Source organism: Streptomyces sp. NPDC026062 (assembly GCF_055568375.1).
In genome coordinates this window covers 1-112524 of sequence record NZ_JBVHOQ010000012.1, presented here as the reverse complement: position 1 = coordinate 112524, position 112524 = coordinate 1, and the positions used below count along the sequence as shown (strand labels likewise).

The window sequence follows — 112524 nt, the reverse complement described above, 5'->3', positions numbered from 1 at the left end:
CGTCTCAGAGCAGCTCTGCCAGCGGCTCCGCCGTCTCCCAGCGGCTGAGGTACTCCGTTGCCGCGTGCGGGTCGAAGTCGCGGTTGCTGACCCGCCGGGTGCGTTCGAGCACGGCGTCGTCCTCGGGGAAGAGCTTCCGCAGCTTCAGCGTGGCGACGATGAAGTCGTCGCGGTCGGCGACATTCACCCAGCGCTTGAGGTGGGCCGGCGAGCGCAGCGGCTGCGGGCGCAGCCGCCCGCGGATGATCGAGCGCAGCCCGAGCGGCGATCCGAAGGTGACGAGCAGCGGCAAGGGCTGCTTGAGCCGGTGCAGCGCCTCGTAGGCGACGACGGTGCCCAGCGAGTGGGCCAGGACCGCCTTGGTGTCGGGGGTCACTCGGGACAGCACGGCCTCGATCGCGCCTTCCCGGACCCACTCGTCGTCCAGGTAGGCGGCAACCTGGCCGAGGTGGAACGCACCGGTGCTGCTGAGCGCGGCGAATCCGGAGCGGGCGATGGGGCCGAGCCGTCCCATCATCGAAACGGCCATGCGCAGCGGCTCCAACGGCCCCTGCTCCGGGCCGACATCGACGGTCAGCTCCTCCAGGACCTCGGCGGCCTCGTCCCTGTCGTCGGGGTCGGAGGCGTGTCGGCGGATGTTGTCGATGACGTCCCAGGCGACCTCTCCGCCGGTGGCGGCGACCGGGGCGGGCAGCCGTACATCGGAGTCGCCGCGGGGCGCGTAGTCCTGGAACAGGTGGCGATAGTAGGCCATGTCGACCGTCACCACCTCGCCCTCGACGCGGTCAGCTGTCTCGGCGCGGCCGTTGTCCCGCAGCGTGCGCGCCAGGGTTCTCGTCCAGTCCTCCCGCAGCCGCTGCTCGGTCTCGCCTTCGGGTCCGATGCCGTGCACCATGACCAGCTCCGCCATGCCTCCCCCTGCCGCCCGTTTCGTCGACGTCCGCCACCCCAACGCGTGGGGCCCTGGTCATGGTTCCCCGTTCCCGGGCACGGCCATAATGCGCGCATGGCAGCTGAGCGCAGAACGCTGGTGATCGCCTCCCACTGGGACGTCCACGAGAAGAAGGAGGAGGATCGACTGGTCCTGCTGGAGTCGCACGCACGCGAGCTGACGGGGCTTCTGCTGGACCCGAGGCGTGGTTCGTACGCACCCGCGCACGGTGACGGGCTGCTGATGAACCCGCGAACGGTCTCCGAGGTGAGCGATGCCGTGGAGGAGGCGTTCCGGGCGGCACAGACGGCGCGCGCCTCCCTGCTGCTCGGGTTCCTCGGCCATGGGTTTCACCCCGACGGGGGCGATTTCCTCTTTCCCATCAGTTCCACACCGGCCACGCCCGGCCCCGAGACGGCATTCGACCTGCCCGGCGAGATCGGCCGGATGACCAAGCGGTACGGGGGCGTGCCGGACCTGACACTCGTGGTCGACGGGTGCTTCTCCGGTCACGCCCTCCTGGCCGCGGCCGAGGGCTGGCTCAGGTCGGCCATGCAGGCCGGCCGTACGGTCGAGGTGCTGACCTCCTCCAACGACCGGGTCTCCTACGACCTGCAGTTCTCGCGGATCCTCACCCGGCTCGTCCGACACGGAGACATCCGGCTCGACTCGTTCCTGGAGACGAAGGCGGTACGCCTGAGGATCCATACGCTGCTCCGGCGCCAGATTCCGCAGGCAATCTCGTACAACGGGGGCACAGGTTCGCGCAGGGCCCCGTCAGAGGCGTGGATCACCCGCAACGTGGCGCACGACCACAAACTGAGCGTGCTGGCCGGCTCTCCCGACCAACAGGTCCTGGTGCCTGCTTTGCGTCACTTCCAGGCACCCGCTGAACTGGCCCGGATCACCCGACTCATCCGCCTGAACCGGCTCGTGGCGTTGGTCGGCGCCATGGGGACGGGCAAGACGACGATCGCGACCGCGCTCGCCCGTCCCGAGCTGCTGCCCGAGGGCGAGGCGGACACCGCCGCGACAGTCTGCGCCGTCGTGCGGCTCAGCGACGCGGCTTGGGCCTCCGGGACGGCCGTCGAGCAGATGGGCCGTCAGCTCCGCAGGTACCTGCCGGGTTTCGACACCGCGCGTACGGCGTACCGAGCACGGGTTCCCGAGGCTCAGCGCACGCTGCTGCCGAGCCTGGTCGCGGAGTTGGCAGGCCCGCTCGGACTGATGGAGGCGCGCGAGGCGGTGCGCGTCGTCGTGGACGGTCTCGACCAGGTCAAGGACCCGACGAGCCGCTCCGCGCTGTTCAGGGAGCTCACGGCGCTGCGGGACGCAGCACCGGGGTGGTTCGGCGTGGTGGCCACCGTCCAGGAGTGGGTGGCGCTGCCGAAGGACTGGCATAAGCTGCCGGTCCCGGTGCCCGACGACCGGACCCTGCGCGCCTATCTTCGGACCCGGCGGGTACCGGACGACGCCCAGCGGGTGATCCTCGCCCGGCGGGACGGGAACTGGCAGCTCACGAACGTCCTGGCCGATTTCGGCCCGTCCGAGGCAGCCGAGGTCGGCGAGGGACTGGCGGACGCCTACGACAAGGCGCTGGTCCCGCTGCGGAACCAGGCCTCCTCGTACAGCGCCTCCGCCTGGCTCGACCCGGTCCTGCTCGTCGTCGCCGCATCCGGCCCCGGCATGACCCTGCCCCGGCCTCTGCTCGCCCGGGCGGCCGGGGAACTGGGCGGCCCGGCCGACGAGGAAACAGTCGGCCTGGTGCTGCGTCTCCTCGATGGCTTGCTGGTCCGTTCGCCCGACCTGTCGGGCACCGAACTGCTCGGCGTGTACCACCCGTCCCTCCTGGAGTACGTAGCGGTGGAGCAGGACCTGGTGAGGGGGCATCACGCGCTCTGCCACGCACTGGAGATCATGGCTCCCATGGAACAGCACACGCCCGACGACCCACTGCACCGCTACGCAGAACAGGCCGAGCCCGAGCACCTGTGGCAAGCGGCTCTCGCCACGCCCGACGAGAACGCCGCCGCGGCGCTGCACGAGCGGCTCCTGGCCGGCCTGGAGCTACGCGCCGCACCGGAGGCGACGGTGAACCGGGCCCGCTGGGCGAGCTGGGCCGAGCGCCTCGGGGAGCGCCTCGGCGCGGACGCGCCGGCGACCCTGCGCGCCCGGGCCCGCACGGCGTACTGGACGAGCAAGTCGGGGGCGTACGGGCGGGCCCGCGAGCTGTACCGGCAGCTGCTGCCGGACCAGCTGCGGGTGCTCGGGGCGGACGATCCCGAGCTGCTCGAGACCCGCTCCCGCATCGCGTACGCGACCGGTGAGACGGGTGACTTCGCCGAGGCCGTGGCCTTGCACCGGGAGGTACTCGCCGACCAGGAACGCCTCCTCGGCCCCGACGACCCGCGCACCCTGGACACCCGGCACCACATCGCGTACTGGACGGGTCGCGGCGGCGCCCGGGAGGAGGGGCTGCGGCTGCACGAGGAACTGCTGCCCGACCTGGAACGCGTACTGAGCCGGACGGACCCGGCCGTCCTTGAGGAGCGGCACTACATCGCGTACTGGCACGGCATTCTGGGCCGGCACGACCACGCCCTGGAACGGCACGCCGAACTCCTGCGGGACCGGATCGAGGTGTTCGGCCAGGAGCACGAGCAGGTGGTGTTCAGCCGGATGAACATCTGCAAGTTCCTGGGCGAGTCGGGACGCCTCCAAGAGGCGCTCGACGGCTATGGCGAGCTGCTGCCTCTCGTCACCCGGGTCCGCGGCGCGTACCACCCGAACACCTTCCTGGTCCGGCTGAACACCGCGCGGTTCACGTGGGAACTGGGCGACGCCGCGGGCGCTCTGCCACTGCACGAGGAGGTCCTCCGCGACCAGCGGGAGGTGCTCGGCGACACCCACCCGGCCGTCTTGATCACCCGCTACAACATCGCCATGCTGAAGGCCGAGCTCGGCGACCCGGTCACGGCGCTCGCCGAACTGGATGTCCTGCTGGAGCAGCGGCTGGCACGCTACGCCAACGCCGAGCACCCGGAGGTCATCACGACGAGGTTCGGCCGGGCCCGGACTCTGGCCCGGCTGGGGGAGATCGACTCGGCGGTGGCCCTGCTCCGCGAGGTCGTCACCGACCGTGCGCGGACCCTGGGCGAGGAACACCGGGACACGCGCAGGGCACGAGAAGAACTGGACGCGCTGCTGGGCGGCTGACGGGGCGGAACCGGACCGGGCTACCGATGTGCGCTCACAGTGGGCCATAGGAAGCCCTGGCCGCGGGCCGGGTGGAGGTGGCCCGGCTTCGGCGGGCGCTGACCGCGGTACCGCTGCCTCTCGGGCGACGGAACGCCGACTGTTGCCGGCCGCAGACATCACCTGCCGGCTGCGCCCCGTCGTATACACCTCACCGCAGCGGACGCGACGGGCGTCCCGAACTCGCAGGCTATTGACCTTGGATGGGCGATGTCGTCATGGCGGTTTGTGCAGGCCGGTGCCGGGTGCCGATGAGCGGTGCGGTTTGCGTGGAGCCGCCCTGCGCGGCGCACCGGACACGGGAGGCAAGCGCCACCGTCGGACATGCGGGGCCGTCGCTGGGCGGGCGGCCGGCCACAGCTCCCCGTCGTGGCCTTCTGTGACTTGGGACGGCTTCCCGGTGCCGGACGGGGGTGTGCCGGTCCCGATCCGGCCGGCCGACGGCATCCCAGTCGGTGCGGCCGGGATCCAGCCGGCGACACCCCATTCGGTGCGTCCGGAAGCCGCTCCTGCGGTGACGGCGGACGTCACCCCTACCCGAGGAAGGACAACCGCACCTGACGGTCCGCATTGTCGACGTTCGTGTCGACCAGGCACACCGACTGCCACGTCCCCAGCTCCAGTCGCCCCGCGATCACCGGCAGCGTCGCGTGCGGCGGGACGAAGGCCGGAAGTACGTGGTCGCGGCCATGGCCGGGACTGCCGTGGCGGTGCTGCCAGCGGTCGTCGGCGGGGAGCAGTGCGTGGAGGGCGGAGAGCAGGTCGTCGTCACTGCCCGCGCCGGTCTCCAGGACGGCGATACCCGCGGTCGCGTGCGGGACGAAGACGTTGAGGAGGCCGTCGCGACCCGCGGCCGTCCGGGCGAGGAACTGCTCGCAGTCGGATGTCAGGTCGGTGACGGTCTCCGTCGTACCCGTGGTGAGGTGCAGGACGGTGGTGGTGAAGGCGGAGGACATGGGTTCATTGTCCTGCCCGCCCGGCACGATCGCTCGTCCACGTCCCGGGAAACCGCTGAACCCGTGCCGCATCGATCGCTCCCTGCGCACAGGCCAGTTCGCGGCCGTTGCCGGAGGCCTGCTCCGGCCGGAGCATGGGGCCACGGCCGGTGGCGGAGCACCGGCGGCGCCCACCGCGGCCGCGGGGTTCGACTCGTCACGCAGGATGCACGGTAGGCGCTGCCGCCGGGCCGGCTGCGTGCTCGTGGACCGGTCCCTGGAAACGCGGGAAGATCCACGCCTCCCGCGCGGTTGGTAGAAACGTGAACAACATCGGGGTGCACCCAGTGGATGCCGTGGTGATCGGCGCCGGTCAGGCAGGACTGTCCGGCGCCTACCACCTGCGGCGCGGCGGCCTGGAACCGGACCGCGGCTTCGTGGTCCTCGACCATGCCCCACGCCCGGGTGGCGCCTGGCAGTTCCGCTGGCCCTCGTTGACGTACGGCAAGGTGCACGGCATGCACGCCCTGCCCGGCATGGAGCTGACGGGCGCCGACGACAGCCGGCCCTCCTCCCAGGTGATCGGGGAGTACTTCGACACGTACGAGCGCACCTTCGGCCTGCGGGTGCACCGGCCCGTCGAGGTGAGCGCGGTGCGTGAGGGTGAGGGCGGGCGGCTGCTCGTCGAGACGTCCGAGGGTACGTACGCGGCACGTGCCCTGATCAATGCCACGGGGACCTGGGACCGGCCGTTCTGGCCGCGCTACCCGGGCCAGGAGAGCTTCCTCGGGCGCCAGCTGCACACTGCGGACTACCCGGGGCCGGCCGAGTTCGCCGGGCAGCGGGTGGTCGTCGTGGGCGGCGGGGCCTCCGGGACCCAGCATCTGATGGAGATCGCCGAGGTGGCGGCGGACACCTACTGGGTGACGCGCCGGCCACCGGTGTTCCGGGAGGGTCCGTTCGGTGCGGACGAGGGCCGGGCGGCCGTGGCCATAGTGGAGGAGCGGGTGCGGCTCGGACTGCCGCCCCAGAGCGTCGTGAGCGTGACCGGGCTGCCCATGACCGATGCCGTCCGGCGGGCCCGTGAGTCGGGGGTGCTCGACCGGCTGCCCATGTTCGACCGGATCACACCGACCGGCGTGGCCTGGGACGACGGCCGGGCCGTCGAGGCCGACGTCATCCTCTGGGCGACGGGCTTCCGGGCCGCTGTCGACCACCTCGCCCCGCTGAAACTTCGTGAGCCCGGCGGTGGGATCCGGGTCGAGGGGACGCAGGCCGTGCGCGACGAGCGCGTCCATCTCGTCGGATACGGTCCGTCCGCCAGTACCATCGGCGCCAACCGGGCCGGGCGTGCCGCCGCGCGCGCGATCGGCCGGCTTCTGGAGCGGTCCGGGCCTACGGCGGCGGCGGTGTCCGTGTCCGTGTGAGTGCTCCGGCGTACTGCTCAGCCGGCGTACTGCTCAGCCGGTGTCCTTGCTGCGGCGGTTGCGGTTGAACTCGGCCACGTTGCGCTGCTGTTCCGCGTACTCGTCGGTGAAACGGGTGTCGCCGGGCGCGACCGTGACGAAGTACAGCCAGCGGCCGGGGGTGGGGTCGATCGCGGCCAGCATCGCCTGCTCTCCGGGGTTGCCGATGGGGGTGGGCGGGAGGCCCTTGCGTTCATAGGTGTTGTACGGGCTGTCGATCTTCGTGTCGCCCGTGGTGGTGTCCAGAGTGCTCCGGTTCATGGCGTAGTTGAGTGTGGAGTCCATCTGGAGCGGCATACCGCGGTCGAGCCGGTTGTGGACGACCCGGGCCACCTTGCCCATGTCCGACGGGGTGTCCGCCTCTGCCTGCACGATGGCGGCGATGATCACCGTCTGGTACACGGTGACGTCGTTTCGCCGGGCTCCGGCCGTGATGTGGTCCGCGCCGAAGCGGCTCAGTGCGGTGTCGGCCATGTAGCGCAGCAGACTCTTCGGGGTGGTACGGGAGGTGATCGGATACGTCGCCGGGAAGAGGTAGCCCTCGGGGTTGCCCATCGCCTCGGCGGGAAGCGGCAGGTCCGCCGTGGCGACGGCCTTCTCCGTGGTACCGGCGGGTTCGGCCAGGGCCTTGTCGACGGCCGCGTACACCTGTGAGGCCCGCCAGCCCTCCGGGATCACCAGCGTGCGGGGCTGCTCGTTCTTCGACTCCCTCGTCAGAAGCGGTACGAGCACGGCGGCGGCCACCGCCAGGACGAGGACAGTGCCGATGATCAGGGCCAGACGGCCTCGGCGGGCCGGGCGGATCCTGCGGCCGGGAGGTACACCCGGGGACTCGTTCACCATGCGGGCACGCTATCCCGCGCGGATCGTGCCGTCGGTCCCCCGCCCGTTGCGGCTGTGCGGCCGGGTTGGCTGTCACGAGCGGCGCGGCGCCCTCGGCTGTTCGACCCGGCGCGGCGGAGGCGCGGTTCCTGGACATCCTGTGGCCCCGTGGCCTCGCGGCCCCCGCGATCCCTCGGTTCAGTCAGGCGGTGACGCGGCCTCACGCAGCCGGTCCAGAAGAGTGTCCAGGGACGACAGTGCCTGTTCGTCGAAACCGGCGAATACCTCCCGCAGATTGCCCGCGTGGACGGCCGCCGCCCGGTTCAGTACGTCGCGGCCCTCCGTGGTGATGACCGCGTGGGTCACCCGCCGGTCAGCGGGGGACGGGTGGCGCTCGACATAGCCGGCCGCGCGTATTCGGTCGATGAGCCGGGTGATGCCGCCGCTCGTGAGCGCGATGTCCGCGGCCAGCGCGCCCATGGAAAGCCGACCCCCCTCCGAGCGGGCAAGGCGTACAAGGACCTCGAACCACACGTGCGGCAGCCCGGTCTCCGCCTGCAGGGCCCCACCCAGCCGGCGTTCCAGCTTGCTGGACGCCTCCAGGAGGCGACCGAACGTGGTGATCAGCGGGTCGTCGATCGAAGAGGAGGACATGGCCTCATCCTACGACTGAAAGTCTGACTGGTCAGATAATTTTGTTACGGTTGGAATATCTGACACGTCAACTATCGAGGTGGAAGTCATGCGCATCGCGATCATCGGAGCCGGGAACGTCGGCTCCGCCCTGAGCTCGGCCGCCGTCCGGGCGGGGCACACCGTCTCGATCAGCGCGACCAGCCCCGGCAAGGCGTCGAAGGTCGCGGCCGCAACCGGCGCGGACGCCGCACAGGACAACGCCGCCGCCGTCGCCGACGCAGAACTCGTGGTGTTCGCCGTACCGGGAAACGCCGTGGTCGGCGTCGCCCGTGAGCTGGCTCCCGCGCTCGTCGGCAAAGTCGTCGTCGACGCCAGCAACCCGCTGAACGACACCTACACCGACCTCGACATCGAAGAGACCGCCGCAGCGCAGAGCCTGCAGCGCGCCCTCCCCGGCGTTCCGGTGGTCAAAGCCTTCAACACGGTCTTCGCCGGCCGCCTCGGATCCCCCGCCGAAGGGGATGTGCGCCTCGCCGGTTTCTACGCCGGTGACGACGCCGAAGCCAAGAAGGCCGTCGCCGCACTGCTGTCCTCGTTGGGATTCCACCCGGTTGACGCGGGCGGGTTGCGGATGGCCCGCGCCCTGGAAGAGATGGCCTTCCTCAACATCTCGCTCAACGCAGGCAACGGCTGGGCCTGGCAGACCGGCTGGGCGCTGCTCGGCCCGACCTCCTGAACGAACCGTGCGCCGCCCGGCCCCACCCAACGAAAGAAGCGGAAGATGAACAGCACCACCTCGATACCCGGCCCCCTTCCCACTGCAGGAGGTCCCACCGCAGGAGGCGACGCATGACCGCGTTCGACGCCCCGGTGGCCGTGACCCGGGGCCGGACCGACAGCCCTCTGGTCGTGCTGCTGCACGGCCGTGGTTCGCACGAGGGCGACATCATCACCCTGGCGGACGCACTGCCGGACTCACTCTCGTACGTGGCCCTGCGAGCCCCGATCGCCGAGAACGGCGGCTACGCCTGGTTCGCCAACCGCGGTATCGGGCGCCCGGTACCGGAGTCGCTGCGCGCCACCATGGACTGGTTCCGGAAGTGGCTCGGCGAAGTCGCCCCGTCCGGACGCCCGGTGATCCTGGTCGGATTCAGCGGAGGCGCCGCATTCGCCGGCGGCCTTCTGCTGGACGACCCCGCCAGGTACACCGGTGCGGCCATCCTCTACGGCACACTGCCGTTCGAGGCGGGAGTGCCGACCGACGCCGAACAACTGGCCGGGGTACCGGTCTTCGTCGCGCAGGGCGAACACGACCGCGTCATCCCCCGCGAACTCCTCGACCGCACCTGGGACTACCTGACCACCCGGTCCGAAGCATCGGCCACAGCGCGGCGCGACCCGGTCGGCCACAGCATCGCCCCCGACGCGCTGACCGCCCTCGCGACCTGGCTCGATGAGCAGGGTGCCCAACCGGCCGATCACGGCACCACGCCCACCGGCTCCTGACAACGGCAGAGTGTACGGAGTGGGCACTCTCGCCATCCACCGTCGGCGACGCTCAGCACACCTGCGACAACCCGCAACACACGGCACACGATGCGAACAAACGAACAAGGGATCGGGTGTTCGCTTGAACGCGTGATCGTATCGGTATTCGTTGCTCAACTGCCGGACCGCGGTTGATGATTACGGGGCGCAAGCAACGGGCTGCAGACCGCGACTGCGCTGTCCCAGAGATTCACCATGCACAAGGAGAACCACCCGATGAACCTGATCACCAACCTGCTGGCCGGCGTCGTCCACTTCGTGGGTTGGCTCATCTGACCCCTGCTCCACTCGGCGCCGTCGCTCCCCGTCCCACGGGAGCGGCGGCGCCGTCGCATGCGGCCGTGTGCTGTCAGCGGCCGGCCGCCGGGCCCGCGAAGGGCGGCAGGGCCGCGAATTCAGGGGCCACCGAAACGGCCTGGGCCAGGATGTCGAGCGCACCACGGACGCGGGTCAGCGGGTGGTCGGGGAAATCGGCATCCCATCGCGCATGGTCGGCGGCGTGGAACGGAAGGCCGCCCTGGACGTCCGGGGCGTAGGGGTGCGGCCGGAAGTAGTCCTGCGGTCCGACCTTGGCGAGGACGACGGCTTCACGCATCCCGGTCATGCCCTGCTCCCTCGCCTGGATCTTCACCACGGTGCTGCATCCGGCGCGCGGCACCGTGAAGCTTCCGATGAACGCCTGGCCGCTCGGCCGGTCCGGCAGCGGCAGTTTGAGTATCTGACGCAGGGCCGGCAACTCCCCCATCCGCTTCACGGACGCTTCGATGAGTCCGCCGCCCGCCCGCGCGGTGTGGTGGGTGAGCGCGTTACGCAGGGCCGGGCCGTCGTCGAGTGCGGCCGGCAGGTCCGGCGGAAGGGCGAAGAAGTGCAGCGACAGCACATCGTCGTGTTCGTTCGCCCAGGTGTCGTCGGCGACGGGCCGGTATCCGGGGAGTTCGACCCCGAGGAGAGCTCTCATGGCCGGGGATCATGCCGTACCGCCGCCCGGCCCGGCGCCCCGGGGCATCCGCTGCGCGCGACCGGGGCCGGTCAGCCCGCCACGGGAGCGAGCCGGGTGTCGTCCCTGCGCACCAGGGCCGCGTACCGCCCGTCCTGCCGGAGCAGTTCCTCATGGCTGCCGCGCTCCACGGTTCGGCCACCGTCGAGGACGACGATCTGGTCGGCATCACGCACGGTGGAGAGCCGGTGGGCGATGGTGATCGTGGTCCGCCCGGCCGAGAGTGCGTCGATCGCCTCCTGTACGGCGAACTCCGTACGGGTGTCGAGGGCACTCGTCGCCTCGTCGAGGATCAGCACCGGCGGGTCGCGCAGGATCGTACGGGCAATGGCCAGGCGCTGCTTCTCGCCTCCGGAGAAGCGGTAGCCGCGTTCGCCGACGAGCGTGTCGTATCCATCGGGCAGCGAGGCGATGTGATCGTGGATCTGCGCGGCGCGGGCCGCCGCCTCGATCTCCTCGTCGGTCGCCTCCGGCTTGGCAAAGCGAAGATTCTCGGCGACCGAGGCGTGGAAGAGATACGTCTCCTGGGAGACCACGCCGACCGCCCTGGCAAGCGTGTCGAAGTCCAGCTCCCGCACGTCGACCCCGTCGAGTGTGACGCGGCCGCCGGTGACGTCGTAGAGCCTCGGCACCAGATAGCTGAGGGTGGACTTGCCGGAACCGGTGGGACCGACGACCGCCAGGCCGGCACCTGCGGGCACCGTCACATCGATGGCGCTGAGGGTCGGGCCGCTCTTCTCGTCGTAGCTGAAGTCGACGTTCTCGAAGCGGACCTCGCCCCGGATCTTCTCCAGCCGCACCGGCTTGTCCGGCTCGGTGATGTCCACCGTGAGATCGAGGTATTCGAAGATGCGCTGGAAGAGTGCGAGGGACGTCTGCATCTGCACCCCGGTGGAGAGCAGGCTCACGGCAGGCCTGAACAGGCCCTGCTGGAGCGAGACGAAAGCGACGAGCGTGCCGATCGAGACGTCCGGACCACCGGACTGAAGAGCGATGCCCGCGGCCCAGTAGATGACCGCCGGCATGGCGGCCATCACGATGCCGATCGTCGACATCCGCCAGCGTCCGGCCATGCTGGACCGCACTTCGAGGTCGACAAGCCGCTCGGATTCCTCGGCGAAGCCCTTGGTGAGCGAGTCGGAGCGGCCCATGGTGCGGCCGAGCAGAATTCCGCTGACGGAGAGCGATTCGGTGACCGTGGCCGCCATGGCGGCCATCTGCTTCTGACGCTGGGTGGTGATCTTCTTCCGCTCGCGGCCGACCCGGCGGCTGATCCAGACGAAGACCGGCAGCAGGAGCAGCGAGACGACGGTGAGCCGCCAGTCGAGCGCCAGCATGGCGACGACCGTGGCGATGACCGCGGTGAGGTTGGAGACCAGCGAGGTGGCCGTCGAGGTGACGGTGGCCTGCATGCCACCGATGTCGTTGGCGATCCGGGACTGGACCTCACCCGTGCGGGTCCTGGTGAAGAAGGCGAGCGGCATCCGCTGGAGCTGCGTATAGACGGCGGTGCGCAGGTCATGCATGACCCGCTGGCCGACGGTGGTGGAGATGAGGGTCTGCAGTACGCCGAAGACACTGTTCATCACCGCGGTGAGGATCATGCCGAGGGCGAGCAGCGAGAGCAGTCCGGTCCGCCCCTGGGGAATGGCGGTGTCCAGGATCTCGCGCAGCAGGAACGGGGAGGCCACCGACACCAGCGACGAGGCGCCGACGAGCAGTCCGACCACAGCGAGGCGGCCGCGATAGGGCTGGAAGAGACGGAGGATGCGGCGCAGCTCGGCAGGCGGCCGGGCCGCCTCCCCGGGCGGGGGTGTCCACGTGGGTTCGTCGGGTTTCATGGGCTCCTTCGTGGGGCGTGCGACAACGGGAGGGCCGGGCGCGCGTGCCCGCGGAAGCGAACGCGTGCGCCGCGGGGGCAGGGCGACGGGGAGCCGCACTGTCTGGCCGGGGCCCATGTCCGGGCCCCTGACAGTCGAACAGATGAGAGCATAGCTCATTGTTACCTATACTCACAATGAACAAGGTCCTGATATTGTTCCCGGTATGGATTCCCCCGACCCCGACGGAGTGCTCGCCGAACAGCTGCTGCGGCTGACGCGCAGACTCCAGCGCATCCAGAGCCGCCAGCTGGAGCCGATCGGCATCACTCCCGCACAGTTCCGGCTGCTGCGCACCGTGGCGCACTGTGACGGTCCCCCCCGGATGGCGGATCTCGCGAAGCGCCTCGATGTCGTCCCCCGCGCCGTGACCACGCTGGTCGACGGACTGGAGGCAGGCGGCCGGGTGCGCCGGATCCCCGATCCGGACAGCCGCCGGGTGGTCCGGATCGAGATCACGGAGGAGGGCGTCGCCACGCTCCGGTCGCTGCGCGACGCGCGCCGGGCGGCCGCAGAGGAGATCCTGGCTCCATTGACCGCCGATCAGCGCGAGGTGCTCGGCGGTCTGCTGACCGCTCTGGTCAACGGAATGCCGGAGCGCCGCTGCTGACCGGGTGCGAAGTGCCGCACCGAGCCACCGAGGGGATCTGGACATGCCGCTGCTGGAGCCGAACCCGCAAACCCTGCGCCCCGGCGCGGTGCGGTCCCCTTCCCACGACCGGGTGCCCGACGGGCAGGCGCCGGGCACACCCGAACCGCTCCGGGGCGAGCTGACCGCGCTCCTCGGCCGGCGGAAGGTGCTCTGGAAGATCTCCGACCTGGTGCGGTACGCCTCCGACGCCAGTCCGTACCGGTTCGTTCCTCAGGTCGTCCTGGTGCCGGAGGACATCGACGACATCTCCGCGATCCTGTCGTACGCGCACGGCAAGGGGCGCAACGTCGTCTTCCGGGCGGCGGGCACCAGTCTGAACGGCCAGGCGCAGGGCGAGGACATCCTCGTCGACGTTCGACACCACTGGGCGGGCATCGAAGTCCTGGACGGCGGCGCGCGGGCCCGGATCCGGCCCGGGACGACGGTCATGCGGGCGAACGCCTCCCTCGCCCGGCACGGACGGCTGCTGGGGCCCGATCCGGCGAGCGCGATCGCCTGCACGATCGGCGGGGTCGTCGCCAACAACGCCTCAGGGATGACCGCCGGCACCACCCGTAATTCGTACCGCACCGTGGCCTCCCTCACCTTCGTGCTGCCGAGCGGCACGGTGGTGGACACGGGCGATCCGGCGGCGGACGAGGACCTGGCGCACGCGGAGCCGCAGCTCTGCGAGGGGCTGCTCGCCCTGAAGGCCGAGATCGAGGCCGATACCGCGCTCACCGCCCGGATCCGGGCGAAGTACGAGATCAAGAACACCAACGGCTACCGGCTCGACGCCTTCCTGGACGGTTCGACGCCGGTGGAGATCCTGCGCGGCCTCATGGTCGGCTCGGAGGGGACCTTCGGCTTCATCTCCGAGGTCGTTTTCGACACGCTGCCACTGGACCGCCGTATCTCCACCGCCCTGCTCTTCTTCCCCTCGCTGACATCGGCCGCGGCCGCCGTCCCGCTGTTCAACGAAGCGGGCGCCATCGCTGTGGAGCTGATGGACGGCAACACCCTGCGCGCCTCGGTCAGCGTCAAGGGGGTGCCCGCCGACTGGGCCGGACTGCCGAAGGAGACCGCGGCCCTGCTGGTGGAGTTCCGCGCTCCGGACGAACCGGGCCAGGAGGCGTACGAGGAGGCGGCGGCGGGGGTCGTACGGCAGCTGGAGCTGGTCCGGCCCGTCACCTCGGTGACCAACGAGTTCACCCGCGACGCCCGGACCATCTCCGGGTACTGGAAGGCGCGCAAGGCCTTCGTCACCGCGGTCGGCGGCTCCCGGCCGTCCGGTACGACGCTGATCACGGAGGACTTCGCGGTCCCGCCCTCCCGGCTGGCCGACGCCTGCGAGGCGCTGCTCGCGCTCCAGGCCGAGCACGGTTTCGATGCCGCCGTCGCGGGCCACGCGGCCCATGGCAATCTGCACTTCCTGCTGGCGTTCGACGCGGGGCAGCAGTCCGACGTCGACCGGTACGCCGCGTTCATGGCGGATTTCTGCCGGCTCACCGTGGAGCGGTTCGACGGATCGCTCAAGGCGGAACACGCCACCGGCCGCAACATCGCCCCCTTCCTGGAGCTGGAGTGGGGCCCACGGGCGACCGAGCTGATGTGGCGTACGAAGCAGGTCATCGACCCCGACGGGGTGCTGGCCCCCCGGATCGTGCTGGACCGGGACCCGATGGCCCATCTGCGCGGGCTGAAGACCATTCCCCGGGTCGAGGCGGTGGCCGACCCCTGCATCGAGTGCGGTTTCTGTGAACCGACCTGCCCCAGCCACGACCTGACCACCTCACCGCGCCAACGCATCGTGCTGCGCCGTGAAATGATGCGGCAGCCGGACGGATCACCGGTGGAGGCCGGGCTGCTCGACGCCTACGGCTACGACGCCGTCGACACCTGCGCGGGCGACTCCACCTGCAAACTCGCCTGCCCCGTCGGCATCGACACGGGCGCCATGATGAAGGACTTCCGTCATCTTCGGCACTCCCCGCGCGAGGAACGGATCGCCGCGCTCACCGCGAGGAACTTCCGCGCGGTCGAGGCGGTGGCCCGGCTGGCGGTCGCCGCGGCCGACCGGATCGACGACCGGCTGCTCGAAGGTGTCACCGGTCTCGCCCGCAAGGCCGTCCGCCCCGATCTCGTGCCCGAATGGCTGCCGGAGATCCCCGGAGCGGCCTCCCGGAAGCTGCCCCGCACGTCCAGGACGGGGGCGAGCGCGGTCTACTATCCGGCCTGCGTCAACCGCATCTTCGGCGGTCCCGAGGGACACCGCGGCCGGTCGCTGCCCCAGGCCGTGGTCCTCGTCTCGGCGCGTGCGGGGAAGCCCGTCTGGATCCCGGATGATGTCGCGGGCACCTGCTGCGCGACGATCTGGCACTCCAAGGGGTACGCCGCCGGCAACGCCGTGATGGCCAACCGGATCGTCGAGGCCGCCTGGGGCTGGACCGCCGGCGGAAAGCTGCCTCTGGTCGTCGACGCCTCCTCGTGCACGCTGGGCATCGCCCACGAGGTGGTGCCGTATCTGACCGAGGACAACCGGGAGTTGCACCGTGAGCTGACCGTGGTCGACTCGCTGGTCTGGGCGGCCGACGAGCTTCTGCCGGAGCTGACGGTGCTGAGGAAGGCCGGATCTGCAGTCCTGCACCCGACGTGTTCGATGGAACATCTCGACGATGTCGGCCAGTTGCGCACGGTCGCGGAGGCCTGCGCGGACGAGGTCGTGATCCCGGACGACGCCGCGTGCTGCGGTTTCGCGGGCGACCGGGGCATGCTCCACAAGGAGCTGACCGCCTCGGCCACGGCGAAGGAGGCCGCCGAGGTGAACACCCGGGAGTACGACACGTATCTGTGCGCCAACCGCATGTGCGAGATCGGCATGGACCGGGCGACGGGGCGTTCGTACCACTCGGCGCTCATGGAGCTGGAGCGGGCGACCAGACCCGGACCCGCGTAGCTTCGCGCGGGTCGCTCAGGCTCGGAGGCCGGCGCGGTCGCCCATCACCACGACCGGGTTCTGCTTCGGGTCCAGGGTGCGCAGCAGCTTGACCATGGCGGCCTTCGGCAGGCTCACACAGGCCGACGTGCCGCTGCCGTGGTCCATGTGCAGCCAGATGCTGCCGCCCTTCGACCGGCCCTGAGGGCGCGTGGGATCGTTGGGAGGCGTGCCCTTGACGCGGTTGTAGTCGATGGCGATGACGTAGTCGAAGTCGTGCCAGTAGGGCTTGGCCCAGTAGCGGGGTGCCTGGATGGCGGCCGACTCGCTGTACGGGAGCAGAGCACCCGGGTCGGGCAGCGCGCCGCCCGCGTCGGTGAGGGTGAAGACGCCGACCGGGGAGCGCTTGTCGTCCTCGTGGTGGTCGGTGGTCCAGCCCTTGCGGCCGTTGTGGGCCTTCCATCCGGCGGCCCTGTCCCAGGTGGATCCGGTCCGCTCGTACAGGACGACCGTGGACTGTGCGGAGTTCTTTCCCTCGCCGTACACGGCGACGACCTGACGGGAGTTGCCCGGGATCCGCGACCGCAGACGGTCGCCCACGTCCGGAATACGTTTCAGCCCGGTGGTCCGCGACGCGTCCTTGTCCCTGCCCTTGTCCCTGTCCTTGTCCTTCCGGGCGTCGGCCGACCGCGCGTCGCCCTTCTTCGTATCCCATCCGTCGCCGCACGAGGTCAGCGTCGTGAGCAGGACACCGCAGGCGGCCGCCGAGACCACCACTCGTACCGCACCGGTGATACGCATTCGTCCATGCTCGCACTCATCGGCGTCCCCGGCCGTCCTCTGCGGCCGGAACGGGCGGATGCGTGCCCAGTCTTTACTCGTTGGGCCCGGACTTCACTCCGTGGCCCCGGTCGTTGCTCCCCGGACCCGGCCTCACTCCGTGGGCCCCGGTCCTTGCTCCGTGGACCGGTTGGGCCTCCCCGGTGCTCGCGGGACCGGGCCCGTAAAAGGGTTTGCCTCGGCCACGGCGGAAGGGCAAGGCTTGGACGGCTTGGTCCCTCCACACACCTCCCCCACGTGTTTCTGGAGATCCACCGCGGATCTCAGCTCCTTCCGATCTTTTGGGACGTCATGCACATTCGCGATCTTCCGTACCAGGATCCCGGCGATCCCGATGTCCGGTCGGGTCCTCGCTTCCTGCTCTGGCTCGGCCGCAACCAGATCCGCGGACAGCTCAAGTCGTTGTCCTGGGGTCTGCTGCAGCAGTGCTCCATCGCCGCTCTGCCGTTCGTCGTCGGATTCGCCGTCCAGTCGGTCGTCGACCGGTCAGGGGAACGGCTGGCGCTGGCCGGAGGCACGCTCGCGGTCCTGGGTGTACTGATCGCGCTGGGCGACACCATGCTCCACCGGACCGCCGTCACCAACTGGATCACCGCTGCGGCCCGGGTCCAGCAGCTGCTGGCCCGCAAGACCGCCGAACTCGGCTCGGCGCTGACCCGCCGGGTCGCCGCGGGAGAAGTCGTGGCGGTGTCCACGGGGGACGTGGAGAAGATCGGCTGGTTCGTCGAGGCGCTCTCGCGCTTCGCCGCCGCCGTCGCGGCACTCGTCATCATCTGTGCCGGGCTCGTCCTCTACCTGCCCTCGCTGGGTGCGCTGGTGACGCTCTCCGTGCCGCTGCTCGCCCTGGCCGTCCTGCCCCTGCTCCCCCGCGCGACCCGTCGTGCCGACCTCCAGCGCGAAAAGGCCGGGAAGGCCACCGAGCTGGCGTCGGACACCGTGGCCGGGCTGCGTGTACTGCGTGGTATCGGCGGCGAGGAACTGTTCCTCGGCCGCTACCGGCGCGCCTCGCAGGAGGTACGCGAGGCCGCCGTGCACAGTGCGCGGATGTGGTCGCTGATCTCGGCGATCCAGGTGCTGCTGCCCGGCGTGCTGCTGATCTCACTGGTCATCTACGGAGCCGTGCTGGCCCGGGACGGGAAGATCGACGTCGGTCAGCTCGTGACGGTGTACAGCGCGGCGACGCTGATGCTGTTGCCGCTGCGGCACTTCGAGGAGATCGCCATGGCGTACTCCTTCTCACGGCCGTCCGCCCAGCGGGCGGTCAGGGTGCTCGCCCTGAACAGGGTCACGCGGCCGTCCACGGTCGACGCGACACCGACCGGCGACCTGTACGACCCGGTCACCGGCCTGATGGCTCCGGAGGGCCTGTTCACCGCGGTGGTGTGCGGAGATCCGGACGAGGCCGGCAGGCTCGCGGACCGGCTCGGCGGCCATGCCCGGCCCGCCGTGGCACAGAGGGACGAGGCCGAGGACACCGAGGCGCCCGCACTGCCGTCGGTCCTGCTCGGGGGCGTGCCCCTGGACGACCTGGAACTGGACGCGGCACGGACCGCCGTGCTGGTCCAGGACAAGGACCCGGTGCTGCTCTCCGGCACGCTGCGCGAACTGCTGGACGTGCCGTCGTCCGGCCGGGTGGCCGCCTCGGACGCGCTGGCGGCCGCACGGTGCGGCGATGTGCTGGACGCGCTGGCCCAGGCGTCCGTCGACACCGACGGCGACCCGATGAACACCCGGATCACCGAACGCGGCCGGTCGCTGTCCGGCGGTCAGCGCCAGCGGCTCGCCCTGGCGCGCTCGCTGGTGACCGACCCGAAGGCCCTGGTGCTGGACGAGCCGACATCCGCCGTCGACTCGCACACGGAGGCACGCGTCGCCGAGGGCATCAAGTCCCTGCGCAAGGACCGGACGACGGTGGCGTTCGCCTCGTCGCCGTTGCTGCTCGACCTGGCGGACCGGGTGGCGCTGGTCCACAACGGCACCGTGGTGGCCGTCGGCACCCACCGTGAACTGCTGCGCGACGAACCGCGCTACCGGTCGGTCGTCACCCGTGAGACCGACGCCGAGATCGCGGCCGCGCGACCTGGCGACCGGGACATCAGCACGATCGAGGAAATCGAGGAGAGGGCATGATCGGCGTCGCACGACCGACGTACGACCCGGCCGCCCCGGAGTCGGCGACGACCCTGCCGGTCGGTACACCCGCGACCGTACGCACCTACGTACGGGAGCTGATGCGGCGCCACCGGCGGCCGTTCATCGTGGTCACGGTACTCAACTCGGTCGCGGTGATCTCGTCGATCGTCGGCCCGTACCTGCTGGGCGGACTGGTCGAGGATCTGTCCAACGATGTCACCGACCTCCATCTGGAGCGCACCGTCGCGGTGTTCGCGCTGGCGCTGGTCGTCCAGACGGTGGTCACCCGGATGATGCGGCTGCGCAGCGCGATGCTGGGCGAGGAGATGCTGGCCGATCTGCGCGAGGACTTCCTCGTGCGGTCGGTGCGGCTGCCCCCGGGTGTGCTGGAGCGGGCCGGGACGGGCGATCTGCTGTCCCGGATCACGACGGACATCGACCGGCTCGCCAACGCCATGCGCGAGGCGGTCCCGCAACTGGCCATCGGGGTGGTGTGGGCGGGTCTGCTGCTCGCCGCGCTCGCCGTCACCGCTCCCCCGCTGGCGCTCTCGGTGCTCGTCGCGCTGCCGGTGCTGATCCTCGGCTGCCGCTGGTACTTCCGCCGGGCGCCGTCGGCGTACCGCTCGGAGGCGGCCGGTTACGCGGCGGTCGCGGCGATGCTCGCGGAGACCGTGGACGCCGGAAGGACCGTGGAGGCGCACCGGCTGGGTGCGCGCCGGGTCGCCCTGTCGGACCGGCGGATCAAGGAGTGGACGGCCTGGGAGCGCTACACGCTGTTCCTGCGGTCCGTGCTCTTCCCCGTCATCAACACCACGTTCGTGACGATCCTCGGCGCGGTACTGATGCTCGGCGGCTGGTTCGTCATCGAGGGCTGGCTCACCGTCGGCCAGCTGACGACGGGCGCGCTGCTCGCGCAGATGATGGTCGATCCGATCAACCTGATCCTGCGCTGGTACGACGAGTTGCAGGTAGCCCAGGTGTCGCTGGCCCGCCTCGTGGGGGTCCGTGAGATCGAGCCGGACGCCGGTGACTCCGGCGTGGCGCCGGACGGCCGTGACGTGCGCGCGGACGAGGTGCGCTTCGGCTATCGCACCGGTCTCGACGTGCTGCACGAGGTGTCGCTGGATGTCGCTCCCGGTACGCGGCTGGCGCTGGTCGGCCCGTCCGGTGCCGGCAAGTCCACGCTGGGCCGGCTGCTGGCGGGGATCTACGCGCCGAGGACCGGTGAGGTCACGCTGGGAGGTGCCCAGTTGTCGCAGATGACGGCGGAGCGGGTCCGTACGCATGTGGCTCTGGTCAACCAGGAGCACCATGTGTTCGTCGGGTCGCTGCGGGACAATCTGCTGCTGGCCCGTACCGGCGCCGAGGACGCGGAGCTGTGGGCCTCGCTGGCGGCGGTCGACGCGGAAGGCTGGGCGAGGGCGCTCGACGGGGGGCTGGACTCCGAGGTCGGTTCGGGCGGCCTGGCACTCACACCGGCGCAGGCGCAGCAGATCGCGCTGGCCCGGCTGGTGCTGGCCGATCCGCACACCCTGGTGCTGGACGAGGCGACCTCGCTGCTCGATCCGCGCGCGGCCCGTCATCTGGAGCGTTCGCTGGCCCGGGTGCTGGACGGCCGTACGGTCGTGGCCATCGCCCACCGGCTGCACACGGCGCACGACGCGGACGTGATCGCCGTCGTCGAGCAGGGCCGGATCAGCGAACTGGGCAGCCATGACGAGCTGGTGGCGGCGGACGGCGCGTACGCGGCGCTGTGGCGGTCCTGGCACGGCTGACCCCTGACGGGCCGGGCCGTCCGTACGACCGCCTTCCGGCCGGAGCCGCGTGCTCCGGCCGGAAGGCGTCGTCGTCACCCGGGCCGGCGCACCGCGGCCGGACCGTCTCCCTTTCCGGCTGTGACCGCGTCGGCGTCGGGGGCGGCCTCCGGACGCGGGGTGGCCCCGGCGACCGTCACCGTCCCGGTGGACGTCTTCGGCCGGAGCAGCACCGCCGAGACGAGGGCCGCGAGCAGGGTGAGCGCCGCAGCGACGATCAGGCAGAGTCGGAGCCCGTCGAGGAAGGCGTCGGCGACGGCGCCCAGGGCCTGACCGGTATGCGGGCCGAGGTTCATCCCGGCGACCGCGCCCAGCCCGCCCTCGCGGGCGGTGTCCACCATGCTCCGCCGGCTCTCTCCCGTGATTCCGGCGTCGGCGAGATGGGCGGGGAACGTGTGGAGGGCCCGGGAGGTGAGCAGAGCGCCCAGAACGGCCGGACCGAGTGCGCCGCCGATCTGCCGGAAGGTGTTGTTGCCCGCTGCGGCCATACCGGCCAGGTGGTGGGGGACGGAGGCGACGGCGGTGGCGGTCATGGGTGTCAGGACGCCGCCCATTCCGAGGCCCAGCAGGACCAGCCGCCATGCGATGGAGACGAACGACGTGTCCGCGTCGAGTGTGGTCATCGAGAGGAGCGCGCCGGAGACGACGAGCAGCCCGGCGGTGATCAGGGTGCGTGCGGGGACCCGGTGCATGAGGCGTGCGACGGGACCGCCGGCGACGATGGCGGCGCCGGTGACCATGAGAAGGCGCCAGGCGGCCTGAAGCGTGTCGAGCTGTTGTACCAGGCCGAAGTAGAGGCTCAGCAGGAAGAAGAAGCCGATGAGCCCCAGGAAGGTGATCATCGCGACCAGGGTGGTGGCCGTGAACGCCGGGCTGCGGAACAGCGCCAGATCCAGCATCGGGCTGTCGCTGCGCCGCTCCGCGACGACGAAGGCGACGGCACCGGCCAGTGCCACGAACAGCGCCGCCAGGACCTGTGTGTCGGTGAAGGATCCGGCGCCGCCCTCGATCACTCCGTACACCAGCGCGGTGATCGCCACCGCCGCGGTGATCTGGCCCGGCCAGTCGAGCCGTCGCCCGTGCGGGGCTCGCGAGTCGGTCAGCAGCCGCGCGGCGAAGACGATCGCGATCAGCGAGACGGGAATGACCAGGAGGTAGATCCACCGCCAGGCCGCGTGTTCCAGGACGACACCGGCGATCGGCGGGCCGACGGCCAGCGCCATCAGGAGCGATGTTGCCCACAGGCCGATGAACTTGCCGCGTTCCCGGTGGTCGGGCACGGCGTGGCTGATCAGGGCCAGGGTCGTGGGCAGCAGGGCGGCCGCGCCCATTCCGGCGATGGCCTGGCCAGCCCAGAGCAGCTGGATCGACGGGGCCGCCAGTGCGACGGCCGCACCCACGGCGGAGAACAGCAGGCCCGCCTGGAAGACCTTCTTGCGCCCGTGGACGTCGCCGACCACGCCTGCGGTCAGAATGAACGCCGCCATGGGCAGGACGAACGCGTCCTGGACCCAGGACAGCTGGGCCGTCGACGCTCCCAGCGCCGCCTGGATGGCGGGCAGGCTCACGGAGACGGTGGTCACCGGCAGGTAGGCGACGAATACGCCCAGGCAGGCCATGACGAGTGTGGCCGTCCGCCGGTCGGGCCGGCCGCTCGCCAAGGGTGTGACGTTCAAGAAAGCACTCCTTTGCGACGCGGTGCGCCGCGGTAGATGTCCAGCGGGGTTCCATGCCCTGGTGGCCGGGTTCCCGGCCGGGCCCCGGCGGTCGGGTCCCTCTGCCGGGCCCGGCGCTCCGGACCGTCACGGAACCCGGGGGCACCGTTCGTACCGGTGCGGGCCGAGGGCCGGGACGCACCGGGTCCGCTGTGCGGACCGGGCCGCGACCCAGGATCGGTGGGATCACACGGATTCAACGAAGCGGTGGCCCTGTTTGGGGCCAAACCTCCGCCAGAAGCGCCCCGCGTGAAACAATTCCGCCATGGTCGACGACCTGGACATGAAGATCCTCCGCACGCTTCATCACGCGCCGCGTGCCCCGTTCCGCCTGATCGGCGAGGTGAGCGGAGTGTCGGAGCAGACGGTGGCCCGCCGCTATCAGGCTCTGCGCCGCGCCGGCGTGATGCGGGTCGTCGGCCTGATCGATCCCGCCGTGCACGGTGAGGCGCAGTGGGTTGCCCGCATTCGCTGCCGTCCCGACCGCGCCGGGCCACTCGCCGACGCGCTCGCCCGGCGCCCCGACATCGCCTACGTCGGCATCGCCTCGGGCGGTTCGGAGATCATCTGCGTCATCCGCTCACCGCTCCAGGCCCCGCGTGCGGACATGCTGCTCCAGCAGCTGCCCAGGTCCGCCGCCGTCCTCGACCTGAGCATCGACCTGCTCATCCATCCTTTCAGGGCCCCTGGCACATCGGGCTGGACCGGCTACGGCGGACACCTCACCGCGGAGCAGGAACGGCGGCTGGCCGGCAGTCCGCCCGCTGCCCCGGCGGGCCCCCTGCTCCCCCTCACCGCCGAGGACCGTCCGCTCCTCGACGCCCTCGCGGAGGACGGCCGCACCTCACACACACGGCTCGCCGAAGTCACCGGATGGTCCAAGGGCCGCGTCGCCCGCCGGCTGGAGTCCCTGGAGACGTCCGGCACCCTCTCGTACGACATCGACCTGCTGCCGGAACACCTCGGCTATCGCCTCAACGCCACCCTCTGGCTGCGCGTCGCCCCGGCCTGCCTGGAAAGCACCGGCCATGCGATCGTCGCCCACGACGAGGTCGCGTTCGCAGCCGCCATCAGCGGCGACCACAACATGATGGCGATCGTCATCTGCCGCGACGCCGAGGAGTTCTACCGGTATCTGACCACTCGCCTCGCCACCACCCCCGGCGTCGACGCCTACGGGGTGAGCATCCGGGTACGGCGCCTCAAGCAGGCCGCCTCCCTCATCTCACACGGCAGGCTGGTCCCTCCCGCACCCGTCCAGTGACGACTTCCGCTTCCACTCGTGTCGTGTGACGGGGGCCGGTGGTTCCGGGGCCGCGTCTTCACCCGCCGGCCGGCCGGGGCCGGGCTTCCGCCGGCCCCGGCCGGGACGACCTGGGGCGGCAGCCCCGGCCGGGGCCGCCGTTTACATCGCCGCGGGTTCGCGCGCCCCGTCCCGCTCCGTGGGAGCGGGCTCCGCGGAGCCCGTGCCGAGGGAGCGGTCCGGCGGCCTGACGCCGATCATGCCGACGGCTGTCAGGACCGCGGCCACGGCCGCGGCCGTACCGCAGATGTGGAATGCGGTGCCGAATCCGCTGCCTAGGGCATCGAGGGCGAGATCGTGCGCCGCCGCCCCCGGAGTGCCGGACGGCAGACCGTTCACCGCGATCGGCCCGCCCTGCCCAGCGATTCCGCGTGCCGCTCCGAGCTGATCGGCCGGAAGATCCGCCCCGCTCAGGTTCGACGAGAACGCCGAGGCCGCCTTGGACAGGGCGACCGCGCCCACGACGACGGGGCCGAGCGCGAAACCGAGGTCGCGGAGCATGTTGGTCGTCGCGCTCGCCATGCCGGCCAGCTGCGGCGGCACGCTGTCCAGCGCCACCGCTGTCACCGAGCTCACGCACAGCGCGAAGCCGATGCCGATCAGCAGGTCGGGCACGACGAAGGCGGTCAGGCCGGGGTCCGCGACATCGAGCCCGGTGCAGAGGAAGCAGCCGATGGACATCAGCCCGAAGCCGGACGTGAGCAGCCAGGCCGGGGCAACCCGGTGCAGCAGCCGGGAGACGACCGGGATCAGGACGAACGCGGGCCCTTGGAGCAGCAGGAACGGGACGGCGACGCGCAGCGGCTCCTGGTGCTGGACCGGACCGAGCCACATGCTCGTCGCGAAGCACGCGCCGAGGAAGGCGAGCATCCCGATCACGGCGACGACGGATGACACCGTGAAGGCACGGTTGCGGAACAGGCTCAGATCGAAGATCGGGGACTTGGCTCCCACCTCGACCAGGACGAAGCCGGCGAGGAAGACCAGGCCGAGCATGCCGGACAGGATGACGGGAAGGGTCGTCCACCCGGACTCGGGGCCCTCGACGGCCGCGTACAGGACCAGGACGAGACCGATCGCGAAGGTGATCTGGCCCGGGATGTCGAGCTCGCGGCCCTCCGCCGATTTCGACTCGGAGGTCAGCAGGAGCGTGAGCACCATGCTCACGACGGCGAGAGCGACGAGCACCCAGAAGGAACCGCGCCAGGAACCGACTTCGGCGAACACCCCTCCGAGGAGGGGCGAGAGGGCGGCGCCGGCGGACAGGAAGCCGCTCCACAGCGCGACGGCCTGGGCCCGCTCCCGCGGAGTGCGGGTGACGGACGCGAGCATGGTGAGCGAGCCCGGGAACAGTGCCCCGGCGCCGAGCCCGTTGAGCGCCGCGCCGACCCAGAGGACCTGCACGCTGGGTGCGACCGCGGCCACGGCGCTGCCGATGGCGAGGAGGCCGGCGCCCGCGGTGATCAGCTTCTTGCGGCCGAAACGGTCGCCGAGCACGCCGAAGGTGAATTCGAAGCAGACCACGGCGACCATGAAGGCCGAGGTGATCCAGGTCAGTTGGGAGCCGTGGGTGTTCAGGTCCTCCTGGAACAGTCCGTTGAGCGATGCCGGCAGCGCGTTGGCGACTTGTGCCACGAACACCGCACAGCTGGTAGCAGCCAGCGTCCCCGCGTAGCCCGGTTTCCGGGCAGCCCCCGCGGTTGGGCCGTGGGACGTCGCTGTCCCTTTGTTGAGCGTCATTGCTTTCTCCCTGGCTGGGAAGGTGAGGGCCCCGCCGTCTCGGGCGGGACAGGCTCCGGCCGACGGCCGTAGCGAGGGGAGGGGGCGGGGAGCGTCGCTCACCGCGCACGCCGGTTCTCGGGCCCCGGGCACGCCGACGAGGTCGTCGTCGAGTGCCCCGTCCTCCTCCGCCGTGATCACACCGGCGGCTCGCCGCACCTGTCCGCACAGGGCAGGCCCAGAAGGTACGCGGCTCGAATCCGGCGTGGTGCCGTGGAGAATGACACTTCGCAATACAGCATGTCAATGAAATGTACGTCGCTTCAGGTAAATTGCCTCGACGTCATACGGAGCTGCCGCGGCGGGAGGCGTGCGGCATGGATGGAGAGGGCGGAGAGGGCGTAGGGAGAAAAGGGGGTCCGGGACTGTGACGGGACGGGCGCGGAGGCACCGCAGCGCGCCTGGGCACGCCGATGTGCGCCCAGTGGGCTCGCCGTCTCCCGGAGGCCGTTCCTCACGCCGCCCGGTTGCCCGGCCGCCCGGTCAGTGCGTCGCGGCCTGCTCCGCCTCGATCGCGTGCGCCGCGGCCTTGAGTGTCGCCACCAGAGAGGGGAGGTCGTGGGAGTCGTAGCGCACGCTGGGCATCGACACCGACAGCCCGGCCTGCGCAGCCCCGTCCCGGTCGCGCACCGGGACGCCGACCGCGACAAGTCCGCGCTCGGAGCGCTCCTGGTTCACGGCGAACCCGTTGCGGGCGATACGCCGCAGCTCGCTGCGCAGCCGTGCGAGGTCCGGGCGGTCCGCGGGGTGGTCGCGGTAGCGCGCGGCGGAGTAGATCTCCGCCAGTTCGGCCTCGTCCAGCCCTGCGAGCAGAAGCAGCCCGGCGGTCGTCCGGTGCGCCGCGAACACCATTCCCTCCCGGGAACCGACCCGCAGTGCCTGCCGGCTCTCGACGCTGGCGATGAACCTGGTCGTGTCTCCCGTGCGGATGGTGAGGTTGGCCGTCTCGTCCAGCAGGTCGACCAGCCGGTGCAGGTGGGGCAGTGCGGCGGCCCGGAGCCGGGACACCTGGGACTGCGAGTGCGCCGCCAGTTCGAGGACGGGGCCCGCCCGGTAGACACGGTTCTCGTCCTGCACGGCGAAGTCCCGGTACACGAGCATCGCCAGGAGCCGGTGGGCGGTGGACCGCGCGACCCCCAGCCGTTCGGCGATCTGCGAGACGGTCGCCCCGCCCTCCAGCTGCAGCATGGTCGCCGTCCTGAGCGCGTGGTCGACGCTCGCGACGGGATACGGCGGCGGCGTCTTGAGCGGCTTGTCCACGATGCCTCCTCGGGCCGGCTCCCACCGCGTCGTCGGGTGCGGCAGGGCGTTTGCCCCGCGTCGGTGCGGCAGGACGATTTCCCCTGCTGCCCGGTGCGGCAGCGCGTGTGTCCGCCCCGCGTCCGGTGCGACAGCGTGCCGCTCGGGACGAGGACGGAGCCAAAGATTCTGCTCTCCAGAATCTACATGTCCCACAGGCGAAGCGGGCGCACGCTGAGGCCGTGACTCAGTCCTCCCCCGCTCAAGACATCGACCAGGGCTCCCCCGTCCGGCTGCGGGCCGTTTCCGCGGCCGGCCAGCCCCCGGTCACCCCGGCGCTCCAGGAGCTCTACCGGGGCTTCGAACAGGAACTTCTCGTCCCGCTGTGGACCGAGATCGGTGACCTGATGCCGGCCCATCCGCACTCGCACGCGGTGCCGCACGTGTGGCGCTGGGAGCGGCTGCGGGCCCTCGCGGCACAGGCCGGCGAGATCGTCCCGGTCGGCCGCGGTGGCGAGCGCCGCGCCATCGCGCTGGCCAATCCGTCCCTGGGCGGCCGCCCCTTCGCCACACCCACCCTGTGGGCCGCCATCCAGTACCTGATGCCGGGGGAAGACGCTCCCGAGCACCGCCACACCCAGCACGCGTTCCGGTTCGTCGTCGAGGGCGAGGGGGTGTGGACGGTCGTCGGCGGCGATCCCGTGGCCATGCGCCGCGGCGACTTCCTGCCGCAGGCCGGATGGAACATGCACGCGCACCACAACGCCGCCGGCGAGCCGATGGCCTGGATCGACGGACTCGACATCCCGTTCCAGTACGCGAGTGAGACCCAGTTCTTCGAGTTCGGCCGGACCGGGATCAGCGACGCCGAGCGCATCACCCCGGACCGCTCGCGCGCCGAGCGCCTGTGGGGCCACCCCGGGCTGCGCCCCGTCGCCGCCACCGCGTCCGCCCCCGGCACGCCGCTGCTGGCGTACCGCTGGGAGCACACCGACCGCGCGCTCAGCGACCAGCTGGCCCTTGAGGCCGAGGGCTTCGCCGGCACTGTCGGGCCCGGTCACGCCGCCGTCCGGTTCACCGACCCGGCGACCGCCGCGGACGTGCTGCCGACCATCCGGGCCGAGATGCACCGCGTCGTGCGCGGCGCCGAGACGGCCCCCGTCCGCGAGACCGGCTCGTCGGTCTACCAGGTGTTCGACGGCTCGGGCACCGTCACCGTCGGGGAGCGCTCCTGGACCGTGACACGCGGCGACCTCTTCGTCGTCCCGTCCTGGCAGCCCCTCTCCATGCGGTCCGAGGCCGGCACCACCGACTCCGACTCCGGTGCCCTGGACCTGTTCCGCTTCAGCGACTCCCCGATCTTCGAAGCCCTCCGGCTCGACCGCACCCATGTGGAAGGAACCACCCGATGAAGCTCGCCACCCTCCGTACCGGCACGACCACCACGGCCGTCCGGGTCGAAGGCGACGTCCTGATCGACCTCGGTGTCCCGGACGTGGGCACTCTGCTGGGCCTGGACGGCTGGGCCGCGCGCGCCGCCTCGGCCACCGCCGCGGACTCCACGGCGTACACCGTGGAAGGCGCCGAGTACGCGCCCGTCGTTCCGCAGCCCTCGAAGGTGATCTGCGTCGGGCTCAACTACCGCACCCACATCACGGAGATGGGCCGGGACCTGCCCGATCACCCCACCCTGTTCGCCAAGTTCGCCGACTCCCTGATCGGAGCGGGCGACGACATCCGGCGGCCGGAGGAGACCGGCCAGTTCGACTGGGAGGTGGAGCTGGCGGTGGTCGTCGGCAAGCAGGTGCGCCGCGCCCGCGGCAAGGAGGCCGAACAGGCGATCGCCGGGTTCACCGTCCTCAACGACATCACCTGCCGGGACTGGCAGTTCCGCACCCGCGAGTGGCTCCAGGGCAAGATGTGGGACTCCAGCACTCCCGTCGGCCCGTTCCTCGTGACACCCGACGAACTGCCCGGCGGGGTGCGTCCCACGCTCGATGTCCGGCTCACCGTGGACGGCGAGCTCATGCAGTCCGACACCACTGCCGACCTGCTCTTCGACCCGGTACACCTCGTGGAGTACGTCTCCACGATCACACGTCTCAACCCCGGCGACATCATCGCCACCGGCACCCCGGGCGGTGTCGGGCACGCCCGCGTGCCGAGGCGCTACCTGCTGGGCGGGGAGACGGTCGTCGCCGAGATCGACGGCATCGGCCGCCTGGAGAACCGCGTCGTCGAGGAGAAGTCGGCCTGATGTCCCGTACCTTCGAGGACGCGCGCCGCTGGGCGCAGTTCGGCACCGCTCTGTTCGTGGAGGCCGCAGACCTCTCGGACACCGGACAGAGCGAGCCGAGCGCGCTGCCCGGCTGGACCCGCAAGCACCTGGTCGCGCATGTCGCGGCCAACGCCGATGCCCTGGGCAATCTCGTCCACTGGGCAGCCACCGGTGAGCCCACCCCGATGTACGCCTCCGCGGACGAGCGCGCCGCCGCCATCGAGCGGGGCGCCACGATGCCGGCCGCCGAGCTCACCGCATGGCTGCGCCTGAGCGCGCAGGAGCTGGCGGGGGCCACGGCCGCGCTCGACGACGCCCGGTGGCAGGCCCCGGTGGTGACGGCGCAGGGCCGTACCGTGGCCGCCACCGAACTGCCCTGGATGCGCGCCCGCGAGGTGTGCGTCCACGCTGTCGACCTGGGCACCGGCCTGACCTTCGCGGACCTGCCGGCCGGCTTCCTCGCCGCGCTCTGTGACGATGTCGTGGCCAAGCGCGCGAAGGAGTCCGGCCCGGCGCTGGTTCTGGAGGCGACGGGCAGCGGTGCGTTCTGGACGCTTCCCGGTGAGGGCGAGCCGACCGTGATCGTCGGCGGTCTCGATGAGATCGCCGGGTATCTCACCCGGCGCGCCAACACACTCGTGGCGCCCGGCGGCGGGCCTGCTCCCGTCCTGGCCCGCTGGCTCTGATCCACCCGACCGGGCGGGGGCGGGCGGTCGGGCCCGCTCCCCGCCCCCATCGCGGTCATCGGCGCACGACGCCTCCCGCCCTTCTGTCACCCGACGACTCACCCGACGGCTCCCGCGATCCGAGGACAAGACGATGAATACTGCGACCCCTCCCACCGGGGATCCCGCACCCGCTCCCACCGGCGAAAAGCCCGACGTGATCATCGTCGGAGGCGGCATCGGCGGCCTCAGCTCCGCTTTCGCCCTCGCCCGGCAGGGGCTGCGCGTACGCGTCCTCGAACGGGCCCAGGAGTTCGGCGAGGTAGGCGCCGGCCTCCAGATCGCGCCGAACTGCACCCGCATCCTGGACGAGTACGGTCTGCTCGACGAGGCCAAGGAGCTGGGTGTGCTCCCGGAGAACATGGTGATGCGCGATGCCCTCGACTCCCGTGAGCTGACCCGGCTCGACCTGCGGGACGTGGAGCGGCGCTACGGCTTTCCGTACATGGTGATCCACCGCAGCGACCTGCACGGTATTTTCCTGCGCGCCTGCCGCCGGGCCGGTGTGGAACTGCTGACCGACCGGACGGTGACCGGCTACGAGCACATCGACGGCGGCGCCCGGATCCGCATGGCGGACGGCAGCACCGAGGAGGCACCGGTGGTCGTCGCCGCCGACGGACTGCACTCCGTGGCCCGGCGCCAACTGGTCGGCGACAAGGTGGTCAGTTCCGACTACGTCGCCTACCGTGCGGCCGTCCCGATCGGCCAGGTGCGCGACAACGGCATCGCGGAGAAGGACGTCACCGTGTACGTCGGTCCGCGCTGCCACTTCGTGCAGTACGCCCTGCGGGGCGGCGAGATGTTCAACCAGGTCGCCGTGTTCGAGTCCCCGAAGGCACTGGCGGGGAAGGACGACTGGGGTACTCCGGACGAGCTGGACGCGGCCTTCGCCGCCACCTGCGACACCGTACGCAAGGGCATTCCCCTGATGTGGCGCGACCGGTGGTGGCAGATGCTCGACCGGGACCCGGTCGAGACGTGGGTGCACGGCCGGATCGCCCTGCTCGGCGACGCCGCCCACCCGCCACTGCAGTACATGGCGCAGGGCGCGATCATGGCGATCGAGGACGGCTGGGTCCTCGCCCGGCACGTCGCACGCCAGACCGCCGCAGCGGAGGCGGACATGGACACCACACCGGACGGGGGCGCCGGAGCTCCGGACTGGGACGCCGTCCTCACCTCCTACGAGGCGGTCCGCGTCGAGCACTGCCGCCGGGTACAGACCACTGCCCGCGCCTGGGGCGAGCTGTGGCACCTGGACGGGGAGCAGCGGCTGCGGCGCAACGCGATCATGCGCGGCCGGGACGACCACGACTACGGATTCACCGACTGGGTGTACGGTCCCACGGCGCTGGACCCCGATGAGGAACCCGCGATGTTCACCCCGATCCCGCTCTCCTCGGCCCGGCTCGGGGACGACGTCGCTCACGAGGTGGCACAGGCATGATCACTACCGTGGCAGCGACGGCCGACGAGGCGGTCGCGGGTGTCGAGGACGGTTCGACCGTTCTGGTGGGCGGATTCGGTCTGGCGGGCATGCCGTTCGACCTCATCGACGCCCTGATCCGGCAGGGCGCGGGTGAGCTGACCGTGGTGTCCAACAACGCCGGGAACGGCGATGCGGGGCTGGCCGCGCTGCTGGGGGCGGGCCGGGTCCGCAAGGTGATCTGCTCCTTCCCCCGGCAGAGCGACTCCTATGTGTTCGACGAGCTTTACCGGGCAGGGCGCATCGAGCTGGAGGTCGTGCCGCAGGGCACCCTCGCCGAACGGATCCGGGCCGCGGGCGCGGGGATCGGCGCCTTCTACTGCCCCGTGGGCGCCGGCACACTGCTGGCGGAGGGCAAGGAGACCCGGGAGATCGACGGCCGTGTCCACGTCCTGGAGTACCCGGTCAGGGGGGATGTGGCTCTGATCTCGGCGTACCGCGCGGACACCATGGGCAACCTCGTCTACCGCAGGACCGCCCGGAACTTCGGCCCCGTCATGGCCACGGCGGCCACGACGGTGATCGCCCAGGTGACCGACATCGTGCCGGTCGGGGAGATCGGTCCGGAGACCGTGGTCACGCCCGGAATCTACGTCGACCGCCTCGTGCGGGCCGAGGCCCGCCGACTCACCGTCCGAGGAGCCCGCTGATGACGGCCACGAACACCATGCCCGGGACGGGTCCCGTGGAGCACCTCGGCCGGGGCCCGCTCACCACCGACGAACTCGCGGCCCGTATCGCGCGCGACATCGCGCCCGGTTCCTATGTCAACCTCGGCATCGGGCAGCCGACCAGGATCGCCGAGCACCTGCCACCGGACACGGGGATCGTGCTGCACACCGAGAACGGCATGCTGGGAATGGGCCCGGCCGCGGCGGACGACGAGATCGACCCCGACCTCACGAACGCCGGGAAGGTGCCCGTCACCGAGCTGCCCGGAGCGGCCTACTTCCACCACGCGGACTCCTTCGCGATGATGCGGGGCGGTCACCTGGACGTGTGTGTCCTCGGGGCCTTCGAGGTCTCGGCCCGGGGTGACCTGGCCAACTGGCACACCGGTGACCCGGATGCCATTCCCGCGGTCGGCGGCGCGATGGACCTCGCCGTCGGTGCCCGGGAGGTGCTGGTGATGATGAGGCTGTTCACCCGGGACGGCGTCCCCAAACTCGTGCCCGTATGCGGCTGCCCGCTCACCGGCAGCGGCTGCGTCAGCCGCGTCTACACCGACTACGGCGTCTTCGTACCTGGGCCGGACGGGGTCAGGGTCCTGGAGACGTACGGCATCACGGTCGAGGAGCTGCGGGAACTTCTCGACGTCGACCTGGTCCGATGAGCCGTCCGCCGGTCGGTATACGGGGCGTCAGGACTCGGTGCGGTCCGTGTGCTGCCTGGCCACCCCGTCCGGCCGGCGAGCCATGTCGCGTTAGGATCCGGGCATGGCGAACCTTCGTGAGGCACAGAAGCAGATGACCCGTCGCCTGCTGCTGGAGTCGGGAATCGAGCAGTTCAAGACGAAGGGGTACGCCGTCACCACGGTCGACGACATCGCGACCGCCGCGGGTACGACGCGGGCGACCTTCTACGCGTACTTCTCCTCCCGCAGTGAGCTGATGCAGGCCCTCATCGACGAGCAGCTCAACGAGGTGTTGCAGCGCGTCGGCTCTCCCGAGCACGGCTCCACCGCGCAGGGCCTCGTGGCCACGGTCGCCGACGGATCGCCGGAGGCGATCGCCGACTGGCTGCGCCGCACCGCCGACAGCTGGCCGGCGATCTGGCCCCTCATCCGGATCGGCCGGGACGCCGCCGTGGTCGATCCGGAACTCACCGACCTGGTCGAGCGATGGATGGAGGAGGCCATCGGCGACATCGAGGACGGGCTGGCGGCGGCCGGGCGCCTGGAGCCGTATCAGCGCCACTTCCGGGGTGTGCTGGCCATGGCCGAGCTCGACTTCGTCGCGCAGCACTGGCATCGCGCCGAGTGGAAGCTCACCCGCGACCAGATGCTCGACGAGCTCGGGACGAGCTGGGTCCGCCTGCTGCACTGAGCGCCGTCGCGGTGACGCGCGCGGGTTCGTCGAGCGGCCCCACCGTCGTGGTCACGCGCGCCGCAGCGCCGATCAGCGGCTCCGCCGCAGGCGTCACAGACTCGAAGCGGCGTCGAACAGCAGCGCTCGCAGCCATGCGGTGAAGTGCTGATCGGTCAGGCGCGGGTTCCAGACGATGTCGATCCCGAGTCCCGGCAGCGGGAACGGGAACTCCTCGATCCGCAGGTCGGTGAGCGCCCGCATGGCGGTGGCCACCTGGAAGCGCAGGAGCGCGACGCCACCGCCGGCCCGGGCGACCAGGAAGGGGACCAGCAGAAAGTCGGAGATCAGCTGGCCGACCCGGTAGGTGATCCCGTGCTCCTCCAGCAGCGCGTAGGGGAAGACCCGCCGTTCGGTGTCGACGACGATGTGCCGCTGTGTGGTGAGCAGTTCGATCGCGCTCGCCCCGGGCGGTGTATCCGGTGAGGCCACCACCACACAGCGGTCGTTGTACAGCCGCTCGCGCGGGTACGGCGAGAAGTGGCCCTCGGAGAGCAGCACGGCATCGACGCCCTTGTCGGTGAAGGTCGCCTCGGTCGGCACCGTGATCGTGCGCACCCGCAAGGTGGCGTGCGGGGCGCGCTCGGCGACGAGCCGGGTCAGGTGGGGCCCTACGACGAACGCCGTGCTGTTCGTCATGGCGACCGTGATGACGCGCCGGTCCGTGGCCGGGTCGAAGCACGGGAAGTCGACGACGCGTGCCGTCTGCTCCAGAGCGCCGCGCAGCGGAGCGATCAGCTCCAGCGCTCGCGGGGTGAGCGTGACGCCGGTCCCCTGCCGGACGACGAGGTCGTCACCCAGCAGCCGCCGCATGCGGGTGAGCGCGTGACTCATCGCCGGCTGGGAAAGCCCCACCCGCTCCGCCGCTCTGGTCACCGATCCCTCCTCCAGGAGCGCGAGAAGGGGCACCAGCAGATTGAGGTTGACCGAGGCCAGCCGGTCCAGTCCCGAACCCGTGGTGCCCTCTTCGCCGTCGTTCATGGAGCAGACCCTACGAGGCCACCCGGGTCAGGCGACGCAGCCTGGGGACCGGGATCCGGTAGTTGAGCGCCACTGCCGCACCGGTGCCGTCGGCGTGGGACCAGCGCATCAGCGCCGGCCCACCGCCGGGACCTCCGTCGACGTACCGGGGTTCCCCCTCCGGCGGCAGAGAACCCGCCGCTGTGAGACGCAGTCCGAACTGCTCGGTCCAGAAGTACGGCTGGAGCCGGAGCGGGGGCGCGTCCTGACCATGGACGAGTGCCCTGGCGGCGGTCTTCGCCTGCTCGATCGCACTGCTCCACAGCGGGAGGCGGCGCGGTCCGCAGGGGGTGGGGAAGGCCGCGAGGTCGCCGGCCGCGGCGACCTCGGGGCGGACGAGCCCGCGGGCGTCGACCGGGATGACGCCGCCCTCGCCGACCAGCCCGGAGTCCGCGATCCATTCCGTTCGGGGGATGTCGCCGACGGCGGACACGAGCAGATCCGCTTCGAGGACCGTGCCGTCGTCGAGTACGGCACGGGCGCTCTCCCCCGCCCCCTCGATCCGTACCGGTCCCGTCTCCACGAGGGTGAGCCCCCGTTCCCGTGCGGCAGCCGTGAAGACGCCGGCGAGGTGCGGGCCGAGCCGGCCGGTGAGCGGCATGCCCCGGGAGACGAGGCTGACCCGGCAGCCGGCGGCCAGGCAGCCGGAGGCGATCTCCATCCCCAGCGGTCCCCCGCCGATCACGACGACCGAGGGCCTGGCCGCCAGCCGGCCTCGCAGCAGGAGGGCGTCGTCGAGACCCCGCAGGGTGAGCTCGCCGGGCAGGCCGGACAGTCGTCGCGCCCGGGAGCCGGTGGCGAGGACAACGCCGTCGTACGGCAGGGCGGTGCCGTCGTCGAGCGTGACGAGGCGGCCGTCGAGGTTCAGCCCCGTGGCGCGTACGCCCAGGAGTTCCGTCGCCCCGTGGCCGGCCGGGGGAAGCTCGTGCGACGTCATGTCGGCCCCGTCGAGCAGGAGAGCCTTGGAGAGCGCCGGGCGGCTGTACGCCGGGTACGGTTCGTCGCCGACGATGGTCAGCTCGCCGTCGAAGCCGGTCTCTCGGAGCGTGTCGGCCGCGGTGAGCCCGGCGATGCCGTTGCCGACGATCACCATGCGGTCCCTCGTCGCGCCGCTCATGCGATCCTCAGCGCGGCGACCGGGCACACGCGGACGGCGGCGTTCGCCGGGGCTGTGTCGGTACCGCCGATCTCCTCGCGGTCGATGACGAGTTCGCCGTCGTCGTCGAGGTGCATGAGCTGCGGCGCCGCTTCCTCGCACAGGCCGTGGCCCTCGCAGCGGGGCCGGTCGAGAACGAGCCTCATACGGGAACCACCTCCAGGACGGGGAGCTCCTCGATGCTCCGGGTGATGTTGCCGGGAATCCGGACCTCGGGTCCGGCCACGAGGCGTTTCACGCGCCGGGACAGTGCGCCGATCACCGCGTGGGCCTCCAGCCGGGCGAGCCCCTGGCCGGCACAGCCGTGCGGGCCGTAGCCGAACGAGAGGTGGTCGACGGGGTTTCGCTCGACGAGGAAGGTGTCCGGGTCCCCGAAGTGCCGGGGGTCGCGGTTGCCGGCGCCGAACAGGACGGCTACCTGGGCACCCGCGGGGATGACGGTCCCGTCGATCTCGACGTCCTCCGTGGCGCGGCGGCCCCAGGCGTGCACGGGGGCCCAGAAGCGGAGCACCTCGTTGAAGGCGGCCGGTATCAGCGACGGGTCGTCGCGGATCTGTTGGAGCCGGCCGGGATGCGAGCCGACGAGGGCGACGGCGTTGCCGATCGCGGCCACCGTGGTGTCGATCCCCGCACCGAGGTACTGGTGGATGATCGCGCCCGCCGTGCCCGGCGCGATGGCCCCGCGTGCCTCGGCGTCGAAGATGCCGCGTCCCACGGACCCTTCGGCGAGATCGGCGGCGCGGACCTGGGAGCACCAGGCGTAGAGCTCACCGGCGACCGGGAAGCTCTCCGCCGTGCGCCGGTTCATCGGACCGATGACCTGCATGGCGGCCTGACCCCAGCGCAGCATGTTGTCGCGTGCCTGTCCGGTGAAGCCGATCAGATCGGCGACGACCTCCAGGGGGAAGGCCCGCGCAAGGGCGTCGATCGCCTCGAAGCTGCCCTGTTCGACGAGTCCGGCGACCAGCGCGTCGGCCTTGGCCTCGATCCGCCCCTTCAGTCCGCGCAGCGCCCGTGGTGAGAGGTTCTCGGTGAGCGTGGCCCGCAGCTGGGTGTGCACCGGCGGATCGGACGCGAGCGAGGTGCCTCGGAGGGCCTCGTTGACCGCCGGGTTGAACCCGATGGAGTCCGAGGAGAACGACCGCCAGTCGGCGAGCGCGCCACGGATGGCTTCGTACCGCGTCAGCACATGGATGTCGTTCTTCCGGAGATGGACGACTGATCCCTGCTCCCGCAGCTCGGCGTAGACGGGATAGGGGTCGAGCACGACCTCGTCCGCGAAGAGGTCGGTATCGGAAACGCATGGGGTGGTCATGCGCCCAGTGAAGTGGCCGTCATCCCATCCAACAAATGAATGATCGGCATGCGTGAACATGCAATGGATTGATGAACTCCGGCTCCCGGCAGCCCTCAACACACCCTCAGATGAATATTTTTTCTACGTGTCTGATTCATTGACGCGATGTAAAGCGAGTGGCTACGGTGACGGCAGCCACAAGGTGCGATGCACCCACCCGTACATGTGAGGGCAGGCATGAGCGTCAAGACCAACACCGTGAACACCGTTCTGGGGCCGGTGCCTACCGAGGACCTGGGCGTCATCTCGGTCCATGAGTCGCTGATGTCGGTGGTTCCGGGCGCGGAGTACGCCTTCGACATCACGATCGACCGCGCGGAGGTCTTCGAGACCCTCGCCGCGAAGCTGACGGACTTCCGGGTCCACGGCGGCGGCACGGTCGTCGACAGCACCGGCATGTTCCACGGCCGGGACGTCCGGCTGTACGAAGCTCTTTCCCGTACGACGGGGGTGCACATCGTCGCCTCGACAGGACAGGGGCCGGAAGAGCTGCTCGGCGGCTACTTCCTCACACCGCAGACCAACCCGCCCACGCCCTGGCCGGCCGAGAGGTTCGCCGATCTCTTCACCAAGGAGGTCACCGAAGGCATGGTCGTCCCGCGCGTGGAGCGACGCGGCGCCGCCGGTCTGGTCGTCGCCGTCGCGACCCCCGAGGGCATGACGGCGACCGATGAGAGCCTGCTGCGCGGCGCGGCCCGGACCGCCCTGAACACCGGGGTCGCGGTCTCCGTCCGCTACGGCAGCGACGCCCCGCACGACCTCGGCGTCGCCCTGGACGAGAAGCTTCCGGCCGACCGTGTCGTCGTCGCCGGGCTCGACCGCAGGGACGCCGTCACCGCCGGCGCCCCCCAGGAGGTCGCCCGCCGCGGCGCCTACGTGGCGATCGACCACGTGGGCGTCGAGGACGAGGCCCACATCAGCGACGCCGAGCGAGCAGCACTGGTCACCGGCCTCGTGCGGGCCGGCCACGGCAACCGGGTCCTGCTGTCGAGCAGCGCGACCGGGGTGGCGAAGGGCCACGCCGGCAACGGTCTGCCGTACAGCTACATCCTGACCACTTTCGTCCCGCTCCTGAAGACACAGGGTCTCAGCGACGAGGACGCGCAGCGGATTCTCGTGGACAACCCGCGCGACCTGCTGTCGGTGCGCTGAGCGCACCGACGCGCACGACCATCAAGTCTCTTCATCCAAAGGTGAGTGTTGTGTCGAGAGTGAACACCGTCCTCGGGACGATCCCGGCCGAGGAGCTGGGCCTCGTGGCCATCCATGAGCACATTGGCTACGGCATGCCCGGCTCCGAGCTGGACACGACGTGGTGGAAGACCCCCGAGCAGCGGTACGAGGAGACCGTCCCGAAACTGCGCACGTTCCACGAGAACGGGGGCGGGACCTTCGTCGACGCGACCGGGATCTGCAACGGCCGTGACGTCGACTACTACAAGTCGCTGTCGGCGAAGACCGGCGTCCACATCATCGCCTGCACCGGATTCGTCGGCGGCGACACCGCCCTGCCGCACTTCGCGCGGGCCGAAGTGGACTACCTAACCGCGCAGTTCGTCCACGAGATCACCGTCGGCATCGGGGACACCGGCAGCCGCGCCGGTGTCATCAAGGTCGGGGTGAGCCGCGGCGGCCGCATGACGGACCTCGACAAGCGCATCTACCGCGCCGCGGCCCGCGCCTCGCTCACCACCGGTGTACCGATCCTGACCCACCTCGCGATCGACGCCGAGAACGCCATCGCGATCTTCGCCGAGGAAGGACTGCCGCTGGACCGCGTCCTGTTCGGACACGTCGACGACGGTGTGAACGCCGACAGGACGCGCGACGTCTGGATCGCGGAGCAGGGCGGCCGCATCGGCTTCGACACCTTCGGCTACGAGACCGAGCTGCCGGACCCGCCGTTCTGGGCCCGCCCCCGCAAGGAACGCCTGGACCACTTCCTCCGGTTCATCGGCGAAGGGCGGCTGAAGCAGGTCCTCGCCTCGGCCGACGCCAACTGCTCCCCGCTGGGCTGGCCCGGCGTGAAGGGGCACACCGTCAACTACATCTTCGACGACCTCATCCCGGACCTCCGGGCCGCAGGCCTCGACGAGGCCGCGATCAGGACCGTCTTCGTGGACAACCCGGCCGACTTCCTCACCATCCAGAAGTAGCGAGAACCACCATGCAGCTCTCAGACCTCAAGAACCTCAGGATCGCCATCGTCGGGGCAGGGTACGGCGGTGCGTCGGCGGCGAAGGCGCTGAGCCTGCTCGGCGCGGACGTCAACGTCTACGAGCAGGCGAACCAGATCCGCGAGGCGGGCGCGGGCATCGGCCTGCGCCCCTCCACGATGAACCGGTTCCGGGAGTGGGGAATCTTCGACGCGATAGCGAAGGTGAGCTCACCGAGCGAAGCCTTCGAAATCCTCACGCCCACCGGCGATCCGATCATGAAGGAGGAGTGGCCGGCCGCCGGCGAGCAGATCCACACCCACCTCATCCACCGAGGTGACTTCATCGACGCCCTCCTGAGTGTGCTCCCCGAGGGCATGGTGCACCTCGGCCACAAACTGGAGCGCGTCGAGGACCGGGGCGACGGCGCCGTCCTCACGTTCGCCAACGGGGCCAGCGTCGAGGCCGACCTGGTCATCGGCGCCGACGGCATCAAGTCGGTGGTCCGCAGGGAGCTGTTCAGCGACAAGGAGCCGGTCTTCTCCGGCGAGCACGCCTACCGCGCCGTCATCTCCGCCGACGACGCCTACGGGACGGTCGTCGACGACAACCTCCGGATGTACATCGGACGGGGCACGAAGGTCTACCTGCTGCCGCTGCGCCACCGCAACCAGGTGTCGTTCGACATCACCGCCCTGTGCCCCGACGGCACCTGGGTGCCCGAGGTCACCAAGGAAGAACTCCTGGCGACGGTGGAGGGTTTCGACGAGCGTCTGGTGAACATCACGCGCGACCTCGACATGGACACCGTGAACATCCGTGCCGTCTACGACATCGACTCGATCAGCACATGGCACTCGGACTCCGTCGTCCTGATGGGTGACGCCGCGCACTCGATGCTGCACCACCAGGGCCAGGGCGCGAACTCCGCCGTCGAGGACGCCGGCGCGCTCGCCGACGCCCTGCGGGACGCGGACTGTGTGAGGGAGGCGCTGGCCCTGTTCCAGGCCACCCGCAAACCCGTGACCGACCAGCTGCAGGCGGTCTCGCGCCAGGGCTGGAGCGAGGACGAGATCGACGAGGTCTTCCCCGGGCAGAAGCCCGCGTCCGCCGGTGCGAAGGACTGACGCCATGACGCTGCATCCCGAGATCGCCGCGTTCATCGCCGGCCTGCCGGCCCCCGCCCCGGGCCCGCTCGACCCCGTCGCCATGCGCGCAGGGGACGAAGCGCACGTCCCGCCGCTCGACGGGCGCCTGCCGCTCCACGCGGTCCGGGACGTGACGGCGCAGACCGCTTCGGGCGGGGTGCCGGTGCGGATCTACACCCCCGTCGAAGCCGACAGCTACGGCGTACTCGTCTACTTCCACGGCGGCGCCTTCTTCCTCGGCAGCCTGGACACGCACGACCACGTCGCGCGCTCGCTGGCGAGGGAGACCGGGTTCAAGGTGATATCCGTCGGCTACCGGCTGGCGCCGGAGGCGGCCTTCCCCGCCGGTCTCGACGACTGCTACGCGGTCGTGCGCTGGGCCGCGGAGGAGGGACAGCGCCTCGGCTGGAACGGCACGGCCCTCGCCGTGGCGGGCGACAGCTCCGGCGGCAACTTCGTCGCCGCGGTCGCGGCCAGGGCCCACGACGACGGTTTCCACGGAATCACCCACCAGATCCTCTACTACCCCTCGCTCGATCTGGACTTCGACGTCGACCGCTACGCCTCGCTGCGCGAGAACGCCGTGGGCTACGGCATGGAGACGGCCGGGCTGAAGCCCTTCAACGCCTTCTACCTCGGCAGTGGTGCCGATCCGGCGGACCCGCTCGTGTCGCCGCTCAGGCGGACGGACCTCAGCGGGCTGCCACCGGCCCTCGTCGTCACCGCGGAGCACGACCCGCTGCGCGACGAGGGCGAGCTCTACGGCCGGCGGCTCCGGGAGGCAGGTGTGGACGCGACCGTGAGCCGGTACGAGGGCGCGGGCCACGGATTCGTCCAGCACTTCTCCTGGATCCCGGAGTACCACCGGGTGTTCGGCGAGACGCGCGCCTTCCTCGGCCGGCGCTGACCCGGCCGCCCCACGTACGAGTCCGGAAAGAAGACCATGTCGCACTCAGTCAACGTCCATCCCCTGTTCTCGCCGTGGGGCCGGTTCGGCCTCTACAGCTTCTTCATCGACGCACCGGAGCCCGCCGTCGTCGACACCGGGATCGCCTCCTCCCCCGCCGAGGGGATGGCCCCCGCCCTTGAGGCGATCGGCCGGCGCATCGAGGACGTGCGGTGGATCCTGCTGACCCACGGTCACATCGACCACATCGGCGGGGCGCACGCCCTGTGGGAGCTCACCGGCCGACGCGCCCAGGTCGTCATCCACGAGGCAGACGCGCCCATGCTCCGCTCGCGGCAGGCGCACGTCGACGAATACCTCGCGGGCCGGGGCCGGTATCTGGACGACCCCGAGGGCGAAGCGAGGATCGCGGCGGCCGCACAGGCCGTCATCTCCGGCGAGATGGAGCCCTCCCTGCTCGTCAACGGCGGGGAGACACTCTCCCTCGGCGGCGATGTCACGGTCTCGGTGCACGCGATCCCGGGCCACACACCCGGATCGGTCGCCTACACCCTCGACGGTCAGCGCTCGGTGTTCGTCGGCGACGCGGTCCAGGTCCACGGGGCCGCCAACGGCTTCCCCGGATACACGGACCCGGCGGCCTACCGCGCCGGCCTGGAGTACGTACGGGACGAACTCCGGCCCAGGCACCTGTACCTCGGGCACCCCTACCGCCGCGCCGACGGCACCCCGTACGGCGTCGAACTCGACTCCGCCCAGGCCCAGGAGGCCCTCACCCAGAGCCTCGAAGCCGAGAGCCGGGTCGGCGCCGCCGCCTGCGGCTGCCTCCGGGACGGTCTGCGGGAGACGAAGTCGCCGTACTCCCCGTTCGCCCCCGCCGCCGAGGAACTCGGCTACACCGGCGACCCCGCGCTCGAACCGTCGCCGTTCTTCACCTCGATGCACGGCTACCGGACGCAGCACCACCAGAACTCGTAGCACAGGAGCACTCATGACCGACTTCCAGACGATCCGGGCGGGCGAGCAGAGGATCGCCGTCCGCAAGGATCTCCGAGTGCCGATGCGCGACGGTGTCGTGCTCGCCGCCGACACCTACAGCGGCGTCGACGACAAGCCGCGCCCGGCGCTCGTGGCGCTCAGCCCGTACGGCAAGGAGCTCCAGGCGCTCGCGCTCACCACTCCGCCGCAGCGGCGTCCCAGCCCGATGTGGGACGGCTGCATCGAGGCCGGTGACATCGCGCGCGTCGTCCAGGAGGACTACGTCCACGTCATCGGTGATCTGCGCGGCTCCGGAGCCTCCGAGGGCGAGCACATCGGCAACTACAACGCCGGTGGCGTCCCGCTCGGCCAGGACGCCCACGACTTCATCGAGTGGGTCGCGGCGCAGCCGTGGTGCGACGGGAACGTCGGGATGATCGGCATCTCCTACTTCGGCTCGATGCAGGTGCTGGCCGCGGCGGAGCGGCCGCCGAGTCTCAAGGCGATCTTCGTCAGCGGCGGTCACTACGACTTCTACGAGACCACCTACCACGGCGGCGTCATGTGGCTCATGCCGCGCGCCGCACGCGAGGGCCGCGGCGGCGACTCCGGCTGGGCCTTCACCGACGGCGTCAAGTCCCGCATGCTGGAGACGTTCTCGCCCGAGGAGATCAAGGAGCGCGTCACCAGACGGCTCCAGGACCCGGACGTGGCCGCCTGGCCGAACCTCTTCCACGTGCTGAACTACCCGAAGAACCACGAGGCCTGGTTCGACATCGTCATGAACGAGGTCGACAGCGACTGGTACGAGGAGCGCAACCCCATCGCGCTCGCGCCCCGCATCGACATCCCGGTCTGGCTCCAGATCGACCAGGGCCGCGGCTGGACGATGGACGGCACCATCGAGACCTACCACGCGCTGAAGGGTCCGAAGAAGCTCGACATCGGCCCCTACCCGCCGATGCAGTCGCGCCCCTTCATCGAGGAGCACGACAAGATGTTCCGCTGGTACGAGTACTGGCTCAAGGGCATCGACAACGGGATCATGGACGAGCCGGCCGTCACCGTCCATGTGGAGGGCTCGCGCGAGACCGTCACCGGCTCGCAGTGGCCGCCGAAGGACGTGGCGTACAAGTCGCTCTACCTGCGTCCGCGCGGCAGGCTCTCCTTCGAGCCGGAACTCATGGGCGCCGAGCACGCCGCGCCCGACGGCTTCTACCAGGCGCCGCTGACGGTGACCGACAAGGTGGAGATCCTCAGCTGGAGCACCGCCCCGTTCACCGAGCCCACCGAGATGATCGGCCAGGGCGCGGCACACCTCTTCGCGCAGATCGACCAGCCGGACACCAACTTCATCCTGCGCATGTGGGACGAGGCCCCGGGCGGCAGGCGTCAGCTCATCACGACCGCCTACCTCAAGGCCTCGCACCGCGAGCTCGACGAGGAACGCACCACGGAGGGCGACCCCTACCACCCGCACACCCGGGCGGTGCCGGTCGAGCCGGGGAGGACCGAGGAGTACGTCCTGCGGGTCTACCCGTTCGCGGCGACGTTCCTGCCCGGGCACAAGCTGGTCGTGGAGCTGTCCAACGACGAACCGCAGGCCGACGAGCACAACGCCCTGCTGCCTCCGGACGCCTTCCATCTTCCGGTGGGCCGGCCCGTGACACACAAGATCTACCGTGACGCGGCGCACCCGTCCCGGCTCGTGCTGCCGTTCACGAAGGCCTCCGGCCTGTAGAGACCGCGGCCCTGAACCCTGCCGGGTTCAGGGCCGCAATGTGTCAGATCAAGTTCATGGCGGCAGCGCCGCCCACTCCCCCGAGCACCATGAACACCGGCATCAGCACCTTCAGCTCCACCCAGCTGCCGGCCTTGAACCGCATGGCCTTCGGCGGGCCGATCGGGTACCAGCGCTTGCGGCCGACCGGGATCGGCCACAGGATCGGGCAGCCCGAGACGGTCAGCGCGTCGCCGATGTCATGGACGAGCGCCCCGAGCACGATGGGCAGACCGAGCCAGAGATATTCCTGGCCGGGGGCGTCGAAGAGCCAGCCCGAGCCGTTGCCCGGCTTGTCCAGGACACCGGCGAGAATCCACGCACTGGTCGCGCCGAGCAGCCACACCAGAACGTCGCTGGACACCCGGGCGGCCCGCCACAGCAGACCCTCGACCGCGAGCACCAGGTGCACGAAGAGGATCGCCAGCACCGCCCACCGGCCGCCGGTGATCGCCGCGGCGGAGGCGCCCGCGCCGATCAGCACGGCCCACAGCCAGGTGTGGGTCAGTGTCCGGTGGCCACCGTTGCGGTTCGAGTCGCCCCGCATCTTCGTGGCCTTGTACACGGCGTGCGAGAGCTTGTCGACGATCTCGCAGAGGCCTCGGGACACCGGTCCGAAGGCGCGCGAGATGGTCGCCGACTTGTGGTCGAGGTCCGGGGCGAGCGCCGCGCCCGCGGTGATCAGCGCGCCGACGACCAGGACGGGCCACGGCATGGCGTGGCCCGCGGCGGCCGCGGCCGCGCCCGCCCCCAGCCAGGCCGCTGCCCCTGACAGAGAGTGTGCCGGTCCCATCATGGCTGTTTCCGCCCCCGTAGGTGTCGTGAGTGCGACAGGTGTCTCCTGTGCGCGGGTTCCGGCCACCACCGGTGCGGTGCGGCCGAGTTGAGAGGGCAGCGTATCGTCCGTGATCTTCGCGCCGTCGTCCGGTTCCCTCATCGGGGTGGAAGACAGGCAAGATGGGGGTGTGACCCTTATCGATCAGCTGCCCCCGACCGACGACCCCGACGCCCTCTTCGAGGCCTTTTCGTCATGGACCGAGACGCAGGGGATCACCCTCTATCCCGCTCAGGAGGAGGCGCTGATCGAGGTGGTCTCCGGGGCCAACGTGATCCTTTCCACCCCCACCGGGTCCGGAAAGAGCCTGGTCGCGGCCGGTGCGCACTTCACCGCCCTGGCCCAGGACAAGGTCACCTTCTACACCGCCCCGATCAAGGCCCTCGTCTCGGAGAAGTTCTTCGACCTGTGCAAACTGTTCGGCACGGAGAACGTCGGCATGCTCACCGGCGACGCCTCGGTCAACGCCGACGCCCCCGTGATCTGCTGCACCGCCGAGGTGCTCGCGTCCATCGCGCTGCGTGACGGAAAGTACGCGGACATCGGCCAGGTCGTCATGGACGAGTTCCACTTCTACGCCGAGCAGGACCGCGGCTGGGCGTGGCAGATCCCGATCCTGGAGCTGCCGCAGGCCCAGTTCATCCTGATGTCGGCCACGCTCGGCGACGTCCGGATGTTCGAGGAGGACCTCACCCGGCGCACCGGCCGCCCCACCTCCGTGGTGCGCTCGGCGACCCGTCCGGTCCCGCTCAGTTACGAGTACCGGCTGACACCGATCACCGAGACGATCACCGAGCTCCTGGACACCCGGCAGTCGCCCGTCTACATCGTGCACTTCACCCAGGCCGCCGCGGTCGAGCGGGCGCAGTCGCTGATGAGCATCAACATGTGCACCAAGGAGGAGAAGGAGAAGATCGCCGATCTCATCGGCAACTTCCGCTTCACCACCAAGTTCGGCCAGAACCTCTCGCGTTACGTACGCCACGGCATCGGCGTGCACCACGCCGGGATGCTCCCGAAGTACCGCCGCCTGGTCGAGAAGCTCGCGCAGGCCGGGCTCCTGAAGGTCATCTGCGGTACGGACACACTCGGCGTCGGGGTCAACGTCCCGATCCGTACGGTGCTGTTCACCGCCCTCACCAAGTACGACGGCACCCGGGTACGGACGCTGCGGGCGCGTGAGTTCCACCAGATCGCGGGCCGGGCCGGGCGCGCGGGCTTCGACACGGCGGGCTTCGTCGTCGCCCAGGCCCCGGAGCACGTCGTCGAGAACGAGAAGGCGGTCAAGAAGGCCGGCGACGACCCGAAGAAGAAGCGCAAGGTCGTCCGCAAGAAGGCCCCCGAGGGCTTCGTCGCCTGGTCGGAGACCACCTTCGACAAGCTGATCCAGTCCGACCCCGAGCCGCTGACCTCTCGGTTCCGGGTCACGCACACCATGCTGCTGTCCGTCATCGCGCGTCCGGGCAACGCCTTCGAAGCGATGCGGCACCTGCTGGAGGACAACCACGAACCGCGCAGGGCGCAGCTGCGGCACATCCGCCGGGCGATCGCGATCTACCGCTCGCTGCTGGACGGCGGTGTCGTGGAGCGGCTGGAGAAGCCGGACGCGGAGGGCCGCATCGTGCGGCTCACCGTCGATCTGCAGCAGGACTTCGCGCTGAACCAGCCACTCTCCACGTTCGCGCTGGCCGCGTTCGAGCTGCTGGACGCCGAATCGCCTTCGTACGCGCTGGACATGGTCTCGGTGGTGGAGTCGACGCTCGACGATCCGCGTCAGATCCTGGCCGCGCAGCAGAACAAGGCGCGCGGCGAGGCGGTCGGGCAGATGAAGGCCGACGGCATCGAGTACGAGGAGCGGATGGAGCTCCTCCAGGAGGTCACGTACCCGAAGCCGCTGAGCGAGCTGCTGTGGCACGCCTACGACGTCTACCGCCAGAGCCACCCCTGGGTGGGCGACCACCCGGTGTCGCCGAAGTCGGTGATCCGCGACATGTACGAACGCGCCATGACGTTCACCGAGTTCACCTCGAACTACGAGCTGGCGCGCACCGAGGGCATCGTGCTGCGCTACCTCGCGAGCGCGTACAAGGCGCTGGAGCACACCATCCCGGACGACATCAAGTCCGAGGACCTGGAGGACCTCATCGCCTGGCTGGGCGAGATGGTCCGGCAGGTCGACTCCAGCCTCCTCGACGAGTGGGAGCAGCTCGCCAATCCCGAGGTGGAGACGGCCGAGCAGGCACAGGAGCGGGCCGACGAGGTCAAGCCGGTCACGGCCAACGCCCGCGCCTTCCGGGTGCTGGTGCGCAACGCGATGTTCCGCCGGGTCGAGCTGGCCGCCCTGGACCGCGTCCGGGACCTCGGGGAGCTGGACGGCGACGCGGGCTGGGACGAGGACGCGTGGGGCGAGGCGATGGACGCGTACTGGGACGAGTACGAGGAGCTGGGCACCGGTCCCGACGCCCGCGGCCCGAAGCTGCTGAAGATCGACGAGGACGCCGGGCACGGACTGTGGCGGGTCCGGCAGACGTTCGCCGACCCGAACGGCGACCACGACTGGGGCATCAGTGCCGAGGTCGATCTGGCCGCGTCCGACGAGGAGGGCCGGGCGGTCGTCCGGGTCACGTCCGTGGGCCAGTTGTGAGCGCGTCCGTACCGACGGCGCCGCTGCGAGAGTGGAGAAGAACCGCATGACGAACCCCGCCGAGCGCCTGGTCGACCTGCTCGACCTGGAACGGATCGAGGTCAACATCTTCCGCGGCCGCAGCCCCGACGAGTCGCTCCAGCGGGTCTTCGGCGGCCAGGTGGCGGGTCAGGCGCTGGTGGCGGCGGGCCGCACCACGGACGGCGACCGTCCGGTGCATTCGCTGCACGCCTACTTCCTGCGGCCGGGCCGTCCCGGGGTGCCGATCGTCTACGAGGTCGAGCGGATCAGGGACGGCCGGTCCTTCACCACGCGCCGGGTGACGGCCGTCCAGCAGGGCCGGACGATCTTCAACCTGACGGCGTCCTTCCACCGCCCGGAGGAGGCGGGATTCGAACATCAGCTGCCGCCGGCCCGGGTGGTGCCCGATCCGGAGGAGCTGCCGACGGTCGCCGAGGAGGTGCGCGAGCATCTGGGCGGTCTGCCGGAGGCGCTGGAGCGGATGGCGCGGCGTCAGCCGTTCGACATCCGGTACGTCGACCGGCTGCGCTGGACGCGGGAGGAGATCAAGGACGCGGACCCGCGCAGTGCGGTGTGGATGCGCGCGGTCGGCCCGCTCGGTGACGATCCGCTGGTGCACACCTGCGCGCTGACGTACGCGAGCGACATGACGCTGCTGGACGCGGTGCGCATCCCGGTGGAGCCGCTGTGGGGACCTCGCGGCTTCGACATGGCGTCGCTGGACCACGCGATGTGGTTCCACCGTCCGTTCAGGGCCGACGAGTGGTTCCTGTACGACCAGGAGTCCCCGGTGGCGACCGGCGGGCGGGGTCTGGCGCGCGGCAGGATCTACGACCGCGAGGGCAATCTGCTGGTGTCGGTGGTACAGGAGGGGCTGTTCCGGCGGCTGGGCGCAGAACCGTCCTGACGGCTCAGATGCCCGGCAGGGGGTCCTGCTCGACCTCGTGACGGCGGGTGCGGATGTCCGGTGGCGCCGGGTGCAGCTTGGCGTCGCAGGCGGGGCCGAGACCGGTGCGGCGCGAGGCCGTACCGGTGAGCGGACGTCCGCACAGGCGGCAGCGCACGGTGCGGCGGCCGGTGGCCTCGGCTTCGGCGCCGGGCAGTTGCCGGGCGCCGGGGGCGGGATCGGGTGACTCCACGTGCCCATCCTAGGATTCGAGCTCCCAGTACTCGCAACCGAGGAGCCTCCCGTGCCGAGCACCTTTCAAGTGACGGCCCTGCCAAAGCCGAGCAAGGCGCGGCCCGAGGCTCTGCCCGGCGTGGCCGAGGGCTTCGAGCACGTCGTCGTCGACGCGTCGCAGGGCCCGTTCCACGTGTTCGCCTACCTGGAGCGCGAGTTGCCGCCCGGCGGCATACCCGCGTATCTGACGGCGCGGAAGGACGGCGCCCGTTCCTTCGTGCTGTGGGCCGAACCGGAGCGCCGCACCCGGCTCGCCACTGTCGTCACCCGCTCCGCGGGCGGCGGCGTGGCGGAGTATCAGGTGTGGGGCGGACAGGGCGAGCTGATCGGCACGTTCGTCCGGGAGAAGGCGCTGTCCGGGAAGGGGCTGCGCACACGCTGGACCGTCACCCAGACCGGCTGCCCGCAGGCTGTCGGGTTCAAGGGCCGGATCTTCTGGTGGTACGTGTGGTGGCCGCTGTTCCCGCTGTGGGTGCTCATCGCGGTGGGAAGTCTCTTCAACGGCAGCGGGGACGTGCCGCGCGGACCACGTCGCATCGTGTGGCGGGCCGGTCAGGAGGCACCGCTGGAGTACGTGTCCGACAACAAGGTCGTCGTCCACGCGCCCTGGGCCGACCCGCGGCTCGCGGCCGCGCTCTCGGCGGTGGTCCGCTCCTTCGACAGCTGGCTCGGCACCCCCTGGGACGACAAGAAGAAGTAGCGCCCCGACAGGCCGGACCTGCGGACCCCGACATCTCGGACGGCCGCGCCTCCGGCCCCGTCACCTCGGACCACTGAACGGACCCCCGTCACAAGGCGGTCCAGCGGTGCGGCGCGCCGCGCTGCACAGCAAACGGCACGGCACGACACAAGGGAGCGACCGGTCATGCACGGGAGAGCAACGGCGGACATCGCTGTCGCACGGATCACGGAGTGGTGCCGGGACGGGGCGCGGGGCGTGGTCGAGTTGATGGGCTCGCCGGGCTCGGGGCGCACCGCCGTTCTGGAGCGGATCCGGGAGCTCGTGCCGGACGCGGTGTGGGTCGACGCGGCCGGGCGGCAGGCGGACGAGGTGGCCGGCCGGGTACGGGACGCGCTGAGCGGGCGGCGGGAGGACGCCGCCCCTGCCGTGGTCCTGGTCTCCGGGGCGCAGCGGCTCGCGGGCAGTTCCGGCTGTCCCGGTGCGGCGCTGGATGCCCTGAGCAGTCTGACAGCGGGCGGCCCGGGCGCCCTGGTCGTCGTGGCCGTCGACTGGCACGACGAGTGGTCCGCCCTGCGACGTCGCGTGGAAGTGCAGTTGCCGCCCCGAAGCCCGTCGCTCTCCCGCTCGGCTTCGACATCGCGTGAGTGGGCCCTCCAGGCGCTGGCTCTCGGCCGTCGGGGCCTGGTTCCGCTGGAGGTGTGGCGGCGGCTGTCGCGTGCGCTGAACGGTGGCGATCTCGAACTTCCCCTGGACGCACCGGACATCACCGCCGTCCGGGACACGTACCGGCTGGAGGACTGGTCCCGCGCCCAGGAACTGGCTGCCGCGGTCGACCGAGGTGCCGCCCGCCGGGTGCACGGCGAGATCGCGCGCTGGCTGCGCGGCCACGTCGATGACGCGACCGAGGTCGGACGCTATGCGCAGAACGAACTCGCCGTGCACGCCGCCAGGTCCGGTCGCTACGGCGCGTACTTCCAGGAGATGAAACAGGACCCCGGGCTGCTGGCCCGGCTGTCACCGCACAGCCTGATCGAGGCCGAGGAGCTGATGGGCGCCTATCCGGCCCGTGTACAGCGTGACCCCGCCCGTCGGCCGTCGGGGTCGCTGCCGGGCTGGGCCCGGCACCTGAAGTCGGCGGGGCTGGACACGTACGACCGATGTGAGTGGGCGTCCTGGCTGGCCCTCGCGGCGTATGCCCAGGGTGAGGAGGAGACGGCGTCGGCGGTGGCGGAGGCGGTACCCGAGCGGACGTGGTCGGTGCGCTGGGCACGCTGGCGTCCGCCGGGTGTCGTCGACCCGCGGAGCGTGTTCCCGGGGCCGGTCGCCGGCCTCGCCCGCGCGCCCGAGGGATGGGATCCGCAGGGGAGGGCGGCGGTCGTCGCCCGGGACGACACACCGTCCGATCCCCGTTTCTGGGTGTTCGACGCGGCTACGGGGGACGTGCTTGCCGGACCGTGGACGGGAGCCGTTCCCGCGTTCGGCCAGGGTGAGCCGTTGTGGCCCGGCGGGCGGATCCGGTCCTGGGCCGCGTTCGACCCGTTCCCGCCGAAGCCCCGGCTGGTGCGCGACCTGTTGCGGGTGGGTGAACTCGTGGTGGTGGCGTCGGCGGGCGGGGTCTTCGCCGTGACAGCGACCGAGCCCGAGCAGTTCCCCGATGGGTTCGCGGGACCGAGGACCGTCGACGAGGATGAGGACGAGGACGACCGGGACGACGAGGACGGCGGGGACGACGGGGACGACTGGAAGGACTGGGAGGAGGACGACGACTTCGATGACGAGGACCACCACGACGCGTTCTACGGGCAGGCCATGCCCTCGCCTCTCCGGGCGGCGGGGATCGACCGTGTGCCCTGCCATGTCGCGCCCGGCCGGTCGGACTTCGCGGCTTCACCGGAGGCGGTGTTCGGCAGCGGCGCCCTCATCCGCCTGCCAGCGTCACTGATACCGGCGGACCTCCGCGATCCGTATGCCCGTCGTACGTTGACCGTGACCGGGCTGCCGAGACTGTCGGCGGCCGAACTCACTCTGGACATCGCTCCGGAGACGCCCCTGCCCCGGGTGAGTGATCTGCCGTTGTACGTGCTGGGTGACTGGAACGGTGACTTGATCACCCTGCACGCCTCCACCGGCAGGGTCCACCTGCTGCCCCGGCACGCCGGCCGGAGCGGGAGCGGTCTGTCCGCCGACACGCTCCATCCGATGGCCGAGAACCTGGACGTCTTCGTACGCCTCGTCACCGCCTGGGCCGTCCTGCGCGGACATTTCCCGATGGCGTACACGCAGCGTGAACTCCTGTCCCTGCGCGATGCGTTGGAGGACCAGTTGGATGCCCTGAGTCCGCAGACCGGGTCCGGCAGGTGGACCGAGAGCCTGCGGGAAGTCCTGTGACGGACGGACAACGGCCGGGGCGGACCGGAAGGGGTGGCCGCCGCTGAGCGGTTGAGCCGGTGGACGCAGCGACGCGGTGCGCGTCCGCGAGCGCCGGCCCGCCACGCGGCCGGGTCGCGGAGCGCGGCGGCTACGCCCGCCCCACCTGGCGCCGGTACTGGGCGATCGCCGAGTCCGGCGGAAAGTTCGGCACGTTCATCGTGGACCCGTCGGCCTTCGAGACGACCAGATGGCTGCCGCCGTAGCTGGGCGGCTCGGTCGGCGGGAATGTCGCGTGTACCAGGAACCCCAGGTCGAACTCCTGGACGTTGAGCGTGGCCGGGGTGCCGTCCGCACACAAGGGCTGGAACGTGGCCCGCGCGATCGCGAGCGCTTCGTCGGCGGTGCGGGGTGCGGTGGTCAACTTCTCGCTCCTCGGAACTGGTTGCGCGCGTGACGCCGGCGGCGTGTGCCTCCGGCTCCGTACCGTACCCAGGGAATCCATGGCCGGGATCAGCGCGGTCGTCCCGGATGTGAGCAGGCGCCGGCGGTGCTTCATCACGCGGCGGCCCGCAGACCCGGACGCCGCCTCGGCACGCCGCGCACAGTGACTTCATTAGGCCATTGGACTGACAGCGCGGCCCGCTGTCCGTGGTGGGTGCGCGCCTGACCGGCGCCGCCGCGCACGGCCGCAGAAGGTGGTCGCGCCCGGCGTTCCGGGGGTCGCGACCGCTGCCCCCGCTGCCGGAGGGACATCGGCGAAGGAGGCACGGTCATGACGGCCGATCAGGTGCTTGTGGGTCTGGGACTGATCGTGGTGCTCGCGGTCGGATCCCAGTTGCTGGCGAGCCGGCTGCGCGTCCCGGCGCTGCTCGTCCTGCTGCCGGTCGGCTTCACCGCCGGGGCGCTCACCGACAACGTCGATCCGGAGCGGCTGCTGGGCGACTCCTTCTCGCCACTGGTGTCCCTGGCGGTGGCGGTGATCCTTTATGACGCGGGTCTGGGCCTGGACCTCAGGAGGCTCAAGGGTCACACCCGTCGCGTCGTGATCCGGCTGCTCTGGCTGGGGACACTGCTGACCGTGGTGTCCGCGTCACTGTTCGCGGTGCCGGTCCTGGACATGTCGATGCGGGCGGCGGTGATGCTGGCGGCGATCCTGGTGGTGTCCGGGCCGACCGTCGTGGGGCCGCTGCTGAACTTCGTACGGCCCACCGAGCGGCTGCAGCGCGTGCTCATCTGGGAGGGTTCGCTGATCGACCCGGTCGGCGGCATCCTGGGCGCACTCGTCTTCCACGGGGTCCTCGCGGGCGACCGGCCGGGGTTCGGCGGTCAGCTGGCCGGGTTCTCCGCCAGTACGGCGGTGGGCCTGGCGGGCGGCGCGGTCGGAGCCGGTGTGCTGTGGGTGCTGCTCCGCCAGGTACGGCTGAGCGAGGAGCTGGCCACCTCGGTGCAGTTCGCCGCCGTGATCGGTGTGGCAGCCGCCTGCGACGCGCTGCGGGACGACACGGGTCTGATCTCGGCCGTCGTGATGGGGATGGCCATGGCCTACCTGCCCGGCCTGGATCTCCCCGCGCGGCGGCCCTTCTTCGACACCCTCGTCTCACTGATCATCGGGCTGCTCTTCATCTCCATCTCGGCCACGGTCACACCGGAGTCACTGCGGCACGTGGTGCTGCCGTCGCTCGCGCTGGTCGCCCTGCTCGTCCTGGTGACCAGACCTCTGGTGGCCCACCTCGCCACCCTGCGTACCGATGTGCCGGGCGGGGAACGGTGGTTCATCGGCTGGATGGCACCGCGCGGGATCGTCGCGGCGGCGACGGCCTCCACCTTCTCGGCCGAGCTCGTCGACCACCACATCGCCGGCGCCCAGCGGATCCTCCCGGCGACCTTCGTGGTGATCGTCGCCACCGTCACGCTCTACGGCCTGACGGCGTTCCCGGCGGCCAGGCGGCTGGGCGTGCTGCGCCCGGCCCGGTCCAGGCCACTGCTGGTCGGCGGGGCGCCCTGGGCGGTCGACCTGGCATGCGCGCTGCGTTCGGCGGGGCTGGACGTTCTGATGTGGGCCGGCGCCGGCCGTGAACGTGCGCGGATCGAGGAGGCAGGACTGAAGCTGGCGCCCGGCGAACTGCTCGCCTCGGCCACCGGTGCGGGTGCGGAGCTCGAAGGGATCACCGGAGTGCTGCTGCTCACCGGCGAGGACGACTTCAACGCGCTCGCCTCCATGACTCTCCGGGAGAGCGTCGAGGGCCCCGTCCACCGTCTCGGACCGCCCTCCACCGGACACGGGGTGGTGGCTCCGTACACGGGTGGTGAATCGCTCTTCGGCGCCGGACTCGGCGGACGCGAGCTGGCCCGCCGGTACCGGGCCGGGGCGCGGGTGGTCACGCGGGCCTTCACCGCCCCGGTCCGGGCCGGTGAAGAGCTGCTGTTCGTGGTGCGCCCGGACGGGCGGCTCGACCCGGTCACGGACGTGCGCAAGCCGGTCCCGGAGGCGGGTGACACCCTGGTCCTGCTGGCCCCGCCCGAAGGCGCTGACGCGGTGTGAGGACCGGTACGCGGGATTCCGGCACGGCCCGCCCGCAGCTGCTGGTGGTGCCGGAACGTCCCGGACCGGCGATGATCGGGAGAAGCCGGGCAACGTCGTCCTTCGTGCCCGCCCAGCGGCCAGGAGGCCCCCGATGCCACAGGACACCAGCGCGGCCGGGTCCGGCGCCGCACCCTTGACGCCCGAGGAGCGGGCGGCACGCGGGAAGGCCGCCCGCCGCTCGGTGCCCCGCTCCAGCCATGCCGTGTTCGAGCCGCCGGCGGACCGGCCGGATCCGCTGGACATCCTGGAGACCCAGTCGGCGACCAGGGTGCCCGAGCTCGTCCCGATCCGCTACGGACGCATGACGGAGTCGCCTTTCCGCTTCTATCGCGGCGCCGCCGCGATCATGGCCGCCGATCTGGCCGGCACTCCGGTGTCCGGGATCAGGGCCCAGCTGTGCGGGGACGCGCATCTGCTCAACTTCCGGCTGCTGGCCTCGCCGGAGCGGCAGCTGCTCTTCGACATCAACGACTTCGACGAGACGCTGCCGGGCCCCTGGGAGTGGGACGTCAAACGCCTGGCCGCCAGCCTCGTCATCGCGGGCCGGGCCAACGGTTTCGACGACCGGGAACGCGCCGCCGCCGTCGTGGCGTCGGTCAGGTCCTACCGGGAATCGATGATCCGGTTCGCCGGCATGCGCCACCTGGACGTCTGGTACGCCCGGACGGACGCCGAGCGGCTGCGGACCGTGGCGACGGAGCAGCTGAGGAAGCGCGGGCGCAGGGAACTGGCCCGCGCCATGGCCAAGGCCCGTTCCCGTGACAGTCTCCAGGCGTTCGACAAGCTGACGGAGGTGGTCGGCGGGCGGCGGCGGATCGCGGCGGACCCGCCACTGCTGGTCCCGGTCCGCGATCTGCTGCCCGAGACGGAGCGCGCGACGTTCACCGATCGGTTCCGCGGGCTCATCGACGGATACGGCCGGAGCCTGGCCTCCGACCGGCGCACCCTGCTGTCGGGCTTCCGTGTCGTCGACGTGGCCCGCAAGGTGGTCGGTGTGGGCAGCGTCGGCACCCGGTGCTGGATCGTTCTGCTGCTGGGCCGGGACGACGAGGACCCCCTCTTCCTCCAGGCCAAGGAGGCCGACACCTCGGTGCTCGCCCCGTACGCGGGCGGGAGCGGGTACCGCAACCAGGGCAGCCGGGTGGTCGCGGGACAGCGGCTGATGCAGGCGGCGAGCGACATCTTTCTGGGCTGGGAGCGGGTGGACGGGATCGACGGGCAGCGCCGGGACTTCTACGTCCGCCAGCTGCGCGACTGGAAGGGCATCTTCCAGCCGGAGTTGATGGTCCCGCGCGGGCTCGGCGTCTTCGGAGAGGTCTGCGGCGCCACCCTGGCCCGTGCCCACGCCCGGTCCGGGGACCGGATCGCGATCGCGGCGTACCTGGGCCGCGGCGAGGCGTTCGACCGGGCGCTCCAGCGGTTCGCGGAGTCGTACGCCGACCGGAACGAGCGCGACCACCAGGCGCTGGTCGCCGCGGTACGGTCCGGGCGGCTGCCCTCGGCCGAGCCCGCCGGCGAAGGAGCCTGACACCTCCCGGCCGCTGCCGGCCGTGCTGTTCGCGCCGCACCCGCGCGGTCGGACATCACCGGCTAAATCATCACATCGTGGTATCACCTTGGCAGCGCCTTGAGGACGGGGCGTCGCCCAGGGGTTCCCGACGCCGAGGAGACAACGAGGATGACGGCCAAGCCAGCCGAGGCGCCCGCCGGCCAGCCACCGGATCCCGTCGCCCTGATCCGCACCCGCGGTTACGCGGTCCTGCTCGCGATGGTGGCGGTTCTCGGGGTTCCGATCTCGGCTGCGGCCTTCGGCTTCCTCGCCCTGGTCTCGGAACTCGAGTCACTGACGTACCACGATCTGCCCGAGGCCCTGGGCTTCGCCGCCACTCCCTCGTGGTGGCCGGTGCCGCTCCTCGGCGTGGCGGGGCTGCTGACGGGGCTGGCCGTCCGTTACCTGCCGGGGGGCGGGGGTCACAAGCCGGCCGAGGGGATGGTGAACACGGGCGCGCCCTCGGCCGCGCGGTTGCCCGGTATCGCTCTCGCGGCTCTCGCGGGCCTCGGACTGGGCGCGGTGCTCGGCCCGGAGGCACCGCTCATCGCGCTCGGCGGGGGTCTGGCCGTGTGGGCGGTGCGTCTGGTCAAGCCGGACCTCGATCCGGGGGCGGTCGCCGTGGTGGGGGCCGCGGGCAGCTTCGCGGCCGTCAGCACACTGCTGGGTTCTCCGCTTCTCGGCGCGTTCCTGCTGATGGAGGCCTCGGGACTGGCCGGGATGATGCTCGGGGTGGCGCTGGTGCCCGGACTTCTGGCGGCCGGGATCGGCGCGCTCATCTTCACGGGGCTCGGCTCGTGGACGGGCCTGGGTACGTATTCGCTGGCGCTCAAGGACGTGCCGCACGCCGGCGGCCCCACCGTCGCCGAGTTCGGCTGGGCCGTCGCGCTCGGGCTGGGCGCCGCGCTCGTGGGCGACGGGATCCAGCGGCTGGCGCTGTTCCTCCAGCCGAGGGTGGCGCGGCGGACCGTGGTGGCCACCGCCGGAATGGGCCTCGTCGTCGGCGTGCTCGCCCTGGCGTACGCCGAAGGCACTGGGAAGTCCGCGTCCCAGGTGCTGTACTCGGGCCAGCACGCGCTGGACCCCCTGCTCGCCGACAGCGCGCAATACTCGGCGGCCACCCTGGTGGTACTGATCGTCTGCAAGTCGCTTGCCTACTGCGCCTGTCTGAGCGCGTTCCGGGGTGGTCCGATCTTCCCGTCGATGTTCATCGGCGCCGCCGGCGGCCTCGCACTCGCCCATCTCCCCGGACTGAACCCGACCTCCGGATTCGCCATGGGCATCGGGGCGATGTGCGTGGCCATGCTGAAACTCCCGATGACGGCGGTGCTGCTGGCGACACTGCTCCTGGGGACCGACGGACTCACCGTCATGCCACTCGTGATCGTCTCGGTGGTGGTCTCCTACGTCGTCACCATGCGGATCACTCCCCCGCCGGCCGCGTTGACGAAGGAGCCACCCGCGGCGTGAACGCCCACGACCGCCCCGTCAGCCCCCTTCCCGCTTCTGGGGAGCCGCGCAGAGTGCCCAGATGATGAAGACATCAATGGCGATGAGCACGATGGACCACAGCGGATAGTGCGGCAGCCAGAGGAAGTTGGCGAGCGCGCCGAATCCGGCGAGGACGACACCCACGACCCGCGCCCAGGCGGACCCGGTGAACACGGCGCAGCCGGCGAGCACGATGACGATGCCGAGAGCGAGGTGGATCCAGCCCCAGCCGGTCAGGTCGAACTGGAACACGTAGTTGCGTGTGGCGACGAAGACGTCGTCCTTGGCGATGGCGGCGACCCCTTGCAGGATCGCCATGGCCCCGCCGAAGATCATCAGGACTCCGGCGAAGGTGGTCCACCCTGCCTGGTACGGGTGGCGGGAGCTCGGGGCGGTATCGCGCGCGGCTCGTGGTTCGTTGCTGGTGCTGGCCATGTCGGCCTCCTCGGGTAGCGGAACCACCCGGCAGGACCGCTGTGCCCGACCGGGCCAATCCCTTGTCCAAGCGTGACACGATGGCATCCGCCCGGCAGAACGAGGAAGCGTCACGACGCGCCCCGCACTGCCCCGGCACCCGCACCCACACGACCGGGCATCCCGAAACAGAGATATCCTCTCCGATATGAGAGAAGAAGCTGAGGACGGGTCCGGGTCCGTCGAGGCCGGGCTCGCCGCGCGCCTCGGTGAACTGCGCGTCGAGCGCGGCTGGTCGCTGGACGAGCTGGCCCGGCGCAGCGGGTTGAGCCGTTCGACGCTCTCCCGGCTCGAACGCGGTGAACTGAGTCCGACGGCCGCCCAGCTCGGCCGGCTGTGCACCGTCCACGGGCGGACCATGTCCCGGCTGCTGCTGGAAGTGGAGGCCCAGCCACCAGAGCTGGTCCCCTCCTCCCGTCAGACGGTCTGGCGGGACGAGAAGTCGGGTTTCGTGCGCAGGTCCGTCTCGCCGCCCCATGCCGGTCTGCGCGCGGAGGTCATCGAGGGCACCCTCGACGCGGGTGCGGTGATCGCTTACGAGAATCCGCCCGTCCCCGGCCTTGAGCAGCACATCTGGGTCCTGGAGGGAACGGTCGAGATCACCGTCGACGCCACCGTGCACACCGTCGGCCTGGGCGACTGTCTCCGGTTCCGGCTGCGCGGCCCTTCGCGCTTCCACTGTCCGGGCCCGGAACGGGTCCGCTACGCACTGATGATCGTTGCACCGTGAAAGAACCAGCTGTGAAAGAACCAGTCATGAGAGAACCCATCGTGATCATGAGAGAACCCATCGCGAAAGGACCGGTCGCATGACCGAGATCGTCCCGGTGACCGGACCCGAACTGGTCACCTACGCCGATGAGCTGGCCGCCCTCCTGGTGGAGACCGTCGACGGCGGAGCCTCCGTGGGGTTCCTGGCTCCGCTCGACAGGGATGCCGCCGCGCGCTGGTGGCGGGAGCGCGCCGCCTCCGTGGACGCGGGGCATCTCCAGGTCTGGATCGCCCGGGACGGGGAGCGGATCGCGGGGACCATCGGTATGGTCCGGGCGGCACTGCCCAACGCCCGTCACCGGGCGGAGGTCGCCAAGCTGATCGTGCGGCCGTCGGCGCGCGGCAGGGGGCTCGGCAGGGCACTGCTGGAGGCCATGGAGCGCTCGGCGGCCGGGGACGGTGTCACGCTGCTGGTCCTGGACACCGAGAGCGGAAGTCCGGCCGAGAGGCTGTACCGCTCGGCCGGGTGGACGGAGTGCGGTTCGGTTCCGGACTATGCCGCGGACCCGGCCGGTGTCCTGAAGCCGACCACCATCTACCACAAGGCCGTGGGCCGGAACGCTCCGGCGGCGGGCCCGGCTTCGTTCCGATGAACCTCCGGGCGCGACAATGGCCCTTGAAGACACCGACGAGGAGACACCCATGACGCTGCACGACATCCCGCTCCACACCCTCACCGGCGAGCCGACCACGCTGGGCGCCTACCGCGGCCGGGCGGTCCTGCTGGTGAACGTCGCCTCCAAGTGCGGGCTGACCCCGCAGTACGCCGGCCTGGAGCGGCTCCAGAAGGAGTACGGCGACCGGGGCTTCACGGTGCTCGGCGTGCCGTGCAACCAGTTCGGCGGCCAGGAGCCCGGCAGCTCGGAGGAGATCCAGACCTTCTGCTCGACGACGTACGGCGTGAGCTTCCCGCTGCTGGCGAAGACCGACGTCAACGGTGCCGGCCGTCACCCGCTCTACGCGGAACTCACCCAGCTCGCGGACGCGGACGGCGAGGCCGGGGACATCCAGTGGAACTTCGAGAAGTTCCTGATCTCCCCCGCGGGCGAGCCGGTCGCGCGGATCCGCCCCCGCACCGAGCCGGAGGCCCCGGAGGTCGTCGCGGCCATCGAGGCACAGCTCCCCGCCTGAGCACCGGCGCCCCCGTTCCCGCCACAACGGACCGGCCCCCGTCCCTGTCGGTGCGACAGGGACGGGGGCCGGTCCGTCGGAGGTCCTGGCGGGACGTCAGCGGATGGGCATCCCGGACAGGGTGCGGGCGATGACCAGGCGCTGGATCTCGCTCGTCCCCTCGAAGATCGTGTAGATCGCGGCGTCGCGGTGCATCCGCTCCACCGGGTACTCACGGGTGAAGCCGTTGCCACCGAGGATCTGGACCGCCTGGGCGGTGACCTTCTTGGCGGTCTCGCTCGCGTAGAGCTTGGACATCGACCCCTCGGCGGACTCGAACGGCTTGCCCGCGGTCGCCATCCAGGAGGCACGCCAGACCAGCAGGCGCGCCGCGTCGATCTGCGTACGCATGTCGGCGAGCTGGAAGGCGATGCCCTGGTTGTCGATGATCGGGCGGCCGAACTGGGTCCGGGTCTTCGCGTAGTCCAGCGCGACCTCGTACGCGGCGCGGGCGGTGCCGACGGCCATCGCGCCGACGGCCGGGCGGGATGCCTCGAACGTGGCCATCGCGGCGTTCTTCACACGCTCGCCGCCGCCCGAGGCGGCGCGCTCGCGGGCCCGGGCGAGGCGCTGGTCGAGCTTCTCCTTGCCGCCGAGCAGACAGTGCCCCGGGACGCGCACGTCCTCCAGGACGACCTCGGCGGTGTGCGAGGCGCGGATGCCGTGCTTCTTGAACTTCTGGCCCTGCGAGAGGCCCGCCGTCCCCGGCGGCACGATGAAGGAGGCGTGCCCCTTGGAGCCGAGCTCGGCGTCCACGACCGCGACCACCACATGGACGTTGGCGATGCCACCGTTGGTCGCCCAGGTCTTGGTGCCGTTGAGCACCCACTCGTCCTTGACCTGGTCGTAGACCGCGCGGGTACGCATCGAGGCGACGTCGGAACCGGCGTCGGGCTCGGAGGAGCAGAAGGCGGCGACCTTCACGTCGTTCGCGTCCCCGTACATCTGCGGGATCCAGGTGCCGATCTGCTCCTCGGTGCCGTTGGCGAGGACGCCGACGGCCGCGAGGCCGGTGCCGACGATCGACAGGGCGATGCCCGCGTCGCCCCAGAACAGCTCCTCCATCGCCATCGGGATGCCGAGGCCCGTCGGGTCGAAGAACTGCTGGGCGTAGAAGTCCAGTGAGTAGATTCCGACCTTGGCGGCCTCCTGGATGACGGGCCAGGGCGTTTCCTCACGCTCGTCCCACTCCGAAGCTGCCGGACGGATCACGTCCGCGGCGAATCCGTGAAGCCAGTCACGGACCTGCTTCTGGTCGTCGTTGAGTTCGAGCGTGAACTCGGCCATGTTCCCCTCCACGTGCTGCCGTCAACCTGTTGGTTACTTGCGGTAACAACAGTCTGTTACCGACAAGTAGCCTCTGTCAACCGCGCGAGCGGCGATCCACCCACCGACGGGCAGGGTGTTACGTTGCGCAGGCAGGACGGACATGCAGGCCAGGGGTGGGAGAAACAACATGGAGACCACACAACAGGCCGAGCGACAGCGGACCGCGGCCGAGAGCCGCCGCCGCGAGCTGCTCGAGGCCGCCGACCGCGTGGTGCTCAGGGACGGCCCCGGGGCTTCGATGAACGCCATCGCGGCGGAGGCCGGCATCACCAAACCCATCCTCTACCGGCACTTCGGCGACAAGGGCGGTCTCTACCGCGCCCTGGCCAAACGGCACACCGACGCACTGCTGAGCGCCCTGCGCGACGCGCTCGACGCCCCCGCCGACCGCCGCCGGCGCATCGAGGCGACGCTCGACACGTATCTCGCGGCGATCGAGGCACGTCCGCAGGTCTACCGCTTCCTGATGCACCCGTCCGACGACGCGACGCCCGCCTCCGAACAGGGCTTCGACGTGGGGCGGCACTCGGCCCCGCTGCTGCGCCGCCTCGGCGAGGAGCTCGCCACGGTCATCGCGGAACGGGTGGATCTCGGCCCGGACAGTCAGCAGATGGCCCGGATCTGGGGGCACGGCATCATCGGCATGGCGCAGGCGGCAGGCGACTGGTGGCTGAGCGAACGCCCCTGTTCTCGCGAGCAGTTGGTGCGGAATCTGGCCGATCTGCTCTGGGGCAGACTGGCCGAGGTCAGTGACCGCCCCGGCGGTACCGGGTTCTGACGCGGCCGGTCAGCCGGTGCGCCCCCAGGGCGCCCGGCGGGCCGCGCGCAGGGCGCGCGACCTGCGCAGTCCGGTCAGCCGGTCCGTATAGACGGTTCCGTCGAGATGGTCGCACTCGTGCTGGAGACACCGGGCGAAGAAACCCGTCCCGCTGATCCGCACCGGCTCCCCCTCGACCGTCACACCCTCGACCACAGCCTGGTCGAAGCGCGGTGTGGCGGCCTCGATGCCCGGAAGCGACAAGCAGCCTTCCGGGCCGCGCACGGTGATGCCGTCGGCTTCGACGAGCGTGGGGTTGACCACATGTCCCAGATGCCGGACGTCCTCGTCGTCGGGGCAGTCGAAGACGAACACCCGAAGCGGCACACCGACCTGGTTGGCGGCGAGACCGACACCCTGCGCCGCGTACATCGTGGCGAACATGTCCTCGACCAGCCGGGCGAGCGGACGCCCGAAGTCCGTGACCGGCTCGCACGCGGCGTGGAGCACCGGGTCACCGAGCAGGCTCATGGTCCGGACGAGGCCGGAGCTGCCGGGGATGGGGCGGTTTCGCATGCCGGTCATCGTACGGTCCCCACCGGAACGCCCCGTACACGGCCGAGCACGCGCGGGACCGCGCACGCTCCCGGCTGCCGGGGCGGCGAACGGCCCCGCGCAGCCGGTACGCGGCAGCGACAAGAGGTGACGCACGGTCAGTATTTCCGGGGCCCCTTGGCACGGAAAAATCCATGGCTCCCCGACGTACCGATCGAACCAGCTCTGACCTGTATGTTTGCCAGATCGAGGCAAGGGTGCTATTTCGCCCGTGGCCCGCTCCGGGGGAACTCCGAGGTCCGGCGCGGTGCCGCCGTGCCGCCGCCGCGCCGGACCTCGATAGGCTGGGCGCGGACCGATGCAAGGAGGATCTAGGACGATGGCAGGCAACACGGAGCCGTTGTCGCCGCGGGCCAAGCTGGCCGTGACGGCGGGCAAGGCCGCTGCGGCGGTGTCGCGAGCGGCCGGGCGGGGCAGCGGATCGGTGATCGGCGGCCGGGTGGCGCTCAAGCTCGACCCCGACCTGCTCGGGCGGCTGGCGCAGCACCTGGACGTGATCCTCGTGTCGGCGACGAACGGCAAGACGACTACGACCCGGCTGATCGCCGAGGCACTGCGGGCCGCCGGCCCGGTGGTGTCGAACGCGCTCGGCGCCAACATGCCCGCGGGCATCACCTCGGCCCTGGCCGGTGGCTCGGACGCGCAGTACGGCGTGATCGAGGTCGACGAGAAGTACCTGGCCGGTGTCGCCCGCGACACGACGCCCAAGGTGATCGCGCTGCTCAACCTTTCCCGCGACCAGCTGGACCGCGCCGCGGAGACCCGGATGCTCGCCGAGAAGTGGCGGGAGGGCCTGTCCGGCTCGAAGGCCGTGATCGTCGCCAACGCGGACGACCCGCTCATCGTCTGGGCGGCCTCTTCCTCTCCCAACGTGGTGTGGGTCGCGGCCGGCCAGGCGTGGAAGGACGACGCCTGGTCCTGCCCGTCCTGCGGTGGTGTGATGCAGCGCCCCGGCGACGACTGGTTCTGCGGCGAGTGCGGCTTCCGCCGACCGCCGCCCAGCTGGGTCCTGCACGGTGACTACGTGCTCGACCCGCACGGTTCGGCATGGCCGATCCACCTCCAGCTGCCCGGCCGCGCGAACAAGGCCAACGCCACCAGCTCGGCCGCCGTGGCCGCGGTCTTCGGGGTGCCGCCACAGGTCGCCCTGGAGCGGATGTACCAGGTGCAGGCCGTCGCGGGCCGCTACGACGTGGTCACCTTCCTCGGCCGTGAGCTGCGGCTGCTGCTGGCGAAGAACCCCGCGGGCTGGCTGGAGACGTTCTCCCTGATCGATCCGCCGCCCACTCCGGTGATCCTCTCCGTCAACGCCCGGGGCGCCGACGGCACGGACACCTCGTGGCTGTGGGACGTGGACTACACCCAGCTCGCGGGCCACCCGATCTTCGTGCTCGGCGACCGGAAGCTGGACCTCGCGGTCCGCCTCGAAGTCGCCGGACTCGACTTCCGGGTCTGCGAGAACCTCGACGAGGCCGTCCAGCAGTCACCGCCGGGACGCATCGAGGTCATCGCCAACTACACCGCCTTCCAGGATCTGCGCCGTCGTGTCGGCAACTGACCCCGGCCCCGGCCCCCTCCGGAGAGGACGAAGCATGAGCAACAACAGCCTGCGGCTGGTGTGGGTCTACCCGGACCTGCTGAGCACCTACGGCGACCAGGGCAACGCCCTCGTGGTGGAGCGCCGGGCCCGTCAGCGCGGTCTCGACGTGTCACGCGTCGACGTGCGCAGCGACCAGCCGGTCCCCACCTCGGGGGACATCTATCTGATCGGCGGCGGTGAGGACCGGCCGCAGCGTCTGGCTGCGGAGCGGCTGCGCCGCGACGGCGGCCTCAGCCGGGCCGCGTCCAACGGCGCGATCATCTTCTCGGTCTGCGCCGGGTACCAGATCCTCGGGCACGAGTTCGTCAACGACCTCGGTGAGCGCGAGCAGGGTCTCGGGCTGCTCGACGTGGTCTCCACCCGCGGCGAGGGCGCGCGGTGTGTCGGCGACGTGCTGGGGGACATCGACCCGCACCTCGGGCTGCCGCCGCTGACCGGTTTCGAGAACCACCAGGGCGTCACCCATCTCGGGCCGACGGCACGCCCGTTCGCCCGGGTGCGGTTCGGCCGGGGCAACGGCACGGGGGACGGCACGGAGGGTGCGTACAACGACACCGTCTTCGGTACGTACATGCACGGGCCCGTGATGGCGCGCAACCCGCTGATCGCGGACCTGCTGCTGAAGCTGGCTCTCGATGTGAACGCGCTGCCGCCCACCGACGACCGCTGGTACGAGGCGCTGCGCGCCGAGCGGATCGCCGCGGCGACACAGCCCGCCTGATGAGGCGTAATTCGCTCAGCTGAGCGGAGTCCAGCAGGCGGACGCCCGGTTCGGTCCCGCCACCCTGCGCCGGTAGGGTGGCGGGGATCCAACCGGACGACGTGGTCCGGTCGTCGGCCCACGTTGCAAAGGTTCCCCGGGCAATGCGAATTGGTGTGCTCACCTCCGGCGGCGACTGCCCCGGCCTCAATGCCGTCATCCGTTCCGTCGTCCACCGCGCTGTGGTCGACCACGGCGACGAGGTCATCGGCTTCCACGACGGGTGGCGGGGCCTCCTGGAGTGCGACTACCGCAAGCTCGACCTCGACGCGGTCGGCGGCATCCTCGCCCGGGGCGGCACGATCCTCGGATCCTCCCGCGTCCAGCCCGCGCATCTGCGCGGTGGCGTGGAGACGGCCAGGGGCCATGTCGCGGACCTCGGCCTCGACGCGATCATCCCGATCGGCGGCGAGGGCACGCTGAAGGCGGCCAACCTGCTGTCCGAGGCGGGACTGCCGATCGTCGGCGTACCGAAGACGATCGACAACGACATAGCCTCCACCGACGTGACCTTCGGTTTCGACACCGCGGTGGGTGTGGCCACCGAGGCCCTCGACCGGCTGAAGACCACCGCCGAGTCCCACCAGCGCGTCATGATCGTCGAGGTCATGGGCCGTCACACCGGCTGGATCGCCCTGCACTCGGGCATGGCGGCCGGTGCCCACGCGATCGTCGTTCCGGAGCGGCCCTTCGACATCGACGAGCTGACCGAGCTGGTCGGCCGGCGCTTCTCGGCCGGCAAGAAGTTCGCGATCGTCGTGGTGGCCGAGGGCGCGAAGCCGCGCGAGGGCTCCATGGAGTTCGAGTCCGGCGTCAAGGACATCTACGGTCACGAGCGCTTCGCCGGTGTGGCGACGCAGCTCTCCATCGAGCTGGAGCAGCGTCTGGGCAAGGAGGCGCGCCCGGTGATCCTCGGCCATGTGCAGCGCGGCGGCACACCGACCGCGTACGACCGCGTCCTCGCGACCCGATTCGGCTGGCACGCGGTGGAGGCGGCCCACCGCGGGGAGTTCGGCATGATGACGGCCCTGCGCGGCACGGACATCACGATGGTGCCTCTCGCGGACGCCGTGGAGACCCTCAAGACGGTCCCGGCCGAGCGGTACTCCGAGGCCGAGTGCGTGCTCTGAGCCACACCACGACCCGAGACCGCCCCCGGCCGCACCCGCGGCCGGGGGCGGTTCTACTCTGGTCGGGACAACCGGCACGAAACGGGGACGTCCCGGCGTTCCCATCGGGAGTGAACAGATGGATCACAGCGGGCACGGCATGAACATGGATCTGCCGCCGTTCACGCTGGGACGCGGGCTCCAGTTCTCCGCGGACCCGTTCTTCCTGACCGGCTGCGTCCTCGCAGTGGTCCTGTACGGGTACGCGGTGCTGCGGCTCCGCAGGCGCGGGGACTCATGGCCGGTCAGCCGGACCGCGTTCTTCGTCGTCGGGGTCCTGACCATCGCCCTGGTGATGTGCACCAAGCTGAACGACTACGGCATGGTCATGTTTAGCGTGCACATGGTGCAGCACATGGTGATCAGCATGCTGTCGCCGATCCTGCTGCTGCTGGGTGCGCCGGTGACCCTCGCGCTGCGTGCCCTGCCGGTCGCGGCGCGTGGCAGCAAGGGGCCCCGTGAGCTGCTCCTGATGCTGCTGCACAGCCGCTACATGAAGATCATCACGCACCCCGTGTTCACCATTCCGCTCTTCATCGCCAGCCTGTACGCCCTGTACTTCACCCCGCTCTTCGACTTCCTGATGGGTTCGACGGCCGGGCACCTCGCGATGATGGTGCACTTCCTCGCGGTCGGCCTGGTCTTCTTCTGGCCGATCATGGGCATCGACCCGGGTCCGCACCGGCCGGGCTATCTGATGAGGATGCTGGAGCTGTTCGCCGGGATGCCGTTCCACGCCTTCTTCGGTATCGCGCTGATGATGGCGAGCCAGCCCATGGTGGCGGTCTACGAGAACCCCCCGGCCTCGCTCGGCATCGACGCCCTGTCCGACCAGAACGCTGCGGGCGGCATCGCGTGGGCGTTCAGCGAGATCCCGTCGGTCCTGGTTCTGGTGGCCCTGGTGTTCCAGTGGTACCGCTCGGAACAGCGGACGGCGAAGCGTACGGACCGTGCGGCGGACCGGGACGGCGACCAGGAGCTTCAGGCGTACAACGCCTATCTCGCCTCGTTGCAGGCGCGCGGACAGTAGCGGTGGAGGTGCCTTCGGGGTGACGATGGCATCCACGGCCGCGCGGCCGATGAGGTCCTGTCCGGGGTTCCCCGTCGTCCGCGCGGAGCTCGGGCGCAACGGCCACCGGCGCGTGCGACCGGCGTGCGGTGTCGCGGCCCTGTGACGGAGCCATCTGTCCCGGGGCACCGCGCGTCGAGCGGGCCGGGCGCCGGGACGCGGACGGGGAACTCCGGACAGGACCTCAAGGAGGGTGCGCGCATGTCCGGATCCACGAAGGCAATGGGAATGCTCACCGTAGGTGCCCTGGTGGCCGTCACCGCGTACACGGTGGCGCTCGGGAGCAACGGCTGGCTCTGGTTCGGCTGGGTCGTGCTGGGGCTGATCACGATGGGAATGGCCGCCACCCGCGAGACCTGAGCCGTACGGAGCAGGCCCGGCCGTCTCCGTACGCCCAGACGGTGTCTGCCCGCGCTTCGGGCCGAGCGCCTGTCCGGGGCCGGACGGGGGCGCGCCTAGTGTTCGGGCCACGGTGCCGCCGTCACGGCGGCCGGGGCTCGAGGAGCGAGTGATGCGGAACCGCGCTGGAACGACCACTGCCGTCACAGTGGTCCTGCTGGGCGCCTTCCTCGGCGGCTGTTCCGACGACAACGGAGGCGGTGGCTCCTCGTCGGCCACGCCGTCCGCGACCGGCACGGCGGCGGCCGGGACCGTGACGAGCGCGTCCGGCCCGCTGGGGACCATCCTGGTCGACGGTGAGGGCCGGACCCTGTACCTCTGGGAGGCGGACACCTCGTCGAAGTCCACCTGCGACGGTTCCTGCGCGACCTCGTGGCCGCCCGTGACCGTCACCGGGAAGCCGGTCGCCGGCCAGGGCGTGAAGGCCTCCCTGCTCGGCACCACGACGCGTGACGACGGCCGCAAGGAGATCACGTACAACGGCCACCCGCTGTACCGCTACGCGGGCGACACGAACGCCGGCGACACGAACGGCCAGGGATCGAACGGCTTCGGTGCGGCCTGGTGGGTGCTCGACACCTCCGGAAACAAGATCACCAAGACCGCTCCCTCCCCCTCCGCCTCGAACAACGGAGGGTACTGAGCCGTGCTCGCGCTGCTTCCCGCGAGGGCACGCGCCGCCATGGTGGCCTCGGTGGCCTGCGCCACCGCCCTGGCCGGCTGCTCCGGCGGCGGTGGCGGCTCCTCGTCCTCCGCTTCCCCCACCCCGTCCGCCGCCTCGCAGCCATCGGGCGGCGCCGTGATCACGATCAAGGACTTCGCCTTCCATCCCGCCGCCCTGACCGTCACCCCGGGCGCGAAGGTCACTGTGATCAACAAGGATTCGGCAACTCACACAGTGACGGCCACGGCCGGCAAGGCCTTCGACACCGGCCAGGTGAAGTCGGGGCAAACGTTGATCTTCGAGGCTCCGGCCCGGCCGGGCGCGTATCCGTACATCTGCACCATCCATCCGACGATGAACGGCTCGCTCACGGTGCGCTGAGGCGGCCTCGCGGGACACCCGGCGGACGGGCCCCGCCGGCCGCCCGGGCGCTCACATACGCGTTCGCGTACGCCGTGCGAACCATCCGGGCACCCCGTCGACACCTACCCAGCCATCACTCTCCGGCACGATCCGCACACGGCCGCACCTCTCGCGCGGGGGGAGGCCGGCGGACAGCACCGGCCTCCCCCGCGCACGGTCGCCCTCCACCTCCATGCGACTGTCCAGCGGGTTTCGCCGACGGCGCGCAAAGGGTGCGCGGCCATGGCACCGCACTTCCGGCAGTCGTCACGCCAACACGCACAACACTCCGGCCGTCACCCGGTGTACATATCCCCGGCGGCGCCCGAGACACCCTCCACAGCCGCGCACACGCAATCGCGAACACTTCGCACCCGCCTCCACAGGCACCTCTCCCCCGCCTCCGGCCGAGCGTTCACACCCCGGCGGCAACGGCTCCGGCGGCGGCGCCCGGGGCCTTCGATCGCGCCTCCCCCGCCGTCCGTTCGACGTATAGCCGAGTTAACACGCTCGTAAGGCAGTTGTGATTTAAGTCTTGACAGGTGCTCATCACCACGCCACCTTGGGAGCGCTCCCACAATCAAGACTTGCACACTCCACTCCCCTCCCCTCTCCCCCAATACCGGGTGGCGAAAGGGGCGTTACGGGGCGCAGCCGCGCTCCCCGCAACGCCCCACGCCCCTCGGCCGAGGAAGGCGTTTGTCATGAGCTTGGTGAAGCGCTGTAGAAGCAGCCGCACCGGAGGGCTCCCGACCCTCCTGGTCGGAGCCCTGGCCCTCGCCACCACCCTGACGGGTGGACCGGCGACCGCGGCCGCGCAGGGCACGTTGCATGAACTCGCCGCCGCCCAGGGCAAGTACTTCGGTTCCGCCACCGACAACCCGGAACTGCCGGACGCCGCCTACGCGGCCACCCTGGGCTCCGAGTTCGGGCAGATCACCCCCGGCAATTCCATGAAGTGGGACACCACCGAGCCCGTGCAGGGCCAGTTCAACTTCGCCAAGGGCGACGTGATCACCGACTTCGCGGAGCAGCACGGTCAGACCGTGCGGGGCCACACCCTCGTCTGGCACAGCCAACTGCCCGGCTGGGTCGGCTCATTGCCGTCGGCTCAGGTGGAGGCGGCCATGACGAACCACATCACCGAGGAGGCGACGCACTATCGCGGCGCGGTCTCGGCGTGGGACGTGGTGAACGAACCGTTCAACGAGGACGGGACCTTCCGCACGAGCCCCTTCTACACCGCCATGGGCAGCGACTACATCGCCACCGCTCTGCGCGCCGCGCATGCGGCGGACCCGGACGCCAAGCTGTATGTCAACGACTACAACATCGAGGGGCTCGGCGCGAAGAGCGACGCCATGTACGCCCTGGTGAGCGAACTGCTCGCCGAGGGAGTGCCGCTCGACGGCGTCGGCATGCAGGCGCATCTGGCCGTCCAGTACGGCTTCCCGTACGAGATGAAGGCGAACATGCAGCGGTTCGCCGATCTCGGCCTCGACGTGGCCGTGACCGAACTCGACGTGCGCATGCAGCTGCCCGCCGACGCGGCCAAGACCGCCACACAGTCCTCGTACTACCGGCAGGCGACCGAGGCCTGCCTGGCGGTCGAGCGCTGCGTCGGCATCACCGTCTGGGACTACACGGACAAGTACTCCTGGGTCCCGAGCACGTTCCCGGGGCAGGGCGCGGCCAATCTGTACGACGAGAACCTGGCGCCGAAGCCCGCGTACTCGGCCGTGCGCACCGCACTCGGCGGCGACGACGGCGGCGGCGAGGGCGGCGACCCCGGTGCGCTCAAGGTGCAGTACCGCAGCAGCGACTCCTCGGCGGGCGACAACCAGATCAAGCCCGGTCTCCAACTCGTGAACACCGGTACTGCGGCGGCCAATCTCTCCGACGTGACAGTCCGTTACTGGTTCAGCTCCGACAACGGGGCTACTACATACGGCACTTGGTGTGACTGGTCCCAGATCGGCTGCTCCGGCGTGACCCACCGGGTCGTCGCCGCGAGCACCCCGAAGGCCGGCGCCGACCACTACCTCGAAGTCGGCTTCACCGGCGGCAGTCTGACGCCGGGAGCCACCACCGGCGAGATCCAGCTGCGCCTCAGCAAGACGGACTGGTCGAACTTCGACGAGTCGGACGACTACAGCCACGGCACCGGCACCGCCTACGCGGACGCCGCCAACATCGCCGTCTATGCCGGCGGCGAGCTGGTCTGGGGCATCGAGCCCTGATCACCGGCCGCTCCGGCCACACCTTCGCTCCCCGCCGGCTCCTCCCCGCACCGGCCGCACCTCCTTCCGCTCCCCGCCGCGCTTCCCCGCTCATCCCCCGCCCCCCCTCTTCACCCCTCCTTCCCCCCAACGACACCCGCCACTGGAGGATTTGTGTCGATTTCCCGTAGAACATTCAGCAGTGCCCTGGGCGGCAGCCTGCTCGCCGCGGGCCTGGTACAGGGCACCGCCGTCGCCGAACCGGCCTCCCCCGTCGCGGGCAGCGGCACCCGTGCGGCCGCGGCAGACGACCCGTACACCCAGGCCTTCCTCACCCAGTACGGCAAGATCAAGGCCGCCGCCAACGGCTACTTCAGCCCGGACGGTCTGCCGTACCACTCGGTCGAGACCCTGATGGTCGAGGCGCCCGATCACGGGCACCAGACCACGTCGGAGGCCGTCAGCTTCTGGATGTGGCTGGAGGCGGCGTACGGCCGGGTGACCGGCGACTGGGCGCCCTTCAACGCGGCCTGGGCGGTGGCCGAGAAGACCATCATTCCCCAGCACGCCGACCAGTCGACCGCCGACTCCTACAACCCGTCGGCCCCCGCGACCTATGCCCCGGAGCACCCGCTGCCCAGCGGCTACCCCGCCGCCCTGGACCCCTCGGTCAAGTCCGGCACCGACCCGCTGGCCACCGAACTCGCCTCGTCCTACGGGACGATGGACATCTATGGCATGCACTGGCTGATGGACCTGGACAACGTCTACGGCTACGGCAACAAGCCGGGCACCGGCGGCGAGTCCGGGCCGGGCGCCGGCGCCTCGTACATCAACACCTACCAGCGCGGTGCGCAGGAGTCGGTGTGGGAGACGGTCCCGCAGCCCACCACCGACCTGTTCAACTACGGTGGCCCCAACGGGTATCTCGACCTCTTCGTCGGTGACGCGAGCTACGCCAAGCAGTGGAAGTACACCAACGCGCCGGACGCCGACGCCCGCGCGGTGCAGGCTGCCTACTGGGCGTTCCGCTGGGCCTCGGCGCAGGGCAAGGCGAGTGACGTCGCGGCCTCGGTGGCGAAAGCCGCCAAGATGGGCGACTACCTCCGTTACGCCATGTTCGACAAGTACTTCAAGCGCATCGGCGACTGCACCGACCCGGCATCCTGCCCGGCGGCCACGGGGCGGGACTCCCAGCACTACCTGCTTTCCTGGTACTACGCCTGGGGCGGCGCGGCGGCCGGCAGCGGCGGCGGCTGGGCCTGGCGCATCGGTGACGGCGCCTCCCACCAGGGCTACCAGAACCCGCTGGCGGCCTGGGCCCTGTCCAACGTGCCGTCACTGACCCCCAAGTCCGCGACAGCCAGGGGCGACTGGTCCAAGAGCCTGACCCGGCAGCTGGAGTTCCTGACCTGGCTGCAGTCCAGCGAGGGCGCCTTCGCGGGCGGCTGCACCAACAGCTGGGAAGGCAGCTACGGCCGGCCTCCGGCGGGCACGCCCACCTTCTACGGCATGGCCTACGACTGGCAGCCCGTCTACCACGACCCGCCGAGCAACAACTGGTTCGGCTTCCAGGCCTGGGGCATGGAGCGCCTTGCCGCGTACTACCACGAGACCGGCAACGCGAGCGCCGAAGCCGTGCTGTCCAAGTGGGTCGCCTGGGCCTCGTCCGAGACCACGGTGGGTGCCGACGGCAGCTTCCGCTTCCCGTCCACGCTCAGCTGGACGGGTCAGCCCGACACCTGGGACGCGGCGAACCCCGGGGGCAACGCCGGTCTGCACGTATCGGTCGTCGACTACGCGAACGACGTCGGTGTGGGCGCCGCGTACGTCAAGACCCTCACCTACTACGCCGCGAAGTCGGGGGACGCGGACGCCGCGGCGCTGGCCAAGGCGCTGCTGGACGCGATGGCCCTGAACGCCACCGACAAGGGCATCTCGGTGCCGGAGACCAGGAAGGACTACAACCGCTTCAACGACGAGGTGTACATCCCGGCCGGATGGTCGGGCACGATGCCGAACGGTGACACCATCGAGCCGGGGTCGACCTTCATCGACATCCGCAGCTGGTACAAGGACGACCCGGACTGGCCGAAGGTGCAGGCCTATCTGGACGGCGGCGCGGCCCCCACCTTCACCTACCACCGGTTCTGGGCGCAGGCGGCGCTGGCGCTGGCCTTCGCGATCTACGCGGAACTGCTGGTGGAGGGCGGAGGCGGCGAGCCGGGCGGGGACACCGAGCCGCCGACGGCTCCGGCCGGCCTGACCGTGACGGCGACGACGAACAACAGCGTGTCCCTCTCCTGGTCGGCCGCTACCGACAACGTGGCCGTGACCGGTTACGACGTGTACCGCAACGGGGTGCTGGCCGGAAACGCCACCACCCGGACGTTCACCGACCCGGGCCTCGCGGCGGCGACCGAGTACAGCTACGCGGTCGCGGCCAGGGACGCGGGCGGCAACACCTCGGCCCTGTCGGCCGCGGTCACCGCCACCACGAAGAGCGGCGGCTCGACCGGCACCGGCGCGGTGAAGGTCCAGTACAAGAACACCGACTCCTCCGCGACCGACAACCAGATCAGGCTGGGTCTGCAGGTACTGAACACGGGCAGCGCACCGATCGACCTGTCGACGGTCAAAGTGCGCTACTGGTTCACCTCCGACGGCGGCCCGAGCGCCTTCGGCACGTACTGCGACTACGCCGCGCTCGGCTCGTCCAACATCACCCACTCCGTGGTCGCCGTGTCCAGCCCGAAGACGGGCGCCGACCGCTATCTGGAGATCGGCTTCACCGGAGGTGCCGGCACGCTGGCCGCGGGTGCGTCGACCGGCGAGCTCCAGCTGCGGCTCAACAAGAGCGACTGGTCCAACTTCAACGAGGCGGACGACTACAGCCGGGCCACCAACACCACCTACGCCGACGCCTCCAAGGTCGGCGCCTACGTCGCCGGCACGCTTGCCTGGGGGGTCGAACCGTGACCGGTCCGAGACTGCCGGCGCTGGCGGGGGCGGCCGCGGCGCTCGTACTCGCCGCCGCGTCGATGCTCACCGGCGCCCCCGCCGCCTCGGCCGCACCGGTCACCGACTGCACCCAGTGGGGCACCACCGAACTGCGGGGCGGGGAGTACCTCTACCAGCAGAACGAGTGGAACTCCGACGCCGAGCAGTGCGTCGGAGTCGACCCGGACACGGGGGCCTGGAGCGTCACCAAGGCCTCTTTCTCCCTGCCGACGAACGGCGCTCCGGCGACGTACCCGTCCAGCTACAAGGGCTGTCACTGGGGGGCGTGCACGACGGACAGCGGGCTGCCGCTGCGCGTCGACGAGCTGGGCAGCGTACGTACCGACTGGTCGACCACCCAGGTCGCATCCGGCGCGTACAACGCCTCGATGGACATCTGGTTCAACTCGGCGCCGGTCACCGACGACCAGCCGGACGGCACCGAGGTCATGATCTGGATGAACCACCGCGGCGGAGTCCAGCCGATCGAGTCCCGCACCGCGACGGTGCAGCTCGACGGCCGGACCTGGGACGTCTGGACGGGCCCCGGCGCGTCGGGCTGGAAGGTGATCTCGTACGTCCTTCAGGGCGGCGCCACCGAACTCGCCGACTTCGACGTACTGGATCTGATCGATGACGGCGTCGGCCGGGGATCGATCGACCCGGCGCACTACCTGATCGACGCCGAGGCCGGATTCGAGATATGGCAGGGCGGCCAGGGGCTCGGGATGAACGCGTTCTCCTTCGAGGCGAGCACGGAGCCCGGTGGCGGCGGGGAGGACACCCGGGCGCCGACGGTGCCGACGGGCGTGACCGTGACCGGCACGACCGACAGTTCGGTCTCCCTGTCCTGGACCCCGGCGACGGACGACACCGGTGTCAGCGGGTACGACGTCTACCGCGACGGGGTGAAGGCGGGTTCCACCGCATCCGCCTCGTTCACCGACACCTCGCTCACCGCATCCTCCTCGCACAGCTACACCGTGCGGGCCAGGGACGCGGCCGGGAACACCTCCGCCGACTCGACGGCGGTCAGCGCGACCACCGCGGCCGGTGGCGGCGGGAGCACGGGTGCGCTCAGGGTCCAGTACAAGAACAACGACGCCTCGCCCGGCGACAACCAGATCAGGCCCGGCCTCCAGCTGGTCAACACCGGCACCACGGCGGTGGATCTGAGCAAGGTCGCCCTGCGCTACTGGTTCAGCGGCGAGTCCGGCTCCGCCTCGTACGGCACCTCGTGCGACTACGCGGTGCTCGGCTGCGGCACGGTCACCCACCGCGTGGCGGCGGCCGGTTCGCCGGCACCGGGCGCGGACCACTACCTGGAGGTCGGCTTCACCGGCGGCAGTCTGGCCCCCGGAGCCTCCACCGGTGAGCTCCAGCTCCGGCTGAACAAAGCCGACTGGTCCTCCTTCGACGAGACCGACGACTACAGCAGGGCCGCCAACACGGCCTTCGCCGACACCTCGAAGGTCAGGGTGTACCTCGACGGCGCCCTGACCTCGGGCACCTCCCCGTGACCGGCAGGTCACCCAGCGAACTCCCGGTGGCGGGCTATCCAATCACCCCGCTCGGCCCGCCATCGGGGAACCACCAGCGTCCTCACCGACGCACCACCCGGCTCACCGTCTCCGCAGACGGTGTCCCGGCGCAACACCCCCACAACCCGTCTGCGGGAGTTTCCGCAGGCGTACGAGAGGAGCACGGAGCCGCAATGAATACCAGAGGAACGATGCACGGGATGCGCCGGAGGCTGGCAGCAGTCTCCGCCCTGGCCATGGGCGCAGCGCTGGCGGTGGCGGTCCCCACCACCGCCTCGGCGGCCGCGCGGGTCGACAACCCCTATGTAGGCGCTACGGCATACGTGAACCCGGACTGGTCCGCCAAGGCGAAGGCCGAACCGGGTGGCGCCGCCATCGCCGACACTCCGGCCTTCGTCTGGATGGACCGCATCGCGGCCATCGGGGGCTCGGACTCCGCGATGAGCCTGCGCGAGCACCTGGACACCGCTCTGGACCAGGGCGCGAATCTGTTCCAGGTCGTCATCTACGACCTGCCGGGACGCGACTGCGCCGCGCTGGCGTCCAACGGTGAACTCGGTCCGACCGAGATCGACCGCTACAAGAACGACTACATCGACCCGATCTCCGACATCCTCGCCGACCCGGCGTACGCGAGCCTGCGGATCGTCACCATCATCGAGCCGGACTCGCTGCCCAACCTCGTCACCAACGCGGGTGGCACGGCCGGCTCCACCGAGGCCTGCGCGACGATGAAGGCGAACGGCAACTACGAGAAGGGTGTCGGCTACGCCCTGCACACCCTCGGTGCCATTCCCAACGTCTACAACTACATCGACGCCGCCCACCACGGCTGGCTGGGCTGGGACTCCAACATGTCCCCGGCGGCCAAGCTGTTCAAGGAGGCCGCCACCACCGAGGGTGCCACGGTCGACGACGTGTCGGGCTTCATTGTGAACACGGCCAACTACTCGGCTCTCAAGGAGCCGAACTTCAAGGTCACCGACTCGGTGAACGGCACCACGGTGCGCCAGTCGAAGTGGGTCGACTGGAACTACTACGTCGATGAGCTGTCGTTCGCCCAGGCGCTGCGCACCATGCTGGTGGGCGAAGGCTTCAACTCCAACATCGGCATGCTGATCGACACGGCCCGCAACGGCTGGGGCGGCTCCGCGCGTCCCACCGGCGCCGGTCCGCTGACCAGCGTGGACGACTACGTCAACGGCGGCCGGGTCGACCGGCGCATCCACGCCGGCAACTGGTGCAACCAGACCGGTGCCGGAATCGGCGAGCGTCCCACCACTGCCCCCGAAGCGGGAATCGACGCGTACGTCTGGGCCAAGCCCCCGGGCGAGTCGGACGGCAACAGCGCCCCCATCGACAACGACGAGGGCAAGGGCTTCGACCGGATGTGCGACCCCACGTACACCGGTAACGGCCGCAACGGCAACAGCATGTCCGGCGCGCTGCCGAACTCCCCGCTCGCGGGTCACTGGTTCTCCGCGCAGTTCCAGGAGCTCGTGCGCAACGCCTACCCACCGATCGACGGCAGTGGCAACCCGGGCGGCGGCGATGACGACACCCAGGCGCCGACCGCGCCGACCGGTGTGACCGTGACGGCGAAGACCAGCGGCAGCGTCTCGCTGTCCTGGACGGCGTCCACCGACAACACCGGGGTGACCGGCTACGACGTCTACCGCGACGGTGTGAAGGTGGGCTCCTCCACCACGACCTCGTACACCGACTCCTCGCTGACGGCGTCGACCGCGTACAGCTACACGGTCAAGGCGAAGGACGCGGCCGGCAACGTCTCGGCGTCCTCCGCCGCACTGTCCGCGACCACGTCCGCGGGCGGCGGCACCGGAACGGGTTCGCTCAAGGTCCAGTACAAGAACACCGACTCCTCCGCGACCGACAACCAGATCCGGATGGGTCTGCAGCTGGTCAACACCGGCAGCACCGCTGTGGACCTGTCCACCGTGAAGCTGCGCTACTGGTTCACGCCCGAGGCAGGTGCCTCCACCTTCGGTACCTCGTGCGACTACGCGGTCATCGGCTGCGGAAACCTGACACACGGTGTGAAGACCGCCGGTTCGGCGGCCGGCGCCAGCCACTACCTGGAGGTCGGCTTCGGCAGCGGCACCCTGGCGGCGGGCGCGTCCACGGGTGAGATGCAGCTCCGGCTGAACAAGAGCGACTGGTCCAACTTCAACGAGGCGGACGACTACAGCCGTTCGACGTCGACGAGCTTCACCGACGCGGCGAAGATCGGTGTGTACGTCACCGGCGCGCTCTCCTGGGGCACCGCTCCCTGATCCCGCGTTCCGGCCCCCGCAACCGTCCTGACACGGTGACGGGGGCCGGGCCCCGGGTTTCCCACATGGCATTGCCCTCTGCCGGCTTTCCGGCAGAGGGCAATGCCATGTTCCGGCGCCGCCGGATCACGGCGGAACGCCTCCCGGTCCCGGCCGGCAGGTCTCAGGCGAGCGAGGCCAGGTGCTTCTCCGCGGCCACCACGGCATCGTGAACGCTGGTCCTTCCCAGCAGAACGCACAGGGTGTACACGGCGTCGTCGACCGCCCGGCGGGCCGCCTCGTCCGACGGTGACGCCGTCAGCCGCGACCGGCACCGCCGGAACTCCGCCAGCGCCTCCTCGGTCCGCTCGCGGCTGGGCAGCAGGGCGACCCGGGCTGCCGCCAGAGCGGGCGTTCGCGCGTCCTCGACCGCCCTGCGCAGCGATCGCTCCAGATGCGTCGGCACGGCCGCTCCGCGCGATCCGGCGACCATGGCCGCGGCGGCCTGGCCCGGGGTGACATGGGCGCCCTCGGCCGCGATCGCCAGGATCTGTGCGGCCTGAAGAGCCGAGCACGGCGTCGCGGCCATGATCATGCCGATCGCCCACGCTGTCGTCGGTTCCTCCAGGGGCAAACTCCCCCCGGCCCCGGGCGCAGCCCTCCGGCGGCGTCCGCCGGACCCTTGGGGTTGCACGGAAGAGAAAGAAGAAGTCGTCATGGGAGCCATCGCTTCGCAAACGAGGTTGAACGACTCGACGCGCGGCACCAAGCTGCGCTGAGTCCTGCCGGCACCGGGATTCTTTCCCGCCCAGCCGTCTCGTGACACAACGAATACGCCGTGTCACGCCCATCGTGACACAAAAGGAGTATCCGCGAAGGATTCACCGGCGCGCCTGGCCCGCACCTGCTGCTGTCAGCGGCATCGTGCGTGCCTGATTCGGCGGGGGCGACAGGAAAGCAGGGGCGGAGAGTGGGCGGCAATCCGGTGGCGGCTACGTTCACCACAGCACTACAGCGCACGGGGAGTTCCCTCCTGGTCAGCGCGGCCGGGGAACTCGACGCGGCGGCCGCACCCCTGCTGGAGCAGGTGCTCGACGACGTACGGCGGGGCGACGACGTGCTTCTGCTGGACGTCCACGACGTGCGGTTCATGGACTCGGCCGGGCTGCTGCTCTTTCTCGAACTGCACCGGCGCGCACAGCTCCGCGTCCTCCGGGTCCTCGTGGTGGGTTGGCGGGCTCAGCCGCAGCGGGTGTTGGAAGCGATCGCCGGCCTGCCCCCGCACGGCTGGGGTCCTCCGGGGCGCGGCGGGGCCCTGGCCGGATTCCGCCGCCTGGTCCAGGAGCGGGCCGACCGGCAGCGCGAATCGGCGGCTGCCGGCCCTGTGGGGGCGACGGCGTCGGCGGGCTCCGCGACCGTCCACTGACCGGTTCCCCTGCCTTTCCGGGGTTCGGGTGTGGGAGGGTTGAGGTGATGAGCCAGCCTGGTTCCGTCGCTTCGTGGCTCCGGTGGCCCGACGCGGTACGGCACGTATGCCGTGCCGTCTCCGTTCGGTGCCGGAGTGGGCACGGCGCCCCCGTGCTCCGGACAGGATGGGCCTGCGGGCCCGCCGTATCCAGGGCTGTCCGCCCACGACCGAGGGGAAGCCCGATGAGGCCGTACAACGTGCATGTGCAGTTCCTCGGATCCGTCGCCGTCGTCACGCTGTGCCAGGACGGCGCGAGCGCCTTCGCGGCGGAGGGCACCCCGCCCGACGACGTGGCTGCCCGGACTGCGTGCCGCGGACGGCTGAACCGCGCTCTGGAGACACTGCCGCCGTGGACGGGATCCGTGGTGCTGGACACCGACCGGGTGGGCGTGCCGTACCCGGAGGACGCACTCGCACTGGTGCAGAACTGGGCACTGGCCCGGCGGATACATCTCGTCACCCTCTCCCTGGACGAGACCGGCTCTCCGCACACTGGTCCGCCGCGCTCCGGCCTGGCAGGTGGCGGCCGGGGGCCCAGCGGACCGGCGGGTTCGTTTCGGCGCACCCTCGCTTTCCGGGCACTTGAGCAACGGGCGCGGGGGATCCGGCTGGCACGCCGGCAGCCTCCGGGGCGCGACGGCGGGGTGTGACCCGGGGCCCTGTCCGTAGGGCGGGACGATTAAATCGGTCGACGCGTACCGGCGTTGCGGGTCCTGGCAACCGGAGTGGGGGAAGATATTGGTGCGGCCCGGCCAGTGGAGGTGAAGTGCCGTGAAACCCGTGCCCCACGAGGACGACGAAGAGCCCTCGTACTCAGGCGAGAACATGTTGCCCGGAGACGCCAAACACTTCTCCGAGGCACTCGCCCGTGCCACCGCCGAGGAATCGGAGATGGCGGTACCCGCAGCCCTGTGTCAGGCGTGCGTGGACCTTCTCGACATCACCGGCGCCTCGATCTCCTTGCACGGCGAGGGGGACGCACGCGTCCTGTGGTGGTCCAGCAGCGAAGTCGCCGGAGAACTCGCCGAGGCCCAGTACACCCTGGGTGACGGTCCGTGCCAGTCCGCGATCGATCTGGTGGCACCGGTGCTCGCCGCCGACCTGACGCGGGGCCCGGATGCCAGGCGCTGGCCCTTCTTCGCCCAGCAGGCCGTCGGACTCGGGGTGCGCGCCGTGTTCTCGCTGCCTCTCGCGGCCGGCGGACTGGCGCTCGGCACGCTCGATCTCTACCGGGAGGATGCGGGCGATCTCTCCGAACGGGACCGCGCCTTCGCGTTTCCCATGGCGGAGGCGATCACCACGGCACTGCTGAACCTGCCCGGGGGGCCCGCCACTTCCCATCCGGACGAGGACATGTGGCTGGCCATGGCGGAGAGCGACCATGAAGAGGTGCACCAGGCCACCGGCATGATCATGGTGCACCTGGGCGTGGATCCTCAGCAGGCGCTGGCACGACTCAGAGCGCATGCCTTCACCCATGATCTGACGGTGACGGAGGCGGCCCACTCCGTCCTTGAGGGGAAGGTCAGGTTTCATGACTAGGTTCGGCCGCGCTTGTCCCGGAGTGCGAGTGGCGGCCACCGGCACCCGCTCCGATGCGGAAGAGCGACAGGAAGAGCGACAGGAAGACGGTGGAGTCGCATGAACAGGGAACAGCAACTGGCCGAGGCGTTCGTGGACCTCACCGATACGCTCGCCAGGGATGTCGAACCCCTCACCCTGCTGCACCGTCTGGTCCATCACTGCCTCCCGCTGACCGGGATGGACGATGCCGGTGTCCTGCTGGCGAACGCCCGCGGAGATCTGCGGACCGCCGCCACGACGGACGACCGTCCGGCGCTGACCGGTCTCATCGCCTCGCAGATCCTGCGGGGACCGGGCGCCGACGCGTACCGCACGAACACTCCCGTGCACGCGCCCGTCATCCGGGACGGCGCGGTCCACTGGCCGGAATTCGCCGCTCTGGCCGGCTCCGGCGACTACGCGAGCGCCCATGCGCTGCCGCTGCGCGCGCACGGCCGGGCCGTGGGAGCCCTCAGCCTGCTGTCCCACGGCCCTCGCGCTCTCGCCCCTGAGCAGACGGCTCTCGTCCAGGCGCTCGCCGACGTGGCGGTGACGGCCGTCCTGACCTGGAGCAGCGACCCGCTGCGGCCCGCCGACATCGTGACCCGCATGCAGGCGACGCTCTCCGCCAAGGCACTCCTGGACACGGCCGTCGGCATGCTCGCCGCCACCGGACACATCCAGCCGCACGAGGCGGCCCGTCGGCTGCAGGACTACGCGGCCCGCAGCGGCCTGCGCCCTGCCGAGGTGGCGGATCAACTGGTGCGCAGGCGGATCGAGCCCGGCGCCGTCCTGGCCCGGACAGCATGAGCGAGGGGCCGGTGCCGGCACCGGCCCGGACAGCATTCCGCGCGAGGCCGGCGCCATGTTGCGTACTTCTGACACGACGGGGAAAAACAACTTTGGACGCCACGTGAATTCCGTACACAGCCGCTCCTCGGAGGAGCACTCCGATGACCACCACACTCATGGCCCTTCCGTCCGTACACCGTGACCACCTTCTGAGCCTCTCCGAACACGTTCAGTTCCCAGCGGCGCAGCGGCTCTTCGAGGAACATGCCGCAGCCGACCGCTTCTGGATCCTCAAGACGGGGGCGGTGACGCTGGACGCCCGGCTTCCTCACCGGCGTCGTGCGGAGATCGCCACACTGGAGCCGGGGGTGCTGGTCGGCCTGTCCTGGCTCTTCCCGCCCTTCGAGTGGGAGCTGGGCGCCGAGACGCTCAGTCCCGTCCGCGCCCATGAGTTCGACGCTCCGCGTGTGCGGGCCGAGTGCCGCTCGGACCCCGTGTTCGGATTCGCGATCAGTCAGTGGGTCGGCATGGTGCTCGCCCGGCGACTGCAGGCCACCCGCAGCCGGCTGCTCGATCTGTATGAATCGGCCACGCACGCCTGACACACACTCGGCTCCGCGCTAGGCGTCGCTCACTGTCTGTGATCCGTCATGTTCCGAACGGTCCGGCCGACGGCCCGGGCGGCCGTTCTCCGGCGGGGGGGCGAGCGGAAGTGGTTACACCCGGCGACGGCTGCACCTACACTGAGCGGCCAGTAAAGCGGCGGTGACCAGCACATACGGACTCCGCGTGACGGTTCGCCACACTAGGGAGCAACCGGGTGTTCTATTACGTGCTCAAGTACGTCGTCCTGGGCCCTCTGCTGAGGCTGTTGTTCCGTCCTGTCATCAGGGGCGCGGAACATATTCCGGCGGACGGCGCGGCGATCGTCGCGGGAAACCATCTGTCCTTCTCCGACCACTTCCTGATGCCCGCGATCATCAAGCGGCGGATCACCTTCCTCGCGAAGGCGGAGTACTTCACCGGACCCGGGGTGAAGGGCCGTCTGACCGCCGCGTTCTTCCACAGCATCGGTCAGATCCCGGTGGACCGGTCGGGCAAGAACGCCGGGCAGGCCGCGATCGACGAGGGGCTCGGGGTACTGAACCGGGGCGAGCTGCTCGGCATCTACCCGGAGGGCACCCGTTCGCACGACGGCCGTCTCTACAAGGGCAAGGTCGGTGTGGCGGTGATGGCCATCCGCGCGCAGGTTCCGGTGGTGCCGTGCGCGATGGTCGGCACGTTCGAGATCCAGCCGCCCGGGAAGGTCGTCCCGCGCATCAAACAGGTCACCATCCGCTTCGGCGAGCCGCTGGACTTCTCCCGCTATGCCGGTCTGGAAAATGAGAAGGCGGCGATCCGGGCGGTCACCGACGAGATCATGTACGCGATCCTCGGTCTCTCCGGTCAGGAGTACGTCGACGCGTACGCGGCCGAAGTGAAGGCCTCCGAACAGGCCGGCAACGCGGGAAAGGTCCCGAAACGCCAACGCTGACGGCGGATTCGCGCTCGGTGAACCCCGCTGGTCCGGGCATCGGGCAGACCCTAGCGTGCGGTGCATGGGCAAAGGACACGCATGGGTGCTGGGAGCGACAGGGCAGATCGGGCGGGCCGCGGTGCGCTCGCTCGTCGAGGACGGCTGGGAGGTCACCGCCGCCTCGCGCGGCGGTGACCGTGACGCGAGTTGGCACGAGGACGTCCGGTCTGCCGCTCTGGACCGGGACGAGGACGGCGCGCTCGCGGCGGCGCTCGGCGACGGCTGTGACGTGCTGGTCGACATGGTGGCGTACGGGGAGCAGCACGCCCGGCAGTTGACGGCGCTCGCCGACCGGATCGGCTCCGCGGTGGTCGTCTCCAGCGGTGCGGTGTACGAGGACGATCGCGGACGGAGTTTCGATACTCAGGGCGAGCCGGACGGGATGCCTCGCTACCCGGTGCCCCTTCCGGAGTCGCAGGCCACGGTGGCGCCGGGCGGCGCCACGTACGCGACACGGAAGATCCGGCTGGAGCAGGACCTGCTGGCGGCGGGTGACTCGCTGCCGGTCACGCTGCTGAGGGCGGGCGCGGTCCACGGCCCGTACTGCCGCTCACCGCGGGAGCTGTACTTCGTGAAGCGGGCCCTGGACGGCCGCACGCGGCGGGTCCTGGCGTACGGGGGGACCTCGCGCTTCCATCCCGTCCATGCCGGCAATGTGGCTGAGCTGGTCCGTCTGGCCGCTCTGAAGCCGGGCTCCCGGGTGCTCAACGCAGCCGATCCGCAGGCGCCGACGGTCGCGGAGATCGGCGAGGCGGTGGACGCGGTGCTGGGCCACAGTGCGCAGACCGTACTGATGCCGGGGCCGGCGACACCGGAGGGCGTGGGCAGTACCCCCTGGAGCAGCCCGCATCCGATCGTCTACGACATGAGCGCCGCGGAGCGGGAGCTCGGGTACCGGGCGGTGACGGGCTACACCGAGTCACTGCCGGAGACGGTCGAATGGATCGTCGGTCAGCTGGCGGACCGCGACTGGACCGACGCCTATCCGGCGATGGTGCGCGCCTACGGCACCGGGCTCTTCGACTACGAGGCGGAGCACGCCTGGCTGGAGCGGTACGACCGGGAGGTGTGAACCGGGCCGTCGGAGGGGACGGGCCGTCGGCAGACTGCCGGCGGCCCGTCGCGTCGCTCTCGGGTGCTACGGCTTCGGCGTGGCGTGCGGGGTGCACGTCACGTCGCGCCGGTCGGTCTTCCCGGTGAGCAGGTAGCTGTCCACCCGCTCGTTGACACAGGGGTTGACCAGGCCGGTGACGCCGTGCGATCCGGCGCCCTCCTCGGTGATGAGGCGTGAGCCCCGGAAACGCTTGTGCAGTTCGACGGCGCCTTCGTACGGAGTGGCGGCGTCACGCGTGGACTGCACGATCAGCACCGGGGGCAGTCCCTTGCCGGTGCGGACGTCCAGCGGGGTCTGCTGCTTGGCCTTCCAGGTCGCACACGGAAGGTTCATCCAGGCGTTGGCCCACGTCATGAACGGGTAGTCCTTGTGCAGCCGGGTGTTGTCCCGGTCCCACGTCCGCCAGCTGGTCGGCCACTTGGCGTCCGCGCACTCGACCGCAGTGTACACGGCGTTGCTGTTCTCGGACCGGATGTTGCCCGCCGTGTCCGAGAGGTCGGGGGCGGCGGCGTCGATCAGGGCCTGGGTGTCACCGGCACGGTAGGCGCTCCAGATCCGGGCGGTGGGCGCCCAGGCGGAGTCGTAGTACGGGGCGCTCTGGAAGAAGCCGATCAGCTCGGCGGGGCCGAGGACACCGCCGATCGGGCTCTTCTTGGCTGCCGCACGCAGCTTCAGCCACTCCTGCTCGACCTTCTGCGAGGTGTCGCCGATGTGGAAGGTGGCGTCGTTGGCGGCGACCCAGTCCTTCCAGTCGCCCCAGCGCTTCTGGAAGGCGATGTCCTGGTTGAGGTTCGCCCGGTACCAGATGTTGTCCTTCGCCGGGTCGACGACGCTGTCGACGACCATGCGGCGGACATGGGAGGGGAAGAGCGTTCCGTAGACGGCGCCCAGGTAGGTGCCGTACGAGACGCCCAGGTAGTTGAGCTTCTTCTCACCGAGCGCGGCGCGGATGACGTCCAGGTCGCGTGCGGTGTTCGGCGTCGTCATGTGCGGCAGCATGTCGCCACTGCGTTCGGCGCAGCCGTCCGCGTACTCGGCGGCGAGCTTGCGCTGGGCGCGCTTGTCGGCCTCGGTGTCGGGCACCGGGTCGGCCTTGGGGGCCTTGACGAACTCCTGCGGGTCGATGCAGGAGATCGGCGCCGAATGGCCGACGCCGCGGGGGTCGAAGCCCACGAAGTCGTAGGCCTTCGCCGTGTTCACCCAGAGCGGGCTCTTTGTGGCGATCCGCTTGGGGAACGCCATGCCCGAGCCACCGGGGCCGCCCGGGTTGTAGATCAGGGCGCCCTGACGTTCACCGCTCGTTCCGGTGCTGACGTGGCGGTCGACCGCAATCCTGATCTTCTTGCCGTCGGGCCGGGCGTAGTCGAGCGGGACGGTGACCCATCCGCACTGGATCGGCGCGGCGATGGCCCAGTCGGCCGGACAGTCCGCCCAGTCGATGCCGGCCCTGGCCGCGCGTTCCGCGGCCAGTTGCACACCGCGCGCCTCGGAGCCGTTGTGCGGCCGGCCGTCGGCGATGGCAGCCGGTGCGGCTGTCGCGCCCGCTATGAGCGTGCCCGCGAGCAGAGCGCCGACCGGGCCGAGCGCTGCTGTACGTCTCAAGTGGAACCTCCCCCATGGTGAAGCGCCTTCGGGTGCGGCGCTGTTCAGTAGGAACCTTGCGCGGATCCTGTCTCCTGTGAGCTGTCAGGGAACAGATCACCCACATGCTTCTTTACCGAATCGATAACCGGACAACGATGTCCTGCCAGCGGTGTCCGGCCGCCGGTGGTCAGCCACTCATGGCCGCCAGTTCGCCGGCCGCCCGGTCCAGCACGGAGCGCAGCTCCCTCGCGTCGGCGGCGAGCACGGTCACCAGGACGGCGGGGCCCGCGAGCGGGGTCAGCACGGCCGTGGATCCCATCAGCCGGGCGTCCGGGCCACAACCGTCGAAAACCTGGTCCACGACGAGGAGTTGTCCGATGGCATGGTTGCCTCCGAGCACGGCGGGTCCGTCCCAGCCGCCGGGTGCACCGGGCCCGTACGCCAGTTGCTGATCGAGAAGCGGGCGTCCGGCATGACGGACGGTGAGCCTGCTCAGGAGCGTGCCGGTGGTCTCGCCGTGCCGGCCGAGTATCAGCTCCTCACGCAGCACCAGCCGTGCCGTGGAGGCGAGTTGCACGGTCGTGGTCATCAGGAGTTCGCTGCCGTGTGCCGAGACGAGCTGTTCGGGAAGCCAGTTGAGCTCGGCCCCGTCCTCCACGTCCAGCGCGATGTCGTAGCGCGCCGGAGCCGCCTCGGGGCCGGGCAGAGCGACCGTGGCCGCCGCCGAGTCGACGGTGAGCCGGGTGCCTTGCCCGGCCCGCACCTCGACGGTGAGCCGGTCGCCGCCGAGCGGGGCGCTCATCGCGCCCACGACGGTGACGCGCGCCGCCCCGGGGAGGACGGACCTCGTCCTTCGCAGGGCGAGCGGCCCGTCGCTCTCCAGGACGGGGAGCGTGGTGGCGCCGTGCCCATCGCGCACGGCGGTGACACGGGCGGCGGCCCGGACGCTCACGCGGTCCAGGAGGCGAGCCGCCCCCGCACCCAGTCGGCGACCGGGCCGACGCCTTCGCCCGAGGTGAGCGAGGTGAAGGCGACGGGCAGATCTCCGCGCTGCTGTGCGGCGTCGGCGGCCATCCGGCCGAGGTCGGAGCCGACGTAGGGGGCCAGGTCCGTCTTGTTGATCACCAGTAGGTCGGATGTGGTGACGCCGGGACCGCCCTTGCGCGGGATGTCGTCGCCGCCCGCGACGTCGATGATGAAGATCTGGGCGTCCACGAGCCCTTTGGAGAAGGTGGCCGTGAGGTTGTCGCCACCGGACTCCACGAGAATGAGGTCGAGGGGGCCCACGGTGTCCTCCAGGTCCTCGACGGCTTCGAGATTGGCGGATATGTCGTCGCGGATCGCGGTGTGCGGGCAGGCTCCGGTCTCGACGGCCTGGATCCGCTCGGGCGGCAGCACCGCGTTGCGCAGCAGGAAGGCCGCGTCCTCACGGGTGTAGATGTCGTTGGTGACGACAGCCAGGGACAACTGGTCGCGCAGGGCACGGCAGAGCGCGGCCACGGTCGCGGTCTTCCCGGATCCGACCGGTCCGCCGAGGCCGATGCGCAGGGCCCGACGGGTGCCGTCGGGGCGTGCGGCGTCGGCGCCGACAGCGGCCGGGCCCGGGTGGGAGTGGTCGAGGTGCATGGTGCGGCTCCTGTGCGGTTCGGGGGGCGTGCCGTTCGGCGCGCCGGGAGTCATGAGGCGAACAGCCGGACCGGCCGGGCGGCATGGGCCTCGGCGAAGATGTCGAGCAACGGAGCCGATGCGGCGGGCAGTTCACCGATGGGTCCGCGCGCGGCGGCAGCGGCCCGCTCGGCGACCCGGTCGAGTTCCGGGGCGAGCCGGGCCAGCACCGCGGTGGCGTCGAACGGATTGAGGGAGAGCAACCTGACGACGGCCGTTGCGGGCCCGCCGACCGTCTCATACGCGGCGCAGTGTGCGGCGTCCTGGGGCCCGAGCCCCGCCGAACGCGCGGTCAGGCCGAGCACGACCGGCTGGTGGCCGCCTCGCGGCCGGGCCAGGGCGAACGTGTCGAGTTCCTCACCCGGCCAGGTCGCGCGGGCGGCCCTCATCAGCTGCCGGCCCAGCTTGCGGGCGACCGCCCGCAGGGCGGGTGAGGGCGTGCGAGCGTCGGCGGCCTCGTCCAGGGCCAGCGGGTCGTGGCCGTGGGCGGCCGCCGCGGCGAGCGCCGCGGCGGTGAACCCGGCCGTGTGCAGACGGCCCCGGCAGAAGTCGGCGAGGTCGTCGGCGTTGCGGATCCGTCCTGCCACGACGGCCGCCTCAGCGCCGCCGGAGTGGGCGTGACCACCGGCGGGGAACCGGCCGTCGGCCAGGACGAGCAGGGCTGCACGGCTCATCCGCCGTCCGTTCTCAGAAGAGGAAATAGCGCTGGGCCATGGGAAGTTCGGCGGCGGGCGCAGGATCGACCCGGTCACCCTCGATCGTCACGGCGAAGCTGTCCGGGTCGACGTCCACCCGGGGCAGCGCATCGTTCTCCCGCATGTCGGCCTTGGTCACACCCCGGGTGCTGGTGATCGGTACGAACCGTTTCCCCAGTCCGAGCCGTTCGGGCAGCCCGTCCTCGATCGCCGCACCGGACACGAAGTTGAACGAGTTTGCGGCCGGAGCCCTGCCGACCGCGCCGAACATGGGGCGTGGCAGGACGGGCTGCGGGGTGGGGATGGAGGCGTTGGCGTCGCCCATCTGCGCGTACGCGATCTGGCCGCCCTTGATGACGGTCTGGGGCTTGACCCCGAAGAAGGCCGGTTCCCACAGCACCAGATCGGCGAGCTTGCCGGTCTCCACGGATCCGATCTCCCGGTCGAGGCCTTGGGCCACCGCAGGGTTGATGGTGTATTTGGCGACATAGCGACGGACTCGGTGGTTGTCGGCCCGCCCGTCGCCCGGCAGCGCGCCGCGTCTCCTCTTCATCACGTGGGCGGTCTGCCAGGTGCGCAGGACGACCTCGCCTATGCGTCCCATGGCCTGCGAGTCGGAGGAGATGATCGAGATGGCACCGAGGTCGTGCAGGATGTCCTCGGCAGCGATGGTCGAGGGCCGGATCCGCGACTCGGCGAATGCCAGGTCCTCCGGTACGGCGGGGTTCAGGTGGTGGCACACCATCAGCATGTCGAGGTGTTCCTCGATGGTGTTGACGGTGTGCGGGCGCGTCGGGTTGGTGGAGCTGGGCAGCACATACGGCTCCGAGACGACGCTGATGATGTCGGGGGCGTGCCCGCCGCCGGCGCCCTCGGTGTGGTAGGCGTGGATGGTGCGCCCGGCGATGGCGGCCAGGGTGTCGGCGACGAATCCTGCCTCGTTGAGCGTGTCGGTGTGGATGGCCAGCTGGGCCCCCGTCTCCTCGCAGACCCTGAGGCAGGCGTCGATGACCGCAGGGGTCGCGCCCCAGTCCTCATGGATCTTGAACCCCAACGCGCCTGCCCGCAGTTGGGAGTGCATGGCGTCACGGGACATCGTGTTGCCCTTGCCGAGCAGTCCGATGTTGACCGGATACGCCTCCAACGCCTCGAACATACGGGCAAGATGCCAGGGGCCGGGAGTGACGGTGGTGGCCTTCGTCCCCTCGGCCGGACCGGTGCCGCCGCCGACCAGGGTGGTGATGCCGCTGGAGAGCGCCTGGTCCACAAGGGTCGGCGAGATGAAGTGGACATGTGCGTCGATGGCACCCGCGGTCAGGAACTTCCCGTTCCCCGAGATGATTTCGGTCTCCGGGCCGATCACCAGGTCCGGATGGACGCCGTCCATGGTGTCCGGGTTGCCGGCCTTCCCTATCCCGGTGATCCGGCCGTCACGCATGCCGACGTCGGCCTTGACGATTCCCCAGTGATCGATGACGACGGCGCCCGTGATGACCGTGTCCGGAGCGCCTTCGGCGCGGGTGGTACGCGCCTGCCCCATGGACTCGCGAATCACCTTTCCCCCGCCGAACACCGCTTCATCGCCCGCGAGTCCGGGTCCGCCGCAGCGGTCCTCCTCGATCTCCACGAGCAGGTCGGTGTCGGCGAGGCGGATCCGGTCGCCGGTGGTGGGGCCGAACAGGTCGGCGTACACGGCGCGGTGGAGTTCAGTCATCGAGGGGGCCTCCGGTCTCGCCGCGCAGGCCCGGGACGATCCGCCGCCCCGCCAGCGGGACGAGTTCGATGTCGACGGGAATGCCGGGCTCGAACCGGACGGCGGTTCCCGCGGCGATGTTCAGCCGCAGTCCTCCGGCGGCCGGGCGGTCGAACTCGAGGCCGGGATTGGCCTCGGCGAAGTGGTAGTGCGAACCGACCTGGACCGGCCGGTCCGCCGCGTTGAGGACGGTGAGGCGGACAACGGGCCGGCCCGCGTTGAGCGGCACGGGTCCGTCCGCGTACAGAATCTCTCCAGGAATCATCGGCGGCGCCCCGTCAGACGATCGGCTCGTGGACGGTGACGAGCTTGGTGCCGTCGGGGAAGGTCGCCTCGACCTGCACGTCGTGGATCATCTCGGCGATGCCCTCCATGACGTCGTCGCGGGTGAGCACCTTGCGTCCGGACGCCATGAGTTCGGAGACCGTACGGCCGTCGCGCGCGCCCTCCAGGAGGTGGGAGGTGATGAGGGCGACGGCCTCGGGGTGGTTGAGACGCAGGCCACGTGCGCGGCGTTTCGCGGCCACGTCCGCGGCCACATGTATGAGCAGGCGTTCCTGTTCGTGCGGGGTCAGTTGCATGTGTCCACCTCACAGTCGTCCGCCCAGTACCGGCCCTGGGCGCAGCGAGACACCAGCCGCATTCAACAGTCTGTTGAACATCGAACCGGTGCCGCACGGCGAGGTATTGCACGTTAGGGCCGAAGTTTTTCCGGCGCGTTAACTGCCCCTTTGCAGATCCATGGACATCAGCCCGCGCAGACCGCTTTCGAGCACCTCGGGTCCCGCGTCGCCGAACATGGCGAGCTGGGTGATGAAGCCCTGGGCGGTGGCGATCAGCGTGCGGGCGATGTGCTCGTCCTGCGCCTCGGTCGCGAGCATCCCGCTCACCCGGTACACACCGACCAGCTCCGCCCACGACATCCGCAGACCCGTGTACGCCTCGCTGAGCGTGGCCGCCAGCCGCTCGCTGCGCAGCGTCTCGGACCACACCTGCACGATCAGTCCGGCATAGGCCCGCCGGTCCAGCCCGCCCCGTCCGTCCGCCTCCTCGCCGAAGAGGGTGCGCACCACACGGCCGATCAGCACGTCGGGGGTGGGCGGCGGACTGACGCGGGCAGCGCGCTCGAACGCCTGCCGGACTCCGCCGACCGCCTCTTCGGCAATGGCGGCGATCAGGTCCTCCTTGCCGTTGAAGTAGCGGTAGACCGCACCGGCCGACAGTCCGACCTCCTTGAGCACGTCCTGCATCGAAGCGGCGTGGAAACCGTCGCGGGCGAAGCACCGCGCCGCGCCGTCGAGGATCTGCCGGCGGCGGGCATCGAGGTGTTCCTGGGATACACGGGCCATGACCTCAATGTAAAACGAACGTTCCTTCTTGACAAGCGACCGACCCGGCCGGAGAGTGACACCGATACGAAAAACGAACGATCCTTCTCTTTGAATCGAGGCTCCCGTCATGTCCGCCGCCCCGAACCGCCGTTTGGTGGCGGTCGTCCTGCTGGTCCCCCTGGTGGTGACACTCGCCCTCTGGGCCTTCGCCTGGCCCGCCGCCCGAGTGGCACCCCGGGACCTCCCCGTCGGTGTCGCGGGATCCGCACCGGCCGCGGATCAGCTCCAGCGGCAGCTGGAGCAGCACGAAGGTGCCTTCGAGGTCCACCGGTACGGATCCGAGGCCGCGGCCCGCACCGCCATCGAGGACCGGACCGTATACGGCGCCGTCGTGGTCACCACGAAGGGCCCCGAGCTGCTGACGGCGTCCGCGGCCGGCCCCGTGGTCGCCCAGCTGCTGGACGAGGCGGTGACCGCATCCGCCCCGGCGGGCGTCACGGTCCCGGTCACGGATGTCGTGGCGGCACCGGCAGCGGATCCGCGCGGTAGCGTGCTCGGTGCGACCATGCTGCCTCTGGCGATCGCGGGCATGGCCGCCGGGTCGGCCGTCACCCTGCTGGGGCTGCGCGGGGTGCGGGCAGCCGCGGGGCTGACAGGCATCGCCGCCCTGGTGGGAATCGTCGCCACCGCGCTCACCGACAACTGGCTCGGAGCCCTCACAGGTGACTGGTGGAGCGAGGCAGGGGCACTCGGCCTCACCGTGCTGGCCGTCGGCGCACCGGTGGCGGGTCTCGCGACGCTGATCGGACCGGCGGGCGTCGGCCTGGGGGCACTGCTGATGGTGCTCATGGGCAACCCGTTCTCGGGCGTCACCAGCGCGCCCGAACTGCTCCCCCAGCCCGTCGGAACGCTCGGCCAGTGGCTGCCGCCGGGCGCGGGCGGTTCACTGCTGCGCTCGGTCGCGTTCTTCGACGGAAACGCGGCGGGCGGCGCGGCCCTGACCCTCGCCCTGTGGGCCGCACTGGGCCTGACCGCGGTGACCGTCGGCCGCCGCCGCCGTCTGCCTCCAGCGGCTGACGCGCCCCGGGCCACGCCCGCGCCCCGGTCCGCACTGGCAGGCTGACGCACCGACCCGAAGTCCGCGCACCCCAGAACCGTCCCGGGGCCGCGCGGACTTCTCGCGTCCGGTCAGTTGCCGGGGCCCCGCTGCCCCCGGTGCTCCGCAGCGATCCCGAAGCGGTGCCGTTCGCCCGGAGCGGACGCCGCGGAGCCGATCGAGGAGACCGAGCTGATGACCTGCTCATGCTCCACCGCTTCCTCACCCTCAAGTCGCTCCAGGTCAGCGGCCGATACGAGCGCCACGAGCGGCTTGCCGTGCCGCGTCACGATCACGCGCTCGCCACCGTAGACGACTCGGTTGATCAGTTCGGCTAGGTCGGCTCGGGCTTGCGTCACCGGAATCTCGTAGGCCATGCTCCCATCATAACCTTCTGTACGTCCTGTACATTTTCTACAGAAGCGTGCGCGAGCGCCCTGCCCGGCCTCCGCGCACCCGGAGGAGAGGCCCCGCCATGCACCGCCCCGCCGCCCGTCATGTCCTGCCCGAGTTCACCGAGCGCACCTCCCAGGGAACCCGCACGCTCGACCCGTACTCCAAACTGCTGGCCGAACGGGTCGTGTTCCTCGGAACCCCGGTGGACGAGACGGCGGCCAACGATCTGATCGCGCAGTTCATGTATCTGGAACACAACGCGCCCGACCGGCCGATCTCGCTGTACATCAACTCCCCCGGCGGCACGTTCGGCGCGATGACCGCCGTCTACGACACGATGGCGTTCCTCACCTGCGAGGTGGAGACCTACTGCCTCGGCCAGGCGGGGGCCGTCGCGGCCGTGCTGCTCGCGGCCGGAGCCCCGGGCGCGAGGCACGCGCTGCCGGGCGCCCGAGTGGTGGTACGGCAGCCCGAACTCACCGAGCCGGTACAGGGTCAGCCGTCCGACCTGGAGATCGAGGCGCGGGAACTGGCCCGCATGCGCGAGACCATGACCGGCATGCTGGCCCGTCACACCGGCCGCCCCGTCCCGCAGATCAACGCCGACACCGAGCGCGACCTCATCCTCGATGCCGAGGGCGCCAAGGACTACGGGCTGGTCGACCACATCATCCGGAACCGTCCGCTGCCGCAGTCCTCGCGCCCGGAGCGGTGAACTTCCGATGCCGCCACCGGAGTTCCCGCCGCTGCCCGCCCTGACCCGCGCGGAGGGCGAGTTCATCGACCGTTACCTGCAAGTCCTCGACCAGGTGGGCCGGATCAATCCGGCCCACGGCGGCGACACCTACGGGGCGCTGCGTGCCGCCCAGGCGCTCGCCTCCTACTCATCCGCACTTCGGGACGCGCTCACACTGATGCATGAGCGCGGCGAATCGCAGATCCACGCAGCCACGTTGACCCGGGCCCTGCGCGTCCTGGACGGCGAACGGCGCTCCCGTCGGGTCACCATCCCGCCCGCCCCGCCGAGTTGATCAGCACGCTGCCGCGACACGCCCGACGCGGCGACCGAATTATCTCGCTCGTTCGGCGTAGACGTTACTTCGCACGAGGGACAACTCGATTTGCGCTTTCGAGGTGGAAGACGGGCGAAATCTCCCCTTCCGCCGCTGGTGCGGCACCGGTCGACAAGTTCCGGAGGTGCACTCAGGACCACCTGTCCACCCGAACGGGTCAGCCGTGACGAGCCTCACATATCGCCGTTTCACCTCGGAAATCGGGCACTCGGTGAGTCAAGATCCCTGGGACGACAAGCCCCCGCCACCGCGGCGGGGCGGTCCGGGCGGACGCCGAGTCCTGCCGCCGTCCGGATGCCTGGTCGACAGGAGTGGATCGGCAGGAGTGGAGGACCCGAGCACAACGGGCCGACCGGACTTCCGGGCGGTCCTCGGGGTGAAGCCGCGACAGCGGCCGGGCAACTTCGCCAGCCCGAACCCGACAGGTCATCCTTCACAGGCGGCTGACGAAGGGTTGCGCATGAGTGCGCAGGTTCATGTCCCGTCTCTGCTCGCCCGGGCCACGACGGCCTCGGCCCTGACTCTCGCCGCTGTCGGCGGCACGCTGTTCGTTCCCGGCGCCGTGACCGAGGCCCAGGCAGCGACACATTCGATGAAGGCCCTCAACATCGCCGCGTCGAAACGGGGGGCGCCCTACCGGTGGGGCGCCACGGGGCCCAGCCGGTTCGACTGTTCCGGGCTGACGCTCTACTCGTTCAAGAAGGCGGGCAAGAAGCTCCCGCGTACGGCCCAGCAGCAGTACAACAAGACCCGCCACATCTCGTCCTCCCAACGGCAGCGCGGCGATCTGGTCTTCTTCCACTCCGGCCGCAGCATCTACCACGTCGGCATCTACGCCGGCAGCGGCAAGATCTGGCACTCGCCCAAGACCGGGGCCGTGGTCCGCCTGGAAAGGATCTGGACGAAGAGCGTCTACTACGGCCGGGTCCGCTGAAGCCCCTCCTCGGTCCGCTGCGACGGTCAGGGACCGGCCCCTGACCCCTCTTCCAGGCTGCGGCGGACGGGTCTGCCGAGGCCTTTCCCGGGTCCGCGGGGGACAGGCCCGATGAGGACAGGTCCACAGAGGCCCCGCACCGGTCCGCCACGCAGGGGCGGGGCCCGCCAGAGTACCCGCCCCCGCTCAAGCTCACGCGTCAGCGCAGCAGCGGACCGGTCACCAGGACCAGCCCCAGCGCGGTGAGTGCCGCGCCGCTGCCGCCCTCGACCACCCGGGCGGTACGCGGCCGGCGCAGCCACCGGCCCAGGCGGTCCACCAGAAGCGCCACGGCCGGGAACCAGATCAGCGCCAGCAGCACGACGATCGTGGCCAGCAGCAGCGTTCGGGGCAGGGGCGCGGCCCCGGCCGGCACGAACTGTGGCAGAAGGCTGAGGAAGAGCACGGGCGCCTTGGGATTCAGCGCGTTGGTGAGGAAGCCCTGGCCCAGCGCCCGCCCGGTTCCCTTCGCGGCCCGCCCGCCACCCGCCTCGTCCGGCCCGCTCTCCGGCCCCTGACCGCTGCGGCGCCGGGCCGCGCACAAGGCGCTGATGCCCAGGTAGAGCACATACGCGCCGCCCAGCAGCTGGATGGTCCGGAACAGCACCGGCACCGCCACCAGCACGGCCGCCAGACCGGCGACGGCCAGCGCGGTGTGGACGAGGAGACCCCCGGCGACCCCGAGAGCCGTCGCCACCCCCGCCGACCGTGAGGCGAGGGCGTTGCGTACGACGACGGTGAAGTCCGCGCCGGGCAGCGCGACCATTCCGGCGGCGACCCCGACGAAGGCGGTCAGCTGTGCGTCCATGACTCCACCCTGGCCCCCTGGAGCCTTTAGCGTGTACTTGCAATCTTCTGGGTCTGCCAAAAGGAATGCTTTATGTACGACGCGACGCGGCTCGCGGCGCTGGTGGCGGTCGCCGAGGCCGGATCGATCACCCGGGCCGCCGCCCGACTGGGGTACACGGCTCCCGCGCTCTCCCAGCAGCTCGCCAAGCTGGAGCGCGAGGCGGGGGCGGCGTTGCTGGTGCGCCATCACCGCGGTGCCCGGCTCACGGCGGCGGGTGAACTGCTGGCCGGGCGCGCGCGGCGGGTCCTCGACGAGATGGACCGGGCCCGCCACGAGCTGGCGCGTCTCGCCGGGCTCTCCGGCGGGCGTGTGCGGGTCGGCACCTTCACCACGGCGGGCATCCACCTGCTGCCGCCGGTGCTGAGCGCGTTCCGCCGTGCGCACCCGGATGTGGAGCTGGTCGTCACCGAGTACGAACCGCCGGACGGGGTGGCCGCGGTGGCGGCGGGCGAGGTGGATCTGGCACTGACCCACGCCTATGAGCCGGCCGCCGCGACATCACCGCCCTCGGGCATCCTGACCGATCCGCTCCTGATCGAGGAACTGGTGCTGATCACTGCCGTCGGGCAGGTCCTGGCCGACGGCAGCGGGCGGCTCCCGGTGACGGAACTGGCCGGTCGGCCCCTGATCAGCAGCGCGCCCACCCATCCGCCCCGCCGGGGGGTGGAGAGCGCACTCGCCGAGGCCGGGGCGCTGCCCGCGGTGGTGTGCGAGTCGCCCGGCTATGCACTGGTCTGCGCCCTGGTCAGCGCGGGCATCGGCATGGCGGTCGTACCCGAGATGGTCGCCGCGATGTCACCGACGCCGCTGTCCGTACGACGGCTGGAGCCGGCCGCCTTCCGCCGGACGATCTCGGTGGTGCACCGCGGCGACCGCGCGAGCGCCGCGGCGGCGACCCTGCGGGCGCTGCTGCGCAGCGGATTCGGGCGGGGCGCGGCACCGCAGTGACCGGGGTGGGCGGCGGGTCCGTCAGTGCTGGACGGGTTCGTGCCACGGAAGTGCGATCCAGACGGTCTTCCCGCCGTCCGGGGTCGGGGTGACGGTCAGCCGGCCACCGTACTCCTTGGCCAGCGAGCGGATGATGACCATGCCGCGTCCATTGTCCTGCTGCACGGCCGCCGGGAGCCGCTGGGGCCAGCGGGGGTGACTGTCCGTCACTCCGAGGCGCAGCTGTTCCTCCCGCTCCAGCCGGAGGTCCACGGTGAAGGTGGGCGACTGTCCGAAGGTGTGCTGGACGGCGTTGGCCGCGAGCTCCGAGACGATGAGCCGTACGGTCTCCCCCATTTCCGAGCCGTCAGGAAGTCCCCAGTCGGCCAGCACCCGGGCCACATACCTCCGGGCCGCGGAGACCGAGACCGGCTCGCTCGGCAGGGTGAGGCTTGCTTCTTGATGGTCTGCCATGGCGAGCCGTCCCTTTCCCACCCGGAAGCGACCCCGCGATCGATGGTCCGGGTTGTGCTTCGCGCCAGCCTGCCACTGATGCTGCCTCTGTAACGGCGATCCACCAAGATATGCATATATCTGTCGCTCAAAGCGGTGAACTCTGCCCCGGATACCCCGTATCGGCGTCAAACTGTCCGCTCGGCACGGAGCGTTCGGCAGGGAGCGTTCGACACGGAGAGGGAAGGAGGCGCGGGATGCAGCACGGCCCCGCGGTGCGACGCCGCAAGCTCGGGGAGGAACTGCGGAGTCTGCGCCACGCGTCGGGACTCACGAGCCGCGACGCGGCCCGGCTGCTCGGCTGGCACCAGTCGAAAGTCAGCCGGATCGAGACCGGCGTGAGCGGAGTGCGGCCCGGGGATGTGACCCGGCTGCTCGACGCGTACAGCACGGACGACCCGAAGCTGCGCGAGGTACTGGAGGCGCTCGCGGGATCGGCGGGCGGAGGGGGCGCGGGGTGGTGGCACGCGTACCGCGGCCTGATCCCGCCGCAGTACCGGGACTTCATCAGTCTTGAGTCGCAGGCGCGCACCGCGCGCACGCTGGAGACATCGGTGGTACCGGGTCTGCTGCAGACCGCCGACTACGCCCGCGCGGTGACCCGGGCCTCGCTCGACGGTCTGCCCACCGGACAGCTGAACTCGCTGGTGGACGTACGGCTGGCACGGCAGGGGGTCCTGCGGAGCGATCCACCGCTGAGGCTGACGGCGGTGCTCGACGAGGCGGTGTTACGACGGGAGGTCGGCGGCCGCCGGGTGATGCGGGAACAACTGCGCCATCTTCGCCGGCTGGGCCAGCTGCCCCATGTGCAGCTCCAGCTGCTTCCGTTCTCTGTCGGCGGATATGTGGGCCTTACCGGGCCTTTCGTTATCTTCTCATTTCCGAGCACTTCTGATCTGGATGTAGTCGTTCTCGACCATTTGACGAGTAGCCTCTACCTGGAGCGGAAAGAAGACCTTGAGGCGTACAGCTCGGCCTTCCGCACCCTTCAGTCCCACGCGCTGTCGCCGGAGCACTCGTTGGACCTGATCGCCGCAATAGACCGCGACGGTCGGTGACGCCGGACTGCCCGAGGGGAACTTCATGTCGGACTGCCTCGCACAGCACGCGTTACGGTGGCGGCGCAGCAGCCGCAGCACGGGAATGAACAACTGCGTGGAGGCCGCGCTGTTCGCCGGCCGACGGCTTGCCGTACGTGACTCCAAGGACGTGTCCCGGCCGCCGCTGCAGTTCTCCGCCGCGGCCTGGACCTCCTTCGTCACCGCGCTGAACAGCGGTCCGGTCGGCTGAGCCGCCGCACACCGGTGCTCCGGGTGACGGCCCCCCGAGGGTCAGACGGCGAGTGCGGTCCGCCGCACGACCGCCACCGCCCGAGCGATCTGCTCCTCCGTCAGGTCGGCGCGCGCGGTCAGCCTGAGCCGGGAGACGCCGTCCGGAACGGACGGCGGCCGGAAGCACCCGACCCCGATGCCGGCTGTGCGGCAGTCCGCCGCCCAGCGGACTGCCGCCTCGGCCGAGGGAGCGCGTACGGAGACCACGGCCGCGTCGGGACGGACCGCACTCAGGCCGGCCTCGGTCAGCCGCTCGTACAGCGCGGTGGCGACCGTACGGGCCCGGTCTGCCCGCTCCGGCTCACGGCGCAGCAGTCGCAGGCTGGCCAGAGCGGCGCCGACGGCGGCCGGTGCGAGCCCGGTGTCGAAGATGAACGTACGGGCGGTGTTGACCAGGTGGTCGATCACCCGCGCCGGTCCGAGGACCGCGCCACCCTGGCTGCCCAGGGACTTGGAGAGGGTGAGCGTCGTGACAATTCCGTCAGCACCTGCCAGGCCGGCCGCGGCGAGCGCACCGCGCCCGCCGTCCCCGAGCACTCCCAGGCCGTGCGCGTCGTCGACGAGCAGCGCGGCGCCCTCCGCCCGGCAGACAGCGGCCAGTTCGGCCAGGGGCGCGGCATCGCCGTCGACGGAGAAGACCGAGTCGGTGACCGCCAGCCCCCTGCCCCGGTGCGTCCGCAGGGTCTTGAGCACCGCTTCCGGATCGGCGTGCGGAACCACGGCCGTCTCGGCGCGCGAGAGTCTGCACCCGTCGACGATCGAGGCGTGATTGCCCGCGTCCGACACGATCAGCGAGCCCCGGCCGGTCAGGGCGGTGAGGGCCGCGAGGTTGGCGGCATAGCCCGAGGACAGCACCAGGGCTGCCTCGAATCCGCAGAATTCGGCCAGTTCGCGTTCGAGCTCCGCGTGCAGCGCGGTGGAACCCGTGACCAGCCGCGATCCGGTGGCACCGGCGCCCCAGCGGCGGGCCGCCTCGGCTGCCGCGGCGGTCACCTCCGGATGCCGGGTCAGACCGAGATAGTCGTTGCTCGCGAGGTCCAGCAGGTCCGGATCGGCGGGCCGTGGCCGGAGCGTACGGACGAGTCCGGCGTCCGCGCGACGGCGCGCCTCGTCGTCGATCCAGTCGAACGGAGCGAAGGACATGAGCGGGTCCCTTTTGTAGGCAGCTCACAGACCCTAACCGGGGGCGCAGCCGGGCATGGTGTGGCAATGCACACACGCTCGGTTAACTGTCTTGTCCGGTTCCTCCTTGGCTCGGGGCGGTGCTGTGCGTCAGGATCATCGCCATGGACCTCCTGAGCACGCTGGTGGACAAGGGGCTGCGGCGCGAACTGCCGACCCGTGAAGAAGCGCTCGCCGTACTGGCGACCCCGGACGACGGACTGCTCGATGTGGTGGCCGCGGCCGGAAAGGTGCGCCGTCAGTGGTTCGGGCGGCGGGTGAAGCTGAACTATCTGGTCAATCTCAAGTCCGGGCTCTGTCCCGAGGACTGCTCGTACTGCTCCCAGCGGCTGGGATCCAAGGCCGGGATCCTGAAGTACACCTGGCTGAAGCCCGACGAGGCGTCGAAGGCGGCGGCTGCGGGAGTCGCCGGTGGTGCCAAGCGCGTCTGCCTGGTCGCCAGCGGCCGGGGCCCGACCGACCGGGACGTCGACCGGGTGTCACAGACGATCGAGGCGATCAAGGAACAGAACGAGGGCGTCGAGGTGTGTGCCTGTCTCGGCCTGCTCTCCGACGGCCAGGCAGACCGGCTGCGGTCGGCGGGTGCCGACGCGTACAACCACAACCTCAACACGTCCGAGGGGACGTACGGGGACATCACCACCACTCACACCTACGCCGACCGGGTGGAGACGGTGCACCAGGCGCAGGCCGCCGGGCTCTCCGCCTGTTCCGGGCTGATCGCCGGCATGGGGGAGAGCGACGCCGACCTGGTCGACGTGGTCTTCGCGCTGCGTGAACTCGACCCGGACTCCGTACCCGTCAACTTCCTGATCCCCTTCGAGGGGACTCCGCTCGCCAAGGAGTGGAACCTGACGCCGCAGCGCTGTCTGCGCATCCTGGCGATGGTGCGGTTCGTCTGCCCGGACGTGGAGGTACGGCTCGCGGGCGGGCGCGAGGTGCACCTGCGGTCGATGCAGCCGCTGGCGCTGCATCTCGTGAACTCGATCTTCCTGGGCGACTATCTGACCAGTGAGGGCCAGGCGGGGCAGACGGACCTCGACATGATCGCGGACGCCGGCTTCGAGGTGGAGGGCGCCGGTACGACGACACTGCCCGGACATCGCACGGACGCAGGTGGCGGATGCGGTTCGCACTCCGGCGGATGCGCTCCCTGCGGCGACGCACCGGAGGCGGAGACAGCTCCGGAGCAGGCCGCCGAACCCCAGGCGGCACGCACGGATCTGGTGGCGGTCCGCCGTCGCGGCGCGGGTACGGATCTCGCACCCAATGCCTGAGCCGCTCTCCCCCGGCGCGCTGCGGGCCCTGGACCGGGCGCACGTCTGGCATCCGTACGGCCCCATGCCTGGACGCCAGGAACCACTGGTCGTGGAATCCGCGTCGGGCGTACGTCTCCGTCTCGCCGAACCCGCCTACGGCCAGAGCGAGTTGGTTGACGGCATGTCATCGTGGTGGTCGGCCGTGCACGGATACAACCACCCGGTACTGAACGAGGCGGCGCGCGGGCAACTGGACCGGATGAGCCATGTGATGTTCGGCGGGCTCACACACGAGCCCGCCGTGCGGCTGGCCGCACAGCTGGTCGAGATCACCCCGGCGCCATTGCGGCATGTCTTCCTCGCCGACTCCGGTTCGGTGTCCGTCGAGGTCGCTGTGAAGATGTGCCTCCAGTACTGGCGTTCGGCCGGACAGCCGGCCAAGCAGCGTCTGCTGACCTGGCGCGGCGGATACCACGGGGACACCTGGCAGCCGATGTCGGTGTGCGACCCCGAGGGCGGGATGCACGAACTGTGGTCGGGGGCGCTGCCCCGGCAGGTCTTCGCCGACGAGCCCCCGGCCGGCTTCGACGCGGAGCCCGACGGCGCGTACGCGACGCATCTGCGCGAACTGATCGCGCACCACGCCGACGAGCTGGCCGCGGTCATCGTGGAACCCGTGGTGCAGGGAGCGGGCGGCATGCGCTTCCACTCCCCCGCGTACCTGCGCGTCCTGCGGGAGGCCTGCGACGCCAACGGCGTACTGCTGGTGTTCGACGAGATCGCGACGGGCTTCGGGCGCACGGGCAAGCTGTTCGCAGCCGGGCACGCCGGGGTCTCGCCCGATGTGATGTGTGTGGGCAAGGCCCTGACCGGCGGCTATCTGACGATGGCGGCGACCCTGTGCACGACCGAGGTGGCCGAGGGAATCTCACGCGGTGAGGTTCCGGTACTCGCCCACGGACCGACGTTCATGGGTAATCCGCTGGCCTCCGCGGTGGCCTGCGCCTCGATCGATCTGCTGCTCGGCCAGGACTGGGAGCAGGAGGTCAAGCGGATCGGGGCCGGGCTGGAGGACGGCCTCGCGCCGGCCCGTGAGCTGCCCGGGGTCCGTGATGTGCGGGTGCTGGGTGCGATCGGGGTTGTCCAGCTCGACCATGAGGTGGACATGGAGTCCGCGACGCGGGCGGCGGTGCGCGCGGGCGTGTGGCTGCGGCCGTTCCGCGACCTCGTCTACACCATGCCGCCGTACGTCGCCGATGACGACGATGTGGCGCGGATCTGCCGCGCTGTGTGCGCTGCGGCGCGGGAGGGCTGACATGAGCGTTCTGGTGGTGACGGGCACAGGCACCGAGATCGGCAAGACGATCGTGACCGCGGCGGTCGCGGCGGCCTCCGCGAACCGTCGGGTCGCGGTGCTCAAGCCGGCCCAGACCGGCCTGGAACCGGATGAGCCGGGTGACGCCGCCGAGGTCGCACGGCTGGCCGGCCATCATGTGACGGCAGTCGAACTGGCCCGCTTCCCGGAACCCTTGGCGCCCGCGACCGCCGCACGGCGGGCCGGGATGGCGCCGGTCCGTCCGTACGAGGTCGCCGAGGCCGCCGGGAAGCTGGCGACGGAGCACGATCTGGTACTGGTCGAGGGCGCGGGCGGGCTGCTCGTACGGTTCGACGACGACGGCGCGACCCTGGCGGACGCCGCACGGCTGCTGGCGGCGCCGGTCCTGGTGGTGGCGCCCGCCGGGCTCGGCACGCTCAACTCCACGGCGCTGACCTCCGAGGCGCTCCGCGCCCGCGGGCTCGACTGCCTCGGAGTGGTGGTCGGCAGTATGCCCGCCGAGCCGGACCTGGCGGAGCGCTGCAATCTGACGGACCTCCCCGTTGCGGCGGGTGCGCCCCTGCTGGGTGTCGTCCCGGCGGGGGCGGGAGCTCTCGACCCGGTGGACTTCCGTGCGCGGGCCGGGGGTTGGCTGGCCGGGCGGCTTGGCGGGACCCGACCGCCGGAATGAGCGGCGCGCGGCACAGGACGGGGATGCGCCGAAGAGGCAGAATCGAGGTAGCCGAACGTTTTCCGGCCGAGTGGGGCGGCGGGCGGATCCCGCACCCCGGCGCCCGCGCGGTCCGGTCCCGTCCTGTCGGTCCCGTCCTGGTGGTCCGGTCCTGGTGGTCCGGTCCTGGTGGTCCGGTCCTGGTGGTCCGGTCCTGGTGGTCCGGTCCTGGTGGTCCGGTCCTTTTGGTCCCGTCCGGTCCCGTCCGTCAAGGAGGTCACTCATGCGGTTGCGGAGCACGAAGATCCAGAAGGATGCGGTGCATCACCCCGTCTTCGCCCGCTGCTACGCCCGCCTCAGTGTGGCTGCGGAGTCTGCGGCGGGCATGGCCGGAGTGCGGGCCGAGCTGCTGTCGGGCCTTTCGGGACGGGTCATCGACATCGGGGCGGGCAACGGTCTCAACTTCGCCCACTACCCCCCGACGGTGTCCGAGGTGGTGGCGATCGAACCGGAGCGTACGCTGCGGCAGTTGGCGGTGCGGTCCGCACTGCGCGCGGGAATCCCGGTGGATGTGGTGCCGGGCACGGCGGAGGCGCTGCCGGTGAAGAGCGAGGCGTTCGACGGAGCCGTCGCCTCGCTCGTACTGTGCACCGTCCGCGATGTGCGGCAATCGCTCGCGGAGATCCGACGGGTCCTGCGGCCGGGTGGTGAGCTGCGCTTCTTCGAGCACGTGCGGGCCGACGGCCGTGCCATGGCGGCCACCCAGCGAGCGCTGGACCGGACCTTCTGGCCGCTGGTCGCCGGCGGCTGTCACACCTCCCGCGACGCGCTCGCAGCCATCGAGGAGGCCGGATTCGTGGTGGAGACGTACCGGAAGGTCAACATGCCGGAGAGCGGGGTCAGGCTCCCCACGTCCTCGTGTGTGCTGGGCGTGGCCCGGCGGTCGGCGGTGGTGGACCGGGGACTGAAGGGGCTCCACTGACGGGTACGGAGGCACGGGGCGCGATGGCTGGCGGCTGGCGGCTGGCGGCTGGCGGCTGCTGAGGCGTACGTGTGGAGCGCGGGTGGTTGCCCCTGTGTCTGTCTTCACACCGTGTCTGTCACAGGCTCCACTGGCGCAGTTCGTCGGCGATGGCCCGGACGTCTGCCTTGCCCTCCTTGACCAGCAGGGCGAGATCGCGCACCTGCTCCGGCGAAGTGATGACCTTGAGCCCCGACGCGACGAGATAGGCATAGGCCACGGCTGAGGCGAACATCGCGTTGGAGCGCTCCAGCGCGGGCACGTGCAGCAGGAGTTGCAGCAGTGCGGCAGCCCTGGAGTGCGGGTCGCTGTAGACCGGGCTGCCGAAGATCTCCGCTTCGTGCCGTGCGACTGCGGCAACCAGCGCGCCCCAGTCGGTGACATGGGGGTCACCGGGTGTCTTGTGCTCGGCGACCATGAGCAGCCAGGAAAGATGGATCCGGAGGTTCAACGGTTGCCTCTGCGCTCCGGGCCGAACTCCTCGGCGAACACCGATTCGTACTGCTTCATGAAGTCGGCGGCAGCCTCGACGAATGTATGGCCGACTTCGCCCGCATCCTGTTTGACGAGTTCTTCTATGTAGCGGTTCACGCTCATCCCCCTCTGGAGCGCGCGCTGCCGCGCTGCCTCGGCGGTGGCCTCGTCCACTCGAACGTTCAGCTGCGTCTTGGGCACTCCCTCACGCTAGCTCGGATTCGCTAGCACCAGCAAGGGGAACGGGTCCCGGCACGGCCCCGTGCGGTCCGCCCCGATCGGTCTCCGGGCCCTCGGCAAGTCCGGCACAACGCCGTCACCTGGCATATCACCGAAGCCGGCCGCCCCGGGCGTACGGGCCCCGGCACCCGTACCGTCGAACTATGAGCGACGGATATCGCACCCGGCCGCCCCCTCGTCCGAACAAGTGGTCATAATTCCTGGTCAGGCAGCCGAAGTCAGCGCAGTCGGCCACGTCCTGGCGGCGAATTCCTGCCAACCGACCAGATCTCGCGACGACTCACGGAGTGCACACATTGAGTACGACGTTCCGTTCCCGTATCACCGCCCGGCTCGGGCGCACCTACCTGGCCAGGATTCAACGGCACGGAATCGGCTCCTCCACGATCAGGCTGCTGCCGGAGGAACTGCTCATGCTCCTGCGCCGCGACGGTCTCGATCCCGTGCGGCGGGTGGCCGTGACCCGGGCGAGCGCTCCGGTGTCCAGGGTTTCACTGCCGTTCGGCATGGACGCCTGGGTGGTCACCGGGTACGAGGAGTCGAAGGCAGTACTCGGATCCGCCGACGGGTTCAGCACGGACTTCGCCCACCTCGCGGGCAACGCCGGAATCGCCGCCGAGCAGAGCCCCGGCGGGCTCGGGTTCAGCGATCCGCCGGTGCATACGCGACTGCGGCGCATTCTGACCCCGGAGTTCACCATGCGCCGCCTTCGGCGCCTGGCTCCGCGAATCGAAGCGATCGTCGAGGAACGCCTGGACGCGATGGCGGCCGCCCGCGGCCCGGTCGACCTGGTGCACGAGTTCGCACTGCCCGTCCCTTCCCTCACCATCTGCGAACTGCTGGGTGTGCCGTACGAGGACCGGAACGACTTCCAGCAGCTCGCGATGGACCGCTTCGACCTTTTCGGCGGGACGACCGCGCCTTTCGGGGCCATGTCCGCGTCCCTGGACTACTTCAGGGAGGTCGTCAGGGCGCAGCGGCGGAAGCCTGGCGACGGGCTGCTCGGCATGATCGTGCGGGAACACGGGGACAGCGTCGACGACGAGGAGCTCGCGGGTCTCGCGGACGGGGTACTCACCGGCGGTTTCGAGACGACCGCCAGCACGATCGCGCTCGGCTCACTGGTCCTGCTGCAGAACGAGGACGTCCTCGAACAGCTGCGCACGGACGACACGATGACCGCACCGTTCGTCGAGGAGGTGCTGCGGTATCTCTCGGCAGTCCAGATGGCGTTTCCCCGATTCGCCCGTGAGGACATCGAGATAGCCGGGGTGGTGATTCCGCGCGGCGACATGGTGCTCTGCTCCCTCAGCGGCGCCAACCGTGATCCGTCGTACGTCACGGACGACGGAGGCTTCGACCCGCACCGCACCACCCCGGCCGGCCATCTGGCCTTCGGCCACGGCATCCACCGCTGCATAGGCGCAGAGCTGGCGCGCATGGAACTGCGTGTGGCATACCCCGCGCTGGCCAGGCGGTTCCCCGGCATGCGCCTCGCCGTCCCGCCACAGGATCTCGGCTTCCGGAAGCTGTCGATCGTGTACGGGATCGAGTCTCTTCCCGTACGTCTGCACTGAGGCACCCGGTCTCACCGCGCAAGACCGACCCGGAATTCGTTCGCCCACCCGGATGACGCTCTGGTTGGCTCACCCCATGAGCGATCTCCACATCCGTCACGCGGCACTCCACGATGTCGACGGCGTACTGACGTTCTGGCGCGAGGCGGCAGAGGGAACAAGCATCAGTGACGACCGCGCGGGAGTGTCGCGGCTGATCGGCAGGGACCCGGAGGCCCTGCTCCTCGCCGAGCGGGACGGCCTGCTTGTGGGCACCGTCATCGCCGGATTCGACGGATGGCGCTGCCACGTCTACCGGCTGGCGGTGCACCCGGACGTACGCAGGCAGGGCATCGCCACAGCACTGCTGGAGGCGGCGGACGACCGGTTCAGCGCGCTGGGCGGCCGCCGGGCCGACGCCATGGTCCTGGAAGCCAACGAGCGCGCGCACCACGCGTGGGCCGCCGCCGGCTATCACCGCGAGGACCACTGGCGGCGCTGGGTGAAGCCACTCTGACAGGAGGCGTGGGCGGAGCCCGGTCTGCCGGGTCTGCCGGGTCTGCCGGGTCTGCCGGGTCTGCCGGGTCTGCCGGGTCCACTGTCCGGTGCAGCCGTCCAAAACGGCGGGGCCGCCGGGCTCGGTGCAGCCGTCCGGAACGGCGGGGCCGCCGGGCTCGGCGAAGTCACACCGGAACCGGCGGGTCCGCCGACTACCGTGATGTCGTCCGGCAGCGGCAGGTCCGCCGATTGCCGTGCGGCCGTCAAGGAGCCCGGACCTCTGCCCGACCTCGCCACTTTGCCGATCCTTTACTATGGGTGCTCCCCCGTCGATCCTTATGAAAGGTGTGAGCGTCCGTCCCATGGGCGAGCCTCCCAGTAGCCGATATCGCCGACATCGCGCGATCCACGTGTCCCTGCCCGATCATGGGACGGAGGTGAACCGATGACCGAAGTGCTTCTGCTGCTTGTGGCGGTACTGCTCTCTCTTGCCTGCGGCGCTTTCGTCGCGGCGGAGTTCTCCCTGACCACGGTCGAGCGCGGCCAGCTCGAACGGGCGGTCGAGCAGGGCGAACGTGGCGCCGCGAGCGCCATGAAGGCCGTCCGCAGCCTCACCTTCCAGCTCTCAGGAGCCCAGCTCGGCATCACGGTCACCAATCTGGTCGTCGGCATGCTCTCCGAACCGTCCATCGCGAAATTGATCCGCGGCCCGGTCGAGGCCGTCGGGCTGTCGCCCAGCGTGTCGTCGTCGTTGGCTCTGGTCATCGGCACAGCTCTGTCCACCGTGTTCCTCATGGTGGTCGGTGAGCTCGTACCGAAGAACTGGGCCATCTCATCGCCCCTCGCAGTGGCGAAGACCGTGGCCACCCCACAGCGGGCCTTCACCGCTCTCTTCCGGCCCTTCATCAGCCATCTCAACAACACGGCCAACCACATCGTGCGCCGCTTCGGACTCGAACCGGCCGAGGAGCTGGCATCCGCCCGTAGTCCGCAGGAGCTGGTGGCACTGGCCCGGCACTCCGCCAAGGCAGGCGCCCTGGAGGCCGACACCGCGGAGCTGTTCGTCCGCACGCTCAATCTTGCGGAGCTCACCGCAGAGAACGTGATGACCCCCCGGGTACAGGTCACAGCACTCGACGTGCAGGCGACGGCCGAGGACGTCGCCAACGCCACCCGGGCCACCGGGCTGTCCCGCTTCCCCGTGTACCGGGGCAGCCTCGACTCCGTCGTCGGCGTCGCCCACATCAAGGACGTGCTGGCCATCCCCGCCGAGCAGCGTCCTCGCAAGCGGGTCTCGGACATGCTCCGCGAGCCACTGCTCGTCCCGGAGACCCTGACCGTCGACCGACTGCTGGACCGGCTCTCCGGCAAACTCGCCATGGCGGTCGTCATCGACGAGTACGGCGGCACGGCCGGCGTCGTGACGCTGGAGGACATTGTCGAGGAGGTAGTCGGCGAGGTGCGCGACGAGCACGACCCGCATGAGACACCCGATCTCGCACCTGCCGGCGAGGACGCCGACGGACGCACGCTGTGGTCGGCCGACGGCGCGGCCCGCACCGACCAGCTGGAGACGATCGGACTGAGAGTGCCGGACGGACCGTACGAGACCCTTGCCGGGATGATCGCCACGGAGGTGGGCCGCATCCCCGCCGTCGGTGACACGATCGAGCTGGCCGGCTGGCGGATCGATGTGGTGGACGCCTCCGGGCGACGCGCCGCACGGGCACTGCTCCATGCACCGCTGCCCGGTTCCGACGAGCCGTCGGAGGACGAGCGATGACCGCCGTACAGCTCTTCATCGGGCTGATGACACTGGTCGTGAACGCGTTCTTCGTCGGTGCGGAGTTCGCTCTCATCTCCGTGCGGCGCAGCCAGATCGAGCCACAGGCCGAGGACGGGAACCGGCGGGCGCGCAGCGTCATCTGGGGCCTCGAACACGTCTCGGCGCTGCTCGCCGCTGCACAGCTGGGCATCACGTTGTGCACCCTGGTCCTCGGCATCGTCGCCGAACCCGCCATCGCACATCTGCTGGAGCCCGTCTTCAACGCCGTCGGGGTGCCGCACGGGCTGGTCCATCCGATCTCGTTCGTCATCGCACTGTCGGTGGCGACCTACCTCCACATGCTGCTCGGCGAGATGGTGCCGAAGAACATCGCCCTGGCCGAGCCCGTGAAGACCGCGCTGCTGCTCGGGCCGCCGCTGGTCACGCTGGCCCGGGCGCTGCGTCCGGTGATCTTCACGATCAACGCCTTCGCCAACACGCTTCTGAAACTGTTGCGGGTGGAGACGAAGGACGAGGTGTCGGCCACGTTCTCGGACGACGAGCTGGCGCGGCTCGTCAAGGACGCGGGCGACGCGGGGCTCGTCGACGACCGTGCCGCCGAGCGACTGCACCACGCCCTGGAACTGGGGCGCAGGCCGGTGCGGGATGTGGTGCTGCCGGTGGACCGGGTGATGTACACGAGGGTCGGGACAACGCCCGAGGAACTGGAGCGGCTCTCGTCCGAGACAGGGTTCTCGCGATTCCCTGTGATGGACAGCGAGCAGCGGATCCTCGGCTACCTCCATGTGAAGGACGCACTCGATGTCACACCTCGCGACATGCCGTTTCCGGTGACCGCGATGCGGCCGATCGCCCGGGTCCGGGCGGCGACGCCGCTCGACGACGTACTGACCGCGCTCCGGCGCAGCCGTACGCACCTGGCGGCCGTCCTCGACGAAGACGACCGGCTGGCCGGCATGGTCACGATGGAGGACGTGCTTCGCGAGTTGGTGGGCCGGCCCCAGTCGCGCTGATCCCGGCTCCCGATGCCTGTTCCGCACCTCTCTCGGGACGCGGAACAGGCATCGGCCCCGAGGAGGGTGCCGCCGCGTCCTCTCCCCATGGGTGGGGCCGCATCGCGGTACGATCGCAAGGCCATGGAAATAGATGCCAAATACACCAGTTTCGTTGCGGTAGGGGATTCCTTCACCGAGGGCATGTCGGACCTGCTGCCCGATGGTTCCTACCGGGGCTGGGCCGACGTTCTCGCCACCCGGCTGGCCACCCGCACCCCCGGATTCCGGTACGCCAATCTCGCTGTGCGCGGAAAGCTCATCGGCCAGATCGTGGACGAGCAGGTGGACGCGGCAGCGGCCATGCAGGCGGATGTGGTCACACTGGTGGGCGGTCTCAACGACACCCTGCGGCCCAAGTGCGACATGGGGATGGTCCGCGGGCGCCTGGAGGAGGCCGTGGAACGCCTCGCGCCCTCGTGCAAGAAGCTGGTCCTGATGCGCAGCCCCGGTCGCAACGGACCGGTGATGGAAAGGTTCCGGCCGCGGATGGAGGAGCTCTTCTCCCTGGTCGACGACCTCGCCGCCCGCCACGGTGCGGAAGTCGCCGACCTGTACGGAGCACCGGTACTGGGCGACCCCAGGATGTGGGATGTGGACCGGCTGCATCTGACCGCCGAGGGGCATCGCCGGGCGGCGGAGGCTGTCTGGCAGACGCTGGGCCTGCCGCCGGAGAACGACTGGCAGACACTGTTGCCCCCCACGGTCCCGCCGCGCTGGTCCACGCGGCGCGTCGACGACGTGCGCTTCGCCCGTCGGCACCTGTTCCCCTGGATAGGACGACGCCTGACCGGACGCTCGTCGGGCGACGGTCGCACGGGAGCACAGTTCAGCGCCGAGCTGGGGCGAGCCTTCTGGGTCACACCCATGGACGACAAGACCCCGGGCCCCGTCACCACATGGCGACGCGTCGACGCCGGCGAGTAACCGAGGCGCGGATGACGGATACGCCCGGCTGGCCGTGTCCACCTCCTTGCGCTCACACACCCCCACGCGCTCGCGCACACCCCCACTTGCGCCCGCCCTCGCTCTCCCGATCCCACTCGTAGCAACGCACAAACCAGGGGCGGCGTCGACCTGCATAAAGCGCCAGTAGAATCTGGACACGTGACTGCTGTGTCTGCGAAGCCTCGCATCCCCAATGTCCTGGCCGGCCGCTACGCCTCTACGGAGCTGGCCGTCCTCTGGTCCCCCGAGCAGAAGGTAAAACTGGAACGTCAGCTGTGGCTGGCGGTGCTGCGCGCCCAGAAGGACCTCGGGATCGAGGTACCCGACGCGGCCCTCGCCGACTACGAGCGCGTTCTCGACCAGGTCGACCTGGCCTCGATCGCCGAGCGCGAGAAGGTCACCCGGCACGACGTCAAGGCCCGTATCGAGGAGTTCAACGCTCTCGCAGGTCACGAACAGGTGCACAAGGGAATGACCTCCCGCGACCTGACGGAGAACGTCGAGCAGCTCCAGATCCGGCTGTCGCTGGAACTGATGCGCGACCGCACGGTGGCAGTTCTGGCCCGGCTCGGCCGGCTCGCCGGTGAGTACCGTGAACTGGTCATCGCGGGCCGGTCCCACAATGTCGCCGCCCAGGCCACAACCCTCGGCAAGCGCTTCGCCACTGCGGCGGACGAGCTGCTGGTGGCCTACGGACGGCTGGACGACCTGCTGGAGCGCTACCCGCTCCGCGGGATCAAGGGCCCCGTCGGCACGGCCCAGGACATGCTCGACCTGCTGGGCGGAGACGCCGGGAAGCTCGCCGAGCTGGAGCAGCGCATCGCGGGGCACCTCGGCTTCGCGCAGGCCTTCACCTCGGTCGGCCAGGTCTACCCGCGCTCGCTCGACTACGACGTGGTGACGGCCCTGGTGCAGCTGGCCGCAGCCCCTTCCTCTGTCGCGAAGACCATCCGGCTGATGGCCGGCCATGAGCTGGTGACCGAGGGCTTCAAGCCGGGCCAGGTCGGCTCGTCCGCCATGCCGCACAAGATGAACACTCGCTCCTGCGAGCGTGTCAACGGCCTGATGGTCATCCTGCGCGGTTACGCGTCGATGACTGGTGAGCTGGCGGGCGATCAGTGGAACGAGGGCGATGTTTCCTGCTCCGTGGTCCGCCGGGTGGCACTGCCGGACGCGTTCTTCGCCTTCGACGGTCTGGTGGAGACCTTCCTGACGGTGCTGGACGAATTCGGCGCGTTCCCTGCCGTAGTCGCTCGCGAGCTGGACCGCTACCTGCCCTTCCTTGCCACGACCAAGGTGCTGATGGGCGCGGTTCGCGCCGGTGTCGGCCGCGAGGTCGCCCACGAGGCCATCAAGGAGAACGCGGTCGCGTCCGCGCTCGCCATGCGAGAGCAGGGAACGGAGCGCAACGAACTGCTGGACAAGCTGGCGGCGGACGAGCGAATCCCTCTCGACCGCGCACAGTTGGACGAGCTGATGGCCGACAAGCTCTCGTTCACGGGCGCTGCGGGGGATCAGGTCACCGCACTGGTCGGCCGGATCGAGGAGATCACCAAGCAGCACCCGGAGGCAGCCGGTTACACGCCCGGCTCGATTCTCTGATGCGCCGGGCCACCGGCCGATGACGCCCGAAGAGCTTCTGGCCGCCCGTGACCGCATCGTTCCCGATGTGGTCACGGGCGGCCTGCGCGTGCTGTTCTGCGGAATCAACCCGAGTTTGATGACAGGTGCCACGGGCCATCACTTCGCCTTCCCTGGTAACCGTTTCTGGCCGGTGCTCCATCAGTCGGGGTTCACCCCGAGGCAGCTGAAGCCTTGCGAGCAGTCCGAACTCCTTCGCTATGGACTGGGGATCACCAATGTGGTCGCCAGAGCCACAGCCCGGGCGGACGAACTCTCTGCCGAGGAGTTCCGCGCCGGGGGCCGGCTCCTCACTTCGAAGGTCGAGAAGCTGCGGCCTCAATGGCTGGCGGTCGTCGGAATCACTGCGTACAGGACGGCATTCGGCGAGCGACAGGCCCGCATCGGGCCGCAGGACCGGCGAATCGGCGGGGCCCGCGTCTGGGCGCTGCCCAACCCCAGCGGCCTGAACGCCCACTGGACCGTCAGCTCCATGGCCGACGAGTACGGACGTCTCCGGTCAGCGGTCGACTCGGACGCCCCGAGCACCACCACTGAGGGCTGACGACAACGCGTGTCCCTCCGGCCGCGGGGGGGGGCCCCCCCCCCCGCCCCCCCCCCCCCCCCCGGCCCCCGACCCCCGCCCCGCGGGAAGAACCGCCGGCCAAACCCCGCCCCCCGCACCCACCCCCCCCGCC

The 112524-nt window shown here is 70.6% G+C and carries 104 protein-coding genes and 1 riboswitch; of the genes, 69 read left to right on the top strand and 35 right to left on the bottom strand.

Annotated elements, in window-relative coordinates; translation table 11 throughout:
• Window positions 1–4: 4 nt before the first annotated feature.
• Complete coding sequence (locus tag ACZ4LX_RS13800; protein ID WP_467638101.1) at window positions 5–910, bottom strand: hypothetical protein; 906 nt, start codon at window positions 908–910, stop codon at window positions 5–7.
• Between the two features lie 96 nt (window positions 911–1006).
• Between ACZ4LX_RS13800 and ACZ4LX_RS13795 the strand changes: the two genes are divergently transcribed.
• Window positions 1007–4147, top strand: a complete 3141-nt coding sequence (locus tag ACZ4LX_RS13795; RefSeq protein WP_467638103.1) for a tetratricopeptide repeat protein — start codon at window positions 1007–1009, stop codon at window positions 4145–4147.
• A gap of 572 nt (window positions 4148–4719) precedes the next feature.
• Here ACZ4LX_RS13795 and ACZ4LX_RS13790 read toward each other — a convergent pair.
• The gene (locus ACZ4LX_RS13790; protein WP_467638106.1) at window positions 4720–5142 is read right to left on the bottom strand and encodes a YjbQ family protein; all 423 of its coding nucleotides are present in this window, start codon (window positions 5140–5142) and stop codon (window positions 4720–4722) included.
• A gap of 317 nt (window positions 5143–5459) precedes the next feature.
• On the opposite strand from ACZ4LX_RS13790, the gene ACZ4LX_RS13785 reads away from it, so the two are divergent.
• The gene (locus ACZ4LX_RS13785) at window positions 5460–6548 is read left to right on the top strand and encodes an NAD(P)-binding domain-containing protein (RefSeq protein WP_467638109.1); all 1089 of its coding nucleotides are present in this window, start codon (window positions 5460–5462) and stop codon (window positions 6546–6548) included.
• Between the two features lie 33 nt (window positions 6549–6581).
• Here ACZ4LX_RS13785 and mltG read toward each other — a convergent pair whose 3' ends face one another.
• Together mltG and ACZ4LX_RS13775 are read right to left on the bottom strand one after the other, a co-directional pair.
• Window positions 6582–7430: an endolytic transglycosylase MltG gene (mltG, locus tag ACZ4LX_RS13780; RefSeq protein ID WP_467638112.1), complete on the bottom strand. Its 849-nt coding sequence runs from the start codon at window positions 7428–7430 to the stop codon at window positions 6582–6584.
• A gap of 177 nt (window positions 7431–7607) precedes the next feature.
• Window positions 7608–8063, bottom strand: a complete 456-nt coding sequence (locus tag ACZ4LX_RS13775) for a MarR family winged helix-turn-helix transcriptional regulator (RefSeq protein WP_467638115.1) — start codon at window positions 8061–8063, stop codon at window positions 7608–7610.
• Window positions 8064–8118: 55 nt separating this feature from the next.
• On the opposite strand from ACZ4LX_RS13775, the gene ACZ4LX_RS13770 reads away from it, so the two are divergent.
• Together ACZ4LX_RS13770 and ACZ4LX_RS13765 are read left to right on the top strand one after the other, a co-directional pair.
• Window positions 8119–8781 (top strand): NADPH-dependent F420 reductase, encoded by a 663-nt coding sequence (locus ACZ4LX_RS13770; protein ID WP_467721182.1) that lies wholly within the window; start codon window positions 8119–8121, stop codon window positions 8779–8781.
• Window positions 8782–8894: 113 nt separating this feature from the next.
• A complete protein-coding gene (locus tag ACZ4LX_RS13765; protein WP_467638118.1) occupies window positions 8895–9551 on the top strand; it encodes an alpha/beta hydrolase in 657 nt (218 codons plus the stop codon).
• Between the two features lie 391 nt (window positions 9552–9942).
• On the opposite strand, the gene ACZ4LX_RS13760 is transcribed toward ACZ4LX_RS13765, so the two are convergent.
• Window positions 9943–10551, bottom strand: a complete 609-nt coding sequence (locus ACZ4LX_RS13760; RefSeq protein WP_467638120.1) for a hypothetical protein — start codon at window positions 10549–10551, stop codon at window positions 9943–9945.
• Window positions 10552–10622: 71 nt separating this feature from the next.
• On the bottom strand, window positions 10623–12431 hold the full coding sequence (locus ACZ4LX_RS13755) for an ABC transporter ATP-binding protein (RefSeq protein ID WP_467638123.1): 1809 nt from the start codon (window positions 12429–12431) through the stop codon (window positions 10623–10625).
• Window positions 12432–12636: 205 nt separating this feature from the next.
• Between ACZ4LX_RS13755 and ACZ4LX_RS13750 the strand changes: the two genes are divergently transcribed.
• A complete protein-coding gene (locus ACZ4LX_RS13750) occupies window positions 12637–13080 on the top strand; it encodes a MarR family winged helix-turn-helix transcriptional regulator (RefSeq protein WP_467638126.1) in 444 nt (147 codons plus the stop codon).
• Window positions 13081–13123: 43 nt separating this feature from the next.
• The gene (locus ACZ4LX_RS13745) at window positions 13124–16057 is read left to right on the top strand and encodes an FAD-binding and (Fe-S)-binding domain-containing protein (protein WP_467638129.1); all 2934 of its coding nucleotides are present in this window, start codon (window positions 13124–13126) and stop codon (window positions 16055–16057) included.
• A gap of 15 nt (window positions 16058–16072) precedes the next feature.
• Here ACZ4LX_RS13745 and ACZ4LX_RS13740 read toward each other — a convergent pair whose 3' ends face one another.
• Window positions 16073–16813, bottom strand: a complete 741-nt coding sequence (locus ACZ4LX_RS13740; protein ID WP_467638639.1) for a hypothetical protein — start codon at window positions 16811–16813, stop codon at window positions 16073–16075.
• Between the two features lie 354 nt (window positions 16814–17167).
• On the opposite strand from ACZ4LX_RS13740, the gene ACZ4LX_RS13735 reads away from it, so the two are divergent.
• Window positions 17168–19006, top strand: coding sequence for an ABC transporter transmembrane domain-containing protein (locus ACZ4LX_RS13735; RefSeq protein ID WP_467638132.1), 1839 nt, complete (start codon window positions 17168–17170; stop codon window positions 19004–19006).
• Window positions 19003–20784, top strand: a complete 1782-nt coding sequence (locus ACZ4LX_RS13730; protein WP_467638135.1) for an ABC transporter ATP-binding protein — start codon at window positions 19003–19005, stop codon at window positions 20782–20784. The genes ACZ4LX_RS13735 and ACZ4LX_RS13730 overlap by 4 nt, the downstream gene beginning before the upstream one ends.
• Window positions 20785–20858: 74 nt before the next feature.
• Here ACZ4LX_RS13730 and ACZ4LX_RS13725 read toward each other — a convergent pair whose 3' ends face one another.
• Window positions 20859–22499, bottom strand: a complete 1641-nt coding sequence (locus tag ACZ4LX_RS13725; protein ID WP_467638138.1) for a DHA2 family efflux MFS transporter permease subunit — start codon at window positions 22497–22499, stop codon at window positions 20859–20861.
• 304 nt (window positions 22500–22803) lie between these two features.
• Between ACZ4LX_RS13725 and ACZ4LX_RS13720 the strand changes: the two genes are divergently transcribed.
• The gene (locus ACZ4LX_RS13720; RefSeq protein ID WP_467638141.1) at window positions 22804–23802 is read left to right on the top strand and encodes an Lrp/AsnC family transcriptional regulator; all 999 of its coding nucleotides are present in this window, start codon (window positions 22804–22806) and stop codon (window positions 23800–23802) included.
• 141 nt (window positions 23803–23943) lie between these two features.
• Here the strand turns inward: ACZ4LX_RS13720 and ACZ4LX_RS13715 are convergent, their stop codons facing one another.
• Window positions 23944–25482, bottom strand: coding sequence for an MFS transporter (locus ACZ4LX_RS13715; protein WP_467638144.1), 1539 nt, complete (start codon window positions 25480–25482; stop codon window positions 23944–23946).
• A gap of 621 nt (window positions 25483–26103) precedes the next feature.
• Complete coding sequence (locus ACZ4LX_RS13710) at window positions 26104–26880, bottom strand: IclR family transcriptional regulator (protein WP_467638147.1); 777 nt, start codon at window positions 26878–26880, stop codon at window positions 26104–26106.
• Window positions 26881–27101: 221 nt separating this feature from the next.
• Between ACZ4LX_RS13710 and ACZ4LX_RS13705 the strand changes: the two genes are divergently transcribed.
• The 7 genes from ACZ4LX_RS13705 to ACZ4LX_RS13675 all read left to right on the top strand — a co-directional run bounded on the left by ACZ4LX_RS13705 (window position 27102) and on the right by ACZ4LX_RS13675 (window position 33396).
• Window positions 27102–28271 carry a cupin domain-containing protein gene (locus ACZ4LX_RS13705; protein WP_467638150.1) on the top strand — a complete coding sequence of 390 codons (1170 nt, stop codon included), beginning with the start codon at window positions 27102–27104 and terminating at the stop codon, window positions 28269–28271.
• Window positions 28268–29116: a fumarylacetoacetate hydrolase family protein gene (locus ACZ4LX_RS13700; RefSeq protein WP_467638153.1), complete on the top strand. Its 849-nt coding sequence runs from the start codon at window positions 28268–28270 to the stop codon at window positions 29114–29116. The genes ACZ4LX_RS13705 and ACZ4LX_RS13700 overlap by 4 nt, the downstream gene beginning before the upstream one ends.
• The gene (locus ACZ4LX_RS13695; protein ID WP_467638156.1) at window positions 29116–29823 is read left to right on the top strand and encodes a maleylpyruvate isomerase family mycothiol-dependent enzyme; all 708 of its coding nucleotides are present in this window, start codon (window positions 29116–29118) and stop codon (window positions 29821–29823) included. The genes ACZ4LX_RS13700 and ACZ4LX_RS13695 overlap by 1 nt, the downstream gene beginning before the upstream one ends.
• A gap of 196 nt (window positions 29824–30019) precedes the next feature.
• On the top strand, window positions 30020–31312 hold the full coding sequence (locus ACZ4LX_RS13690) for an FAD-dependent monooxygenase (RefSeq protein WP_467638642.1): 1293 nt from the start codon (window positions 30020–30022) through the stop codon (window positions 31310–31312).
• The gene (locus ACZ4LX_RS13685) at window positions 31309–32001 is read left to right on the top strand and encodes a 3-oxoacid CoA-transferase subunit A (protein WP_467638159.1); all 693 of its coding nucleotides are present in this window, start codon (window positions 31309–31311) and stop codon (window positions 31999–32001) included. Before ACZ4LX_RS13690 ends, ACZ4LX_RS13685 begins: the two co-directional genes overlap by 4 nt.
• Window positions 32001–32684 carry a 3-oxoacid CoA-transferase subunit B gene (locus ACZ4LX_RS13680; protein ID WP_467638162.1) on the top strand — a complete coding sequence of 228 codons (684 nt, stop codon included), beginning with the start codon at window positions 32001–32003 and terminating at the stop codon, window positions 32682–32684. The genes ACZ4LX_RS13685 and ACZ4LX_RS13680 overlap by 1 nt, the downstream gene beginning before the upstream one ends.
• Before the next feature lie 103 nt (window positions 32685–32787).
• On the top strand, window positions 32788–33396 hold the full coding sequence (locus ACZ4LX_RS13675) for a TetR/AcrR family transcriptional regulator (RefSeq protein WP_467638165.1): 609 nt from the start codon (window positions 32788–32790) through the stop codon (window positions 33394–33396).
• A 93-nt stretch (window positions 33397–33489) separates the two neighbouring features.
• Here the strand turns inward: ACZ4LX_RS13675 and ACZ4LX_RS13670 are convergent, their stop codons facing one another.
• From ACZ4LX_RS13670 to ACZ4LX_RS13655, 4 genes are read right to left on the bottom strand one after another with little or no spacing between them, the layout of a single operon-like run.
• Window positions 33490–34416, bottom strand: coding sequence for a LysR family transcriptional regulator (locus tag ACZ4LX_RS13670; protein WP_467638168.1), 927 nt, complete (start codon window positions 34414–34416; stop codon window positions 33490–33492).
• A gap of 10 nt (window positions 34417–34426) precedes the next feature.
• Window positions 34427–35572, bottom strand: coding sequence for an NAD(P)/FAD-dependent oxidoreductase (locus ACZ4LX_RS13665; RefSeq protein WP_467638170.1), 1146 nt, complete (start codon window positions 35570–35572; stop codon window positions 34427–34429).
• Window positions 35569–35757, bottom strand: a complete 189-nt coding sequence (locus ACZ4LX_RS13660; RefSeq protein ID WP_467638173.1) for a ferredoxin — start codon at window positions 35755–35757, stop codon at window positions 35569–35571. Before ACZ4LX_RS13660 ends, ACZ4LX_RS13665 begins: the two co-directional genes overlap by 4 nt.
• Window positions 35754–36926 carry a cytochrome P450 gene (locus ACZ4LX_RS13655; RefSeq protein ID WP_467638176.1) on the bottom strand — a complete coding sequence of 391 codons (1173 nt, stop codon included), beginning with the start codon at window positions 36924–36926 and terminating at the stop codon, window positions 35754–35756. The genes ACZ4LX_RS13660 and ACZ4LX_RS13655 overlap by 4 nt, the downstream gene beginning before the upstream one ends.
• Window positions 36927–37145: 219 nt before the next feature.
• On the opposite strand from ACZ4LX_RS13655, the gene ACZ4LX_RS13650 reads away from it, so the two are divergent.
• From ACZ4LX_RS13650 to ACZ4LX_RS13625, 6 genes are read left to right on the top strand one after another with little or no spacing between them, the layout of a single operon-like run.
• Window positions 37146–38120: a phosphotriesterase family protein gene (locus ACZ4LX_RS13650; RefSeq protein ID WP_467638179.1), complete on the top strand. Its 975-nt coding sequence runs from the start codon at window positions 37146–37148 to the stop codon at window positions 38118–38120.
• 50 nt (window positions 38121–38170) lie between these two features.
• Window positions 38171–39124, top strand: a complete 954-nt coding sequence (locus ACZ4LX_RS13645; protein WP_467638182.1) for a phosphotriesterase family protein — start codon at window positions 38171–38173, stop codon at window positions 39122–39124.
• Window positions 39125–39135: 11 nt separating this feature from the next.
• On the top strand, window positions 39136–40251 hold the full coding sequence (locus ACZ4LX_RS13640) for an FAD-dependent monooxygenase (protein ID WP_467638185.1): 1116 nt from the start codon (window positions 39136–39138) through the stop codon (window positions 40249–40251).
• A 4-nt stretch (window positions 40252–40255) separates the two neighbouring features.
• Window positions 40256–41179 carry an alpha/beta hydrolase gene (locus ACZ4LX_RS13635; RefSeq protein WP_467638188.1) on the top strand — a complete coding sequence of 308 codons (924 nt, stop codon included), beginning with the start codon at window positions 40256–40258 and terminating at the stop codon, window positions 41177–41179.
• Window positions 41180–41215: 36 nt separating this feature from the next.
• A complete protein-coding gene (locus ACZ4LX_RS13630; protein ID WP_467638191.1) occupies window positions 41216–42157 on the top strand; it encodes an MBL fold metallo-hydrolase in 942 nt (313 codons plus the stop codon).
• Between the two features lie 13 nt (window positions 42158–42170).
• Window positions 42171–43898: a CocE/NonD family hydrolase gene (locus ACZ4LX_RS13625; protein WP_467638194.1), complete on the top strand. Its 1728-nt coding sequence runs from the start codon at window positions 42171–42173 to the stop codon at window positions 43896–43898.
• Between the two features lie 43 nt (window positions 43899–43941).
• On the opposite strand, the gene ACZ4LX_RS13620 is transcribed toward ACZ4LX_RS13625, so the two are convergent.
• On the bottom strand, window positions 43942–44733 hold the full coding sequence (locus ACZ4LX_RS13620; protein ID WP_467638644.1) for a metal-dependent hydrolase: 792 nt from the start codon (window positions 44731–44733) through the stop codon (window positions 43942–43944).
• 169 nt (window positions 44734–44902) lie between these two features.
• On the opposite strand from ACZ4LX_RS13620, the gene ACZ4LX_RS13615 reads away from it, so the two are divergent.
• Together ACZ4LX_RS13615 and ACZ4LX_RS13610 are read left to right on the top strand one after the other, a co-directional pair.
• Window positions 44903–47416: a DEAD/DEAH box helicase gene (locus tag ACZ4LX_RS13615; RefSeq protein ID WP_467638197.1), complete on the top strand. Its 2514-nt coding sequence runs from the start codon at window positions 44903–44905 to the stop codon at window positions 47414–47416.
• Between the two features lie 46 nt (window positions 47417–47462).
• Complete coding sequence (locus ACZ4LX_RS13610; protein ID WP_467638200.1) at window positions 47463–48344, top strand: acyl-CoA thioesterase; 882 nt, start codon at window positions 47463–47465, stop codon at window positions 48342–48344.
• Between the two features lie 4 nt (window positions 48345–48348).
• Here the strand turns inward: ACZ4LX_RS13610 and ACZ4LX_RS13605 are convergent, their stop codons facing one another.
• Window positions 48349–48576 (bottom strand): DUF6011 domain-containing protein, encoded by a 228-nt coding sequence (locus tag ACZ4LX_RS13605; protein ID WP_467638203.1) that lies wholly within the window; start codon window positions 48574–48576, stop codon window positions 48349–48351.
• A 51-nt stretch (window positions 48577–48627) separates the two neighbouring features.
• On the opposite strand from ACZ4LX_RS13605, the gene ACZ4LX_RS13600 reads away from it, so the two are divergent.
• On the top strand, window positions 48628–49317 hold the full coding sequence (locus ACZ4LX_RS13600) for a hypothetical protein (protein ID WP_467638206.1): 690 nt from the start codon (window positions 48628–48630) through the stop codon (window positions 49315–49317).
• Window positions 49318–49482: 165 nt separating this feature from the next.
• A complete protein-coding gene (locus ACZ4LX_RS13595) occupies window positions 49483–51687 on the top strand; it encodes an SUKH-4 family immunity protein (protein ID WP_467638209.1) in 2205 nt (734 codons plus the stop codon).
• Between the two features lie 130 nt (window positions 51688–51817).
• Here the strand turns inward: ACZ4LX_RS13595 and ACZ4LX_RS13590 are convergent, their stop codons facing one another.
• Entirely contained in the window at window positions 51818–52090 is a 273-nt protein-coding gene (locus tag ACZ4LX_RS13590; RefSeq protein ID WP_467638212.1) for a hypothetical protein, read from the bottom strand.
• Between the two features lie 351 nt (window positions 52091–52441).
• On the opposite strand from ACZ4LX_RS13590, the gene ACZ4LX_RS13585 reads away from it, so the two are divergent.
• The 3 genes from ACZ4LX_RS13585 (at window position 52442) to ACZ4LX_RS13575 (ending at window position 57272) form a co-directional block, all read left to right on the top strand.
• The gene (locus tag ACZ4LX_RS13585; RefSeq protein ID WP_467638214.1) at window positions 52442–54211 is read left to right on the top strand and encodes a cation:proton antiporter; all 1770 of its coding nucleotides are present in this window, start codon (window positions 52442–52444) and stop codon (window positions 54209–54211) included.
• A 133-nt stretch (window positions 54212–54344) separates the two neighbouring features.
• Window positions 54345–55781, top strand: a complete 1437-nt coding sequence (locus ACZ4LX_RS13580) for a DUF2252 domain-containing protein (RefSeq protein WP_467638217.1) — start codon at window positions 54345–54347, stop codon at window positions 55779–55781.
• 150 nt (window positions 55782–55931) lie between these two features.
• Window positions 55932–57272, top strand: coding sequence for a chloride channel protein (locus tag ACZ4LX_RS13575; protein WP_467638220.1), 1341 nt, complete (start codon window positions 55932–55934; stop codon window positions 57270–57272).
• A gap of 18 nt (window positions 57273–57290) precedes the next feature.
• Here the strand turns inward: ACZ4LX_RS13575 and ACZ4LX_RS13570 are convergent, their stop codons facing one another.
• A complete protein-coding gene (locus tag ACZ4LX_RS13570) occupies window positions 57291–57728 on the bottom strand; it encodes a DUF7144 family membrane protein (RefSeq protein ID WP_467638223.1) in 438 nt (145 codons plus the stop codon).
• 187 nt (window positions 57729–57915) lie between these two features.
• Here ACZ4LX_RS13570 and ACZ4LX_RS13565 point away from each other — a divergent pair, with 187 nt between their 5' ends.
• The 3 genes from ACZ4LX_RS13565 (at window position 57916) to ACZ4LX_RS13555 (ending at window position 59669) form a co-directional block, all read left to right on the top strand.
• A complete protein-coding gene (locus tag ACZ4LX_RS13565) occupies window positions 57916–58497 on the top strand; it encodes a helix-turn-helix domain-containing protein (protein ID WP_467638226.1) in 582 nt (193 codons plus the stop codon).
• Window positions 58498–58576: 79 nt separating this feature from the next.
• Entirely contained in the window at window positions 58577–59131 is a 555-nt protein-coding gene (locus ACZ4LX_RS13560) for a GNAT family N-acetyltransferase (protein ID WP_467638230.1), read from the top strand.
• 49 nt (window positions 59132–59180) lie between these two features.
• The gene (locus ACZ4LX_RS13555) at window positions 59181–59669 is read left to right on the top strand and encodes a glutathione peroxidase (RefSeq protein ID WP_467638233.1); all 489 of its coding nucleotides are present in this window, start codon (window positions 59181–59183) and stop codon (window positions 59667–59669) included.
• Between the two features lie 96 nt (window positions 59670–59765).
• On the opposite strand, the gene ACZ4LX_RS13550 is transcribed toward ACZ4LX_RS13555, so the two are convergent.
• Complete coding sequence (locus ACZ4LX_RS13550; RefSeq protein WP_467638236.1) at window positions 59766–60995, bottom strand: acyl-CoA dehydrogenase family protein; 1230 nt, start codon at window positions 60993–60995, stop codon at window positions 59766–59768.
• A gap of 169 nt (window positions 60996–61164) precedes the next feature.
• Between ACZ4LX_RS13550 and ACZ4LX_RS13545 the strand changes: the two genes are divergently transcribed.
• Window positions 61165–61815: a TetR/AcrR family transcriptional regulator gene (locus tag ACZ4LX_RS13545; protein WP_467638239.1), complete on the top strand. Its 651-nt coding sequence runs from the start codon at window positions 61165–61167 to the stop codon at window positions 61813–61815.
• 9 nt (window positions 61816–61824) lie between these two features.
• Here ACZ4LX_RS13545 and def read toward each other — a convergent pair whose 3' ends face one another.
• Entirely contained in the window at window positions 61825–62379 is a 555-nt protein-coding gene (gene def, locus ACZ4LX_RS13540; RefSeq protein WP_467638242.1) for a peptide deformylase, read from the bottom strand.
• A gap of 349 nt (window positions 62380–62728) precedes the next feature.
• On the opposite strand from def, the gene ACZ4LX_RS13535 reads away from it, so the two are divergent.
• From ACZ4LX_RS13535 to ACZ4LX_RS13485, 11 genes are all read left to right on the top strand, one after another.
• On the top strand, window positions 62729–63967 hold the full coding sequence (locus tag ACZ4LX_RS13535) for a Mur ligase family protein (RefSeq protein ID WP_356318732.1): 1239 nt from the start codon (window positions 62729–62731) through the stop codon (window positions 63965–63967).
• 34 nt (window positions 63968–64001) lie between these two features.
• A complete protein-coding gene (locus ACZ4LX_RS13530; protein WP_467638246.1) occupies window positions 64002–64730 on the top strand; it encodes a type 1 glutamine amidotransferase in 729 nt (242 codons plus the stop codon).
• 143 nt (window positions 64731–64873) lie between these two features.
• A complete protein-coding gene (locus ACZ4LX_RS13525) occupies window positions 64874–65899 on the top strand; it encodes a 6-phosphofructokinase (RefSeq protein WP_467638249.1) in 1026 nt (341 codons plus the stop codon).
• Between the two features lie 118 nt (window positions 65900–66017).
• Entirely contained in the window at window positions 66018–66968 is a 951-nt protein-coding gene (locus tag ACZ4LX_RS13520; protein WP_467638252.1) for a cytochrome c oxidase assembly protein, read from the top strand.
• A 240-nt stretch (window positions 66969–67208) separates the two neighbouring features.
• Window positions 67209–67367 carry a hypothetical protein gene (locus ACZ4LX_RS13515; RefSeq protein ID WP_467638255.1) on the top strand — a complete coding sequence of 53 codons (159 nt, stop codon included), beginning with the start codon at window positions 67209–67211 and terminating at the stop codon, window positions 67365–67367.
• A gap of 151 nt (window positions 67368–67518) precedes the next feature.
• Complete coding sequence (locus ACZ4LX_RS13510; RefSeq protein ID WP_467638257.1) at window positions 67519–68049, top strand: COG4315 family predicted lipoprotein; 531 nt, start codon at window positions 67519–67521, stop codon at window positions 68047–68049.
• Window positions 68050–68052: 3 nt separating this feature from the next.
• Window positions 68053–68451, top strand: a complete 399-nt coding sequence (locus ACZ4LX_RS13505) for a cupredoxin domain-containing protein (RefSeq protein ID WP_467638260.1) — start codon at window positions 68053–68055, stop codon at window positions 68449–68451.
• A gap of 725 nt (window positions 68452–69176) precedes the next feature.
• Window positions 69177–70712 (top strand): glycoside hydrolase family 10 protein, encoded by a 1536-nt coding sequence (locus ACZ4LX_RS13500; protein ID WP_467638263.1) that lies wholly within the window; start codon window positions 69177–69179, stop codon window positions 70710–70712.
• 198 nt (window positions 70713–70910) lie between these two features.
• A complete protein-coding gene (locus ACZ4LX_RS13495) occupies window positions 70911–73670 on the top strand; it encodes a glycoside hydrolase family 48 protein (RefSeq protein ID WP_467638647.1) in 2760 nt (919 codons plus the stop codon).
• A 62-nt stretch (window positions 73671–73732) separates the two neighbouring features.
• A complete protein-coding gene (locus tag ACZ4LX_RS13490; protein ID WP_467638650.1) occupies window positions 73733–75211 on the top strand; it encodes a GH12 family glycosyl hydrolase domain-containing protein in 1479 nt (492 codons plus the stop codon).
• Between the two features lie 194 nt (window positions 75212–75405).
• On the top strand, window positions 75406–77526 hold the full coding sequence (locus ACZ4LX_RS13485; RefSeq protein WP_467638266.1) for a glycoside hydrolase family 6 protein: 2121 nt from the start codon (window positions 75406–75408) through the stop codon (window positions 77524–77526).
• Between the two features lie 163 nt (window positions 77527–77689).
• Here ACZ4LX_RS13485 and ACZ4LX_RS13480 read toward each other — a convergent pair whose 3' ends face one another.
• Window positions 77690–78094, bottom strand: coding sequence for a DUF5133 domain-containing protein (locus ACZ4LX_RS13480; RefSeq protein ID WP_467638269.1), 405 nt, complete (start codon window positions 78092–78094; stop codon window positions 77690–77692).
• 381 nt (window positions 78095–78475) lie between these two features.
• Here ACZ4LX_RS13480 and ACZ4LX_RS13475 point away from each other — a divergent pair, with 381 nt between their 5' ends.
• The 7 genes from ACZ4LX_RS13475 to ACZ4LX_RS13445 all read left to right on the top strand — a co-directional run bounded on the left by ACZ4LX_RS13475 (window position 78476) and on the right by ACZ4LX_RS13445 (window position 83976).
• A complete protein-coding gene (locus ACZ4LX_RS13475) occupies window positions 78476–78931 on the top strand; it encodes an STAS domain-containing protein (protein ID WP_467638272.1) in 456 nt (151 codons plus the stop codon).
• Between the two features lie 224 nt (window positions 78932–79155).
• On the top strand, window positions 79156–79623 hold the full coding sequence (locus ACZ4LX_RS13470) for a hypothetical protein (protein WP_467638275.1): 468 nt from the start codon (window positions 79156–79158) through the stop codon (window positions 79621–79623).
• 121 nt (window positions 79624–79744) lie between these two features.
• Window positions 79745–80515 (top strand): GAF and ANTAR domain-containing protein, encoded by a 771-nt coding sequence (locus ACZ4LX_RS13465; RefSeq protein WP_467638277.1) that lies wholly within the window; start codon window positions 79745–79747, stop codon window positions 80513–80515.
• 99 nt (window positions 80516–80614) lie between these two features.
• Complete coding sequence (locus ACZ4LX_RS13460) at window positions 80615–81346, top strand: GAF and ANTAR domain-containing protein (protein ID WP_467638280.1); 732 nt, start codon at window positions 80615–80617, stop codon at window positions 81344–81346.
• Between the two features lie 143 nt (window positions 81347–81489).
• Entirely contained in the window at window positions 81490–81930 is a 441-nt protein-coding gene (locus ACZ4LX_RS13455; RefSeq protein WP_467638283.1) for a Crp/Fnr family transcriptional regulator, read from the top strand.
• Window positions 81931–82148: 218 nt separating this feature from the next.
• A complete protein-coding gene (locus ACZ4LX_RS13450; RefSeq protein ID WP_467638286.1) occupies window positions 82149–82862 on the top strand; it encodes a lysophospholipid acyltransferase family protein in 714 nt (237 codons plus the stop codon).
• A 64-nt stretch (window positions 82863–82926) separates the two neighbouring features.
• The gene (locus ACZ4LX_RS13445) at window positions 82927–83976 is read left to right on the top strand and encodes an NAD-dependent epimerase/dehydratase family protein (protein WP_467638289.1); all 1050 of its coding nucleotides are present in this window, start codon (window positions 82927–82929) and stop codon (window positions 83974–83976) included.
• A gap of 66 nt (window positions 83977–84042) precedes the next feature.
• On the opposite strand, the gene ACZ4LX_RS13440 is transcribed toward ACZ4LX_RS13445, so the two are convergent.
• The 8 genes from ACZ4LX_RS13440 to ACZ4LX_RS13405 form a co-directional block, all read right to left on the bottom strand.
• Window positions 84043–85620, bottom strand: a complete 1578-nt coding sequence (locus ACZ4LX_RS13440; protein ID WP_467638292.1) for an alpha/beta hydrolase — start codon at window positions 85618–85620, stop codon at window positions 84043–84045.
• Between the two features lie 169 nt (window positions 85621–85789).
• Complete coding sequence (locus ACZ4LX_RS13435; RefSeq protein ID WP_467638295.1) at window positions 85790–86554, bottom strand: urease accessory protein UreD; 765 nt, start codon at window positions 86552–86554, stop codon at window positions 85790–85792.
• Complete coding sequence (ureG, locus tag ACZ4LX_RS13430; protein WP_467638298.1) at window positions 86551–87228, bottom strand: urease accessory protein UreG; 678 nt, start codon at window positions 87226–87228, stop codon at window positions 86551–86553. Before ureG ends, ACZ4LX_RS13435 begins: the two co-directional genes overlap by 4 nt.
• 50 nt (window positions 87229–87278) lie before the next feature.
• Window positions 87279–87941 (bottom strand): urease accessory protein UreF, encoded by a 663-nt coding sequence (locus ACZ4LX_RS13425; protein ID WP_467638301.1) that lies wholly within the window; start codon window positions 87939–87941, stop codon window positions 87279–87281.
• Window positions 87942–87954: 13 nt separating this feature from the next.
• The gene (locus tag ACZ4LX_RS13420) at window positions 87955–89676 is read right to left on the bottom strand and encodes an urease subunit alpha (RefSeq protein ID WP_467638303.1); all 1722 of its coding nucleotides are present in this window, start codon (window positions 89674–89676) and stop codon (window positions 87955–87957) included.
• Window positions 89669–89980: an urease subunit beta gene (locus ACZ4LX_RS13415; protein ID WP_467638305.1), complete on the bottom strand. Its 312-nt coding sequence runs from the start codon at window positions 89978–89980 to the stop codon at window positions 89669–89671. Before ACZ4LX_RS13415 ends, ACZ4LX_RS13420 begins: the two co-directional genes overlap by 8 nt.
• A gap of 13 nt (window positions 89981–89993) precedes the next feature.
• Window positions 89994–90296, bottom strand: coding sequence for an urease subunit gamma (locus ACZ4LX_RS13410; protein ID WP_467638308.1), 303 nt, complete (start codon window positions 90294–90296; stop codon window positions 89994–89996).
• A 138-nt stretch (window positions 90297–90434) separates the two neighbouring features.
• Window positions 90435–91064, bottom strand: a complete 630-nt coding sequence (locus tag ACZ4LX_RS13405; RefSeq protein ID WP_467638310.1) for a TetR/AcrR family transcriptional regulator — start codon at window positions 91062–91064, stop codon at window positions 90435–90437.
• A 109-nt stretch (window positions 91065–91173) separates the two neighbouring features.
• On the opposite strand from ACZ4LX_RS13405, the gene ACZ4LX_RS13400 reads away from it, so the two are divergent.
• Window positions 91174–92169 carry an ABC transporter permease gene (locus ACZ4LX_RS13400; RefSeq protein WP_467638313.1) on the top strand — a complete coding sequence of 332 codons (996 nt, stop codon included), beginning with the start codon at window positions 91174–91176 and terminating at the stop codon, window positions 92167–92169.
• Window positions 92170–92234: 65 nt separating this feature from the next.
• Here ACZ4LX_RS13400 and ACZ4LX_RS13395 read toward each other — a convergent pair whose 3' ends face one another.
• Complete coding sequence (locus ACZ4LX_RS13395) at window positions 92235–92519, bottom strand: type II toxin-antitoxin system Phd/YefM family antitoxin (RefSeq protein WP_467638316.1); 285 nt, start codon at window positions 92517–92519, stop codon at window positions 92235–92237.
• Window positions 92520–92617: 98 nt separating this feature from the next.
• On the opposite strand from ACZ4LX_RS13395, the gene ACZ4LX_RS13390 reads away from it, so the two are divergent.
• The 3 genes from ACZ4LX_RS13390 to ACZ4LX_RS13380 all read left to right on the top strand — a co-directional run bounded on the left by ACZ4LX_RS13390 (window position 92618) and on the right by ACZ4LX_RS13380 (window position 94545).
• Complete coding sequence (locus ACZ4LX_RS13390; protein WP_467638319.1) at window positions 92618–93253, top strand: ATP-dependent Clp protease proteolytic subunit; 636 nt, start codon at window positions 92618–92620, stop codon at window positions 93251–93253.
• Window positions 93254–93260: 7 nt separating this feature from the next.
• The gene (locus ACZ4LX_RS13385) at window positions 93261–93569 is read left to right on the top strand and encodes a hypothetical protein (RefSeq protein WP_467638321.1); all 309 of its coding nucleotides are present in this window, start codon (window positions 93261–93263) and stop codon (window positions 93567–93569) included.
• Window positions 93570–93896: 327 nt separating this feature from the next.
• A riboswitch (cyclic di-AMP (ydaO/yuaA leader) is annotated at window positions 93897–94068 on the top strand.
• Window positions 94069–94071: 3 nt separating this feature from the next.
• On the top strand, window positions 94072–94545 hold the full coding sequence (locus ACZ4LX_RS13380) for a C40 family peptidase (RefSeq protein WP_467638323.1): 474 nt from the start codon (window positions 94072–94074) through the stop codon (window positions 94543–94545).
• A 199-nt stretch (window positions 94546–94744) separates the two neighbouring features.
• Here the strand turns inward: ACZ4LX_RS13380 and ACZ4LX_RS13375 are convergent, their stop codons facing one another.
• On the bottom strand, window positions 94745–95392 hold the full coding sequence (locus ACZ4LX_RS13375; RefSeq protein ID WP_467638325.1) for a LysE family translocator: 648 nt from the start codon (window positions 95390–95392) through the stop codon (window positions 94745–94747).
• Window positions 95393–95464: 72 nt separating this feature from the next.
• Between ACZ4LX_RS13375 and ACZ4LX_RS13370 the strand changes: the two genes are divergently transcribed.
• The gene (locus ACZ4LX_RS13370) at window positions 95465–96382 is read left to right on the top strand and encodes a LysR family transcriptional regulator (protein WP_467638328.1); all 918 of its coding nucleotides are present in this window, start codon (window positions 95465–95467) and stop codon (window positions 96380–96382) included.
• A 21-nt stretch (window positions 96383–96403) separates the two neighbouring features.
• Here ACZ4LX_RS13370 and ACZ4LX_RS13365 read toward each other — a convergent pair whose 3' ends face one another.
• Window positions 96404–96835 (bottom strand): ATP-binding protein, encoded by a 432-nt coding sequence (locus tag ACZ4LX_RS13365; protein ID WP_467638330.1) that lies wholly within the window; start codon window positions 96833–96835, stop codon window positions 96404–96406.
• A gap of 236 nt (window positions 96836–97071) precedes the next feature.
• Between ACZ4LX_RS13365 and ACZ4LX_RS13360 the strand changes: the two genes are divergently transcribed.
• On the top strand, window positions 97072–97932 hold the full coding sequence (locus ACZ4LX_RS13360) for a helix-turn-helix domain-containing protein (RefSeq protein WP_467638333.1): 861 nt from the start codon (window positions 97072–97074) through the stop codon (window positions 97930–97932).
• Between the two features lie 25 nt (window positions 97933–97957).
• Window positions 97958–98164, top strand: coding sequence for a DUF397 domain-containing protein (locus ACZ4LX_RS13355; protein WP_467638336.1), 207 nt, complete (start codon window positions 97958–97960; stop codon window positions 98162–98164).
• Between the two features lie 41 nt (window positions 98165–98205).
• Here ACZ4LX_RS13355 and ACZ4LX_RS13350 read toward each other — a convergent pair whose 3' ends face one another.
• A complete protein-coding gene (locus ACZ4LX_RS13350) occupies window positions 98206–99348 on the bottom strand; it encodes an 8-amino-7-oxononanoate synthase (protein ID WP_467638339.1) in 1143 nt (380 codons plus the stop codon).
• Between the two features lie 143 nt (window positions 99349–99491).
• Between ACZ4LX_RS13350 and bioB the strand changes: the two genes are divergently transcribed.
• The 4 genes from bioB (at window position 99492) to ACZ4LX_RS13330 (ending at window position 103613) form a co-directional block, all read left to right on the top strand.
• The gene (gene bioB / locus ACZ4LX_RS13345; protein ID WP_467638342.1) at window positions 99492–100664 is read left to right on the top strand and encodes a biotin synthase BioB; all 1173 of its coding nucleotides are present in this window, start codon (window positions 99492–99494) and stop codon (window positions 100662–100664) included.
• Complete coding sequence (locus ACZ4LX_RS13340; protein ID WP_467638345.1) at window positions 100657–101961, top strand: adenosylmethionine--8-amino-7-oxononanoate transaminase; 1305 nt, start codon at window positions 100657–100659, stop codon at window positions 101959–101961. The genes bioB and ACZ4LX_RS13340 overlap by 8 nt, the downstream gene beginning before the upstream one ends.
• 1 nt (window position 101962) lies before the next feature.
• Complete coding sequence (bioD, locus tag ACZ4LX_RS13335) at window positions 101963–102652, top strand: dethiobiotin synthase (RefSeq protein ID WP_467638348.1); 690 nt, start codon at window positions 101963–101965, stop codon at window positions 102650–102652.
• A 262-nt stretch (window positions 102653–102914) separates the two neighbouring features.
• Entirely contained in the window at window positions 102915–103613 is a 699-nt protein-coding gene (locus ACZ4LX_RS13330) for a class I SAM-dependent methyltransferase (RefSeq protein ID WP_467638351.1), read from the top strand.
• Between the two features lie 118 nt (window positions 103614–103731).
• Here ACZ4LX_RS13330 and ACZ4LX_RS13325 read toward each other — a convergent pair whose 3' ends face one another.
• Both ACZ4LX_RS13325 and ACZ4LX_RS13320 read right to left on the bottom strand, forming a co-directional pair.
• A complete protein-coding gene (locus tag ACZ4LX_RS13325) occupies window positions 103732–104103 on the bottom strand; it encodes a fic family toxin-antitoxin system, toxin component (protein WP_467638353.1) in 372 nt (123 codons plus the stop codon).
• Window positions 104100–104327 (bottom strand): antitoxin, encoded by a 228-nt coding sequence (locus ACZ4LX_RS13320; RefSeq protein ID WP_467638356.1) that lies wholly within the window; start codon window positions 104325–104327, stop codon window positions 104100–104102. The genes ACZ4LX_RS13325 and ACZ4LX_RS13320 overlap by 4 nt, the downstream gene beginning before the upstream one ends.
• A gap of 335 nt (window positions 104328–104662) precedes the next feature.
• Here ACZ4LX_RS13320 and ACZ4LX_RS13315 point away from each other — a divergent pair, with 335 nt between their 5' ends.
• The 7 genes from ACZ4LX_RS13315 to mug all read left to right on the top strand — a co-directional run bounded on the left by ACZ4LX_RS13315 (window position 104663) and on the right by mug (window position 112391).
• The gene (locus ACZ4LX_RS13315; protein WP_467638359.1) at window positions 104663–105943 is read left to right on the top strand and encodes a cytochrome P450; all 1281 of its coding nucleotides are present in this window, start codon (window positions 104663–104665) and stop codon (window positions 105941–105943) included.
• 76 nt (window positions 105944–106019) lie between these two features.
• Complete coding sequence (locus ACZ4LX_RS13310) at window positions 106020–106439, top strand: GNAT family N-acetyltransferase (RefSeq protein WP_467638362.1); 420 nt, start codon at window positions 106020–106022, stop codon at window positions 106437–106439.
• Window positions 106440–106865: 426 nt separating this feature from the next.
• Window positions 106866–108203: a hemolysin family protein gene (locus ACZ4LX_RS13305; RefSeq protein ID WP_467638365.1), complete on the top strand. Its 1338-nt coding sequence runs from the start codon at window positions 106866–106868 to the stop codon at window positions 108201–108203.
• Window positions 108200–109219 (top strand): hemolysin family protein, encoded by a 1020-nt coding sequence (locus ACZ4LX_RS13300; RefSeq protein WP_467638368.1) that lies wholly within the window; start codon window positions 108200–108202, stop codon window positions 109217–109219. The genes ACZ4LX_RS13305 and ACZ4LX_RS13300 overlap by 4 nt, the downstream gene beginning before the upstream one ends.
• Window positions 109220–109342: 123 nt before the next feature.
• Complete coding sequence (locus ACZ4LX_RS13295) at window positions 109343–110185, top strand: SGNH/GDSL hydrolase family protein (RefSeq protein WP_467638370.1); 843 nt, start codon at window positions 109343–109345, stop codon at window positions 110183–110185.
• 180 nt (window positions 110186–110365) lie between these two features.
• Window positions 110366–111808, top strand: a complete 1443-nt coding sequence (purB, locus tag ACZ4LX_RS13290) for an adenylosuccinate lyase (RefSeq protein WP_467638373.1) — start codon at window positions 110366–110368, stop codon at window positions 111806–111808.
• Between the two features lie 19 nt (window positions 111809–111827).
• Complete coding sequence (gene mug / locus ACZ4LX_RS13285; protein ID WP_467638376.1) at window positions 111828–112391, top strand: G/U mismatch-specific DNA glycosylase; 564 nt, start codon at window positions 111828–111830, stop codon at window positions 112389–112391.
• Window positions 112392–112524: the final 133 nt, after the last annotated feature.

What these genes read in the sequence shown, in the direction of transcription:
- ACZ4LX_RS13620 (WP_467638644.1), bottom strand. Translation starts at nt 44,733, where the DNA reads ATGATGGGACCGGCACACTCTCTGTCAGGGGCAGCGGCCTGGCTGGGG.
- ACZ4LX_RS13380 (WP_467638323.1), top strand. Translation starts at nt 94,072, where the DNA reads ATGAGTGCGCAGGTTCATGTCCCGTCTCTGCTCGCCCGGGCCACGACG.
- ACZ4LX_RS13580 (WP_467638217.1), top strand. Translation starts at nt 54,345, where the DNA reads ATGCCACAGGACACCAGCGCGGCCGGGTCCGGCGCCGCACCCTTGACG.
- ACZ4LX_RS13385 (WP_467638321.1), top strand. Translation starts at nt 93,261, where the DNA reads ATGCCGCCACCGGAGTTCCCGCCGCTGCCCGCCCTGACCCGCGCGGAG.
- ACZ4LX_RS13510 (WP_467638257.1), top strand. Translation starts at nt 67,519, where the DNA reads ATGCGGAACCGCGCTGGAACGACCACTGCCGTCACAGTGGTCCTGCTG.
- ACZ4LX_RS13355 (WP_467638336.1), top strand. Translation starts at nt 97,958, where the DNA reads ATGTCGGACTGCCTCGCACAGCACGCGTTACGGTGGCGGCGCAGCAGC.
- ACZ4LX_RS13500 (WP_467638263.1), top strand. Translation starts at nt 69,177, where the DNA reads ATGAGCTTGGTGAAGCGCTGTAGAAGCAGCCGCACCGGAGGGCTCCCG.
- ACZ4LX_RS13675 (WP_467638165.1), top strand. Translation starts at nt 32,788, where the DNA reads ATGGCGAACCTTCGTGAGGCACAGAAGCAGATGACCCGTCGCCTGCTG.
- ACZ4LX_RS13570 (WP_467638223.1), bottom strand. Translation starts at nt 57,728, where the DNA reads ATGGCCAGCACCAGCAACGAACCACGAGCCGCGCGCGATACCGCCCCG.
- ACZ4LX_RS13765 (WP_467638118.1), top strand. Translation starts at nt 8,895, where the DNA reads ATGACCGCGTTCGACGCCCCGGTGGCCGTGACCCGGGGCCGGACCGAC.
- ACZ4LX_RS13700 (WP_467638153.1), top strand. Translation starts at nt 28,268, where the DNA reads ATGAAGCTCGCCACCCTCCGTACCGGCACGACCACCACGGCCGTCCGG.
- ACZ4LX_RS13680 (WP_467638162.1), top strand. Translation starts at nt 32,001, where the DNA reads ATGACGGCCACGAACACCATGCCCGGGACGGGTCCCGTGGAGCACCTC.
- ACZ4LX_RS13650 (WP_467638179.1), top strand. Translation starts at nt 37,146, where the DNA reads ATGAGCGTCAAGACCAACACCGTGAACACCGTTCTGGGGCCGGTGCCT.
- ACZ4LX_RS13625 (WP_467638194.1), top strand. Translation starts at nt 42,171, where the DNA reads ATGACCGACTTCCAGACGATCCGGGCGGGCGAGCAGAGGATCGCCGTC.
- ACZ4LX_RS13405 (WP_467638310.1), bottom strand. Translation starts at nt 91,064, where the DNA reads ATGGCCCGTGTATCCCAGGAACACCTCGATGCCCGCCGCCGGCAGATC.
- ACZ4LX_RS13425 (WP_467638301.1), bottom strand. Translation starts at nt 87,941, where the DNA reads ATGAGCCGTGCAGCCCTGCTCGTCCTGGCCGACGGCCGGTTCCCCGCC.
- ACZ4LX_RS13490 (WP_467638650.1), top strand. Translation starts at nt 73,733, where the DNA reads ATGCTCACCGGCGCCCCCGCCGCCTCGGCCGCACCGGTCACCGACTGC.
- ACZ4LX_RS13665 (WP_467638170.1), bottom strand. Translation starts at nt 35,572, where the DNA reads ATGAGCGGCGCGACGAGGGACCGCATGGTGATCGTCGGCAACGGCATC.
- ACZ4LX_RS13755 (WP_467638123.1), bottom strand. Translation starts at nt 12,431, where the DNA reads ATGAAACCCGACGAACCCACGTGGACACCCCCGCCCGGGGAGGCGGCC.
- mug (WP_467638376.1), top strand. Translation starts at nt 111,828, where the DNA reads ATGACGCCCGAAGAGCTTCTGGCCGCCCGTGACCGCATCGTTCCCGAT.
- ACZ4LX_RS13485 (WP_467638266.1), top strand. Translation starts at nt 75,406, where the DNA reads ATGAATACCAGAGGAACGATGCACGGGATGCGCCGGAGGCTGGCAGCA.
- ACZ4LX_RS13555 (WP_467638233.1), top strand. Translation starts at nt 59,181, where the DNA reads ATGACGCTGCACGACATCCCGCTCCACACCCTCACCGGCGAGCCGACC.
- def (WP_467638242.1), bottom strand. Translation starts at nt 62,379, where the DNA reads ATGACCGGCATGCGAAACCGCCCCATCCCCGGCAGCTCCGGCCTCGTC.
- ACZ4LX_RS13790 (WP_467638106.1), bottom strand. Translation starts at nt 5,142, where the DNA reads ATGTCCTCCGCCTTCACCACCACCGTCCTGCACCTCACCACGGGTACG.
- ACZ4LX_RS13400 (WP_467638313.1), top strand. Translation starts at nt 91,174, where the DNA reads ATGTCCGCCGCCCCGAACCGCCGTTTGGTGGCGGTCGTCCTGCTGGTC.
- ACZ4LX_RS13480 (WP_467638269.1), bottom strand. Translation starts at nt 78,094, where the DNA reads ATGGCCGCGACGCCGTGCTCGGCTCTTCAGGCCGCACAGATCCTGGCG.
- ACZ4LX_RS13310 (WP_467638362.1), top strand. Translation starts at nt 106,020, where the DNA reads ATGAGCGATCTCCACATCCGTCACGCGGCACTCCACGATGTCGACGGC.
- ACZ4LX_RS13760 (WP_467638120.1), bottom strand. Translation starts at nt 10,551, where the DNA reads ATGAGAGCTCTCCTCGGGGTCGAACTCCCCGGATACCGGCCCGTCGCC.
- ureG (WP_467638298.1), bottom strand. Translation starts at nt 87,228, where the DNA reads ATGCACCTCGACCACTCCCACCCGGGCCCGGCCGCTGTCGGCGCCGAC.
- ACZ4LX_RS13535 (WP_356318732.1), top strand. Translation starts at nt 62,729, where the DNA reads ATGGCAGGCAACACGGAGCCGTTGTCGCCGCGGGCCAAGCTGGCCGTG.
- ACZ4LX_RS13575 (WP_467638220.1), top strand. Translation starts at nt 55,932, where the DNA reads ATGACGGCCAAGCCAGCCGAGGCGCCCGCCGGCCAGCCACCGGATCCC.
- ACZ4LX_RS13640 (WP_467638185.1), top strand. Translation starts at nt 39,136, where the DNA reads ATGCAGCTCTCAGACCTCAAGAACCTCAGGATCGCCATCGTCGGGGCA.
- ACZ4LX_RS13360 (WP_467638333.1), top strand. Translation starts at nt 97,072, where the DNA reads ATGCAGCACGGCCCCGCGGTGCGACGCCGCAAGCTCGGGGAGGAACTG.
- ACZ4LX_RS13455 (WP_467638283.1), top strand. Translation starts at nt 81,490, where the DNA reads ATGACCACCACACTCATGGCCCTTCCGTCCGTACACCGTGACCACCTT.
- bioD (WP_467638348.1), top strand. Translation starts at nt 101,963, where the DNA reads ATGAGCGTTCTGGTGGTGACGGGCACAGGCACCGAGATCGGCAAGACG.
- ACZ4LX_RS13800 (WP_467638101.1), bottom strand. Translation starts at nt 910, where the DNA reads ATGGCGGAGCTGGTCATGGTGCACGGCATCGGACCCGAAGGCGAGACC.
- ACZ4LX_RS13445 (WP_467638289.1), top strand. Translation starts at nt 82,927, where the DNA reads ATGGGCAAAGGACACGCATGGGTGCTGGGAGCGACAGGGCAGATCGGG.
- ACZ4LX_RS13565 (WP_467638226.1), top strand. Translation starts at nt 57,916, where the DNA reads ATGAGAGAAGAAGCTGAGGACGGGTCCGGGTCCGTCGAGGCCGGGCTC.
- ACZ4LX_RS13375 (WP_467638325.1), bottom strand. Translation starts at nt 95,392, where the DNA reads ATGGACGCACAGCTGACCGCCTTCGTCGGGGTCGCCGCCGGAATGGTC.
- ACZ4LX_RS13730 (WP_467638135.1), top strand. Translation starts at nt 19,003, where the DNA reads ATGATCGGCGTCGCACGACCGACGTACGACCCGGCCGCCCCGGAGTCG.
- ACZ4LX_RS13745 (WP_467638129.1), top strand. Translation starts at nt 13,124, where the DNA reads ATGCCGCTGCTGGAGCCGAACCCGCAAACCCTGCGCCCCGGCGCGGTG.
- ACZ4LX_RS13305 (WP_467638365.1), top strand. Translation starts at nt 106,866, where the DNA reads ATGACCGAAGTGCTTCTGCTGCTTGTGGCGGTACTGCTCTCTCTTGCC.
- ACZ4LX_RS13775 (WP_467638115.1), bottom strand. Translation starts at nt 8,063, where the DNA reads ATGTCCTCCTCTTCGATCGACGACCCGCTGATCACCACGTTCGGTCGC.
- ACZ4LX_RS13460 (WP_467638280.1), top strand. Translation starts at nt 80,615, where the DNA reads ATGAACAGGGAACAGCAACTGGCCGAGGCGTTCGTGGACCTCACCGAT.
- ACZ4LX_RS13635 (WP_467638188.1), top strand. Translation starts at nt 40,256, where the DNA reads ATGACGCTGCATCCCGAGATCGCCGCGTTCATCGCCGGCCTGCCGGCC.
- ACZ4LX_RS13410 (WP_467638308.1), bottom strand. Translation starts at nt 90,296, where the DNA reads ATGCAACTGACCCCGCACGAACAGGAACGCCTGCTCATACATGTGGCC.
- ACZ4LX_RS13610 (WP_467638200.1), top strand. Translation starts at nt 47,463, where the DNA reads ATGACGAACCCCGCCGAGCGCCTGGTCGACCTGCTCGACCTGGAACGG.
- ACZ4LX_RS13655 (WP_467638176.1), bottom strand. Translation starts at nt 36,926, where the DNA reads ATGACCACCCCATGCGTTTCCGATACCGACCTCTTCGCGGACGAGGTC.
- ACZ4LX_RS13670 (WP_467638168.1), bottom strand. Translation starts at nt 34,416, where the DNA reads ATGAACGACGGCGAAGAGGGCACCACGGGTTCGGGACTGGACCGGCTG.
- ACZ4LX_RS13795 (WP_467638103.1), top strand. Translation starts at nt 1,007, where the DNA reads ATGGCAGCTGAGCGCAGAACGCTGGTGATCGCCTCCCACTGGGACGTC.
- ACZ4LX_RS13295 (WP_467638370.1), top strand. Translation starts at nt 109,343, where the DNA reads ATGGAAATAGATGCCAAATACACCAGTTTCGTTGCGGTAGGGGATTCC.
- ACZ4LX_RS13350 (WP_467638339.1), bottom strand. Translation starts at nt 99,348, where the DNA reads ATGTCCTTCGCTCCGTTCGACTGGATCGACGACGAGGCGCGCCGTCGC.
- ACZ4LX_RS13685 (WP_467638159.1), top strand. Translation starts at nt 31,309, where the DNA reads ATGATCACTACCGTGGCAGCGACGGCCGACGAGGCGGTCGCGGGTGTC.
- ACZ4LX_RS13370 (WP_467638328.1), top strand. Translation starts at nt 95,465, where the DNA reads ATGTACGACGCGACGCGGCTCGCGGCGCTGGTGGCGGTCGCCGAGGCC.
- ACZ4LX_RS13545 (WP_467638239.1), top strand. Translation starts at nt 61,165, where the DNA reads ATGGAGACCACACAACAGGCCGAGCGACAGCGGACCGCGGCCGAGAGC.
- ACZ4LX_RS13415 (WP_467638305.1), bottom strand. Translation starts at nt 89,980, where the DNA reads ATGATTCCTGGAGAGATTCTGTACGCGGACGGACCCGTGCCGCTCAAC.
- ACZ4LX_RS13735 (WP_467638132.1), top strand. Translation starts at nt 17,168, where the DNA reads ATGCACATTCGCGATCTTCCGTACCAGGATCCCGGCGATCCCGATGTC.
- ACZ4LX_RS13515 (WP_467638255.1), top strand. Translation starts at nt 67,209, where the DNA reads ATGTCCGGATCCACGAAGGCAATGGGAATGCTCACCGTAGGTGCCCTG.
- bioB (WP_467638342.1), top strand. Translation starts at nt 99,492, where the DNA reads ATGGACCTCCTGAGCACGCTGGTGGACAAGGGGCTGCGGCGCGAACTG.
- ACZ4LX_RS13330 (WP_467638351.1), top strand. Translation starts at nt 102,915, where the DNA reads ATGCGGTTGCGGAGCACGAAGATCCAGAAGGATGCGGTGCATCACCCC.
- ACZ4LX_RS13695 (WP_467638156.1), top strand. Translation starts at nt 29,116, where the DNA reads ATGTCCCGTACCTTCGAGGACGCGCGCCGCTGGGCGCAGTTCGGCACC.
- ACZ4LX_RS13630 (WP_467638191.1), top strand. Translation starts at nt 41,216, where the DNA reads ATGTCGCACTCAGTCAACGTCCATCCCCTGTTCTCGCCGTGGGGCCGG.
- ACZ4LX_RS13340 (WP_467638345.1), top strand. Translation starts at nt 100,657, where the DNA reads ATGCCTGAGCCGCTCTCCCCCGGCGCGCTGCGGGCCCTGGACCGGGCG.
- ACZ4LX_RS13660 (WP_467638173.1), bottom strand. Translation starts at nt 35,757, where the DNA reads ATGAGGCTCGTTCTCGACCGGCCCCGCTGCGAGGGCCACGGCCTGTGC.
- ACZ4LX_RS13585 (WP_467638214.1), top strand. Translation starts at nt 52,442, where the DNA reads ATGACGGCCGATCAGGTGCTTGTGGGTCTGGGACTGATCGTGGTGCTC.
- ACZ4LX_RS13720 (WP_467638141.1), top strand. Translation starts at nt 22,804, where the DNA reads ATGGTCGACGACCTGGACATGAAGATCCTCCGCACGCTTCATCACGCG.
- ACZ4LX_RS13395 (WP_467638316.1), bottom strand. Translation starts at nt 92,519, where the DNA reads ATGGCCTACGAGATTCCGGTGACGCAAGCCCGAGCCGACCTAGCCGAA.
- ACZ4LX_RS13525 (WP_467638249.1), top strand. Translation starts at nt 64,874, where the DNA reads ATGCGAATTGGTGTGCTCACCTCCGGCGGCGACTGCCCCGGCCTCAAT.
- ACZ4LX_RS13550 (WP_467638236.1), bottom strand. Translation starts at nt 60,995, where the DNA reads ATGGCCGAGTTCACGCTCGAACTCAACGACGACCAGAAGCAGGTCCGT.
- ACZ4LX_RS13530 (WP_467638246.1), top strand. Translation starts at nt 64,002, where the DNA reads ATGAGCAACAACAGCCTGCGGCTGGTGTGGGTCTACCCGGACCTGCTG.
- ACZ4LX_RS13365 (WP_467638330.1), bottom strand. Translation starts at nt 96,835, where the DNA reads ATGGCAGACCATCAAGAAGCAAGCCTCACCCTGCCGAGCGAGCCGGTC.
- ACZ4LX_RS13560 (WP_467638230.1), top strand. Translation starts at nt 58,577, where the DNA reads ATGACCGAGATCGTCCCGGTGACCGGACCCGAACTGGTCACCTACGCC.
- ACZ4LX_RS13390 (WP_467638319.1), top strand. Translation starts at nt 92,618, where the DNA reads ATGCACCGCCCCGCCGCCCGTCATGTCCTGCCCGAGTTCACCGAGCGC.
- ACZ4LX_RS13520 (WP_467638252.1), top strand. Translation starts at nt 66,018, where the DNA reads ATGGATCACAGCGGGCACGGCATGAACATGGATCTGCCGCCGTTCACG.
- ACZ4LX_RS13470 (WP_467638275.1), top strand. Translation starts at nt 79,156, where the DNA reads ATGAGGCCGTACAACGTGCATGTGCAGTTCCTCGGATCCGTCGCCGTC.
- ACZ4LX_RS13420 (WP_467638303.1), bottom strand. Translation starts at nt 89,676, where the DNA reads ATGACTGAACTCCACCGCGCCGTGTACGCCGACCTGTTCGGCCCCACC.
- ACZ4LX_RS13750 (WP_467638126.1), top strand. Translation starts at nt 12,637, where the DNA reads ATGGATTCCCCCGACCCCGACGGAGTGCTCGCCGAACAGCTGCTGCGG.
- ACZ4LX_RS13595 (WP_467638209.1), top strand. Translation starts at nt 49,483, where the DNA reads ATGCACGGGAGAGCAACGGCGGACATCGCTGTCGCACGGATCACGGAG.
- ACZ4LX_RS13300 (WP_467638368.1), top strand. Translation starts at nt 108,200, where the DNA reads ATGACCGCCGTACAGCTCTTCATCGGGCTGATGACACTGGTCGTGAAC.
- mltG (WP_467638112.1), bottom strand. Translation starts at nt 7,430, where the DNA reads ATGGTGAACGAGTCCCCGGGTGTACCTCCCGGCCGCAGGATCCGCCCG.